Origin of the sequence: Brucella pecoris (genome assembly GCF_006376675.1) — a bacterium.
GTDB lineage: Bacteria > Pseudomonadota > Alphaproteobacteria > Rhizobiales > Rhizobiaceae > Brucella > Brucella pecoris.
The window spans coordinates 169,181-284,523 of sequence record NZ_VEWK01000003.1 but is presented as its reverse complement, the minus strand read 5'-3'; the positions used below and the strand labels follow the sequence as shown (position 1 = coordinate 284,523).

Below are 115,343 nucleotides of genomic sequence, written 5' to 3'. Positions count from 1 at the left end.
TCACACCGAGCCGCAGTTCGTCGCGCACGATTGTGTATTGCGGTCGACCCAGCCTGCGCAAAAACAAGGTATAGATGACGGCGACCAGCACATGAACCCCAAACTGCCAGTAAGCCCACCCGACAACGGTGGAGACGCCGAATACAAGGCAGGCGATTGCGGCGGCAATCGTGCGGGCTACGGCAAATCCAACAACGGAGAGATTGGCCGATATGAAGTCGGTGTGCGCGATATAGATCTGCTCGACCAGCAGGATAAGGCGAACCAGCACAATATTTGTGACAAGCAGCAGGAAAAGCCCAACCAGATTCCCCGAAAATTCGGGAGAGCTGCTCAGCCAGAACGGCAAAATCAGCATCCCGGCGGCGACCAGGACTATGCCGGTTATTCCGATAAGAATGAGATTGTGACCGAGCATGGCCGGATAGATCGCCCGGTTCTGCGCTACACGGCGTACAAGGCATTCCGCTCCACCAAGGCCACAGATGAAAGTGGCGATGCTGGTCACCGCCATCACTGTCACGAACAAGCCGAATTCGTGGGAGCCGAGATATCGCGCCAGAATAGCAAATGTAAAAAGTTGCGCGATGTTTGCCGCGAAAAGGCTGCCGCTAGAAGCTGCGTAGGACAGTAATGTCGACCAATGGCGTTTCAAGTTTTCATACCAAATGTTCAGGCCGCTTTGGCCCAGCGTGCTTCTGGGAGAATAAAGACGCGCTCGAATTTCAAGAAAAGGTTATGGCAGCGAACCGGATTATTTTTCGTAAAGTTTTTGGTTGTGAGACATATGCTCCATTTTCTCTTAATCCCGAAAAACATGAGGTGCCAAGCATGTCGGCCGAATTTTATGAGGATCTATAGGACTAAATGATCACCATTTGCATTTTAGTGACACTCTTGCATGGGATTGCCTTTCATTAACCGAATTTTTTAATCTTTAAGTCTAATGAAAACAGTAGCGCCGTGTTTGCGCTATTGAGTGAACTTTAGGGGCGACTAATGTACACCTTGCGCGACCTCGCTTCGAAAGCACAGGTAACGGAGACCGGCAGTGAAAATCTGGCCTCTGTCGATGACCGGTTGCGTGCAGTCAGGCGCGAGACGCATATCGTCCGCGAAGAAGAAAAGCTGACTGAGACTATCACTCCTGCAAACAAGGGATTGATGCTGCCTGAACTCGACCTGTTCGAGGCGCTTGCCTGGATGCGCGCCCGGTGGATTTTGATTGCGGCACTGGCAATATTAGGTGGCTTGGCGGGACTCGCTTACGGCATGACGGCAAAGCCGAGATACGCAGCCTATACGGATTTGCTGGTTCCGCCGTCTGGGCTCCAGTTGCTGCCCAACGATGTCTATGCTCAGAGCCTGCAAGCCGATAGCCAGATTCTCGACATCGAAAGCAAGATGCGCATCCTGACTTCCGGCAATGTACTCCGGCGGGTCGTGTCGGACTTGAAACTGAACGAAGATGAGGAGTTTGTTCCTCCACCGCCGACGTTCGATCTACGGGCTATGCTGGGCCTCAGCAAACCGGCGGGTCCAAAAGATGATACGCTGACTGCGGTTCGCGCACTTTCGCAACGGATCAACGTTGCGCGGCCTGAACGGTCCTATCTGGTTACGATTGCGGTCTGGACGGAAAATCCGGAGAAATCCGTGCGGGTCGCGGATTCTCTGGCGAATGCTTTCCAGGAAGAAGTCGCACAAGCGGATGCCGATGGGGCAGGGCGCGCGGCGGCCGCCTTGTCAGAACGGCTGTCCTCGCTGCAGAAAGCAGCAACCGAGGCGGAAGAGAAAGTCGCGGCGTTCCGCAGGGCGCACGGTCTGCAAACATCGGGTGGAGAACTCGTCAGTACCCAGTCGATGACGCAGATCAACTCCAAGCTTGTCGATGCCAAAGCGCGCGTCGCTGATGCAAGCACGCGCTATGAGGAACTGACAAAAGATACGGGCAGTGCGGTTAGTCCGGCAAGCACGTTGCAGTCGCCCACAATGACAAATTTGCGTGGACAATATGCATCGCTGAAACAGCGTTACGATGCTCTCGCCATGACTTACGGGCCACGTTATCCAGAACTGATAAACACGGAACGTCAGCTTGCCGGTCTGGAACAGCAGATGACGCAGGAGCGGGCACGTATCTTGCAATCTGCCAAAGTTGACCTTGATCAGGCAAATGCCGTCGTCGCAGCTCTCAATGCGCAGGCAGCTTCCGCGCGTTCGGCCGTCGCACTCGACAATGATGCGCAAGTCCAGCTTTCGGACCTCGAACGTGACATGGCCGCTAAAGTATCGATCTATAATACATTCCTGACCCGGTCGACGGAAACGAGCCAGCGCCAGCAACTTGATGCGACCAACATTCGGATCATTTCAACCGCCATTCCTCCCATCAGCCGTAGCTGGCCGCCCAAGACCATGGTGCTCGGTGCTGGGGGTGGCATTGCCGGGATGGGGCTCGGCGTGGTTCTTGCACTCGGTTTGGGCTATCTTGGTGCGTGGCGTCGAAACCGAGAGGATCTGGTCTGACTTGGCTGAGTTATCGGTACATTACCGTGCGGAGACGCAGCCGCGAGTCTCGTCGGCGATCGGGGCTGCACTCTTTCTCTGCATGTTCTTGTTCGTCTGGATAGGCACGAGCCCCTATCCGGATCTCGGCACTGTTACCGGTGTGACGGCTACAGCCGCAGCATCCAGTTCGTTGAACCAGTTGGTCACCGTGTTCCTTACGGGCAGCTTTCTGGTTTGTGCGCTAAGCAGTTCCATGCGCAACGCCGTCATGCAACCGCGCCTTTTGATTGGTCTGATTTTCTTTTGGCTGTTCGCGACCGCCTTGCTGTCGGCTCATCCCATGATTGCCAGCAAGAAAGTCGTCTTGTCTATCCTGACCGCTTTGAATGCGAGCATTTTTCTTATATTGCCACAATCTGAACGCCAGATGGCGCGGTTGCTGGCAATTGGTTCATTGATAACGCTGGCATTTGCCTATTTTGGCATAATCTTCATGCCGCAACGTGCGATTCATCAAGCGACCGAAGTCATCGAACCTATGCTGGCTGGCTCGTGGCGCGGTCACTATCCGCACAAAAATGCTGCCGCTGCATCGCTGGTGCTGATGAGCTTTTTCGGGCTTTATATCTGGAAAGCCGGTTTGCCGAAAACCGGTCTGCTTATCGTCGCCCTTTGCGTGTTTTTCGTTCTGCATACAGGCGGCAAGACGTCGACGGCCATGTTGCCCTTCATTGTCCTGATGTCGCTGGTCTTTGTGAGGATGAAATGGACGCGGGTTTTTATTTCGATCGGCGGGATTGTTGCCTTCAACGTTGTTGCCGTCGGTGCGGCGGTCTTCGATCCCTTGCGTGAGCTTGTTCAAAGCCTGGGCGTTGATGCCAGCTTTACAAATCGATCCGATATCTGGAAACTCGCATTCGCTGCTATCTCGGCCAAACCGATATTTGGTTATGGTCTGGACTCGTTCTGGAAAACCCCTGAAATGGTCTATGCCGGCGGGGGCGGTGCCAGTTGGGCTGTTGCAGCCTTCAATGCGCATAATTCTTTTCTGGATATGATGATCAATGCAGGTGTTATTGGTTTAATTCTGACGCTTATCTGGATAACGGTCTTGCCGCTGCGATACATTAAGGAAGCGGAAAGCACAGATAACGACCCTATATTAACGCTCCTTTATATTCGCCTTTGGCTTTACGGATTATATATGTCTTGTATGGAAAGTACGTTCTTTCAGAACGGTGGGGCATTGTGGTTCTGTATTATGGTTGCTGTCTTCGGATTGCGCTTGCAGGCAAAGGCGAGGCTCGTCTGAAACGGCTTTTGGGGGAGCTGGGGCAATGATGGAAATGGATAGTCTCGAGCGGGCGCGCAGTCGCCTGGAATGGTATGCCATTCGGCTGAACGACAGTATCAGTCGTCGGTTCCCATTGCGTCCATTCTGCCTGCCGAAAAATGAGCGGATCATCACTTTTACGTTCGACGACGTGCCCGATACGGCAGAGAGCGCCGGGGCCGCTATTCTTGACAAGCATGGGGTTCACGGCACCTTTTATATTGCAGGAAATCTGGTCGGCACAAAAGAGACCAAACGGAACCTGATCACGCAGGAAGGATGTCGCAAGCTAGTCGAGCGTGGACATGAATTGGGCTGTCATACCTATAACCATCTCAAAGTCCCCTACGCCGGAGCACGTGAAATAGCTTCCGATCTTGATCGCAACACAGCCTATCTCGATGCGTTCGAGCCTGATCGCGCCGAACCGCGCAGCTTTGCATATCCCTATTGCGCCTCGTCCGTCATGTCGCGTCGGCTTTTTGCCGATCGTTTCGCAACATGTCGTGGCGGTGGTAACCGGATCAATCGCGGCATGATTGATCTGGCTTTTGTGCAGGCAGTCGAAATTAGACAGCCTGATGATGAGGCCATCCGCCAGACCCGTTGGATCGACGATCTGGATGCCAATCCCGGCTGGCTCGTCTTCTACACGCACGATGTCAGCGATAAGCCGACCGAATTCGGGTGCAAACCTGAAACATTTGAACGCCTCGTATCTCACGCGATGAGAAGCGGAGCGACTGTTCTTTCTGTTCGCGAGGCATTGGCGCGCCTTGGCGCACAACGAGGTGCTGCTTGACGCATGTAAATGATAAGGAACATCGCCTGCTGGCGATCAACAATTATTTTTATCGCCGCGGTGGCGCCGAAACTATTTTTCTCGACCATATCAAACTGTTTTCTGAAATCGGCTGGCAAACGGCCCCTTTTGCCATGCAGCATCCAGACAATTTTGCCTCCGACTGGTCTTCCTATTTCGTTTCAGAAATCGAGTATGGCCGGGAAAGCAGCCCGCTTACCAAAGTCGTGCAGGCAGGCAAGATCATCTATTCATGGGAAGCGCGCGACCGCATCAAGGCGTTGATCGAACGCTTTCGTCCGAATGTCGCACATGCGCACAATATCTATCACCATTTGTCGCCGTCGATTTTCCCGGTTCTGAAGGAAGCGGGTGTCCCGACGGTTATGACGGCGCATGACCTGAAGCTGGCCTGCCCGGCCTATAAGATGCTGTCACACAACCAGATCTGCGAACGCTGCAAGGGCGGACGCATCTATAATGTGGCGCTTCATAAATGCATAAAAGATTCCACAACGTTGAGCGGGCTGGTTCTCGTTGAAACAGCGATCCATCGCATGCTCGGCCTTTACCGCAATACGCTTGACCGGATTGTCGTGCCCAGCCGGTTCTATATTGCCAAACTCGCTGAATGGGGCTGGCCGCAGGAAAAGTTGGTCTACATTCCCAATTTCGCCCATACGGACGATCTGAAGCCCTATGCGGACGAGGGCGATTATTTCGCCTATGTCGGAAGACTGGCGCCTGAAAAGGGGATCGGTACTCTCATTCGCGCCGCGGCCAGTGCGGGCCAGAAACTCGTCATTGCGGGCACCGGGCCTGAAGAACAGTCATTGAAGGCGCTCGCGAGTGAGACGGGTGGCGATGTCACTTTCGCTGGCTATGTCTCGGGAGAACGCCTGCATCGTCTCATCGGAGAAGCGAAGGCGCTCGTTTTGCCGTCCGAGTGGTATGAGAATGCCCCGATCAGCATTCTGGAAGCCTATGCGCTTGGAGTGCCGGTGATTGGCGCCGACATTGGCGGAATTCCTGAAATGATTATCGAAGGCGAGACCGGGATGGTCTCACATACCGGCAACGTCAGCGATCTCGCCCGTGTTCTTGGTAATTTTGCGGAATTAACACCGCAGGCACGACGTAAGATGGGAAATGTGGGCCGGGTCTGGGCCGGCAACGAATTCTCGCCGCAGGCGTACAGAAACCGGACCCTGGAGCTTTATGCCGAGTTGGGGGCGCTTTGATGGTCCGAGAAGATAAACGGCCTCGCGTCTTGATGCTGGGCTTGCGCGGTATTCCGAATGTTCAAGGCGGAGTGGAAAAACACGTCGAGGAGCTTGCGCGGCTCTTTGTGACGAAGGGCTGGGATGTCGAAGTCATTGGGCGCCGTCCTTATCTGGAAAAGAAGCAACCTTATGTCTGGGAGGGCGTACAGGTGACGCCGATCTGGGCGCCGACCTCCATGAAATTCGAAGCGATTGTTCACACGGTGCTGGGCGTGTTGCGGGCGGGCTTCAAACGTCCGGATGTTGTGCACATTCATGCAATCGGCCCGGCTCTGGCTGTTCCACTGGCACGACTGCTGGGGTTGCGCACGGTCGTGACGCATCACGGTTTTGACTATAATCGTCAGAAGTGGGGGCGGCTTGCACGCACGATGCTGAAGCTTGGCGAATGGTGCGGTATGCGTTTTGCCAATGCGCGTATCGCCGTGTCCAACGACATCGCACAAACCATGCAACAGCATTACAACGTCCCGATCACTTTCATCCCGAATGGTGTTACGCTTCGTCCTGCCTGCGGGGACAAGGTATGGTTGGAAAAGTACGGTTTGAACTCAGGCCGCTACATTGCTCTGGTGGCCCGTATCGTTCCAGAAAAACGTCAGCTCGATCTCATCGAAGCCTTCGCAAAACTATCCGATCCTTCTCTGAAACTGGCTCTGATTGGTTCGGCGGAATATACGGCTGAATATGCCGGAGCCGTTCGTGCAAAAGCCGAGACTGTGCCAGGTGTTGTGCTGACGGGTGCGCTTCAGGGAGGGGAACTGTCAGCCTTGTTCAGCCAGGCGGCATTGTTCGTTCTGCCTTCCAGCCATGAGGGTATGCCAATCGCGCTTCTCGAGGCAATGGGATATGGCTTGAACGTGCTTGCGAGCGATATTACTGCCAATGTCGAAGTAGGGCTTCCGGAGGAGAGTTATTTCCCTCTCGGCAATGTCGATGCGTTGAAGAATGCGTTACGGCAGAAGATCGATAAGCCCCTGACCGGTGAACAGTCGCAAGCAATGATCGACTGGATTGCGCGGGATTACAGTTGGAATGGCATCGCTGATCGCACGCTGGAAGTCTATACATCCATTCTGAAATAGAAATTTGGTCTATTAGAGCGCCGATCTGATTGGATCAGATCGGCGCTCTAACTTCTTCTATTTCAAGCATAATCTTATCGATCCTCGTTTCACTCCGGTCGGATTATGCTCTAAAAACAATGGCCCCGAAAGCTCTCGCTCCGGGGCCAGATATCTCAAATCTAATACTCGTTTTAACGAGCCCGGCGGCGCTCTCCGGTTGGCTGGAAGGCCATACGCGAATGATAGCTGCAATAAGGGCTCGATTCACCGGATTCATGACCGCAGAAATGAAAGTCTTCATTCAGTGGGTCGCCGATTGGCCATTTGCAGGTGCGTTCGCTCAACTGCAGCAGCGAGAGACGGCGCGAAATTGGCACCACCACATCGGAGGCAGGCTTGACCACAGTTTCCGCAACAACGTCTACGGCGTAGTCCACTTGAAGCGCGGTGGCGCCAACCGTCTTGGTAACTGTAGCTGTGCGCATTGTCGTCGTATGCACGCCGGTTGAATGTTGTGCTGCAGGACGCGGCGCTGCGGCAACCGTGTTGACTTTCTTGCTGCGTGGAGCAGCAGTCGTGGTTTTGCCACGGCCCGAAAGCTTCAAACGGTGCACTTTGCCGATCACTGCATTGCGGCTCACGCCGCCAAGCTGCGCTGCGATCTGGCTTGCGCTCAAGCCTTCGCTCCACAGTTTCTTCAGTAGTTCGACGCGTTCGTCTGTCCAGTTCATCGCCCTGGGCTCCAATCAATTTCGTTATCCGGAATCCGCCAGTGCTCTCGGATTGCTCCAAGCGCAAACACCATATCTATCCGGGTGACTAGGTCTGCCGCACGAAATGTAGCTTTGATCTTTAAAAAGAAACTACAGTATTCAACGACTCCATGACAAGGGATAGCCTTGTCAGGCAGATTCCATTTTTATGGTTTTCCCCAACTTGGGTGCTAAAGACGGTTTTTCTTTGATCCAGCGCCGAAATTTTGCACGCAAATACCCCGAACTGAAAACCCGGACTGTTTCAGGATGGAGCAATGCAAGCTCGCGGAGTGGACAAGCCGTCTGGCGGTCTCAACCGAGGAAAGGCCTCTATCTATATAGTGTCGATGTCCACGTAAAGTCATCTCTGGTCGGAGAATGATGCGAGGTTGCGAAAATGCATCAACTCATGCTGAAAGATGGCCGCCAAACCTTACTTGCTTTGATTGACATTTTTTCCATGAACGCCAATATACGCGCGAGATAAATATGCCGCCCTGGGGGCGGTTTTTTATTTCTGCCGGAGGCTCAGGCGAGGAGCGTGAAGCTATCTGGTCCATTCCTCATATGTCTCAATATTATATAGCGGCAGCTAGGGATGGAATATTGGGTGACTTTCGAAAGGTGAGAGCCTGTTCGGGCGCCCGAGGACTGAATATGGGAAACACAGCTTTGCCGGTTCGATCGTGCAGGCTGCAAAAAGGGCTTTGGAGGCCTGACGTTATGACCGACGCTACGACCGTGCAACCGCTTTACGACACCTATAATCGTGCGGCTCTGCGCTTCGAGCGAGGTGAGGGCATCTGGCTTATTACCGAAGACGGCGAACGTTATCTCGATTTTGCCGCCGGTATCGCTGTGAACTCGCTTGGTCATTCGCATCCGCATCTGGTGGAGACGCTAAAAACCCAGGCAGAAAAGCTGTGGCATCTGTCGAATGTCTATGAAATTCCAGCGCAGGAAAAACTTGGGCAGCGCCTTGTCGAAAACACCTTCGCCGACAAGGTCTTCTTCACGAATTCCGGAGCCGAAGCTCTCGAATGTGCAATCAAGACCGCGCGCCGTTATCAATATGTGAGCGGTCACCCGGAACGTTTTCGCATTGTGACCTTTGAAGGCGCATTCCATGGTCGCACGCTGGCCACGATTGCCGCTGGTGGTCAGGCCAAGTATCTCGAAGGCTTTGGCCCGAAGGTCGATGGTTTCGATCAGGTCCCATTCGGTGATGAAGCGGCATTGCGCGCCGCTATTACCGATGAAACCGCAGCGATCCTGCTCGAACCCGTGCAGGGCGAAGGCGGTCTGCGCGGTTTCCCAGAAGAATTCATGCGCATGCTGCGCCAGATTTGCGACGATAAAGGCCTTCTGTTGATCCTGGACGAAGTGCAGACCGGCGTTGGCCGCACCGGCAAGCTGTTTGCCCACGAATGGGCTGGCATTCGACCGGACATCATGGCTGTCGCCAAAGGTATCGGCGGCGGTTTCCCAATGGGCGCCTGCCTCGCAACCGCTGAAGCTGCCAAGGGCATGACCGCGGGCGTTCACGGCACGACCTATGGCGGCAATCCGCTGGCCATGGCTGTCGGCAATGCGGTGCTTGATGTTGTTTTGGCCGATGGTTTCCTCGAAAATGTTCAGTCAACCGCTCTGGTCATGAAGCAGGGGCTTGCCTCAATCATCGATCGCTATCCGAACATCGTTTCCGAAATCCGTGGTCGTGGTCTGCTTATCGGCATCAAATGCGTGGTACCGAATACCAGCCTCATTCAGGCCCTTCGCGATGAGCACTTCTTGAGTGTTGGCGCGGGTGACAATGTCGTTCGCTTGCTTCCGCCGCTGGTGACGACACCGGAAGAAGCACGCGAAGCGCTGAAGCGCATCGAAACAGCGGTCGAACGGCTCGCAACTGCAAATCCGATCAGCAAGACGGCGTGATATCATGGCTAACGATAACCGGATCAAACACTTTATCGACCTCTCCGCTGTTCCGGCGTCGGAGCTTCGCGCAATCATGGAAGACGCCAAGGCTCGCAAAGCGCGCCTCAAGGCGGGAGACATAGAAAGCCCCTTCGCAGGCAAGGTGCTTGCGATGATCTTCGAAAAGCCTTCCACGCGTACGCGCGTGTCGTTCGATGTCGGTATGCGCCAGCTCGGCGGCGAGACTATCATGCTGACGGGTTCTGAAATGCAGCTCGGGCGTAGCGAAACCATTGCGGACACGGCGAAGGTCCTGTCGCGCTATGTCGATGCGATCATGATCCGCACCACGTCGCATGAGCGTATGCTGGAACTTGCCGAATATGCGACCGTGCCTGTCATTAATGCACTGACGGATGATACGCACCCTTGTCAAATCATGGCTGACGTTCTTACATATGAGGAACATCGCGGCCCGATCAAAGGCAAGACCTTTGCCTGGATGGGGGATGGCAACAATGTCCTCCACTCATTGGTCGAAGCTGCGGCGCGTTTTGATTTCAACGTCAATATCGCAACGCCGGAAGGCAGTGAACCCAAGTCGCAATATATCGATTGGGCGAAAGCGAACGGCGCGAGCATCATGTCCACCATCGATCCGGAAAGCGCAGCAAACGGTGCGGATTGCATTGTGACCGATACGTGGGTTTCGATGGGGCAGGAAGATTATGCTCGTGGCCACAACGTTTTCATGCCCTATCAGGTCAATGCGCGACTGATGGCAAAAGCTGATCCAAAGGCGCTTTTCATGCACTGCCTGCCTGCCCATCGCGGCGAGGAAGTGACGGATGAAGTGATCGATGGACCGCAATCGGTCGTATTCGATGAAGCGGAAAACAGGCTCCACGCCCAGAAAGCCATTCTGGCCTGGTGCCTGCAAGGAGCATAATTTGGCTGATAACACCAGCAATGAGCATACCGAAGTCGAGAACATTCAGGTCAACCTGGACGATTTCGACTTCGCAGGCGATGACGCCGTTGTGCCCTTTCAGGTGGAAGGACTCGACGTACGTGGTCGCGCGGTTCAGCTTGGCACGAGCATCGACGGCATTCTGAAACGCCATAATTATCCGGAAGAAGTTGCCCGCTTGCTGGCGGAGGCAACTGTATTAACCGTGCTGCTCGGCACTTCGCTCAAATTCGAAGGCAAGTTCATCTTCCAGACGCAGTCCGATGGTCCGGTCGACATGCTGGTGGTTGATTTCCGCACCCCGCGTTCGGTGCGTGCCTATGCACGTTTCGATGAGGAGCGCTTGAAGGATGCGATTGCGGCCGGCAAGACGAAGCCCGAGGAGTTGCTCGGACGCGGCACGCTCGCCTTCACGGTGGATCAGGGCACTTATACCCAGCGCTATCAGGGTATTGTTGCACTGGACGGTTCGACATTGGAAGAAATCGCCACGACCTATTTCCGTCAGTCGGAACAGATTCCGACCGACCTGAAGCTGAGTGTCGCCAAACTTGTCGAGCGTGGCGTGGACGGAAAACCTGTCGAGCAGTGGCGAGCCGGTGGACTGATCATTCAATTCCTGCCGGAATCCGAACTGCGCGCTCGCATTCCTGATCTGCCGGGAGGAGACGAGGATGAAGCCGAAGTCGCCTACCATCCGGAAGATGACGCGTGGGATGAAGCTCGCTCGCTTGTCGGGACGATTGAAAGTTCGGAACTGACAGACCCGCAAGTCGGCTCTGAGCGGCTGCTTTATCGCCTGTTCCATGAACGTGGCGTACGTGTGTTCGAGTCTGTGCCCGTACTGGACGAGTGCTCGTGCTCACGGGAAAAAATTTCCGGTGTTTTGTCAGGCTTTACAGCCGAGGAAATTGCGGAAAGCGCGGACAACGGCAAAATTTCGGTGACCTGTGAATTCTGTTCGAAACACTATGAGTTTGATCCGGCAGAGTTCGTGCAAAAGTCTTAGACGTTGTTGCAGCTAAGAAAATGGCTTGTTACCGCTGGTGGCGAGCCATTTCTATGTGGACTTAACTTGGAGCGTGTTTGGTCTGATTGAATCAGATCGGCGTTCCAACGGTTTGTTTGAACGTGCATCTCGTTTCGAAAGCCGTTTCATCCTTTTCGGGATGCGCTCTATCTATTTGTTTTCACGCATTATCCGACGCAAAACCGCTTCGCACTTTTGCTGGAAATGCTCTAATTCAAAGTGCGTCTTTGTTCGGGAATATCGAGCGAGAAAGCGGGGATGTCCACGTCGAACAGGCTGCCGCCAGAACCCTGCATCTGATAGCACCCCACCATAACGCCAGAAGTTGTCGTCAGTGGGCAGCCGGATGAATACTGAAATGAATCGCCTGGTTCGAGGGTTGGCTGTTCGCCAACCACGCCTGGTCCGCGTACTTCCTCGACATACCCATTCGCATCGGTAATCTGCCAGTAACGCGAACGCAACTGCACGGTTTCTGCGGAATTGTTGGCAATGGTTATGCGATAGCCCCAGACATAACGGTTTTCGTCGGGTTCGGACTGGTCTTCCAGATAGAAAGGTTCGACCGAAACTTCGATCCCCCGCGTTACCGCTCTGTACATGCACACCCGCCCTACATTCGCATCAGCCTTGGCACCTGCAATCTGGCGAAGCTGGATCGCAAAGATGCTTTTTACTCAACGGTTCGTCGGTTCTGTTCATGGACGCCGTTATTCACCCCACCTATCGCTAAAGTTGCGGGGGAGGTCAACAATCCGGGTCGGCAAATATGCGGCAATTGCCGGAATGTTCCGGCAATTGCATCGTTTGAACCTCGGTTTGCAGCCTAAAAGCCACAATATCGGGAAGCAAGAGTTTAGCGAGCGACCTTCAAGGCTGCTTCGACGTCTTCCACGAGATCGTCGGTATCTTCAAGGCCGAGCGAGATTCGCAGCAGACCGTCCGAGATGCCGAGTTCAGCCTTTGCCTCGTCGCTAAGATTCTTGTGCGTGGTGGTTGCCGGGTGGGTAATAAGGCTTTTTGCGTCACCCAGATTGTTGGAGATGCTGAAAACCTGCAAAGCATTCTGGAACTTGAATGCAGCCTCCTTGCCGCCTTCCAGTTCCAGCGCAATGAGTGTCGAACCGCCCGTCATCTGCTTGGCGATAACGTCGGCTTGCGGATGATCTGCCCGTCCCGGATAGATCACGCGCTTCACGCCTGGCTTGCCAGCGAGGAAGTCGGCAACCGCAGTTGCGGACAGCGTTTGCTGGCGTACGCGTACGGACAGCGTTTCAAGACCCTTCAGCATGATCCACGCATTGAACGGGCTGAGGCCCGGACCTGTATGACGGAAGTAATCTTGCAGGGTGTTTTCAATCCATTCGCGATCAGAAAGGACGACGCCCCCAAGGCAGCGTCCCTGACCATCGATATGTTTGGTTGCAGAATAAACGACGATATGGGCACCGAGCTCCAGAGGCTTTTGGAAAAGCGGCGTGGCAAAAACATTGTCGACGATCAGCTTGGCGCGTGCTTCATTGGCGACCTGCGCAACGGCAGCAATGTCGATGACTTCGAGCGTCGGATTGGACGGGCTTTCAAGGAACATGACCTTGGTGTTCGGGCGAACGGCCGCTTTCCAGTTTTCAATATCGGAGCCGTCGATGATCGAAATCTCAACGCCATACTTCGGCAAAACCGTCTCAACGATGTAGCGACAGGAACCGAAGACGGCACGGGCGGAAATCACATGGTCGCCCGCTTGCACCTGACACAGGATGGCGGCTGCGACCGCCGCCATGCCGGATGCGGTGGCGCGTGCTTCTTCAGCGCCTTCCAGTGCACACATGCGCTTTTCGAACATGTCGGTGGTCGGGTTGGCATAACGCGAATAGATGAAACCCGGATCCTCACCCTTGAAGCGCGCTTCGGCGGCTTCGGCATTGGGATAAAGGAAGCCCTGTGTCAGAAACATAGCTTCCGACATTTCGGCAAATCCGGAACGCAGCGATCCGGCATGCACGAGTTCAGTTGCAGGGCGAAACTTGCGGGTATTCTCAGTCGTCATTTTTCCAACCTGTCGAAAGCTGGTCGGCCGGGGCAGGGTAGTCGAGCCTCGGCGGCCAATAAAAAACCGGCCTTGCGAAAACGCAAAAGGCCGGTAACGAACCGCGGCCTTTTTTAGCGAATTCTTTAACGTGGCTGCAAGCCGGCCGGCCAAATCACCACGGAACACTTTTCCATTATGCCTGTTGAGTAGAGCCGTCAATGCCGAAACCGTCTCGTTTCGGGAAAACTACATCCCGTACGTCTCGACAATGCTCGGATTCCTGCGGAAAACCTGGTTTCAAGCTGCTCCAAGGGTTGGCATTGACGCTGCGACCGGTCAATGGTCTTTGTCAAGCAATGCGACAGCAGCGGCCCAAAAATCGGAATCGATTTTTGGAAAGCGCGATGCGTAGATTCAAAAAGTTAGGGCGACCTTTGTGCATCCAAATAGACGCACGGCGCTCTAGGCTACGGAGTATCGGGTTGATGATGCAGAAAGATGCTGGAATTCTGGCGGATGCGGATATTTCCGCACTGTTTGAAAGCGGTTTGCTGGCGTCTACACGCCCCCTTGATCCCGATCAGATACAGCCTGCAAGCCTCGATCTGAGGCTTGGTGCAAAAGCTTATCGTGTCCGCGCCTCCTTCATGCCGGGTCCGGGCACGCCGGTGCTCGATAAGCTGGAACGTCTGAAGCTGCACGAGATCGACCTGACCGCCGGTGCGGTTCTGGAAACGGGCTGCGTTTATATTGTTCCGCTCCTCGAAAGCCTGGCCCTTTCGCCCGACCTTTCTGCCTCCGCAAATCCGAAAAGTTCAACGGGCCGTCTGGATATCTTCACCCGCGTCATTGCGGACGGGGCGCAGGAATTCGACAAGGTGCCTGCCGGATATAATGGCCCGCTTTATCTGGAAGTCAGCCCGCGCACATTCCCAATCGTCGTGCGTACGGGGTCGCGCTTATCGCAGATACGCTTCCGCAAGGGGCGTGCCCAGCTTGACGAGGCTGAACTCGCTGCACTGCACAATGCCGAAACGCTGGTTGCGGCCGAGATGCCGAATATCTCCGGCGGCGGCATCGCGCTTTCGGTTGATCTTTCGGGCGGTCCTGACAGGCTGATCGGCTACCGTGGCAAGCACCATACGGCCGTGGTCGATGTGGACAAGCGCGCCGCGCACGACATTCTTGATTTCTGGGAGCCGATCCATGACCGGGGAGCGCGTGAACTCGTGCTTGATCCGGATGAATTTTATATCCTCGTGTCACGTGAGGCCGTGCATGTTCCGCCGCTTTACGCGGCTGAAATGACACCGTTCGATCCATTGGTTGGCGAATTCCGGGTCCACTACGCAGGCTTCTTCGATCCGGGCTTCGGGCATAGCGCTGCGGGAGGAACCGGTAGCCGTGCCGTTCTGGAAGTTCGCAGCCATGAGGTTCCGTTCATTCTGGAGCATGGGCAGATCGTCGGGCGTCTGGTGTATGAGCATATGCTGCATCGCCCATCTGCGCTTTATGGTGTTGATCTCGGTTCCAACTATCAGGCACAGCAGTTGAAGCTTTCCAAGCATTTTCGTTGACTATATCAGCCTCCTCCAAGCAGATATAGTTTAGGGTGGAGGAGAGCGACCTAAGTGACCAATGGAATTGAACGGGATCAGGTCAAGAAGCTGCAAGCGGCGACAGATGTCACGCAACGCAGGCTATCGGTTGGTATTGTTGCGCTACCGGGCTTTACGCTGAGTGCGCTTAGCCTTTTCCTCGATCCTTTTCGCCTTGCTGCGGATGATCGCGACAAGAGCCGTCAGATACGCTGCGCGTGGAAAATCTGTACGCTCTCAGGAGATCCTGTCACATCCAGTTCCGGTATGGTGATCGAGCCAACCGCTCCTATTGGTGAACTCGACGATTGTGATTACGTCGCAGTTGTGGGTGGATTGCTCGCGCAATATCGGCCACGACAACAGGCATTGGTCGATCTTATCAAGCGCGCCGATCGACGCGGGAAGACCGTGGTTGGCCTTTGCACGGCTGCCTTTCTGCTGGCGGAAGCCGATCTTCTGCCGGATCGCAATTGCTGTGTGAGCTGGTTCCATCGCGACGACTTCCTGGAGCTTTTCGACGGTTATAGTGCCGATACGACCAGCCTGTTTCATCGTAGCGGAAGGCATTTCACCTGTGCGGGCGGGTTAGGTACGGCATCGCTGGCGCTTTCCATCATACAGAACGAGATTTCCGAGGAACTGGCGCGCAAGAGCGCATCCATTCTTATGATCCCCTATGAGCTTGTGCGTTCCGAGCAGCCCGCCCTGAGCTTCAATGGCGTGCGCTCGCCGATGATCCGCAAGGCAATCCGGATTTTCGAAGAAACGCTGGAAGACCCTGTACCGATGATCGACGTCGCGCGTCGGCTGGGAATTTCCGTTCGTCAGATGGAGCGTGGTTTCAGGCTCGCCCTCGAACGAACGGCATTCGAGGTTCGCGAGGAGCTTCGGGTCAAAAAGGCCAAGGAACTCTTGTCTGAAACAGGCCTGTCGCTGCTGGAAGTGGCTGTTGCAAGCGGCTTCACCGATACGCGGAGCATGAACCGCTCATTCACACGACAAAAACAGAAGGCACCGCGCGATTACCGCAAACAGCGATAGGCAAGCACAAAACTTGCGAAGGCTGCGCGGACAGCCTATTTCTTGCGCCATGAATCTGCCGCTCTGGCGAATAATACCAAAGCCCGAGGGTTTTGGTTAAGCCCGAGTGGTGATTGAACTTTTTCAAGGCGTGATGCGTTCGCATCGCAACGCCTTGGCATACAGACACACAGGAGATTTGCATGTCGGATGGTGTAAACCGTTTTCTTGGCGATACGCCCGCTCGTATCCTGATCAAGCTGGTGCTGATTTCGCTGGTCGTCGGCGTGGTTATGAGCGCGTTTCACTGGACGCCCTATGATATTTTCTATGGCATCCGCGATTTCTTCCTGCGCCTTTGGAATATGGGCTTTTCGGCAATTGCAGGCTTCGTCGATTATTTCATCCTTGGTGCGGCAGTCGTTATCCCTGCCTTTATTTTGCTCCGTATCCTCAGCTATCGGAAATGAACTCGAGCGGTTCCTATTTTAATCGTCGGAACCGCTCTAGCAGTTTGTTTCATCGCATTGTCCTACGCAAAACCGTTTCACACTTTTGCTGGAAATGCTCTTGGTTCGGTAATTGGACAGCTCAGGCAGGCAATGCAGCAAGAACAAGGATTAACACTGACCCGGCGGGGCTTTCTGGTCATCGCTGGAGGAGCGTTGGCGGTGTCGGCGATGCCTTTGAATAGAGCATTGGCTGCTGGAGATAACGACCCCACCCCGATTTTCAACGCTATTCGCAAGGCAAACGGATTGCCATTGATGGCGACGGATTCCAAGCTGGAACAGGCTGCGCTTTATCAGGCCCGGCGTATGGCGAGTTATGGAAAGATCGGTCACAGTGTCGGTTGGGGTAATGGTTTTGTCGCGCGACTGCGCCAAGCGGGTATCCGCGGTCCCGCAGCAGAAAACGTGGCATCGGGACAGCGTGATACACAGGCTGTCTTCGACGCGTGGATGAAATCGCCAGGCCATCGCAAGAACATGCTCGATCCGACTTTCGAGCATTATGGCCTTGCCTGGGCCACGCCCGAAAGCAAACCCACCTATATGTACTGGGCTATGATGCTCGGATTGTAACCGCTTCGTTTCTCCTGACAGTTCGCTGTCAGGAACTGCGACAACGCGGTGGCCGAATTATCTGTAGTTTCGAGTGATTCCAGAGTAGATGATCCTGATCAGAGGGCATGCATTCGGGACAAGCATTAATGGATCAGTCGCTGCAACGTGCTGGTGGCGTAACAAGGCCGTTCGACGTAACGCATCGGATGGTGATGCTTATCGCCATTCCCATGACGCTTGCCGCAGTCACGACGCCACTTCTCGGGCTCGTCGATATGGGCGTTGTCGGTCAGATGGGGCAGGCCGAGCTGATCGGCGGTCTGGCGATCGGAGCGCTTGTTTTTGATTTCCTGCTGTCGTTATTCAATTTCCTTCGCTCCGGCACGACCGGACTTGTTGCGCAGGCTGTGGGTGCGGAAGATGCTGTGGAAGAACAGGCAATCTTCTGGCGAGCAATCATCATAGCGGTTGTGGCCGGCAGTCTGATGATCCTGTGTCTGCCGATCATCGTGGCCGTCTCATCCACCTTCATGCATCCCACGTCCGCCACACAGGAAGCCATGGCGACCTATGTGTCGATTCGCATGTTGTCGGCACCAGTCGCGCTCATCAACTATTCGATACTGGGATTGGTTCTTGGGCGTGGGCAGGGCTTGGTCGGCCTTGGTCTTCAGGTGCTGCTCAATGGTATCAATATCGTGCTCTGCATCATCCTCGGGCTCGAACTGGGCTGGGGTGTTACCGGTGTTGCCTGGGCAACGGTGACCGGCGAAACCGTCGCTGCTCTTGTTGGCATGTTCATCGTACTTCGGCATTTCCGTAAGGATGCATCGCTGCGCCCGAACTGGGCGCGGATCGTTCAGAAACAGGGTATTCTGCGCATGTTCGCGGTCAATCGCGACATCATGATCCGTTCATTCCTGCTGCTTACAGCTTTTGCGTTCTTTACACGGGCAGGGTCCGACCTCGGTCCGGTCACCCTTGCGGCCAATGCGGTGCTGATGAACTTTTTCCTCGTTGCCGGTTTCTTTCTGGACGGGATGGCAGCGGCTGCCGAGCAAATTGTCGGGCGGTCGATCGGAGCGCGTTACAGTCCAGCGTTTGTGCGGGGCGCCAAGCTTACTTTCGTCTGGGGCCTGGTCATGGCGAGCATTATTGCTTTTTTCCTGCTGGTTTTTGGCGATGCGATCATCGGCCTGTTGTCCAAGGCGGAAGATGTTCATGCCGAAGCCTTGAAATATCTGCCCTGGGCGGCGCTGACAGGGATTACGGGATTGCTGGCTTTCCATATGGACGGCGTTTACATCGGCGCCACATGGTCGCGCGACATGCGCAACATGATGTTCCTGTCGCTCGCATTCTTTATGGTTGTTCTTTATGTAGCAAAGCCCGTGATGGGCAATCACGGGCTTTGGCTGGCTCTCAACCTATTTCTGTCTATTCGTGGCGTCACGCTTCTGGCGATCCTGCCGCGACGTTATCGTACAGAATTCGTCACTTGATTACGCGGGTAGTTCGCGCCTGGCCCATTCCTTGGCGTCCCGGTCGCGCAATGCGGCGATATTGGCAACGCCCTCGCGTTTTACAGCAGCCGACAGGCCGCGCACAATTTCAGCAGGCAGGATCGGTCCGCGATAGATCAGACCTGTATAAAGCTGGACGAGATCGGCGCCTGCCCTGATCTTTGTCAGCGCTGTTTCAGCGCTATCCACGCCACCGACACCGATCAGCGGCATGTCAGGACCGACGCGTTCGCGCATCCGGGCAAGAACGATGGTGGAGCGGTCGAAAAGTGGTGCGCCGGAAAGCCCACCCGTTTCATCGCGGTTGGCAGTGCTTTTCAATCCGGTACGTGAAAGCGTCGTATTGGATACGATAATGCCGTCCAGCTTCTGCTCAGTTGCCTCGGCAGCAATATCGTCCAGTTCTTCATCGGTCAGATCGGGTGCGATCTTGAGGAAAACGGGACGCTTCAGGGTGCACATTTTGCCTTCTTCGTTGCGGGCATCAAGCACACGGCTCAACAGCTCCCGAAGGCTGTCGCGAGCTTGAAGATTGCGCAAACCCGGTGTGTTGGGCGAAGAAATATTGACCGTGAAATAGCGCGCTAGCTGATAGAAGCGGCGAATGCCGGCAACATAGTCGGCAATGCGGTCTTCTGCATCCTTGTTGGCTCCGATATTGACGCCCACGATGCCGCTCTTGCCTGCACGTTGTGACAGGCGTTTAAACGCCGCATCATGGCCTTCATTGTTGAAGCCGAGACGATTGATAACCGCTTTATCATCCACGAGGCGGAAAATGCGCGGGCGTGGATTGCCGCTTTGCGGGCGCGGTGTGATGGTACCGATTTCGGTGAAGCCGAAACCAAGTTTCAACAGCGCGTCTGGCACTTCGGCATTCTTGTCATAACCGGCCGCCATGCCCAGCGGATTTGGAAACTGCAGGCCCGCAACCTTGACGGAAAGAGCCGGATCGTTCGGCGCACCGCAGGTCACAAGACCTGTCTTCAGGCCAGCGATGGAAAGGCCATGTGCCTGTTCCGCGTCGAAGGCAAAGAGGGCGCGTCGCCCAAGAGTTTCAAAAAGCCCACTCATTAATCTTCCAGCTCCGGAAAAATGTGAAGACCATCGTCGCCCAGTGGCAAGATTTCAACCTTCAAGACCGCAGCAAGCGGCAGCTCGCCATAAAGATGAGGAAAGAGGGCCCCGCCACGTGAAACTTCAAACTTCAATGCTGCGCCAAGCGCGGAAGCATTCACACTGATCAGAAGCAGATTCCGCTGGCCCGCAAAATGCTTGGCTGCCGTTTCCCGCACCTGTGTTGCAGTGGAGAAATGGATATAGCCATCGGCAATATCAACCGGAGCCCCGGTAAAACTACCAGCCTGTTCTGCTTGTGCCCAAAGGTCGCGCGGAGCGATCTTATAGATGATCTCATTGGTCATGGCTGCTCTCTAGACCGAAATTCTTCGGAAATCAAAGTCCCGCATGTTCGATTTTCGTCGTAAACGTCCCATATGATGGGGACATCTCAAAGAGAAGTTGAAGGGAATTGCATTATGTTGAACAGAAAGACATCGATCATCCGTAATCTGGCTGCTGTTGCTCTTCTCGGTTCAGCGCTCGTTCCGGCCAATGCGCTTGCGCAGGAAAATGGACGTTTTCGGCTGGAAGGCACGGAAACCGGTTATGTCCGTCTGGACACCAAAACCGGGGCAATCTCGACCTGCACGGAACAGCAGGAACAGCTCGTCTGCAAGATGGCGACGGAGGATCGCGAGGCTTATGAGAACGACATCGCCGATCTGCAGGATCGTGTAGAAAAGCTTGAAGGTAAGGTTTCGGCTCTTGAAGGGAAAGGCGGAAGTGCCGCTTCCGGCCTTCCGAGCGAGGAGGAGTTCGAGCAATCCATGAGTTATATGGAGCGCTTCATGCGCCGTTTCATGGATATAGCGAAAAGCTTCGATAGCGAGCCGGAAAGCCCGAGCGGTGGAGCAGCACCGGGCGGGCGAACCTGATGATAAAGAAAAAGGCGCTATACGGCGCCTTTTGATTACTGGGCGAAACGCTTTGTCGCTTCGATCAATTCATGGGTAATGCCGGGCTCCGTGACGGCGTGCCCCGCATCCTCGACGATCTTGAGGTCAGCTTCCGGCCACATCTTCTTCAACTGCCAGGCATTGATAAACGGTGTGCAGACATCATAGCGGCCATGGATGATCACGCCGGGAATGTGTCGGATCCGGTCGACGTTGCGCAAAAGCTGGTCATCGGAATCGAGGAAACCGCGATTCTGGAAATAGTGGCATTCAATACGTGCAAACGCGATGGCGTACTGATCTTCGCCAAAGGCGTCGACACGATCCGGGTCCGGCAGAATCGAAATGACCGAGCCTTCCCAACGTGCCCAGCGCCGCGCTGCTTCAAGCTGGACCTGTGGGTTGCGATCAGTCAGACGCTTGTAATAAGCGGCAATCATATCGCCGCGTTCTGCTTCCGGTATATGCTCCTGATAAGCCTCAAAGTGGTCCGGAAATAGAATGCTCGCGCCGTTGGAATACATCCAGTCAACTTCGAAACGGCGGATCATGAAAATGCCGCGCAGAACAAGCTCTGCCACACGATCGGGATGGGATTGCGCATAGGCAAGGCCGAGCGTCGAACCCCAGGAGCCGCCGAAAACCTGCCACTTCTCGATACCGAGATGCGCGCGAATATGCTCCATATCAGCCACAAGATCCCAGGTCGTATTTTCACGCAGTTCCGCATGTGGCGTGGAACGACCGCAGCCGCGCTGATCAAACAGGATGATGCGGTAGCGCTCAGGGTCGTGCAGACGACGCATGGTTGGCGTGATGCCGCCGCCGGGGCCGCCATGGATCATGATGACCGGCTTGCCGTCTGGGTTGCCGCATTGCTCGATATGGATTCGATGCAGTGGAGAAACCTGAAGCATCTCTTCCTTGAACGGTTGGATCTCTGGATAAAGCGTATGGCGCGTCATGAAATGCCTTTTTGGTTCCCTTCCATTTAGCTGGCAGGGCCGTTCCTATATTATTTCAACGCTCAGCCTAACATAGAATGCGGCCAGATGGCGGCAAGGCGTAATGTGAAAAGGGGTTAGCAACGTGAATTTTGGTTGCCCACGCCAAAAAACGGCATAAAACGGAATGGTTGGCTGATTAGTCAGCACCGCGAGGGAGGAGACCTGAAACAATGGCGCGCGAGGCTCATGCACTTCATCATCGCTGACGATCACCCGCTTTTCCGGGGAGCACTCAGGCAGGTCCTTTCGGGGCAGTCACAGAGTGTGGAAATCATCGAAGTCGGCGATTTTGACGCCGTCAAGAAACTGGTCGGCGAGCGAGAGGATATCGATCTTCTGTTGTTGGATTTGACGATGCCGGGCGGAACGGGACTTTCCGGCTTGGTGACGTTGAAAGCCTTGCAACCAGCGCTTCCGGTCATCATCGTCTCGGCAACAGACGATGCAGCAACCATCCGCCATGCGGTCGAACTCGGCGCTTCAGGCTTTATCTCGAAATCCGCCAGCATGGAAACCATTGGCGAGGCCGTGCACACCGTTTTGGCAGGTGATATCTGGACGCCAGACGATATTGAACTGGATCATACGCACGACCCTGAAATCGAAGCGCTCATTGCGCGGCTGCGCACATTGACCCCACAGCAGACACGCGTGCTGACCATGCTTGCCGAAGGTTTGCTGAACAAGCAGATTGCCTATGAGCTCGGTGTATCGGAAGCTACGGTCAAGGCGCATGTTTCGGCTGTGCTGCAGAAACTTGGCGTTGACAGTCGTACCCAGGCGGTCATTCTGCTGTCACGCATTGGCAATGATGCTCTGAACGCGGATTGAATGCTGCGCGGTTACTGAGCAGCATTCTGCGCCGACGAATTGTCCTGCCTCGCATGATAAAAATGCGACAGCAGGGAACGCAGTGCAGCGGGCCGAAGCGGCTTGTGTAAAACCGTGACGTTCTCATCTTCAGCCCGCTGGCGGACTTCCTTTGAACGATCGGCCGTCAGCAGGATAGCCGGTATCTCCACCTGAAATGTCTCGCGTGCAAAGCCGATCATATCCAGACCGTTTTCGTGCAGAAGATGATAATCTGCGACGATTACATCAGGAGGGGCGGAGTGATCGGCACAATAGTTCTTCAATGCCGTTCCGCTACTTAGCGTCGTGACCCGGCAACCCCAGCCGCGAAGCAGTGTTTCCATTCCGGACAGAATACTGGCGTCGTTATCGATACACAGAACATTGAGACCGGTCAGCTCCAGCGCTCGTTGCAGGCCGCGGCGGCTCTTCACTTCATCGGTGGCTACTTTTTCCTGCGAGATGGGAATGCGCAGGGTGAACATGGTTCCCTTGTCTGGCGTCGACGAAAGCGACAACGGCAGCGACAGCAGCCTTGCGATACGGTCGACGATGGAAAGGCCAAGCCCCAGCCCTTCCGCTTCCCTCATTCCCTCATCCAGTCGTGTGAATTCCCGGAAGACAAGTTTCAGTTTCTGCGAAGGAATGCCAATGCCGGTATCAAGCACCTGCAATTCCACAAAGGATCCTCGACGTCGGACACCAAGCAAAATGCCGCCCCTCCGGCTATATTTGATCGAATTGGAAACAAGGTTCTGGATCAGGCGTCGCAGCATGTTGCGATCAGTTCTGACGACGATACTTGACGGCACAACACGCAACTTCAGCCCCTTGGCGGCTGCGAGAGGAGAAAAGTCGGTTGCGATCTGACTCATAAGCTTGTCGAGACGAAATACCGACAGGTCCGGTTTAAGAGATCCAGTGTCCAGACGGGAAATATCCAGCACCATACCCAGAATGGCTTCCACCGCTTCCAGCGAGGAATCGATGTTGCGTGCGAACTCACTGGTTTCGGAGCGTCCAAGTTTTTCGGCAAGCGCGGTACTGTACAATCTTGCTGCATTGAGCGGTTGCAGAATGTCATGGCCTGCTGCTGCCAGAAAGCGTGTCTTTCCTTGATTGGCTTCTTCCGCTGCCGTTTGAGCCTTGGCGAGCTGCTGGTTGACGCGGGTCAGTTCTGCCGTGCGATCCGCTACGCGCTGCTCCAGCATTTCCGCTGCCTTCTGACGTGTGACATCGGCTTCGACTGCCGCCGTGATATCGGTATATGTCGCGACAAGGCCACCGTCCGGCATGGGGTTGGATTGAATTTCCAGTACCTTGCCAGTCGATTTCATGTCGATGCGCCACGGCTGGCGCGCGGCCGCAAGCGAGCGGATCACGCCATTTTGCGCATTGAACGAGATATCGCCCCGGCGGTGCAACTGTTCCGCGATTTCCGAAACGGGGATCCCGACCTGCATCACTTCATCGGGAAGATCGAAAAGCTTGCGGAACTGCCGGTTCCAGCACGTCAGCCTCAGATCCTTGTCGAGCACGGTAATGCCTTGTTCCATCTGATCGAGAGCGGTCTGCAGCAGATCGCGGTTCTGCTGCAATGCGATCGAAGCATCGTCAAGGAGCTGTCGCGCGTCACGCCCGGACGCGTCCCCCTTCTGCAACAGCAGTGACAGGACAAGGCGTGCCGATGCGGAGCCGACGGCTGTGCCAAGAAGCTGTTCCGCATGGCGGATCAGTGGTGTGTCGACGGTCATGCCTGGATCAAGACGCCGCTGTTCCCTTCCTTCAAACCGAAGAAAGGCGCGTTCGACGCGTTCAGCGCCGAGATAGCGCGCCATGGTGGCTTTCAGTTCGGCGACAGTGACAGTTGTGCGGAAGCGCTTGAGTGTTGGCGTGCCGATAAAATAACGCGGCAGGAAGATGCTTGCCTGAATGCGTTCGAGTGGCGTCGAGGCGCGCGAAAGGGAACCAAGAATGTAGAAGAGTGTATTGGCAGCAAGGCTCCACATCACACCGTTGGTCAAGGGGAGAGCGTTGGTTCCGAAAAGCGCCTCGGGACGCAGGGCCGTAAAACCAAGAAAGCCATCGCGCAAAATCGCGGCATTTTCCGGTGCCATGGTTGGCAGCAACAAAGTGTAGGCCCAGATAAGAAATCCGGCTGATAGTCCCAGCATAGCGCCACGTCCGTTTGCATTGCGCCAGAACAAGCCGCCGATGAAGGCGGGAACGAATTGCGCAATTGCGGCAAAGGAAACGAAGCCGATCGAAGCCAGATGGATGTTGTTGGAGGTAAAGCGATAATAGGCGAATGCCAGCGCCAGAATGCCGATAATGGTGAGGCGGCGTGTGTTCAGAATCACCTTGGTGAGGTCACGCTGTTCTGCAGCCTGTTGCTTTGCCAGTCGTCGGATAAAAAGCGGCAGCACGAGATGGTTGGAGATCATGATCGAAAGCGCAACACAGGCGACAATGACCATCGCCGTTGCTGCCGACAATCCGCCAAGGAAAGCCACGAGCGCGAGCCAGTGGGCACCCGCCGCGAGCGGCAGAGCCAGAACGTACAAATCTCCGCTGACATTGCTTCCGAGCGTCATCACGCCGATCAGCGCAATGGGAAACACGAAGATATTGATGAGCACCAGATAAAGCGGAAACAGCCAGGAGGCGGTGCGCAGTTCCTTTTCGCTCCGACTTTCCACCACTGTCACATGAAACTGTCTCGGCAGCATGATGATGGCCGCAGCACTGAGCGCGCTTTGCACGATCCAGGTGCCGATGGATGTCTGGTAGTGGAACGCTTCCAGCGCCGCCGGCGATTGGGAAATCTGATTGATTAGCTGCGACGGAGCGCCGAACAGAAAGAAGGTGCAGGCAAAACCAACGGTCAGGAAGGCGCAAAGCTTGATGACCGATTCCAGAGCCACCGCCAGGATGAGGCCATTCTGGTGCTCCGTGGCGTCGGTATGGCGCGTACCGAAGAGGATTGCAAAGACAGCGAGCACAGCGGCAACGGGCAGCGAAATATCGCCGAATATGAACACTGACGGATCGACTGCCGATCCATAATGCTCCATGACCAGTCCGACACTCCCGGAAACAGCCTTGAGCTGGAGAGCGATATAGGGGATCGAGCCGACGGCTGCGATGCAGGTCGCGAGAGATGCTACACCAAAGCTTTTGCCATAGCGGGCAGCGAGGAAGTCGGCAATTGACGTGATGTGTTCGGATTTCGCCAGTCGAACGATGTGCCGCAGCAACCTGTTGCCGAGCGTAAAGACGAGAATAGGCCCGATATAGATCCCGAGGAATTCGAGGCCGCGCTGTGCCGATAAACCGACCGAGCCGAAGAAGGTCCAGGACGTGCAGTAAACAGCCAGGCTGAGCGCGTAAATATAAGGGCGTGGAGCACTGTTCCAGCGCGAGGTACGCCGGTCGCCGATACTCGCTACCGCAAAGAGTAGCAGCAGATACAAAAAGGCGGCGCCAATAATACCCCAGCCCTGCATAGTCGGCTTGTTCCCTCACTCCTCAATTATGATTTGACGCAAGCACTTTCGGCAGGTTCGCGCAAGATTAAAGCGCATCCCAAATAGTGCGAAGCGGCTTTTGGATAAGATGCGCGTTTAAATAAATTGATAGAGTATCTCCAGCGATTCAAGCGGAACAGGAGATGCTCTGTTGATGAAAAACAGTGCGTTTTTGCCGCTTCATCTTTTCTTTGGTAATTTTCGCCTACAAACTAGGAGTGTGATCCTGAAAAGTGCACGTCGCTTTTCAGGACTGCGTTTGAAATGGCAGAGCGCGTTTCGGTTCCGTTGTTGGAAAACGGCTTTGCCATCCATTGCCAGTTTATCTGGTGCCCAGGTTGATTTGGCGAACGCCACCGCAGCAGGACGGCCCCAGCGGTCTGCGTTCGTGAGGGAGACAGGTTTAATGCTAAAGGAATTCAAGGAATTCGCCCTGAAGGGCAATATGGTCGATCTGGCCATCGGTGTCATCATCGGCGGGGCGTTCGGCGGCCTCGTCAACTCCATCGTCAATGATATCATCATGCCGATCATCGGTCTGATCACTGGTGGTATAGATTTTTCGAACATGTTCATACAGCTTGCAGGCGAACCCAGAGCCACGCTGGCGGCTGCCCGCGATGCCGGTGCGACCATTGCTTATGGCAATTTCATTACGCTTCTCATCAACTTCCTGATCATCGCATGGGTATTGTTCCTGGTGGTGAAAGCGATGAACCGTATGAAGAAGAAGGAAGAAGCAAAGCCGGAACCGGAAGCCCCGCGCGAAGAAGTTCTGCTGACCGAAATCCGCGATCTTCTGGCAAAGCAGAAAGCCTGACCGATCCGGGACCAGTGAATGAAAGCGGAGCCCTTGTGGCTCCGTTTTCTTTTGATCCATAAATGCGGTTGATCTGACCATCACAAAAAGCCGCGTGATTTCGCTGACGGCCCTTGATAAGCACAAAATCAAAATCGAAATTCAACGCGGGGAAATCATGACGCTCATCGCCAATCTTCGTCGGGAAGCTGCTCTTTCGCCGGAAAGCGGTATTGTGGCGGTCGCCAATCACGGGCGCGGACGCGAAGGGCTAATTCCGCTTTGGGTCGGCGAGGGCGATCTATCGACGCCGGACTTCATTCGCGCTGCTGCTCAAAAAGGGATCTCTGACGGAGAGACCTTCTATACCTGGCAAGCTGGCATTCCCGAGCTGCGGGAAGCACTCGCGCGTTATCATGCGCGCCATTTTCCGCTGTCTCTGAAACCGGAGAATTTCTATGTCACCGGTTCTGGTATGCACGCCATCGAAATGGCGCTGACAGCAACCGTTGGCACGGGTGAAGAAGCGATTTATCTTTCCCCGGCCTGGCCCAATTTTGTTGGCGCGGCTGGTCTCGCGGGGGCTGTACCGGTTCCGGTCGAGCTGGAATTGGGTGCCAATGGCTGGATGCTCGATCCGGAGAAAATCGCAGCCGCCATCACCCCGCGCACAAAAGCGCTCTTCATCAATACGCCGTCCAATCCCACTGGCTGGACGGCGGATCGCGAGACATTGCAATTCATTCTCGATCTTGCGCGCAAGCATGGTCTCTGGATCATCGCCGACGAGATTTATACCCACTTCTATTATGGTGGCGGTCGTGCTCCATCCTTCATGGATATTATGGAGCCCGATGATCGCATCATCTTCGTCAATTCGTTCTCCAAGAACTGGGCGATGACAGGCTGGCGTGTTGGCTGGATGACAGTTCACCCGTCATTGGGGCCGATCATTGAAAATCTGATCCAGTATTCGAACTCGGGCGTCGCGCAATTCATGCAACGCGGTGCCGTCGCAGCTCTTGATGAGGGTGATGCCTTCATTTCGATGCAGGTCGAGCGGGCGCGGTCCACACGGGATCGCCTGTGTGCTGCGCTATTGTCGACAGGCAAAGTTCGCCTGACGCCGCCACAGGGCGCATTTTATCTTTTCTTCGGCGTGGATGGTGTTGAGGATTCCGTTAAGGCAGCCATCGATATGGTGGACAATGCCAATGTCGGCCTGGCACCTGGCAGCGCGTTTGGCCTCGGCGGCGAAGGTTTCTTCCGCCTTTGTTTCTGCCGGGACCCGAAACAGGTGGATGAAGCTGCAAGGCGGCTTGTGCGCTGGATCGAAAAGCTCTGACAAAAAAGGCCGGTTCAACCGGCCTTTTTATTTGAGTGTTCAGCCTATCAGCCGCCCGCTTTGGAGACCATCAGCGGAATGATTCGTTCGGAACTGGCTGGCTGTGAAACAGTGGGCTCAGCATAAGGAATGCCAAGTGCATTCCATACCTCCAGCAAAGCCTCCTTGAGACCGTCGATCAAGGCGTCGTCATGCAAAGGCGACGGTGTGATGCGCAGTCTTTCGGTTCCGCGTGGGACGGTCGGGTAATTGATCGGCTGGATATAGATACCATGCACTTCCAGCAGGCGATCGCTGGCTTTCTTGCACAGTTCAGGATCGCCTACCAGAATTGGCACGATATGCGTTTCCGACGACATAACAGGAAACCCTGCAGCGGAAAGCACGTCCTTGGCGCGCTGGGCCTGACGCTGCTGGCCGTCGCGTTCCACCTGCGAGGTCTTCAGGTGCCGGATGGCGGCCGTTGCGGATGCGGCGACTGCCGGAGGCAGGGAGGTGGTGAAGATGAAACCCGGAGCATAAGACCGAACGGCATCAACAATTGCACGTGAGCCGGTGATATAACCGCCGAGCGCGCCAAAGGCCTTGGCAAGCGTGCCCTCGATAACATCAATGCGGTGCGCAAGGCCGTCACGTTCGGTAATGCCGCCGCCACGCGCGCCGTACATGCCAACGGCATGAACTTCGTCAATATAGGTCATGGCATTATATTTGTCGGCCAGGTCGGCGATTTTCTCGATTGGCGCTATGTCGCCATCCATCGAGTAAACGGATTCGAACACGATCAGTTTTGCGCGCGTCGGACCGGCTGCTTTCAGAAGCTGCTCCAGATGCTCGACATCATTGTGACGGAAAATCTTCTTCTCCGCACCCGAACGACGCACGCCTTCGATCATCGAAGCATGGTTCAGTTCGTCGGAAAGGATGAGACAGTTCGGCAGCAGCCGGGCAATCGTTGAAATCGAAGCTTCATTGGAAACAAAGCCAGATGTGAAAACGAGACCGGCTTCCTTGCCGTGCAAATCAGCAAGTTCGTTTTCCAGTTCGACCAGCGGATGGTTATTGCCGGAAATATTGCGCGTCCCACCGGAGCCTGAGCCCGCGTTACCAGCCGTATCGCACATAGCCTTGATCACGTCGGCGTGGTGTCCCATGCCAAGATAATCGTTGGAACACCAGATGGTGATTTCGCGAGCAGTGCCATTGTTGCGCCAGATAGCTCGGGGGAAGCGTCCAACAATGCGTTCAAGATCTGCAAAAACGCGGTAACGCTTCTCGGCGTGCAACTGATCGATCGCTTCTTCGAAAAAACGGCGATAGTCCATAATGCGCTCCTTAGTCTGTGCCCTAACTAGCGCTTTTGGTACTTGCCGTCCATGGCGCATTCGTGGGCAATTTGCCACGTTTGCGTGAAGCAGCATTGATTAAAATCAAGCAAATAGGCTCGACACCAAAAATAGTGGCGAGCAATTTCCATCACGAACCATGACGGAATATCGCGCAGAGTGATCGGCTTCGACACAGAGTTGCTTGAATGATGAGCAACCAAACATCAGTTAATACTAATATTCATAAAAGCTCGGTACCTGTATGAAACCAACGCAGACGGTGATGAACTATCCGGCCTCGACGGCGGGGGACTGGATGCCGTATTGGCGCGCGTCACCGATGCGCCATTTGCGTTTGCGATGGCGGCATGTGCAGCTTTCGGTTCCGAACTACAAAAACAAGGCAAATCTTATTGCCGCGTCTGGGAGCTTCGAGCCTTTACGACCGGACGATCTTCCGCTTGTCTGCGTTGTCCGCAATGCGGTGCCCTATATGAAGTCCTTCCTGCGTTACTATCGCGAGATGGGTGTTACGCGTTTCATCGTCGTCGATGACCGATCGGACGACGGAACGACCGAAATTTTGTCCAGTGCGCCTGATGTGGACTTGTTCTGTTCGAACATGCGTTACGCACAGGCTGATCGCGGGCGTGTCTGGCGCGATGCCCTGTTTAATCTCTACGGACGACAGCGCTGGTATCTATCCGTCGATGCCGACGAGTTCTTCGTCTTTCCGAGAATGGAGCAACGGAATATCCGCTCATTTATCCGCGAATTGGAGCAGAATGGAATTCGTCGCTGCCTGGCACCGATGATCGACATGTATCCCGGTGGATTGTTGCGTGACGGCGTCTTTGTCGATGACGGGGCGAAGTATCCGTTCGAGGTTTCCTCACATTTCGACGGTGACGGTTATACAGCGAAACCGGAGAAGTTTGGGGTGGCAGTGCGCGGTGGGCCGCGTTTACGCTTGTTCGGGCGTAGTATGCGGCTTTCTAAATTCCCGCTCATGTGGGTCGACAAGAAGACGGACTATCGCCGGGGCAGCATTCACGGACCGGGACCATGTTTCCGGAATTTTCTTCCGGCAACAGGAGCTCTTCTCCATTACCGCTTCTCGTCACTTTCAGTTGGCGAGTTCAAGCGCATTGCATCGGAAAAAAGCCATGCGGGTGGTGCTGAGCACTACCGCGCAATCGTCGAGAATGAGCGTTTTTCCGACGATCTCTCACTCGTCTATGAAGGTTCGGTTCAATATACGGGACCAGCCTGCCTTGTGGAGCGCGGCTTCATGGCCGATATGAGCGAAACTGAGCATGGTACCAAGCCGAAGAGACGACTTAGCGCGTAAATGTCTTCCGCAGGAACTGCAATAAGATGTCATTACGCCTGATCGTGAGGCGCGGAATGCCGAATGGATCGTCAGTTGATCGCGCACGGCGTTTTTCTGTGGTTGTGGCGTTTTTATAGCCCGCAGCTTCGACGATCTTTCGGGTGGCTGCGTTTTCTCCACCGTAAGGATAGGCGAAAGATGTGACTTCGCTGCCGAGCAGGTCTTCGATTTTTATGCGTGATTGCTGGATTTGCGATGTGGCTTCCTGCTCGTTCGCTTCCGGCAGGAAAATATGGTCGAGCGTATGGGAGCCGACTTCATGACCAAGATCTGCCCATTCGCGCAATTCGGCTACGCCCATGCAGTTGGCGCGTGCAACGCCGATCTTCTGATCCCAGAGATTGAAACCGCCGATCTGGTTGGCGACGAAATAATTCGTGGCGGTGAACCCAAATTCCTGCAGCACGGGCAAGGCGTTGCGGAAAACATTGTCGAAACCATCGTCAAAAGTGATGACGGCGACTTTGCCTTGCTTCCCACCATAAATGTAAGGGATTGCGTCCTTCAACGATAGGCCACGATAGCCCAGCCGATTCAGCCAGACCATTTGCTGGCGAAAACGATCCGGGTGGACGGTCATGCTGCGATAGGGCGCGCGATGCGTCGGCGGCACATCAATCTGGTGATAAAGAAGGATCGGAACTGGCACGGGAAACCTCAGCTAGCTGCGCGCGAGCGCGATTTTATCTTCCAGCGGTAAAGCGGCCGCAAGATTTCACGCTTCAGCTTGTCCGGTAAGGAGCGCGATTTCTGGATCGTGCTGCCACCGAGCCGCACCGAAACTTCCCGCACTCCGCCGGGAAGGACGGACAGCGGTTTTAGCCCGGTGACCCAGTTCATCTGCGCTGTGGTGTCGACCGGCCGATCGAAGACTTGCGTTGCTGACAGCAATCGCTGCGCGGCCTCGCGCCCGACAAGCTGTGCAACCATGCCAAGACCAACCGGTACCGGCTCAATGATCTGCAACGTTTCGGTGTTCAGCACCACGCGCCCGCTTTCCCGCGCACGAAAGGGAAAACGAATGAAACTATCGGGCTGAAGAACCTGGCAAGCCGCTGAATAAGCTGCTGCAAATTCCGATGTCAGTTCAACATCATCTTCCAATATAAGACCTGCATCCAGCCCCTGATCGACAATTGCCTGCCAGGCCTTTCGGTGCGAAAGAAAACAGGCGATTTCGTTCGTGCTGAGTTGAAATGGATAGCGGGGCTTGTGCGCTGATCGCCGATAAACGCGGCTTATCGTTTGCGCATCGAGTGTGCGCCCATCGACGGCTTTGACCACATCGGTTTCTACAGGCAGCTTTCGAATGAGCTCTTCAACTTGCGGCTGCCGGTCGGTGGCGCGCTCCAGATGAATGATGAAAGCCTTGACGGCCCTCTGCGGGCCGCCATTAGGGGTGATGTCAGGACGCGTTTCGTTCATGGTCCTTATCTACCTTGCAGCGCACAAAAAGCTCAAGGTATTTTGCAGATCAAACCGGCTTCCAGCCCGGCTCGACGCTATCGGCTTCTGCCCGCCACAAATCGGCGTAGTCGACATTCTGCCAATCCTTGAACCATGGCCCGCCACGCGTATAGTGCACGACTTTCGGCAGCCCGGTTTGCGGCTTCTCGTTCCAGCCTTCCAGCCAGTTATAATCCGTTGGTAATGCGCCGATTTCATCATCGGCAGCCCATTGCATGCGGTGCAGATACGCGCCGGTTTCGCGATTGATCAGCTCCGGCGTCAGCTTGCGCGTCGAGGGGTGCTCGCAGTTGAACAACATGCAGGAAGACCAGTTCTTGCGCGGATAGCTGGTCTGCACCTTGCCATCCATCTTCACGCTGTCCTTGGGTTGATAGTCGTGCTGAACGCAATAAACGGCCTTCGAAGGATCATTATAAGATTGGAGGCCAGCAATATCGCCAAGGAAAAGAAAGTCGCAATCGCAGAAAAGTGCCCACCCTTTGTAGCCCGCAAGCCATGGCGTGAAAAACCGCGAATAGGTAAATTCCGTCGATGCCAGTGGATCGACTTCCCGTGTGTAGGCCCCTTGATCGACAAGGTCCTGCAATTTGATCGGCACGATCTCAAGCGGGATAGAGGAATGCTTCAATGCGGATGCTTTGGCGACTTCATATGCGATGGGCTCGCGAGAATCCCATCCGATGAAAATGCGTAACGGTTCACTCATTCATAAGCTCCTCTAAGAGATTGTGTCGTGATCGTCCCCACGTTTTCTGCCGGAAACACAGTGATGGCACCGGATTACTGGATAAGGCTGATACGTCCGGATTGGACTTTCTGTTCAACCCAACGGCGTTCGTCTCCCCAGGTGTGGCGTTTCCAGCCTTCCCAGGTGAAGCCGCAGATTTTCACGTCCCAGCTTTCCTCCGGACATTTTCCGAGCATGTACCAGATGCCAAAAAAGCCAGTGCTTGGAAAGGCTTTGCTTATATTCTCATCGGTTACACCCAGCTCTTTGCATCCGGCCAGATAGAATTGGGGTGGCATTATCCGGATTTCCTTGCCGGCAGAGCCGACAACTTCGATGGTTTGCATCGTCCAGTCGCCGCGCCGTCCCTTGAGACGAGAGAGGAAATTCGGACCCGGATGATACTTGCGGATGATGCTCGGATGATAAGCGAGCATCACTTCCTTGGCTGCCTTGAAAGTCGGTGTCTGTACGAAGCCCGGATCGCGTAGCCGCCGCTGCATCGGCTTGCTGGAGGTTGCCAGCATCAAAAGATCCGTCCGGGTGCCACTCATGCCGATGGATTGCTTGGGCTCATTGAAGCGGACAACGAAATCCGCCGCATCCACTTCGGCGGAAAGATCGCGCGGCAAAGGCGCGTTACCGACGATGAACAATGTCTTCTTCAGCAATATGCACTCCAACTCTGATTAGAATGAATCGGTGCCAGTTTCGACATAGTAGGTATATCTAAATTAGAATTACAGAATAATTACAATAGTGGGAGGTTGTTCTGTTGGGGGAGATTGGAAATCCGGGAAAAATGCTAGGATTTCGCAACCCTCACGGCAGCTATGCAGGATACGCACTTCTCAAAAGACGGAGAAAGGCGGAAGCTCTTCATTGGGAGGAAGATAAAAAAGGGGATACCGCCATGAATCTTCGTACCCATTTCCATCGCTGGATGCAGTATCGCGAAAATATTCGTGAATTGAGTGGTTGCACTGACCGCGAGCTTTATGATCTCGGACTTTCGCGCGCCGATATTCATCGTGTCGCACGCGAAGCGGCTTTTGCTTGAACCAGCAGGTGAGGGCCGTTTCCTCGTTTCGGGAACCGGCCCTGCTTCGATCCGCCAGACCCTCTAATGCCTAGTGGTCTGATTCCGACATTTGCACCCCTCCGTTACTGACGTCGGACAAATGTCGGAATCAAAAAGACCACTAGCAAGTTTATGAATCGAGTGGATTTTTCGAATTTGACGTTTGAAACAGCGTTTCAGTTGATCGGGATTCAAACGTCAAATTCAATCCACTACGCGTCACCCGGCTTCTTGAAGCGGATGTGAATATCGTCGCCTGCGAGGTCGAAACCTGCATAATTGCGCTGAAAGGCAATGAGCGCATCATTTACGCCCTTTGAAAAATCGTCTTCCTGCACGTCGATATGGTGCCGGTAGAGGATTCTGTCATCCTTATAGAATATAACCTGACCTTCCATCATAGCCTCCTTCTGATGAAGCGCAGAGCAGAAATCCGTCGGCGGTTTCAGGCGTCATGCGCTTTGAAACGGGTGGGTAGAGCAATGTTCTACACACGGGCTTATGGCTGAAGCGGTGCCAAGGGCACTTAATTCAGTCGGTACATCTATTGGAGATAGGCGACGGGGCGGACGTTTCAAGACGATGCGGTGCCGGTCCCGGCTTTACTCAGTTCGAGCCAGGCACGAGCGGCGTGAGACAGGAATGCGCCTTTTCGCCAGATCAGCGCCAAATGCCAGTTCACATCGGCGCCTTTGATCCTGTGGATGCGCACGCCCGGGTGATGCCGCTGTTCCGCGATCATTTTCGGCAGGAAGCCGATGCCCATGCCTGCCGCTACCAGCTCAACGATGAAGTCGATCTGACTGGAGCGGACCGCAACGTTTGGAGAGAATCCATGCGAACGACATGCATCAAGGATGATATGATTGAGAGCAAAGCCGCTCTCGAAAAGGATGAACGGCAAGCTGGCAATATCCTGCAGCGAAACGCCGTCGCCACGCGCAAGCGCGTGGTTTGTCGGAAGCAGTGCCACCACCGGTTCGCATCGCACGTCCTGCCATTCGAAGCTGTCTTCGACAGGCAGAAGCGAAGCCGCGAGTTCCACATTTCCGGCAAGCAGCAGTTCCTCCAGCCTTCTGCTGCCGTGCTCAACCAACTGAATATCGATCTCTGGATAAAGCTTCGTATAGGCCGCGAAAACGGGAGCGAAAAGCACGCTGGACCCGATGGGCGGCAGGCCGAGTTTCAGGAGGCCGCGCTTGAGACCGCGCAGTTCGTCCAACTCGGCCAGCATGTCGTCCTTTTCCGCCAGCATGGCAACTGCGCGACGAAAAACAATCTCACCGGCTGTGGTGAGGCGGGAGGGCGAGATTTCGCGATCCAGCAGAACCAGCCCCAGTTCGTCTTCAAGCTGTCTGACCGCCTTGCTGACGGTCGACTGGGTCGCGTTGATGGTTTTCGCGGCGGCGGAAAAACCGCCTTGCCGCACCACTTCGACAAAGGCCTGGAAGCTGCGCAAGTTCATGAGCCATTCTATTACGGAATAGCTGCAATGAAATCAATTCATTTCTAGAATAGCGTCCGAGGACCTATATTCACCGATGAAAATGCATCAGTCCCCGTTGGAAAAGCACATGAACGCCCACAGCCTCTTGATCCGGTTTCGTTACGCCCTGCATCACAGCCGTCTGATGCAGATCGCGACGCTGGTTGGCTTCTGGTTGGCGGGTGAGCTTTTCGTCCGCCTGGTCGGCCTGCCGCTTCCGGGCGGAATTGTCGGTATGGCGCTGGTGCTGGCTCTGCTTCTGAGCGGCCGTGTCAGTCTGTTCAGCATGAAGCGTGGCGCAGAATGGTTTCTGGCAGAGATGCTGCTTTTCTTCGTTCCAGCGGTCCTTGCCGTTCTCGAACATCAGGAGCTGATCGGGCTGCTTGGCCTGAAAATCATGGCCGTAATTCTGCTGGGCACGTTGACGGTTATGAGTGTCACCGCGTTGACGGTTGACCTCTGCTACCGCTGGAGTCTGCGTTATGTCGCTAAGTAACCCGCTTGTAGCAACGCTTTTCTGGTCGGCCGCAACGATCCTGCTCTATCTTGCGGCCAAGCGCGTTTATCGCCGCTTTCCTATGTGGTGGCTGACGCCGCTTGCTGTCACCCCCTTGTTGCTGATGGCGCTGGTCGTCGGGCTCAACCAAAACTATCGCGGTTATTTCAGCGCCACCCATTGGCTGGTCGCGCTGCTCGGACCCGCGACGGTGGCTTTTGCAATCCCGATTTACCAGCAGCGCGCAACGATCCGCCGCTATTGGCCGGTGCTTCTGGCAGGCGTGGTCGTGGGAAGTTCGTCTGCCATGCTGTCGGCATGGGGTCTGGCGCATCTGCTGGGGCTCAACGAAGCGATCAGCCTGAGCCTGATGCCCCGCTCAATGAGCACGCCATTTGCGATGACCGTCTCGGGCGATATTGGTGGTACTCCCGATCTCACTGCAATCTTTGTGGTATTGACCGGCGTGTTCGGGGCGGCCCTCGGTGAAGTGATGCTCAACTGGTTGCCGATCCGCTCGGCTTTGGCACGCGGAGCCCTTTTCGGCATGGGTGCGCACGGTGCAGGCGTGGCCAAGGCTCACCAGATTGGCAGTGAGGAAGGTTCGATTGCCGGACTGGTCATGGTGCTTGTCGGTCTGGTGAATGTGCTTGCGGCACCGTTGATTGCCCACCTTTTGTAAAGAATTGATTTTACACATGATCCTCCCATTAAAAGCGCCCGGTTTCCGGGCGTTTCTGTATTGGCGACCTTGCCTTTTTCTTGAGCATCAACGTCTTTGCATAACTGATATGCATTAATGGCCGTTGCTGCAGAAGGAGTCGCCGGGTAAACATTTGTTCATCGAGTTCACTCCTCCTCCCAGAACTCGATAACGAATACGGCACTCCTCCTCCCAAGCCGTATTCAAGATCAGGCCGCGCATCCTCCTCCCGCGCGGCCTTTTTCTTTTTCTACCCCCCGTTATCCTGTTTCGATCTCGTTTCCCTGCGTTGACAATGCGTAACCGCGCGGCCCCATAGGCAACCCGTGTCATCTGCTCTATCTCTGAGTTTAACTTATGAATCGGGGAGAAAGTGCCTATGATCAGCGGCATCCACCACATCACCCTCATCACCCGGAAAGTGCAGGCGAATGTCGATTTCTACGCCGGCTTTCTGGGCTTGCGTATTGTCAAGCAGACGGGCGGGTTTGAAGATGCCGAGCAGTTGCATCTGTTCTACGGTGATCGCTCGGGCACGCCCGGCTCCTTGATTACATTTCTGGTATGGGAGGATGGCTCCAAGGGCCGTGTCGGCCATGGTCAGGTTAGCGAAATCGCACTTGCCATTGATCGTACTGCCATCGGTTTCTGGCTCGAGCGCGCCTTGCGTTATCACGTGCCTTCCGAGGGACCGGTTCAGGAGTTCGGCGAGCCCGTTCTGCGCCTGCGCGATCCCGACGGTGTGATCGTCAAACTGGTCGGCTGCGATCTAGCTGCCAACGATGCGTGGGAAAGCGAAGGTATTCCCGCAGCTTTCGCCGTCAGGCGTTTACGGGCCGCAACCATTCTATCCGAAGCTCCAGAACAGACCGCCGGTTTCATTGAACGCTATTTCGGTTTCAAATTTTCGGCGAAAGAAGGTACGATAGACCGTCTTCTGTCGGATTCCGGCGATGTCATCGATGTTCGCGACGCGGGTGGCTTCTGGCCAGGTATTCCCGGCACCGGCATTGCCGACCATGTCGCTTTCCGTGCCGCCGATACCGGCGAAGTGGAAAAGGCGGAGAAGGAGCTTTCGAAGCTCAACTCGAGTGCCGTCAATGTGCACGACCGCAAATATTTCACGTCGCTCTACGTCCGTGAACCAGGCGGAACGCTGTTCGAATTTGCAACCGATGCACCGGGCTTCACAATAGACGAGCCGGTTGAAAAACTGGGCCAGTTCCTGTTTGTGCCGCCGGGCAATGAAGAAAAGGCGGATGCTATCCGGGCACGGATGCCACAATTCGCTTTGCCGGGCGATGAGCGCATCATCTATCGCGACCTGCCTTTCGTTCACCGGATACACCAGCCGGAAGATCCGGATGGCAGTACGCTTTTGCTTTTGCACGGCACCGGCGGGAACGAAAACGACTTGATGCCTTTCGCCCGGAAGGCCGCGCCGCGCGCAACCCTTCTGGGGGTACGTGGACGCAGCACGGAAGAGGGTATCCAGCGCTGGTTTCGCCGCTTTGATCTGAAAAAGTTCGATCAGGCCGATATCCGTTTTGAAGCACAGGCATTCGAGGCTTTTGTGGAGGGAGCCGCCGCCGCTTATGGCATCGATCTGAAGCGGACGGCTTTTATCGGCAACTCCAACGGTGCAAATCTGCTAGCAGCCTTCATGCGTTTGCATCCGCATGTCGTTCGCACGGCAGTGCTTCTGCGCGGTCAGGAGGTTCTGGAAGAACAGCCCGACGGTGCAGATTTGTCAGATGCTTCAGTGCTCCTGATGAACGGCGCTTCCGATCCTTTTGGAGATGTGGCGGGAGCACTGGAAAACGTCCTCAGAGAAGATGGAGCTACTCTCACGACCAGACCGGTCGATGCCGGGCATGCGCTCATCGAAGACGATATCCGCATTGCAGGCGACTGGCTTCGGGATAAGCTATGAATGATAAGGGCTGCGCAATTCTCGGCAGCCCTTATTGTATTAATCAAGCGGTTTCAGATTTCGCTCGATGGCTTCGCGGTTTCCCTCGAGGAAAGGTGGAAGCGACAGGCTTTCACCAAGGCTTTCGAGTGGTTCATCCACCGCGAAGCCGGGGCCATCGGTAGCGATCTCGAACAGGATGCCATTTGGCTCGCGGAAATAGAGCGAGCGGAAATAGTAGCGTTCGACCTCGCCGCTTGACGGCATGCGCACAGACCGCAGGCGATCCACCCATTCCTGCATGCTTTCCTGATCCGGTGTGCGGAAGGCGACATGGTGCACGGCACCTGCACCCTGCCATGCAGTGGGCAAGTTCGGCTGTACCGCGATGTGCAGTTCGGCTGCAGCACCGCCCGCACCCATGGAGAAAACATGGACGTGACCTTCACCGTCAGGCGAAACGTAATCGCCGGTCTGGCGCATATTCATGACCTTTTCCAGAATGATCTGGGTCGGCGCCAGTTCGGGAACACTGAGCACGATCGGTCCGAGGCCCCTGATCTGTCTTTCCGCTGGGACTGGACTCCGGTCCCAGCTATGGGCTTCACCCGCTCCACCGTCATCGGTCAGGCGCAGGCGCTGCCCTTCGGGGTCCTCGAAATCGAGAACGGCCCGTCCGGCAACTTCGAAAATATCGCCTGTCTGGACGCCTTTATCGTTCAGGTGCTTTCGCCACCACTCGAGACCTTCGACACCGTTCACACGCAAACCAGTGCGGGCAACGCTGTTGGTGCCGCGCTGTTCGCGTTGCACAGGCCAGTCGAAAAAGGTGATGTCCGTGCCGGGCGATGCCAACCCGTCTGCGTAGAACAGATGATAGGCGCTGGTGTCGTCCTGATTGACCGTCTTTTTGACGAGCCGGAGCCCGAGCGTGTCGGTGTAGAAGCGCCGGTTGCCGGGCGCGTCGGCCGTAATGGCTGTCAGATGGTGCAGCCCTATCAGTTCCAAAGCCATATTGTGCCTCCTTCAGAAACGGAGTTGCTGTTGGCGGATATATCGGTCTGGGCTGATAGGTAGGAAAGTATCACCTGTCGAACAGTGTGTAACCCATAAGCCGCAATCGCGTTGCGTTCCGACAATGGTGGATAATTGGGGCTTGGCAGAACGTTTCATGTAAAGAATATATTAACCTCAAAATTTGGGTGTAAGAGACCTGTTGGCGTAGTGTTGAGGGGAGTTTGGTTTTGCGGCGCATTTTTTCTCGGACTGCCCCTGCGTTGCTTGTTCTTCTGTCTCTGCTCGCCGGTTGCGCCAGCCGGCCTGAAGGTGTGCTTGTGCCCGTTGGGGATGTCGCTTCTCCCGGCACGACCAAGGTTGACCTTGTCGTGGCAACCACCCGCCGTCCGTCCGATAATCCCGGCATACTTTTCTCCGGTGAGCGTGATAAGCTCGTGTCGCTCAACGAGATTGTTGTCTCTATCCCGCCAGAAAAGAACCGCAAGGCGGGTGAAGTGCAGTGGCCGAAGAAACTACCGCCCAATCCGCAGAAGGATTTCACCACCGTCAGCGTGACGCCGCTCAAGACCGATGTGGAGATGGCAGGCTGGGTCCGTCCACATCTGACCAAGAGCCGCCGCGTGATGGTGTTTGTGCACGGCTTCAACAATACGTTTGAGGATTCCGTCTATCGCTTTGCCCAGATCGTGCACGATTCCGGGGCCGATGTTGCGCCGGTGATCTTCACCTGGCCGTCGCGCGCCAGCGTGTTCGACTACAATTATGACAAGGAAAGCACGAATTATTCCCGCGATGCGCTGGAGCAGATTCTGCGCGCCATTGCTCGCGAACCCGAGGTTAAGGACATTACCGTCATGGCTCACTCGATGGGTAGCTGGCTAACGGTGGAGGCCCTGCGTCAGATGGCGATCCGCGATGGTCGCGTGAACGCCAAGATTACAAATGTCATTCTGGCTTCGCCCGATCTCGACGTCGACGTGTTCTCGAAACAGTTTCTTGCCATGGGCAAGCCACATCCGCGTTTCACCCTCTTCACATCCCGGGACGACAAGGCACTCGCCTTGTCACGACGCATTTCCGGTAATATCGACCGCCTCGGCCAGATCGATCCGTCAATCGAGCCGTATCGCTCCGAGCTTGAAAAAGCAGGCATTACCGTCATCGATCTCACCAAGCTCAAGTCGGGCGATAGGCTCAACCATGGCAAATTCGCCTCCAGTCCGGAGGTCGTGCAGCTCATCGGTCAGCGTCTCGTTGCTGGTCAGACGATCACGGATTCGCAAGTCGGTCTTGGAGATCGTCTGGGTGCGGTCGCCATGGGGACCGCACAGGGCGTCGGTACTGCTGCGTCACTGGTCGTGACGGCACCGATTGCCGTGTTCGATCCAAACACACGCAAAACCTATGACGAGCAGATCGATCGCTTCGGTCGCGCTGTCGGCAATACGGTTGGTGCGGTGACGATCCCCACGCAGTAAGCTGTCCGAGGACGTTTTGCCTGTGCTGTTGTCATATTCAGGCTGACGCTGTAGGACTCGCGGCCAAACATTTTGAACCGCATTTATGCAACGCCAACGTTCCATTTGGCTGCAAAATGCGCTGGCCGCGAGGAGAGAACCTCATGCAGATCATCCGCACCATCGAGGAATTGCGTCAGGTTCTTGCGCCTGCGCGTCGCGCGGGCAAGCGGGTCGGCTTCGTGCCGACCATGGGCTATCTTCACAAAGGCCATCTGGAACTTGTTCATCGGTCGCGCGCCGACAATGACGTGACCGTCGTGTCGATCTTCGTCAATCCGCTGCAATTCGGCGCCAATGAAGATCTCGACAAATATCCGCGCGATCTGGAGCGCGATGCAGCTCTGCTGCGCGGTGCAGAGGTCGATTACCTCTTCGCGCCTGCCGTCAGCGACATGTATCCGCGCCCGATGCAGACCGTGGTGGATGTGCCGACCCTTGGCAACCAGATGGAAGGCGAGGCGCGTCCCGGCCACTTCGCCGGTGTCGCGACGGTGGTGAGCAAGCTCTTCAACATCGTCGGTCCGGATGCCGCCTATTTCGGTGAAAAGGATTTTCAGCAGCTCGTCATCATCCGCCGCATGGTGGAGGATATGGCTATTCCGGTGCGTGTGGTCGGTGTCGAGACGGTGCGGGAGGATGACGGGCTCGCCTGTTCGTCCCGCAATGTTTATCTGTCGGCGGAGCAGCGCGCCGCCGCCATTATCGTGCCGAAGGCGCTTGATGAGGCTGAGCGGCTTTATCGGTCTGGTGTGGACGATCCCGATGCGCTGGAAGCGGCAATTCGTGCGTTTATCGCCACAGAACCGCTGGCAGCTCCGGAAGTTGTGGCGCTGCGTGACCCCGAAACGCTGGAGCGTCTGACGGCAGTACAGGGACGGCCTGTGCTGATTGCGTTGTTCGTGCGGCTTGGCTCAACGCGGCTTCTCGACAATCGCGTCATTGCGCATATTGCGCAGGAACAGGCGGCCTGAGATGAGCGCACCCGTCAAACAGAAGCGACTGACGCCCAAGGCAATTTCGGCCCTGAAGGGTGAACGCCCGATTGTCAGCCTCACTGCCTATACGACGCCGATTGCGCGGCTGCTCGATCCGCATTGCGACCTGCTGCTGGTGGGGGACTCGCTCGGCATGGTGCTTTACGGCATGGATTCCACCCTCGCCGTAACGCTCGACATGATGATCGCCCATGGCCAAGCGGTGATGCGCGGTGTTGAGACAACTTGCGTCATCGTCGATATGCCGTTCGGCTCCTATCAGGAATCGAAAGAACAGGCGTTTCGCAATGCCGCCCGCGTGATGCAGGAAACCGGCTGCGACGGCGTCAAGCTCGAAGGCGGCGAGGAAATGGCCGAAACGGTCGATTTTCTGGTTCGGCGGGGCATTCCGGTGTTCGGTCATGTCGGCCTGATGCCGCAACAGGTCAATACGGTTGGCGGCTTCCGCTCGCTCGGACGCGATGACGATGAAGCCGACCGCATTCGCCGCGATGCGCAGGCCATCGCCGATGCCGGTGTGTTTGCGCTGGTCATTGAGGGCACGATGGAGCCGCTGGCGCGCGAGATCACCGCATCGCTTTCCGTCCCGACGGTTGGCATAGGCGCGTCGGCTGCCTGCGACGGGCAGATATTGGTTTCGGACGATATGCTGGGGCTGTTTCAGGATTTCACGCCGCGTTTCGTGAAGCGTTTTGCGCAATTGGCGCCGCAAGTGTCCGATGCGGCGAAAGCCTATGCCGAGGAAGTGCGGGCGCGCGCATTTCCGGGGCCGGAGCATGTTTTCGGCGCTAAACCGAAAGCCTGACCTCTCTTTGCTTTTCGCATTATCCTACGCATCGAAGCGGGATAAGAAATCAGTCCAGTGGACTGGTTTCCCCGCGTAGGCGCTTCGCACTTTTGCTGGAAATGCTTAAATCCTGTGCCGTATGGCGGTAGCGCCTTGTAATTATTCGTCAATCGCGTTCAATGTCGGAAGTGTTTTCCGGAGTTGCTGTGACCGACGATATTGCCCATACCGAACTGATTGCCGTGCTGGCCGCCGTGACCAGCGAACAGCCGCGCGTCATGACCTTGCGGCAGGGACAGGCCCTGCCATCCGGCCCGTTCGAAAGCGAACACCGTTCGTTGCAATCCGGTCTGCGCGCCTGGGTGCAGTCGGAAACCGCGCATCCGGTCGGCTATCTGGAGCAGCTTTATACCTTTGCCGACCGTGACCGTCATGCGCAGGGCGAACGCATCATCTCGATCAGCTATCTCGGCCTCGTGCGCGAAAGCGATGCGGCGGCGGGGCGGGCGGGCTGGCGCGGCTGGTATGATTATCTGCCGTGGGAAGATCACCGTCAGGGCGAACCGGCCATCATGGAGCATCTCAACAATGCGCTCCTTGTCTGGGCCTATCGGGCCGAAACGTCGGAACTGACCGCGCAGCGCATGCGGCGCATCTCGTTCACTTTCGGCTTTGACAATGGAGAGTGGGGCGGGCGCTGGAACGAAGACCTCGTGCTGCAACGCTATGAGCTGTTGTTCGAAGCCGGTTTGGTGGCGGAAGCCGGGATGAAGGAAGACGAGAACGGTCGTTCCATGTTTGCCGATCATCGCCGCATCCTTGCCACGGCAATTGCGCGGCTGCGCGCCAAGATCAAATACCGCCCAGTGGTGTTCGAATTGATGCCGGACAGTTTCACGCTTTTGCAATTGCAGCGCACCGTCGAAGCGCTGGCGGGCCTGCGCCTGCACAAACAGAATTTCCGCCGCCTGATTGAGCAGCAGGATCTCGTAGAGGAGACCGGCGAAAGCGACAGCGAAACCGGCGGTCGCCCGGCAAAACTATTCCGTTTCCGCTACTCGATTGTCGAGGAACGTGCCCTTTCCGAGCGCCATCTGGCCGGAGCCAAGCTGCCAATCTCCCGCGATTGACAATATACTCGAATCGAGTATAAGTTCGTAAACATGAAATACTCAGATTGAGTATAATTGGTAGGCAAGCATTTCCAGCAAAAGTGCGAAGCGGTTTTGCGCGGGACAATGCGTAAGTGACCTTGGAGGCCCAACCATGAACGATCATGTTTCCGTTTCGCAACTCTATGACCGCGTGGCCAAGGTGCTGCCCAAGGCGGAGTGGCTTGGCTTCGAAGACGATGTTGCGGCCATTCTTGAGCTGAAGAAAAAGCGCAATGCCGTCATCCTTGCGCATAATTACCAGACGCCGGAAATCTTCCATTGCGTGGCCGATATTGTCGGCGACAGTCTGGCGCTGGCGCGCAAGGCTGCGGAAGTCGATGCCGATGTGATCGTGCTGGCGGGCGTGCATTTCATGGCCGAGACGGCAAAGCTGCTCAATCCAGGCAAGACGGTGCTGATCCCTGATATGGCGGCAGGCTGTTCGCTGGCCGACAGCATCACGCCGGAAGATGTAGCGCTGTTGCGCGAGGCGCATCCCGGCGTGCCGATCATCACCTATGTCAACACATCTGCTGCCGTGAAGGCGGCATCCGATATTTGCTGCACCTCCGGCAATGCCAAAAGGGTGGTGGAATCGCTTGGCGCGCCGCGCGTGCTGATGATTCCCGACGAGTTTCTGGCACAGAACGTGGCGCGCGAAACCAATGTCGAAATTCTCGCCTGGCATGGCCATTGCGAGGTGCATGAGCGGTTTACGCCCGACGATATTCGCGAATTGCGTGAAAGCCATCCCGGCGTCGTGGTTCTGGCCCATCCCGAATGCCCGCCGGAAGTGGTGGAAGCCGCCGATTTCGCCGGTTCCACGGCAGTTATGTCGGACTATGTCGGCGAGAAGAAGCCGCAGCGGGTCGTGCTTCTGACCGAATGCTCGATGAGCGACAATGTTGCCGTCGATCACCCGGATGTCGAGTTCATCCGCCCGTGCAATCTCTGCCCGCATATGAAGCGGATCACGCTCGCCAATATTCGCGATGCGCTGGAAAATAATCGTCATGAAGTGACTGTCGATGCAGCACTGATGGAACCTGCCCGGCGCGCTGTCGAACGGATGTTGATGGTATGAGCATGACTGAGACCCCTGTTCTCGTCATTGGCAGCGGTCTTGCCGGTCTTATGACGGCGCTGACGCTGTCTCCGCAGCCGGTTCTGCTGGTGACAGCGGGAAGCCTCGGCCTGTCCGGTTCCAGCACGCTGGCGCAAGGCGGCATTGCTGCAAGCGTTGGCGCGGATGATAGTGCTGCGCTGCATCTGGCCGATACGATTGCCGCTGGCGACGGCCTGTGTGACGTAGGCGTGGCGGCAGAAATCATAGAAGCGGGCGCGGACGTCGTTGCTGCGCTGGAAGCCCATGGCGTGCACTTCGACCGCAAGGCGGACGGTTCATTTTCACTCGGACTGGAAGCTGCTCATAGCCGCCATCGCATTGTGCATGTGGATGGCGACGCGACCGGGGCGGGCATCATGCGTGCTCTGACCGCCAAGGTTCTGGCGACGCCTTCGATCACCGTCATGGAAAACACCCGCGCCCTACGCCTCATCCGGCAGGATGGTCGTGTGGTCGGCGCTTGTCTTGAAAATGTCGGCCCGGTTGCAGCAACTGCCGTGGTTCTGGCGACGGGCGGGATCGGTGGACTTTATAACGCAACAACCACGCCGCTCGGCAACCTAGGACAGGGGGCCGCATTGGCTGGCCGCGCAGGCGCTGTGCTTGCCGATATGGAGTTCGTGCAGTTCCATCCGACCGCGCTTGCTGTTTCCGCGCCGCGCCTGCCGCTGGTCAGCGAGGCGGTGCGCGGAGAGGGGGCTCAACTTGTCAATGATCGCGGTGAGCGCTTCATGGCGGATATTCCGGGCCGCGAACTTGCGCCCCGCGACGTGGTGGCCCGTGCCATTGGCGGCGAGATCGCGCAAGGGCGCAAGGTCTATCTCGATGCACGCACGGCTCCGGGTGCGCGGTTTGCAACCCGGTTTCCCGGTATTGATGGGCTTTGCAAACAGCATGGCATTGATCCGTCCGGTGATCTGATCCCGGTCAGGCCCGCCACGCATTATCACATGGGCGGGATCAGGACCGACGCCGATGGGCGCAGCAGTCTGCCGGGTCTCTGGGTCGTGGGCGAAGCGGCCTGCACCGGCCTGCATGGCGCGAACCGTCTTGCCAGCAATTCGCTGCTTGAAGCCGCCGCCATGGGCCTGCGCGCCGCCCGCGCGCTCGGCTGTGAAGAGGCGGTTGCCGTGCGGCACCCCGTGCCGGTCAGCCTGCCGCAGAGTGCTGATCCCGAACCGGTGCGGCACGTCGTTTCCAGCCACCTTGGCCTGCTGCGTGATGAAGAAGGTTTGCGCTCTGCAATCACCACCCTTCTCCCTATCGCGGAGACCGACGATGCCGCAGCCGTGGCGCTGGTCGCTGCGGTTGCGGCATTTGAACGGCGCGAGTCGCGCGGCAGCCATGCCCGGACCGACTACCCGCAGAAACACGCGGAGGCCAAGCGCCGCTTCCACACATTCGAGACGGCATTCGCACTTGCCCGCGACATTGCCGCCCCCGAACGCTTACTTCAACGAATTCCAAGGACTGCATGATGAACCTGCCGCGCTTGTCTCCGCTTGTCGTCGAACCGCTGGTGCGCGCCGCACTTCTGGAAGATCTGGGGCTTGCTGGCGATATTACCAGCAATGCCGTGGTGCCGGAGGATCACCACTCGGCCATGCTGTTCAGCTTGCGTCAGCCGGGTGTCATCGCCGGGCTGGATGTGGCCGAAATGGCGTTTCGTCTGGTCGATCCGGATGTCACATTCGAACGTCTGGCACGGGACGGCCAGTCTCTTGCAAAGGGAGCCGATGTCGCGCGCGTTTCCGGTTCATCCCGCTCGATCCTGGCGGGGGAGCGGACGGCGCTCAATTTTCTCGGTCACCTGTCCGGCATTGCAACGGCGACGGCCAGTCTGGTCAAGGCTGTTCAGGGCACAAAGGCTTCCATCGTCTGCACACGCAAGACGACGCCGGGACTGCGTGCCTTGCAGAAATATGCAGTCAGGGCGGGCGGCGGTATGAACCACCGTTTCGCGCTCTATGATGCGGTGCTGATCAAGGACAATCACATCGCAGTTGCAGGCGGCGTGCGCGAGGCCATCGAACGCGCCAAGGCCGGTGCCGGTCATATGGTCAAGATCGAGGTTGAAGTCGATACGCTGCAGCAGCTCGATGAAGCCATGGCGACGGGCGTGGATGCGGTGCTGCTCGACAATATGTCGCCTGCGCAATTGCGAGAGGCGGTGTCGGTGATCGACGGGCGCGCCATTTCGGAAGCTTCAGGCGGCATCACACCAGAAACGGTGGCGGCTGTTGCTGCCAGCGGCGTCGATCTGATTTCAGTCGGCTGGACAACCCACAGTGCGCCGAACCTCGATATCGGGCTCGATTTTGAACTGAATAACTGAGACTTTATGCCTCGAGCAGCATGGAAGGTAGTCTCTCCCGCACCACCAAATTCCAAATGCGTTCTGCTATCAAGCCCAGTCTACCTTGCGGTGCTGGGCTTGCGCATTTGAGGCAACGATTTCCTGTAAATTGTTGCGAGGATTTCGTATGAAAAACATGATTGAATTATTCATATTTTCATGTCACAAAGTAACTGACTGATAGTCAGTCATGAGTCGTGCGGTGATTCAGCAACTTGCTTGTGTGCGTGGCGGTTGCCGGGTCGCCGTCACGGCTCAAAACATCACCGCAGCGAGTTTGATAGATATCGAACAGGAAGGAAGCGTGATGCTTCACAGTACGGAAAACTGGCCCTACGTCGTCACCTTGTCGAAGGGCGTATCGACCATGGAAGAAACGCGTGAATTCTTTGATGTCTGGAGCCGGTGGCTTGATGCGGGAAAGCCTTTCATTGCCATCCGCCGTTTTCTGGATGAGGATGCTCTGACGCATCCAGAAGGTTCGGCGCGTGAAGTGAAGCAATGGTTCCAGCAAAATGCGCAGCGCATTCGCGAACAGGTGCTGGGCATGGTGAACATCGTGCCGGAATCTGTTTATGAACAGGCAAGCCGCATGGATGCCGAAAAGCTGTTTCGCGTTCCGGCGGGCACATTCTCGAATGTCGATGCGGCGCTGCATTGGCTGGAGGATCGGGTCATTCGACCAAATCAGCTTGATTTTGACAGAGCGGCTATCCGGGATAAATTGGCAGCGTCCTGAAGTTTCGGAGAGTGATTTGCCGTCTACCGTCATCAAGCCCAAGCCCCGCACTAAACCAGCGGAAATACGTCGCGACGAACTGATGGCTGCAGCCGAAGCCCTCTTTCTGGAAAGGGGTTTCGCGGCGACAAGCGTGGATGAAATTGTCCGTCTGGCGGATGTCGCCAAAGGCACATTCTACCTGCATTTTCGCAGCAAGGACGATATCCTGCTTGGCTTGCGGGAGCGCTTCATCAATGGATTCTGTGAAGGGCTGGAGCGCCAGCTAGATCTACTTCCAGCAGAGGACTGGCAGACAAAACTGGCTGTCTGGGCCGAAACCGGAATTGACGGTTATCTGGACAATTACAAGCTCCACGACATGGTGTTTCACGATTTCCATCCGCCCATGCGCCGCATGAAGCAGGAAAATCCGGCGATCGTCCAGCTCGACGCACTGTTGACCGATGGTAATGCCGCAGGTGCATGGAAAATCGCCGATACGCGTTTGACTGCGGTGCTGCTGTTCAATGCGCTCCACGGTGCAGTCGACGAGATTATCTCAAATCCTCATATGATGGACCGAGCCGAAATGGTTGCCGGCGTGAAAGCGTTTTTCCTGCAGGCGGTGCGGACTTAGCAATACGCTCAAAGAAAAAGGGAGGCTAGATGCCTCCCTTTACTGGTTTTCCAGCGTCTTTGGCCGGGCTTATTTCTCCACGAAAGCCTTCTCGATAACGTAATGTCCGGCTTCGCTCTGGCTGCCTTCCTTAAAGCCGCGCTCTTCCAGAATCTGCTTTGTTTCGGCCAGCATTTCAGGGCTGCCGCAGAGCATCATACGGTCGTCGTCGTGGTTAAACTCTGGCAGACCGACATCGGTAAAGAGCTGCCCCGAACGAATAAGGTCGGTCAGACGACCGCGATTTTTGTAAGGCTCACGCGTGACGGTCGGATAGTAGATGAGCTGGTTCTTGGCCATCTCGCCAAGGAACTCATCCTGTGGCAGTTCGGTGGAGATGAAATCCGTATAGGCAAGTTCTGCAACCTGACGCACGCCATGAACGAGAATGATCTTCTCGAAACGTTCATAGGCTTCCAGATCGCGGATGATCGACAGGAATGGCGCGAGACCGGTGCCGGTAGAAAGCAACCACAGATTTTTGCCAGGCTTCAGATTGTCGTAGAGCAGCGTGCCGACCGGCTTCTTGGACAGGATGATCTGGTCGCCAACTTTCAGATGCTGGAGCTTTGAGGTCAGCGGACCGTTCGGTACCTTGATCGAGAAGAATTCCAGACCGTCCTCGTAAAGGCTCGAGGCAATCGAATAGGCACGCGTGAGCGGCTTGCCGTTCACTTCCAGGCCCATCATGATGAATTGCCCGCTCTGGAAGCGGAAGCCCGGATCACGCGTCGTACGGAAGGAAAACAGCGTGTCGGTCCAGTGATGGATGTCGGTGACGGTTTCCTGATTGAAGTTGCTGCTCATTTTCGGAACTGTCTCTGTCTTGCTCCTGCACCGCTTGGGAGGACGGCGCCTATGGAATGGATCGGTTGGTCAGTCTTTATCGGTCATTGCCGCATTTTGCCCGCAGTCATGCAGCTCCGTGGAGTTCTGCATCCTCTGCAGGCAAAACGCTTTGATTGCAATCAATGTAAGCGCGTCATGCTGCCTTCAGGGTGGCTTCCGCGAATTCGTAGTTGGCCAGCTTGTCGAGGAAGTTCGTTACATAGTCAGGCCGACGATTACGGAAATCGAGATAATAGCTATGCTCCCAGACATCAAGCCCTAATAGTGCCTTGCCTTCGCCGGTTGCCAGCGGATTGGAGCCATTTGGCGTCTTGGTGACCTTCAGCTTGCCGTCATTGGCCAGAACCAGCCATGCCCAGCCTGAGCCGAACTGGCCGACAGCCGCCGTCTTGAAGGCTTCCTTGAACTGGTCGACGCTGCCGAAATCTTGCGTGATCTTCTTTTCCAGCGCGCCGGGAAGGCGTCCGCCGTTCGCCGACAGGTTCTGCCAGAACAGGTCGTGGTTCCAATGCTGGCCGGCATTGTTGAACACCGGAGCGAGATCGGCCTTGTCCTTGGCAAAGAGCACGATTTCTTCGAGCGACTTGCCCTTGAGCGCATCATTCTTGTCAACAAAACCGTTGAGCGCCGTCACATAGGCCTGATGGTGCTTGCCATGATGCAGCTCAAGCGTTTCCGTGCCCATGCCGACGCCTTCAAGGGCGTTGGTTGCATAGGGAAGTGGTGGCAAAGTGAAGCTCATTTTGGACTCCTTGATATATAACTATCTTGATAATTCAGAGCGGTTCGCTTAATTTAACAAGATAATGCTTCTTTAAATCGAAAACAGGCAATATGTCAAGAAATGACTTTCTAAATACCGACGAATTGGGAGCACGTTCTCCCGCCGAGAAGATCATGCTCGCGCTCAAGATGCGCGGTGCACAGACGGCCGCCGCTATTGGCGAACATCTCGGCACCACCGGCGAGGCGGTGCGCCAGCAATTGGTGCGGCTGGCCGAGGAAGGTCTTGTCGCGCCGCATTCCGTATCGCAGGGCGTCGGTCGTCCGGCGCAGTTCTGGGATCTGACTGAAGCCGGTAACAAGCGTTTTCCCGACACGCATGCCGATCTGACCGTGCAGCTTCTGCATTCCGTGCGCACCATTCTCGGCGACGATGCGCTGGATACGCTGATCGCTCATCGTGAGACCGAGACTCGCCGTCAGTATCAGGCACGTTTGAAGGACTTGTCTCTCGATCAGCGGGTGAAGGAACTCGCCGACATCCGGTCCGCGGAAGGCTACATGGCCAATGCCGAAAAGCGCGAAGATGGTTCCTGGCTTCTCATCGAAAACCATTGTCCTATCTGCGCTGCTGCAGATGCCTGTCAGGGCTTCTGCCGGTCGGAACTTCAGGTATTCAGGGCTGTGCTTGGCCCAGATGTTTCAGTAAACCGCACCGAGCATATTCTGGCGGGTGCGCGGCGCTGCGCCTATGTTATTTCGCCCGCCGCTTAGAGCGCATCCCGAAAAGCGTGAAACGGTTTTCGGAAAAGATATGCGTTAAAACAAATGCTTGGATCACTTTCAGCATTGCGCCGGTTGAGGCTTTCTCGCGCTACGAACGAGAGCAAGGGCTGACAGGAATGCCAGTGCAGACAGAACGGCAAAACCGGAGAAGAGCCAAAGTGCTGCATGCGCAGTGCCGGCAAAGCCGCCGGGATTGGTGAGGCCGGCCATATTGGCAACCATTCCGGCAAGCGCGGCACCAAGCGCTGTCGTGAAAAGCTGTACCATGGTCACGGAAGCGGTGGCCAGATTTTGATCCTCTGCGTCGGCGCGCTTGAAGATGCGGGTCAGCAGGTGCGGCCATGTCAGGCCAACGCCGAAACCGATCACAGCCAGCGCGATGCAGATCGGCAGCAGATCGTACCAATGTCCTTCGCTGCCGGCCGGAATGAGAATAGCCAGCGTTACCATGCCTGCCACGCCCATGACGGGAGCGGCGAGAATCACACGGTCGGTACGCCCGGCGGCAATCCCTGATGACCCGATGGAGCCAAGTGTCCAGCTACCGCCCATGATTGCAGCCAGATATCCTGCAACGAGTGGCGACTGGCTGTGCAGCACCTGAAAGAAAAGCGGTACGAATACTTCCGCGCTGGTCACCGAGGCGCTGAGGAAGGCAAGCGTGAGATAAAGCGCCCCGAGTTTCTGGATGCTGAACGAGCCTTTCGGAAGAATCCGCCTGCTGGCCTTCATTTCCACCGCTGCAAGCAGCAGCAGCAAGACGATGGCAAGCACCACACCACCAGCATTCCATACCAGTTCGGATGAAATGCTTCCGGCAGAAACGGCAAGGACGGCTGCAGTCAAAAGGATGAGCTGAGGCCAGGCCAACCGGTCATTGCTGGCGGCGGAGCCGGATTCTCGCGGCAGCACAGTCATGGCCATGACGGTGAATACGGCGATAACCGGGGCAAGTGACCAGAAGGCTGCGCGCCAGATGCCGAGTTCGGCAAAAATGCCGCCAACGGCAGGACCGACGAGTGTTGCTACGCCCCACATACCGGAAACGAGTCCGATGGCGCGAGGCCACAGCGCTTCATCGAAAACGATGCGGATCATGGAGTAGGACAGGGAGAGCATCAAGCCGCCGCCAAGGCCCTGTATCGCTCGTCCCGCCAGCATGACGGGCATTGATGGCGCGAGGCCACAAGTCAGGGTTCCGGCAGCGAATATAATCGCTGCAATCAGATAGGCACTGCGCGGGCCTGCCTGCGAAAGCAGGCGCGGCACCAGCGCCGAACCGAGAATGGATGCAGTTACGAACAGTGCCGTGTTCCATGCATAGTAATCCATGCCGCCAATGTCGGTGACGACCGTTGGCAAAATGGTTGTGGCAATGAACACGTTGATGGCATGAAGCGCCACGCCGCCGACAAGCGTCAGCGAAACAATAGCGTTTTTACCTGCAAACAGGTCTCCCCAACCGGCGGTCGGCTTCTGATCCTGCATTTCATTTTCCTTTGACTATCCTTGTGCGGGCGAATGCCTGAGAGCCTGTTCCAAAAGTCGCCATGCCGGTCTGCAAATGGCGCTTTTCTGTGTTCCGGTGCTCTTGCACGTTAAGTGCATTGCGCTCCGGTACTCGAAAATCACCATTTTCGCCACGGCCTGCCGCTTTTTGATTCAGGCTCTGAATGAGGTCGCCCCGAACATGGAGCTAATGGCTACGCTCGCACTTATAATTTGTCAAGCTAATGCTTGTTTAATTAAATTGATGATACTCCGGAAACTGTAGCAAGCTGTCTTGTCGGGCAGAAGCCATTTGTCCTGAAAAAGACTTTCAATGAAAACAACGCAGCAAAGGGGGAGCAAGAGGGAAGGGGTTCAAATCCTCACAAAAAGCTCTATATGAAGCGCGTACCGCCAAAGGCGAGGAAGTAATCCGCGATAGCTTGTTGGGAAATTTTTTCCCGATAATGCTGTGGCGGATTTGTGTTTCTGTCACAAGCTTCCTATAAGCCTTCGAATAATTCGGGAAACTACTTGCGTGTTTCCTCAACGTGGCAAACCAGTCTTGCTGGCGAGGCCAGATTTCCCCTTTGGACGACCCGGAACTCTCATGATCCAGACGCCTTACTACCTGATCGACAAGACCAAGCTGAAGAGCAACATGGAAAAGGTTGCCTATGTGCGCGAGAAATCCGGCGCCAAGGCGCTTTTGGCGCTGAAATGCTTCGCGACATGGTCGGTGTTTGATCTGATGAGCGAATATATGGACGGCACGACCTCGTCCTCGCTCAACGAAGTGCGTCTTGGCCACGAAAAGTTCGGCGGAGAAACCCACGCTTACAGCGTTGCCTATGCCGATCATGAGATCGACGAAGTCATCGCCAATGCCGACAAGATCATCTTCAATTCGATCGGTCAGTTCGAGCGCTTTGCCGAAAAGGCTGCGCATATCAAGCGCGGCTTGCGTCTGAACCCAGGCATTTCTTCTTCGAGCTTCGATCTCGCCGATCCGGCGCGTCCGTTCAGCCGTCTTGGCGAGTGGGATGTGGCAAAGGTCGAAAAGGTCATGGACCGCGTCACTGGCTTCATGATCCACAACAATTGCGAAAATTCCGATTTTGGTCTGTTCGACAAGATGCTGACCGACATTGAAGAAAAGTTCGGCTCACTTCTGCACCGTGTTGAATGGGTCAGCCTTGGCGGCGGCATCCACTTCACTGGCGAAAACTATCCGGTCGATGAATTCTGCGCGCGCTTGAAAGCTTTCTCGGAAAAGTTCGGCGTACAGGTCTATCTGGAGCCGGGCGAAGCCTCGATCACCAAGACCACGACGCTGGAAGTGACGGTTCTCGACACACTGTTCAACGGCAAGAACCTCGCCATTGTCGATAGCTCAATCGAAGCGCATATGCTCGACCTGCTCATCTATCGCGAAAAGGCGAAGATGGCGCCGAACAATGGCGAGCATAGCTATATGGTGTGCGGCAAGTCCTGCCTTGCTGGCGATATTTTCGGTGAGTTCACTTTTGACAAGCCGTTGGCTATCGGCGACCGCCTCTCGTTTGAAGATGCGGCCGGTTATACGATGGTCAAGAAAAATTGGTTCAATGGCGTGAAAATGCCTGCGATTGCCGTGCGTGAACTGGATGGCACGGTCAAACTTGTCCGCGAATTTAATTACGCGGATTTTGAGGGTTCGCTCTCCTGAGCCCTGCGTCGCGGTACTGCTCAGCGGCGTAAAACTTAAACAGGTTCCGCGGCTGAGAGCGCCGGGGACGAGAAACAGATGGCGGGAAACCGCTGGAAGAGGAAGCATCGACAGAAAATGAAGAAGAACGTTCTCATTATCGGCGCCGGGGGCGTGGCACAGGTTGTTGCACATAAATGTGCGCAAAACTCTGACATATTGGGCGATATCCATATTGCGTCCCGCACGGTTGAGAAATGCCGCAAGATTATCGATAGCGTGCATGAAAAGAAGAGCCTCAAGACCGAGGTGAAACTGGAAGCGCATGCGCTGGATGCTCTGGATATTGAAGCCACCAAGGCTCTGATCCGGAAGACAGGCGTTCAGATCGTCATCAATGTCGGCTCGGCCTTCCTCAATATGTCGGTTCTGCGTGCCTGTATCGATACGGGCGTGGCTTACATGGACACCGCGATCCATGAAGACCCGAAGAAGATTTGCGAAACCCCACCATGGTATGGCAACTACGAATGGAAGCACCTGAAGGAATGCGAGGAGAAGGGCATCACCGCCATTCTCGGCATCGGCTTCGATCCGGGCGTGGTCAATGCCTATGCGCGTCTGGCTGCTGACGATTATCTCGATGAAGTGAAGTCCATCGATATCGTTGACATCAATGCCGGTTCACATGGCCGCTGGTTTTCGACCAATTTCGACCCGGAAATCAATTTCCGCGAATTCACCGGCACGGTTTATTCGTGGCAGGGTGGTCAGTGGCAGTCGAACAAGATGTTCGAAGTCGGCCAGACGTTTGATCTGCCTGTCGTCGGCCCGAGCAAGGCCTATATGACCGGTCATGATGAAGTACATTCGCTCTCGAAAAACTACCCGAACGCCGATGTGCGTTTCTGGATGGGCTTTGGCGATCACTACATCAATGTTTTCACGGTGCTGAACAATCTGGGTCTTCTGTCCGAACAGCCGGTCAAGACCGCTGAAGGTCTGGAAGTCGTGCCACTCAAGGTGGTCAAGGCCGTGCTGCCCGATCCGTCGTCGCTGGCGCCTGACTATACCGGCAAGACCTGCATTGGCGATTTCGTCAAGGGCACCAAGGACGGCAAGGAAAAGGAAGTCTTCATCTACAATGTTGCCGACCACAAGGACGCCTATAACGAAGTGGGTTCGCAGGGCATTTCTTATACGGCTGGTGTTCCGCCGGTTGCAGCCGCAATCCTGATCGCATCGGGCGAGTGGGATGTGAAGAAGATGGTCAATGTGGAAGAGCTGAACCCGAAGCCTTTCCTCCACATCCTGAATCAGATCGGCCTGCCATCCCGTATCAAGGATGAAGACGGCGACCGCGCGCTCGACTTCGCGTAAACGCGGAATAAGAGACGTGAAAAACCCCGCTTTGGCGGGGTTTTTTATTGCGCCTTGATCCGGCTTATTCAGGCATGCTGGGCCATGTGTCTGAGAGACGGTAGCCATGAGGAAACGGATCGCTCGGATCAAGCATGAGCTGCGACGTTCCTGTCACCCATGCACGACCGGAAATGATGGGGCTGATGGCGGGTTTGCCGCCGAGTTCCAGCACATGATCGAGCTTGCAATGAAATTCGGTGCCAAGCACGGATTTGCCGATATAGCGCTCGCCCGCCTTCATCTGGCCCTTCGCGTGCAACACGGCCATGCGCGCCGAGCAGCCGGTGCCGGTTGGCGAGCGGTCGAGCTTGGCCGGGCGAATGGCAACTGTGTTTACGCCGGTCAGCACATCACCATCACGTGTCACCGGTTCGGTGATCTGGCAGAAGGAAATATGGTTCCAGTCTTTTTCAGGATGGCGGAAGCCGAGCTGCTCATTGGCGGCCTTGGTGATCTTCACACCGAGTTCAGCCAGTTCGCGCGCCTGCGACGGCTCGATCTTCATGTCGATCTGCGCCGCGTCTATAATGACAAAGCTGTCGCCGCCATAGGCCGTATCGACAATAACGGTGCCAAGTCCTTCAACTTCCAATGATGCATCCAGACGATCGGCGAAGGACGGCACGTTACGGACACTGATGCGCTCGGCCTTGCCGTTGTGGCATTCCGCTTCCACTTCAATGATCCCGCCCGGCGCTTCCAACACCATGCGGGTTACCGGCTCCTGCATCGGGATGATGCCACTATCCAGCAGTACCGTCGAAACGCAGATCGAGTTCGAACCCGACATCGGCGGCGTATCGGCAGGTTCCATGATGATGAAGCCCATTTGCGCACGCGGGTCTTTCGGTGGCACCAGCAGATTGACGTGGCGGAATACACCGCCGCGAGGCTCGTTCAGCACGAAATTGCGCAAGGTTTCGTCACTGGCGATGAAGCGCGATTGTTCCCAGACGGTATCGCCCGGAGGAGGTGTGACACCACCCACGATGACATCGCCGACTTCGCCTTCCGCATGACAGCCGACAATATGGATGACTTTGGTGCTACGCATGACGCCTCCTGGAATTATTGTAATCATTCCTATCGGTTAGGCTACAAGCGTCAATCCTTTATCGGACGGGCAATTGCGCTTTCGCGTCAGAATGAGGATTTCATTCCACATTCTGTCAGGAGGCGAAAAATCCATTTCGAGACGTGTTGCTTCTTTGAGCAAGTCTGATATCCATGATGCTCTAATTTTGTGCAAATCGATGCGCAGCCCGCTTGGCTCCGGATCAGTTTCTGGAACATACACAACGTTCCCGATAGAAATTGAACAACCCGAAAAATGGGGCGTAGTCGCTTTATGAGCGATAGACACCCTTAGCCGGCATGGGACGATCGATGATCGTATTTCCAAGCCTCTTCTCAGATTGACATGGTCTCTGATGTTCCGGGGTGCGGCCTCAAACAAAATGGAGCATCCGGCGGATTGACGGCCCTGGATGCTTCGGGGAGCGGACTATGGACAGGACAATCGATGCGGGTTTTCGCGAACCCCACGAAACCAGCGCGCAGCGTTGGCGCAGGGAGATGGCAGCGGCACTGAAACTTGGCTGGCCGCTGATCTTCACCAATCTTTCGCAAGCTGCGCTGACCGCGACCGACGTCATCTTCATCGGTCGTCTTGGCGCGAATACGCTCGCTTCGGCGCTATTGGCGACGAGCTTTTATCATACGCTGATGATCTTCTCTATGGGGCTCGTCTCGGCTGTGATGCCGATGATCGCCATTGCGCTTGGCAAGAACCGCCATTCGGTGCGCGATGTGCGCCGCACCGTGCGTCAAGGGTTCTGGACTGCGATCATGATCGCGATCCCGGTGTGGATCGTGCTCTGGCATTGCGAGGAGATTTTCCTCTTCCTCGGCCAACGCCCGGATATTGCCGCCCGCTCGACGGATTTCATGCACACGCTGCAATGGGCGCTGCTGCCTTATCTCGGCTATATCGTCCTGCGCTCGTTCTTTGCGGCCATGGAAAAGCCGATGTGGACGCTGCTGATCGCAGCACTTGCCATCGGCTTCAACGCACTTGCGGGCTGGACGCTGATTTTCGGTCACTTCGGTTTCCCGCGCATGGAACTGCACGGTGCTGGCATCGCCACCACAGCGTCAAGCACGATGATGTTCCTCGGACTTGCATTCATCACGCTGCGCCACCACCGTTTCCGCCGGTATCACCTGTTCGGTCGCTTCTGGCGTCCCGACTGGGCACGTTTGCGCGAGCTTTGGCGCATCGGCATTCCGATGGCGCTGACATTCGTATTTGAAACCTCCATCTTCTATGCCGCCGTCGTCATGATGGGCCGGATCAGCCCGACTGCCATGGCCGCTCATGCCGTGGCGATCCAGATTGCATCGCTCAGCTTCATGGTGCCACTCGGTTTCGGGCAGGTTGCAACCGTGCGTGTGGGCAGAGCCTATGGCGCTGGCCATCCCAAGGCGATTGCTTATGCTGGCTGGAGCGCCTATTTCCTCGGCGTCGGGTTCATGGCCGTGATGGGGCTCTTGATGGTCCTCATACCGCGCTTGTTCATTGGCGTGTTCCTGGATCTGCACGATCCGCAAAATCTGCCGGTGATGGAACTGGCAGTGACTTTCCTTGCGCTAGCGGCCCTCTTCCAGATCGTTGATGGCGCGCAGGCCGTCGCTGCGGGCATGTTGCGCGGATTGCGCGATACGCGCGTGCCGATGTTTTTGGCCCTGTTTGGATATTGGGGGGTCGGGTTGCCGCTGGGTGCCTTGCTTGCGTTCAAGTTCGAACTCGGCGGTGTGGGTATATGGCTCGGTCTTGCCGCTGGTCTCGGCATTGTCGCGGTGTTGATGACATTGCGGTGGCGCAGGCACCTTGCCCATATCTCAGCGCATCCAGCCTAACAAAAAAGCCATATGCCCGTCCCGGCGTATGGCTTTTGGATTGTAGCCCGAGACTTACTTTGTCAGTGCCGCAATGCGTTCGAGCGCGGAACCGAAGCCCTTCAGGGAAACCTTGAAGGCGACCGGCTGGCTTGGGCTCAATGCCGTCGTGGTGACATTGATGTTGGTGCCAGCCTTGAGAGCTGCAACCTGCTTGGCATCAAAGCTGACTGGAGCGAGGCAACCTTGCGGCAGGCAGGTGGAGAAGGCCAGATTCGGACCCGCAACATCGTCAATCTTGAGTGCAGCACCCTTGGCGAGATCGAGACCGAACGGCATCAGCAACACGCCTTCGACTTTGCCGCCGGCGACATTGCGCAGTTCTGCGGTAAGAACACGCTGACCGGTTTGCGTGCTGCTCTGGTCTTGTCGCATGACGCAAACGCTTGTTTCCTTCTGGTTTTGACAGGAAACGGTCCAGTCCTGATAGGTCTCCTGGAGGGTGCTTGCTCCGCCGGGCAGGGGAGCCGCTAGCACTGGTGCTCCGGAAATGGCTGCGAGCGTGAATGCAAGACCGATTGCGTGATAGCTTTTCATAAATAGATTCTCTCTGAAATGAATGAGTCTCAGAACCGTATAGTCGGACACAGTGTTCAGGAAAACAGTATGGAGCATAAAATATTCGTGTCTTCAACCATGATTTATATTTTATAGTTTAATTATATAAATATAGGAAAGTATATTATTGGTTGTGCGGGCAGTTTTGTCTTTGGGGCGAGGTTTTGTGCGTGGCCCCTTTTCCTCATGATGTGGGAACTTTAGAGCGTGTTTCGATTCGATTGAAGTAGATTGGCGCGTCTCAACTGTTTGTTTTAACGCGCATCTTGTTCCGAAAACCGTTTCACACTTCTCAGGATACGCTCTAAAGTCGTCGGGTGACAAGTCGGCCCGTTATGCCTGGAGGAGAAGACGTGACGCTGCGTTATCAGATCGTTGCACTGGCGATAGTGCCGCTTATCGTGGCTATTCTGACGGTTACAGCCTTCATCACCTGGCAATCGGCAAATCTCGTACAGAGCAGTATCGCGACTTTCGAGAAGAATATGCTGAAAGCCAAGGAGACCGAACTCCTCAATCTCACCAATCTGGCGCTTTCTTCCATACAGCAGATTTACGACGAGGCTGGTCCCAACGATACCGCAGCCATGGAAAAGGTGCGGGAGATTCTGACTTCGCTGGACTATGGCCGAGATGGCTACTTCTTTGTCTATGATTATGACGGCAACAATGTCGTCCATCCGCGCCAGACGTTTCGGCCGGGTCACAACTGGCTCGATCTCGTCGATTCCGACGGTGATCGGGTCATTGCCAATCTGATTGGCAAGGCGAAGGAAGGCGGAGGGCTGCATCAGTATAAATGGGAAAAACCGTCGAGCGGGGAGATGGCCGACAAACTCTCCTTCGCCGTTGGTCTGGATAAATGGAAGTGGATGCTCGGAACGGGCGTTTATCTTGACGATGTTTATGTGCAGACTGCTGCCGCCAATGCGGACTTCCGTGCCAACATTCGCACGACATTCCTCATCGTCAGCCTGATTGCCGTACCGGCAGTGATGCTCGTCTTCGCGACCTGCATGTTGCTCAACCTGCGAGAGCGGCGCATGGCCGACAACAAGCTGAAGGAACTGGCCCAGCGCATCATCGACACGCAGGAGGAAGAACGGGCACGCCTGGCGCGTGAGCTTCACGACGGTATTTCCCAAAATCTGGTCGGCGTCCGCTATGCCATCGATCTTGCAAGCCGTCAGGTCAGAACGGGCAGCGGGGGCGCGCCCCTTGCAATCGAGAAAGCATCCGATGCCCTCAATGGCGCAATCAAGGAGGTGCGGCGGCTTTCGCATGATCTGCGTCCGCGCATTCTGGATGATCTTGGCCTGACAGTCGCGCTCAAAGCCTTGTGTGAACATTTTTCGGAAAGAACCGGCATTGAAACGCAGTTGGAGGCAAGCGGACTGAATGAAACGTTGAAGCCGGAGGCAAGTACCGCGCTCTATCGTGTCGTGCAGGAAGCGCTCACCAATGTTGAGCGCCATTCCGGTGCCAGCCATGTGGGAATCCGGCTCTGGGGTTCCAACGGCAAGGTTACAATGACAGTGGCCGATGATGGCAATGGTTTCACCGCGCGTGATCTGAAAGATCAGTTGTCGGGGCTTGGCTTGCGCAATATGCAGGAACGCATGGCACATTTCGGCGGCGTGCTCTTGGTTGACACCAGCGCAGATGGTACGCAGCTCACCGCGCGTTTGCCGAAATCGGCAACAGAAGGAAAGCGGGAACCGGAAGTCGCATGACGAACGAATGCAAGATTCGCGTATTGCTCGTGGACAATCATCCGCTGGTGCTGGACGGTCTGCGGGCTGTGCTTGAAACCTATGACGACATCGATATTGCCGGTGCTGCTTCCAATGCACGGATTGCCCTGGAACTGGCGCTTGCCGTCAATCCCGATGTTGTTTTGATGGATATCAATATGCCGCTTCTCAACGGTATCGATGCTATCGAACTGTTCAAGAAGCAATTGCCGGGTACCCGTATTCTCATGCTTTCCATGCATGACAGCCGCGAATATATCTCTACCTCGATCATGCGCGGTGCTTCGGGTTATGTGTTGAAGGACGTGTCCACGACTGAAATCGTTGCTGCCATTCACGCGGTAGCCTCAGGTGGAACATATTTCTCATCCGGCGTTTCGGAAGCGTTGCTCGATAGCGGGGAAAAAAAGTCGGAAGGTTTGTCCGCCCGTGAAAATGACGTGCTGGTGCTGGTGGCTGAAGGTGGAAGCAATCGCGAGATTGCAACAAGGCTCGGTATTTCGGAAGCTACCGTCGAAACCCACCGCAAGAATATCAAGAAGAAACTCGGAATCGCCAGCACAGCCGGTCTTACACGTTACGCCATCGAGAACCGGTTGCGCCTGTCCTCGCAGTAATACCAAAGTCCATTGAATGAAACTCATTGGACTTTGGTTAAGCCCGAGTGGCGATTGAGCTTTTTCAAGGCGTGATGCGTTAAAGCGTGTTGCATCTTACTATATTCAGGGAACACGCTTTAAACTTTTGTTTTCACGCATGTCTTTATCCCAAAACCGGTTCCCACTTTTGGGAGACATGCTTTAGCATCTCAGCGCCTTGGTATAACGGATGTCCAGCATCCTTCCCGATATTTTCTTACCCACAAATGGGTAGGAGTCCGCTTCTTAGAACTTTCGTCCGCTTGCGGCATGGATTCGCCGGTCCTATCATTCGCTCCAAAACCGCTTGAGGAGGCGGAACAGGAGGGGAGGAGCGATGTCAGTTTTGCTGGCGTTGTCGCGCGCTATCGACGCGGCCAATAATTTCATCGGAAAATCCGTATCATGGTTGATATTGGTGGCAGTGCTTATCAGCGCTATCAACGCGACCACGCGCAAGCTGTTCAATGTCAGTTCCAACGCCTGGCTGGAAGCGCAATGGTATCTGTTTTCGGCGGTCTTTCTGATCGCAGCCGGATATACACTGCTGCATAGCGAGCATGTGAAAGTCGATCTTCTCTATAGTCGGTATTCGCGGCGAACCCAGCTTCTCGTCGAGATTTTCGGTACGATCTTCTTTCTCATGCCCTTCTGTCTCATCACAATCTATCTCTCGTGGCCCATCGTGGCGGCCAAGATTGCCAGTGGTGAAATTTCCAACAATACGGGCGGGCTCGTTCTGTGGCCAGTCTGGGTGCTGATCCCGATTGGCTTCGGGCTGCTCGCATTACAGGGCATTTCCGAACTCATCAAGCGCATTGCCATTCTGCAAGGGCGGATACCGGATACGGTTGCTGTTGAAGATGCAGAAGCACAGGCGCTTTGAGGGGAATGGATATGTTTGCTTTTATCGCGGAAAATCTCGCGCCGCTGATGTTTCTGTCGCTGGTGATTGTGTTGTTGCTCGGCTATCCGGTGGCTTTTGCGCTGGCTTTCGTCGGTTTTGCTTTCGGCTTCGTTGGCATCGAAATGGGGCTTCTGCCTGTCAATCTGTTCGGAGCGATACCGGATCGTATCTTCGGGCAGATGTCGAATGAAACATTGCTCGCCATTCCGTTCTTTACGTTCATGGGGCTGATACTGGAACGAAGCGGCATGGCGGAAGATCTGCTCGATACGATCGGGCAGCTTTTCGGCCCTGTGCGTGGTGGGCTGGCCTTTGCCGTTATCATCGTCGGTGCGCTTCTTGCGGCTACCACGGGTGTGGTCGCTGCATCCGTGATCTCCATGGGTTTGATTTCGCTCCCGATCATGTTGCGCTACGGCTATGATCGAAAACTCGCCGCAGGTACGATTGCCGCCTCCGGCACGCTGGCGCAGATCATTCCGCCAAGCCTCGTTCTGATCGTTCTTGCCGATCAGCTCGGCCGTTCGGTGGGCGATATGTACAAGGGTGCGCTGGTTCCCGGCCTCCTGCTGGTTGGATTCTATTGCGCCTTCATAATCGGCATGGCGATCCTGCGACCGGAATCGGTGCCAGCACTGCCGCCGCAGGCCCGCACACTGAAGGGCTGGAAGCTGCTGCAACGCGTTGTGATCTCGCTTGTACCGCCGCTTGTGCTGATCTTCCTTGTTCTGGGTACGATATTCATCGGCCTTGCAACGCCGACGGAAGGCGGCGCGATGGGAGCGGTTGGTGCCCTGCTTCTCGCGATCATCAATCGCCGCCTCAACATGACGATTCTGACATCGGCGCTTTATGCCACGGCGAAACTGTCGTCCTTCGTCATCTTCATTCTGCTCGGCGCACGCGTCTTCTCGCTCACCTTTTATGGCGTCAACGGTCATATCTGGGTCGAGCACCTGATGACGTCCATTCCCGGCGGTGAAGTTGGCTTCCTCATCGTGGCCAACATTCTGGTGTTCTTTCTGGCCTTCTTTCTCGACTATTTCGAGCTTGCCTTCATCATCATCCCGCTTCTGGCGCCGGTGGCTGACAGTCTCGGTATCGATCTGGTCTGGTTCGGCGTCATGCTGGCGGTCAACATGCAGACGTCGTTCATGCATCCGCCATTCGGCTTTTCGCTCTTTTATCTGCGTTCGGTCGCCCCGGCCCGGCCTTACAAGGACAAGGTGACGGGTGCGACAATCCAGCCGGTGACGTCGGGGCAGATCTATATGGGATCGATCCCGTTCCTTTTGATCCAGCTTGTGATGGTTGGCATTATCATTGCCTTCCCCGGTATCGTCACCCACTACAAGAGCGGTCATCCGCAGGCCGACCCGGCATCCATTCAGATCAATGTGCCGATGCCCGATGCGGGCGGTGGAAATCCGTTCGGCGCGACACCCGCACCTTTCGGAGCGCCTTCGCCGTCAACTGAGCCTCTGCCTGCACCTTCCTTCGGTTCACCGCAACCGAGCTTCGGACAGGGCACGGATCAACAGAAAAAACCTGCGCAGTGAGGGGAGAACGAGCATTGCGCAGGTCCGGATAAAACCAGAACAATCTTAGGAGGAGACACATGAAACAGGATTTGAGCCGCCGCACCTTTCTGACAAAGGGCGCCGCAATTGGCGCTGCCGCAGCCACAAGCGGAGCGGCACTTGCAACACCGGCGATCGCGCAGGAATTGCCGACATTGCGTTGGCGCTTGACATCGGGTTTTCCGAACAATCTGGATACCATCTATGGCGGCGCGGTCTTCATGGCCGACGCCGTGTCGAAGATGACAGAAGGCAAGTTTCAGATTCAGGTGTTCCAGGCTGGTGAAATTGTGCCGGGCCCGCAGGCCATCGATGCGGTTCAGGCTAATACAGTCGAAATGGCCCATACATGCGGCTATTATTTTACCGGCAAGAACCCGGCCTTTGCCATTGGCACGGCTATCCCCTTCGGCATGAACACGCGCCTGCAGAATGCCTGGCTCTATCATGGCGGCGGCAACGAACTTTATAATGCCTTCCTCGCCGATTACGGCATCGTCGGCATCGTCGGCGGCAATACCGCTGCTCAGATGGGTGGCTGGTATCGTAAGGAAATCAAGAGCCTTGAGGATCTGAAGGGCTTGAAGATGCGTATCGCCGGCGTTGCAGGCGAGGTCATGTCACGTCTTGGCGTCGTCCCGCAGCAGCTTCCGGGTGGCGACATCTATCCGTCGCTGGAACGTGGCACGATCGATGCTGCCGAATGGGTCGGCCCATATGACGACGAGAAGCTCGGCTTCTACCAGATTGCACCTTATTACTATTACCCGGCTTTCTGGGAAGGCGGGGCTTCCGTACACTTCTTTATCAACAAGCAGCAATATGAAAGTCTGCCGGAGGCGTACAAGGTTGCGCTTAATGCCGCTGCTGAAGCCGCTACCCAGAACATGATTGCGCTTTACGATGTGAAGAACACCGCCGCGATCCGGTCTCTGGTTTCCAAGGGCGTGAAGCTTCAGCCGCTGCCACGCGATGTTCTGGATGCCGCCTACAAGGTCGCTTTCGAACTTTATGCGGAATACAACGAGAAAAATCCGGCCTGGGCGAAAATCTATCCGAGCTGGAAGAAGTTCCGCGACGAGGGCTTCGAATGGTTCCGCGTGGCCGAATATACCTATGACAGCTATGTCTATGCGCAGCAGGCGGCGGGCAAGTAAACCCGCGAGCATATAGCCGTGAGGCAATTTATTGAGCGGGGCCAGTCGGCCCCGTTTGTCTTTATTATATAAGATATAAATAAATAAACTCATATAAATTGCTAGTTTAAATGCATTTGAAAAATATATGGAGTTATATTTTACAATTTTGAAATTGCTATAAAGTAAAGAAGTTTATAATTAGTGCTAAAATTAACACATAAGGTAATTAACTATCTGTAATTCTTAAAATTGGAATTGATGTACTTGGTTTAACTATTCTATGTGGCCTCGTCTGAAAAATTTCCGGAGGCAATGAAATGAAGATCAAGAGCGTGTTGTTCGGCTCGGCTGCGGCGCTGGTTGCGACCACAGGAGCATATGCTGCGGATGCCGTCGTGGCACCCGAACCTGAATCTGTTGAATATGTTCGCGTCTGCGACGCTTATGGTGCTGGATATTTCTACATTCCGGGCACGGAAACCTGCCTTCGTGTTTCCGGTTATGTTCGTTATGACGCCGCTGGCGGCGACAATGTTTACGGTCGCGGCTTCGTTGATCGTGACGGTAGCGTTGATACGAACCGTAAGTCTTGGGACAACAAGGCCCGCTTTACACTGCGCCTTTCTACGGCTTCGGAAACCGAACTTGGTACGCTGAAGACTTTTGCTGAAACGCGTTATGATTGGGGCAATGGTGTTCAGGGAGCGTCCGGTTCGCTGCGTTTTGCCTATATCCAGCTTGGCGGATTGCGTGTTGGTCTTGATGAATCGGCCTTTGTCACCTTCCCGGGTTATTTGGGCGATGTCATCAACGATGACGTGATTCTCGCCGGCGGTTATCGTACGGGCTTGATCAGCTACACGTTTACCGGTGGCAACGGCTTCTCCGCCATTCTGTCGCTCGAACAGGGCAACAATGAAGATACGGATAGCAGCTACGGGTACGATGGCGTCATCAAGGATTATACCCCCCATGTCGTCGGTGGCCTGAAATACGAAGGTGGCTGGGGCAAGATCGCTGGTGTAGCAGCATATGACGCCCGCAATGAAGAATGGGCTGGCAAGGTTCGCGCTGACGTAAACATCACCGATCGTTTCTCGGTCTGGGCAATGGGCGGCTACAAGTCCATGAAGGACCAGTACATCATGCAGACCGATGCCAACGGTCATAACATCGGTCAGGTCCGCGCTATCAGCAGCTTCTACGGTACCTGGGGTGGCGATTGGGCTGTCTGGGGCGGCGCAGCATTCAAGGCTACCGACAAGGCTGTCATTAATGCGCAGGTTGCCTATGATGGTACCAGCACGTTCGCAGCCACTGCCAATGTGGCCTATGAAATGGTTCCGGGCTTTACGGTTACGCCGGAAGTTTCCTACACCAAATGGAGCGACAGCAAGTCCTATCTTAACGGCAAGGATGCCGTTCAGGGTATGGTCCGCTTCCAGCGCTCGTTCTAATGCCGGATGGGAGCCTGACCAAGGGCTCCCGTTTTCGGTTACGATGCTAAAACGACCTGTTCATTTCAGATGAGCTGGTCGTTTTTTGCTTATATTATGATCCCAATTTATAGTTATATGTATTAAAGTAAGTTTTACTTTAAGTTAGAACATATGATTGAGTAAATATTATTTGATGAAATACATTTTGTTTTACATCGGGTACGGAGTGCAATATAAAGTGTAGACCGTTCGATGGCGTAGAAGGACTGCGCTGTTTCAAAATCTGATCTCCAGTCGGAAGAATGGTACGGCGAGCTTCGGCTCGCCGTTTTAATTTTGTCTGCATGCGTCTTCCAGTGTGGACTTATCCGGCGCCTTTTTCTGCGCATTCCATGCCCTTTCCCTTTATCTCTGCGTTCGTCCTGCACTGAAAAGCCGCAGCTTTGATGCTGCCGGGCTGATACATCTCGCAGCATCGCTTCATGGACATGCTCATGAAGATCAGTCTGGCATTGGCTTAGAGCGCGTTTCGATCTGATTCAATCAGATCGAAACGCGCTCTATCTGTTTGTTTTAACGCGCATCTTATCCGAAAATCGTTTCACGCTTTTCGGGATGCGTTCTAATCAAAAAAGAAAAATTTAGAATAAATAATATTACGTATATGTGAATTTTGTTCATGAATTTTAGCTATGGAAACAAAATATTATTATAATGATGCTATCCATCCTAAAGAAAATTATCGTATAATAATTAGTATTAAAGATGTCACAATTGAATAATTACTGCAGTAATACTTATTTCATGTATTGATAGGGGAGGCGTTACGCCGCTAAATAGACTCACACCAGATCAACAGGAGGTGGGTATGAAATTGAAAAGTGCATTATACGGATGTGCAGCGACGTTGATGGGGGCATCAAGCGCTTATGCGGCGGACGCGCCGGAGCCTGAAGCTGTTGAATACGTACGTGTTTGTGACGCTTATGGAGCCGGTTTCTTCTATATTCCGGGTACGGAAACGTGCCTGCGTATTTCGGGCTATGTCCGTTATGATGCTGCTGGCGGCGATAATGTATATGGCCGCGGCTTCTATGATCGCGACGGCGACGCTTTTGCAAATGGTGTAGATGGTGATGATACCTGGCGCAAGCTTGCACGTTTTACATTACGGGTTAGTACGGCTTCGGAAACCGAACTCGGTACTCTCACGACGTTTGCCGAAACGCGCTACGACTGGGCCGACGGCTATGAAGGTGCTTCCGGCTCGCTGCGCTTTGCCTATATCCAGCTTGGCGGCCTGCGCGTCGGGCTTGATGAATCGGCCTTCGTTACCTTTCCAGGCTATCTTGGTAACGTCATCAACGACGACGTGATCCTGGCCGGCGGCTATCGTACGGGTCTCGTGAGCTATACTTTCTCCGGCGGCAATGGCTTCTCGGCAATCCTGTCGTTCGAACAGGGTAACGACGTCGATACGGACTCGGCCTACGGCTATTACGGCACGATTGACGATTACATGCCGCACGTCGTTGGTGGTCTTCGTCTCGCTCAGGGCTGGGGTGCGTTGACTGCCGTTGCAGCATATGACTCGGTTAATGAAGGCTGGGCAGGAAAAGTTCGCGCCGACGTCAATATTACCGATCGGTTCTCGCTTTGGGTGATGGGCGGCTACAAGAACATTGATGACGACTACATTGATGTGGTCAATGACAACAACGCAGTCGTTGGGCAGGTTCGTGCGATCAACAGCTTCTACGGCACCTGGGGTGGCGACTGGGCTGTATGGGGCGGTGCCGCATTCCGTGCCAGCGAAAAGACGACATTCAATGTTCAGGCTGCCTATGACGGGACTTCAACTTTCGCGACAACAGCAAACGTCGCTTACGAAGCAGTCCCTGGTTTCACGATTACTCCTGAAGTTTCCTATACAAAATGGAGCAACGAGAAATCGATTTTGGATGGTCAGGACGCATGGCAGGGAATGGTACGCTTTCAGCGTTCTTTCTAAGACTAAGCTGGAAGCACGATGTGCTTGATATTTTGATGAAACGTATTCCGGTTTGATGAGTACGTAAAAATATTGCATTTCGAGAAGGCTATCGCGTCATTATAGTTTTAGGAATTCTGTTTTGAAGGGGTAGTCATCTCGAATGGCGACTAGACTGAATATTGATTTACCCAGCACTACATACTCTGGAATATCTGAACGGCGAGCTTGAGCTTGCGGTTATTCCCCCAGAAAGGAAAAAGGCCGGAGTGATCCGGCCTTTTTTCGTTATAGAACTGCATTCGAAAATATCGAACATCTTGCAGACAAGATGTGTCTCACATCAAAAGTTGAAAGCTGGTCCGTTGAAGTGCATTCCCGAAAACAGCGAAGCAATTTTCGGATCAAGATATGCGTGAAAACAAATGGATAGAGCATGTCCGGTGTTTCAGTTTAAATCAGAAATACCCCAAGCCGGATAGATGCCGCCGACATATCGCTATCGCGAAAGCTTCATATGCCGGTTGACGTCCTTATAGAGCAGATAGCGGAATTTGCCGGGACCACCCGCGTAACATGCCTGCGGACAGAAAGCGCGCAGCCACATGAAGTCACCGGCTTCCACCTCCACCCAGTCTTGATTGAGCCGATAGACGGCTTTGCCTTCCAGCACATAAAGCCCATGCTCCATGACGTGGGTTTCGGCAAACGGAATGACGCCGCCCGGTTCCAGGGTCACAATGGTGACATGCATGTCGTGGCGCAGATCATTCGGGTCGACGAAACGCGTTGTTGCCCAGGCGCCGTTGGTATCTGGCATCGGGCTCGGAGCGATGTTGTTTTCGTTGAGGAATAGCGGTTCAGGAACATCAAGCCCGTCGACATATTCATAAGTCTTGCGTACCCAGTGGAAACGGGCCGTCGCCGTACCATTGTTGCGGAGCGTCCAGCCGCTCTTCGGCGGCAGATAAGCATAGCCGCCTTCTGTCAACGTGTGGGTCTTACCTGCCACGGTGACGGCGATCTCACCCTCAACAACGAACAGCACGCCTTGCGCGCCTTCATCCAGTTCGGCGCGATCACTGCCGCCGCCCGGCTGCACTTCCATGATGTATTGCGAGAAGGTTTCGGCAAAGCCTGAAAGGGGGCGTGCGATCACCCAAAGCCGCGTCTTGTCCCAGAAGGGCAGGAAGCTCGTTACGATATCGCTGAACGTGCCCTTGGGGATCACCGCATAGGCTTCGGTGAACATTGCGCGATCGGTGAGAAGCTGGGTTTGCGGCGGCAGTCCGCCTGTCGGTGCGTAGTAAGTGCGATTGTTCTTGTCGTTGCCCATGGCGGGAATCCCTTATGTAAGAAACTGAGCATTCACAGCGAAGTACGGGACGGTCACGGTGAAATGTAGAGAAAGAAGCGCCCGGAAACAGACTTTCCGGGCAGCAGGATCAGTAGAGCGCTTCCGGCAGAGTATCCTTGAGGCGCAGGAGAGCGATGCGCTCCACCTGAGCGCAGGCCGTTTCGAATTCCGTGTCACGGTCATTGGAAACCCGGCGCTGGAAAGCGTCGAGAATTTCCTTTTTGTTGCGTCCCTTCACGGCAATGATGAACGGAAAGCCGAATTTCGCCGTATAGGCGTCATTCAATTCGGTGAATGTCTGCTTTTCCGCATCAGTGAGTGCATCGAGGCCGGCACCGGCCTGTTCGGCAGTCGATTCCGCCGTCAGCCGCTTGGCCTGTGCGAGCTTGCCGGCAAGATCCGGATGTGCCTTCAAAACGGTAAGCCGCTCATCTGCCGATGCGGAGCGAAATACTTTCGTCATTGCGGCTGCAAGGCCCGATGCGGTGTCTTCCTCCTGGCTGAAACCGACATCATATGCGCGTTCGGCGATCCAGGGCGAATGCTCGAAAATGCTGCCGTAGCGCGCGACGAATTCATCTTTACCGGCTTTCGAAGGCACGACATCGGCAGCGACGGGCTTGTAGTTTTCGTGCCAGTGACGGGCGATATCGACGCGCTTGGCGACCCAGACCTTATCATGGCTTTGCACATAGTCGAGGAACCGTTCGAGTGCGGCCACACGGCCGGGACGACCGACAAGGCGGCAATGCAGGCCGATGGACATCATCTTCGGCGCGCCTTCCGCGCCTTCGCGATAGAGCACGTCGAACGTGTCTTTCAGATAGGTGTAGAACTGGTCGCCGGAATTGAAACCCTGTGGTGTTGCGAAACGCATGTCGTTGGCGTCCAGCGTATAGGGCACGATCAGATGCGGTTTCTGCGGGCCTTGAACCCAGTAAGGGAGATCGTCGGCATAGGAGTCGGCGGAATAGAGAAAGCCGCCTTCTTCCATCACCAGTTTCAGCGTGTTGTCGGAAGGCTTGCCCTGATAGATGCCGAGCGGACGCGAGCCGGTAAGCTCGGTATGAAGACGAACAGCTTCGCGGATATGCTCGCGTTCGATCTCTTCGGGAACGTCCTTATATTCCCACCACCGCAATCCGTGGCTGGCAATTTCCCAGTCAGCCTCTTTCATGGCTGCGACGGCTTCGGGATTGCGCGCCATGGCCAATGTTACACCATAGACGGTGACGGGCATGTTGCGGCGGGTGAAGGCGCGCCACAGGCGCCAGAAGCCCGAACGTGCGCCATACTCATAGATGGATTCCATATTGAGGTTGCGCTGGCCCTTCCAGGGCTGCGCGCCGACAATCTCGGACAGAAGGCATTCGGAGGCCGCGTCGCCATCGAGAATGCTGCATTCGCCGCCTTCCTCGTAATTGACGACGAACTGAACTGCGATATTGGCCCCACCCGGCCAGCGCGGATCTGGCGTGTTGCGTCCATAGCCGACGAGATTGCGCGGATATTTCATTTCGGGTCTTCCCTCATTTTCGTTCGTTTTACCCATGATAATAAAGATTTATCGCTATTATTCCCCTTCAAAAATTTGAAAGACATCCAACGATAACCATCTTTCGCTATGAGAGGGATCGAGAAATACTGAATGCTGGGAACATGGTGTGGTTTGCGGCCCCCACAGCCAATGGCGACGTTGGGCCGAAATAAACCACCGGAAATCAAAAGCTTGTAACATTTTCCAGTCTACTTGATTAGAGAATCAGCAAGCTGCAGGAGTGCAAATGGGTCAGGAAAACAGCGGTAATGGCCGGTTGACGACGCATGTCCTCGACACGGTAAGCGGTAAACCGGCCGCAAATCTGCGCATCGAATTACGCCGCGTCGAGAATCAGCAGGCCGAACCGATCCGGGAAATTCGCACCAATGACGATGGCCGTTGCAGCGAGCCGTTGCTGTCGGGCGAGAATCTGCGGACCGGCTCCTACGAGCTTCTGTTCCACGTCGGCGAGTATTTCGGCAAGACCGACGATGCCATTCCGTTCCTCGATGTTGTCCCACTGCGCTTTGGCATTTCCGATGAAAAAGCGCATTATCATGTACCGCTTCTCGTTTCGCCCTTTTCCTATTCCACCTATCGCGGGAGTTGAGCGCCATGAACCAGTCTGTGCACCAGTCCGTGCGACACACGATCCGCTTTCTTCTGAACGGTGAAAAGATCGAACTCGACCGTGTTTCCCCGACCGAAACGCTGCTCGACTATCTGCGGCTGTCCGCCAAGCTGCGCGGCACCAAGGAAGGTTGCGGCGAAGGCGATTGCGGTGCGTGCACGGTGCTGGTTGGCAAGATTTCGGACGGCAAGCTCGTTTATGAGAGCGTCAATGCCTGCATCCGCTTCATGGGCTCGCTGGATGGCTGTCATGTCGTAACGATCGAGCACCTGCGCGGGGCCGATGGTGATCTCCATCCGGTGCAAAAGGCGATGATTGAGTTTCATGGCTCGCAATGCGGTTTTTGCACGCCGGGCTTCGTCATGTCGCTCTACGCTCTGTGGATGCGCGAACCGAAACCAGCCGATGCGCAGATTGAAAAAGCCCTGCAGGGCAATCTTTGCCGCTGCACGGGCTATGAGGCGATCATGCGCGCCGCCCGCATCATTTCCGACTACGGTACAGTCATGGAAGACCCGCTTGCAGCCGAGCGCGCCCATGTTCTTAAACAGATGACAGCCATGCGCGACGGTGTGCGGGTGGAAGTGGGTGAAGGCAAGGACCGCCTGGTCGTGCCTGGCGATCTCGATGATTTCGCGACCCTTCTGGCCGTAGAGCCGAAGGCAACTATCGTTGCCGGTTCGACTGATGTGGGGCTATGGGTGACCAAGATGATGCGCGACATTTCCCCGGTCGTCTTCATAGGCCATCTGGAGGAACTGCGTTCCATCCGCGAGGAAAACGGTGTCGTTACCATCGGTGCAGGTGTGACCTACACGGAAGCGTTCGGATTTCTCGCCAAGCGCATTCCGCAGCTTGGGAGCCTCATCAACCGCATCGGTGGTGAGCAGGTGCGTAACATGGGAACCATCGGCGGCAATATCGCCAATGGTTCGCCAATTGGCGACACGCCGCCGCCGCTGATCGCGCTCAATGCAAAGCTGACTCTGCGCAAAGGGGCGGAGCGCCGCACCATACCGCTGGAAGAGTTCTTCATCGCTTATGGCAAGCAGGATCGCCAGCCCGGCGAGTTTGTCGAGGCTGTGCATGTGCCGGTTCCGGTCGTTGGCAGCCATTTTGCCATCTACAAGGTGTCGAAGCGCTTCGAAGAAGACATTACGGCGACGCTCGGGGCTTTCTATCTGACGCTCGACGCCGCCGGCAATGTGGAGACGGTTCGCATCGCCTATGGCGGCATGGCCGCAACGCCGAAACGCGCCAGAGCGGTGGAAGCAGCCCTGACGGCCAAGCCTTGGACCGAGGCTGCAGTTGAAGCGGCATTGGAAGCCTATTCACAGGACTATACGCCCTTGAGCGATATGCGCGCGACAGCGGATTACCGGCTGCTCGCGGCGCGCAATTTGTTGCGGCGTTTCTTCGCCGAAACGGAAGGCAGTTACACGCCGCTGCGTGCGGCTGAAATCGTGGCGGCGTGAGGAGGCAATCATGAACAAGCATCCTGCAAACACATTGAAAGCCGCCCGTATTGTCGGTGGCGTCGCCACCGATCAGAAGCACGATTCCGCGCACAAGCATGTGACGGGAACGGCGGTCTATATCGACGATATACCGGAGCCCGAGGGCACGTTGCATATCGGGGTCGGCTATTCCTCCGTCGCACATGGCTCATTCAAGTCCATTGATTTGTCGGCAGTGCGCGCTGCTCCCGGTGTGGTCGACGTTCTGACCTACAAGGATGTGCCCGGTGAAAACGATGTTTCGCCATCGGGCATGCATGACGATCCGATCTTTGCCGTCGACAAGGTCGAGTTTCACGGCCAGCCGATCTTTGCGGTGATCGCGAAAACCCGCGATCAGGCGCGCCGCGCCGCGCGTCTGGCGAAAATTGAGTATGAGGAAGTGGCAGGCATCTATTCCATCGATGCACTGGACGGCCTCAAGGACCGGCTTGTCACCACGCCGCTGACGTTGAAGCGCGGTGACGCACGTGCGGCCATCGACGCCGCGCCGCACCGTATCAAGAACCGCATGTATCTCGGTGGGCAGGATCATTTCTATCTGGAAGGCCAGGTTTCGCTGGCTATTCCCGGCGAGGATGAAGACGTCACCGTCTATTGCTCAACACAAGGACCGAGCGAAACCCAGCATCTGGTTGCCCATGCGCTGGGCGTGCCGAGCCATTCCGTGACCGTGGAAGTGCGCCGCATGGGTGGTGGCTTCGGCGGCAAGGAAACGCAGGCCAACCAGTGGGCGGCCATTGCCGCCATTGCCGCCAAGAAGCACAAACGCGCCATGAAGATCAGGCTCGACCGCGATGAGGATATGACCTCGACCGGCAAGCGTCATGACTTCGTTATCGATTATGAAGTCGGCTTCGACGATGAAGGCAATATTCTGGGCATCGACTATCTGTTCGCCCTCAATGCCGGATTCTCGGCAGACCTTTCCGGGCCGGTCGGCGACCGCGCACTGTTTCACTGCGACAATGCCTATTTCTTCCCGGCGGTCCATGCACAGTCGGCGCCGCTTTATACGAATACCGTGTCGAATACGGCATTTCGCGGTTTTGGCGGCCCGCAGGGCATGGTTGGTGCTGAACGCGTCATCGATGAAGTGGCTTTCGCTGTCGGCAAAGACCCGCTCGAAATCCGCAAGCGCAATTTCTACGACGAGATGGGTAAGGATGGGACGCGCAACGTCACCCCGTACCATCAGAAGGTCGAAGATTGCATCATCCAGCGCATCGTTTCGGAACTCGAGGAAAGTTGCGATTACGCGAAGCGCCGCGAAGCAATTCACGAATTCAATGCGAAAAGTCGCTATGTGAAGCGGGGCATGGCGCTGACGCCGGTTAAATTCGGCATTTCCTTCACCAAGACGGAGTCCAATCAGGCTGGCGCTCTGGTGCATGTCTATAATGACGGCTCGGTGCATATGAACCATGGCGGCACGGAAATGGGGCAGGGGCTCCATATGAAAGTGGCGCAGGTTGTGGCCGAGGAATTCCAGATCGACATCGACCGGGTGAAGATCACTGCGACGACCACCGCCAAGGTGCCGAACACAGCGCCAACGGCGGCTTCTTCCGGTGCCGATCTCAATGGCATGGCCGCACAGGACGCCGCCCGACAGATCAAGAAGCGTCTCATCCATTTTGCGGCACAGCAATATCAGGTGCCGGAGGATCAGGTGGTCTTCCTCCCCAACCGGGTTCGCGTCGGCAATCAGGAAATCAGCTTCAACGATCTCGTGAAGCAGGCCTTTATCGGTCGCGTGCAGCTATCGGCGGCAGGTCACTACAAGACGCCGAAAATCCACTGGGACCGCGCCAAGGGCCGGGGCCATGCCTTCTATTACTATGCTTACGGAGCAGCCTGTTCCGAAGTTTCCGTCGATACTCTGACTGGCGAATATGTGGTGGAGCGCACCGATATTCTGCATGATACCGGGCGTTCCCTGAACCGCGCCATCGATATCGGTCAGGTTGAAGGCGGCTTCGTGCAGGGCATGGGCTGGCTGACGACAGAGGAGCTTGTGTGGGACGATAAGGGGCGGCTTCGCACCCATGCGCCTTCCACCTACAAGATTCCATTGGCGTCTGACCGGCCCAAGATCTTCAATGTCGCGCTGACCGACTGGTCCGAGGCCTATGAGCCGACGATCCATCGCTCCAAGGCTGTCGGCGAACCGCCGCTGCCGCTTGGGCTGTCGGTGCTGCATGCCCTGGCCGATGCCATTGCCAGTGTGGCGGATCACAAGACCTGTCCGCGTCTCGATGCGCCTGCGACACCGGAACGTGTGCTCATGGCCATCGAACGGCTCCGCAAGCAAAAGGGCTAGGACGATGCCGGGTGCACGCGACGATATCCGGGCTTTTCTCAACCGGCGTCCCGACAGTGTGCTGGTTGAAGTTACCGATGTGAGAGGCTCTGCGCCCCGCGATGCCGGGGCGTGGATGCTGGTTGCCCGCGATATGATCTTCCGGACCATCGGCGGCGGCCAGCTTGAATATATGGCGATTGACCATGCCCGGAAAATCTTGGCTGGCGGCAGGGATTCACCCATGGATGTTCCACTTGGCCCCGAAATCGGCCAGTGCTGTGGCGGAAGGGTGGGCTTGAGCTTCAGGCGTGTCAGTCGCGGGCTCACCGACGAGCTTGTCGGCAAGGTGGATGCGGAAATAGCCACGCGCCCGCATGTCTATGTCTTCGGTGCGGGGCACGTTGGCGATGCATTGGCAAATGCTCTCTCGCTTACGCCTGTCCGCGTCGTTCTGGTGGATACGCGCGAAGCGGAGCTGATGGCTTGCGATGTACCGGGCATCGAAACCTGTCTTTCGGCCATGCCGGAGCAGGTGGTGCGTTCCGCACCGCCGGGCAGCGCTTTCATCGTCCTCACCCATGACCATGCGCTGGATTTTCTGATTGTCACCGAGGCTTTGCAGCGGCGCGATGCCGTCTATGTCGGCATGATCGGCTCGAAGACCAAAAAAGCCACTTTCAAAAATTGGTTGAAACGCGAAATCGGTAACGACAATCTTTTTGAAAATCTGGTCTGTCCCGTCGGCGGAGCTGTGGTGAAGGATAAGCGGCCCGAAGTCATTGCGGCATTGGCCGCAGCCGAAGTTCTGACGGCGGTTCTGACATCTGCACGTGTATCGCAACCCGCCTGATCCGGCGGGTTTTTCTTTGAGCGTTTCCAACAAAGAGCGAAACGGATCCCGCGAAATAGTAAATTAAAAACAAAGGCATAGAACGGTGTTAGCCGTTCTATGCCAAGACCTCGCGGATCAGTCGCTGACACCGTTCCGTCATGAAATCGATGATGAGACGCACCTTCGGGTCCTGAAAGCGCTTGTGCGGATAGATCGCAGCAAGCTGGATCGGCGCCGGTGGCGTGCTTTCGAGGATGGGAACCAGCCGTCCGTCGCGGATATATTCCTTCACTTCGAACAGCGGCTTGTTGATGATGCCGCGCCCGCCGAGCGCCCATTGCGTCAATACGTCGCCGTCATCCGAGTCATATGGCCCGGTGACTTCGAATTTGCGCAGACCTTCTGCCGTCTGCAGCGACCAGTAATATTCCTTCGAGCCCGGAAAGCGCAGCAAAAGACAGTCATGCTTGTCGCCAAGCAACTCGTCAGGTGACTGCGGAACCCCGTGTTTCTCGAGATATTCAGGCGCTGCACAGATCACGCGCTCGCAATTCATGATGCCACGCATACGCAGGTTTGAATTCTCCAGAACGCCAAGCTTGAACGCCACATCGACGCCTTCGCTCATGATATCGACTTCATGATCGGACAGGCGAAGCCGCACTTCGATGTCCGGATATTTGTCGTGAAACTCTGGAATTCCCGATGCAATCAGCCGTCTTCCGAAGCCAAGCGGAGCCGTGATGCGAATCGATCCCTTCGGATTCTTTGCTAATTCCGCCACAGCCGCTTCCGCTTCATCCACGGCTTCGAGGATTTTCAATGCTCCGTCGTAGAATACGCGACCGTGTTCTGTCGGCGTGAGCTTGCGCGTCGTCCGGTTGAAGAGCCTGACCCCCAGGTGCTTCTCCAACTCCTTGATTCGATTGCTTGCAACTGCTGGCGATGCGCGCTGGTCGCGACCCGCCGCAGATAGATTTCCCAATTCGACAACGCGCACAAAAACGCGCAGATTATCAAGATATGACATACGTCCCCTCCACGATTGTCTAGATTTTTTTGAAAGTGCTGGTCGTGATGTGACGTTCCCTGAACCTGATTCCTTTGGCACATAATGCAACAACGAACAATGGGCCCCAAAAGTGGGTCAAGAAAAGAGCCGAGAAATGGGAGTACCTGATGTATGATTTCGCCGTAGCCTGGGACTGGCTGGGCTTCGCAGCGCGGTGGCTGCATGTGATTACCGCGATTGCGTGGATCGGCTCGTCCTTTTACTTCATTGCGCTCGATCTGGGCTTGCGCCAGCGTCCCGGCTTGCCAGCCGGTGCGCATGGCGAGGAATGGCAGGTCCATGGTGGTGGCTTTTACCACATCCAGAAATATCTGGTTGCGCCCGCCGAAATGCCTGAGCACCTGACCTGGTTCAAATGGGAATCCTACGCCACCTGGCTGTCGGGTTTCACTCTGCTCTGCATCGTTTATTACGCCGGAGCTGATCTTTACCTGATCGATCCGAATGTTCTCGATGTCTCGCGCCCGGTCGCCATTGGCATCTCGATCGCTTCGCTGGCCTTTGGCTGGATCGCTTACAACACGATCTGCAAGCTCATGCTCGGGAAGAGCGATACGTTGCTGATGGTGATGCTCTACGTCGTGCTCGTATTTGTTGCCTGGGGCTATACGCACCTGTTCACCGGACGCGCTGCCTTCCTGCATCTTGGCGCTTTCACGGCCACGATCATGTCGGCCAACGTGTTCATGCTTATCATTCCGAACCAGAAGATCGTGGTGGCGGATCTGATCGCAGGTCGCAAGCCGGATCCGAAATATGGCAAGATCGCCAAGCAGCGTTCGACGCATAACAACTATCTGACGCTGCCTGTTCTGTTCCTGATGCTGTCGAACCACTATCCGCTGGCTTTCGGGACGCAATTCAACTGGATCATCGCCTCGCTGGTGTTCCTGATGGGCGTCACGATCCGTCATTGGTTCAACACGCAGCACGCCCGCAAGGGCAGCCCGGCCTGGACCTGGCTGGTCACGGTGATCTTGTTCATCATCATCATCTGGCTGTCGACAGTGCCGAAAGTTCTGACCGGCGAGCCGGAAGAACAGAAGATTTCGGCATTGCAGCAATCTTTCATCTCGGACCCGCACTTTGACAAAGTGCGGGATACCGTTATGGGGCGCTGCGCCATGTGCCATGCCAAGGAGCCGGGCTGGGAAGGCATCATTGCACCGCCCAAGGGCGTCGTGCTGGACACCGACCGGGACATCGCAGCCCATGCGCGTGAAATCTATTTGCAGGCAGGTCGTTCGCACGCCATGCCGCCCGCCAATGTCACCGGCGTGAGCGAGGAAGAGCGCCAGCTTCTTGCCTCCTGGTACCAGTCTGCCACGCAAGGCCCGAAATAAGGACCACGACGAAAATGACCAAGCTTCTGATCCGCGGCCGCGTGCTGACCTTTCGTGACGAACCGCAGAGTCTCGATGACGATGCCGCCTATCGTTATATCGAAGACGGTGCTGTTCTTGTTGAAGATGGTCGCATCCTGCGCCTCGGAGACTATGCCGAAGTAAGTAGCATGGTAGGCAGCGACGTCAACGTCGCCGATCATCGCCCACACCTGATCCTGCCCGGTTTCATCGATACGCATATCCATTATCCGCAGACGCAGGTGATCGCTTCCTATGCAGCCAATCTCTTGGAGTGGCTCAACACCTATACATTCGTCGCGGAGCAGAAATTCGCCGACGAGCAGCATGCCGAATTCATTGCGGAGCGCTTTCTTGACGAGCTGATCCGCCATGGCACCACCACGGCGGTTGCTTATTGCTCCGTGCATCCACAGAGCGTCGATGCCTATTTCCGCGCTTCGCAGCATCGCAACATGCGTATGCTTGGCGGCAAGGTGATGATGGATCGCAATGCGCCGCCCGCACTCTGCGACACGGCACAGTCCGGCTATGACGATACGAAGGCGCTGATTGCGCGCTGGCAGGGCAAGGGCCGCCTCGATTATGTAATCACCCCGCGCTTTGCCATTACGTCGACACCGGAGCAGCTCGAAGCAAGCCAGGCGCTTGTTCGTGAGCATCCCGGCAGCTACATCCAGACACATCTTTCGGAAAACCACGACGAAATCTCCTTCACCAAGTCGCTCTATCCTGATGCGCCGGACTATCTCGGCATTTATGAGCATTATGGCCTGTTGGGTAGCAAGACGCTGCTCGGCCACTCGATCCATCTGGAAGAGCGTGAAGTGCGTGTCATGGCGGAAACGGGTTCGATTGCAGTTTTCTGCCCGACCTCCAACCTGTTCCTTGGTTCAGGCCTCTTCGACCGCGACCGACTGAAAGCGTCGGGCGTGCGCATGGCGGTGGCAACCGACGTTGGTGGCGGCACGAGTTTCTCCATGCTGCGTACCATGGACGAAGGCTACAAAATCCTGCAGCTACGCGAACAGCGTCTGAATCCGTTCCAGTCCTTCTACATGATGACGCTCGGCAATGCCCGCGCGCTCTCCATGGAAGACAAGATCGGTACGCTCGATGAGGGCACGGAAGCCGATATTGTGGTGCTGGATTCATCGGCCACATCACCGATGCGGCTTCGCATGGCGGCTGGTGCGACGCTGGAGCAGGAACTGTTCCTGTTACAGACGCTGGGCGATGACCGCGCCATCGTCGAAACCTATGTGGCTGGAAAACCGCTTAAGGCCGAACTGGCTTAATCAACCAATCCTTGGAGGAGGATGGCCCGCGGCGGAGCGATCTGCTGCGGGCCTTTCGTAGTCAGAGCTCTTCGGGGCGTTTGCCGCCCATGGCGCGGGTCAGCTCGTCGGCGGTGGAGCGGATCAGCGGCCCGAATTCCTCGAGCTTCTTTTTCGGCAGACGCACGGCAGGGCCGGAAACGGAAATACCGGCAATCGCCTCGCCATATTCATTGAAGATGGGAGCGGCAATGCAGCACATGCCGAGCGTATGCTCCTCATCGTCGATAGACCAGCCACGGGTACGGGTTGCCTGAATATCTTTCAAGAGCGCAGGCAGGTTGTCGAGTGTGCGCTGCGTAAAATGTTCGAGCGTGCGCCCCGATAGCGCATGCGCGATTTCCTTGTCCGACCAGGTGGACAATATGGCCTTGCCGATGCCGGATGCGTGAATAGGTCCGCGCCGTCCGGGCCGGAAAAAGGCGCGCATCGGCGCATGGCTTTCGATCTGCGAGATAAAGACGACATCACCGCTGTCCTCGACGCCGATATTGGCGGTTTCGCCGCTCGTTTCCATCAATGTCTTGAGATAGGGCCGCGCCAGAATGCCAAGCTTGCGGAACCGACGAAAGGCATTGCCGATTTCGAAAGCCTTGACGCCGATGGTCCAGTCGCCACTTTCCAGATCGTGGGAAACCATACCATGATTTGCCAGCGACGACAGAAGGCGGTGCACGGTTGAAGGGGCCATGCCGCTCGCATCGGCAAGGTCGGTCAGTGTCGAGCCATCATTCTCGGCAATCAATGCCAGCAATTTCAGGCTCCGGTCCAGAACCTGCACAGACGAGGGCGCGGCGTTTTCCGCCGCCTTGCGACCCCGCTTTACCTTTGCCTGTTCCTGTTCCATCACCGTCTCCGAATCCCGCCTAAACTCAGGAATTATCACTATCGCATCCATTGCTACTCGGAAAGGGAGCGGCGGATTATCTCCATTCCGTTGAAAATCTTTATTTCCATATAATGGTATGCATTTCCATTTTATAGTAATAACGTTTGTAAATGGAGATGAATTCCACGAAGCATTTCCAGCAAAAGTGCGTAAGCCTTTTGCGTCCGGAAATGCGTGAGAAAAAGAAACAAAGCGGCAATAGCCGTTCCGCAGGAACGGACGCCGCTTGAGGAGGAATGGCCATGGCCAGAATGCGTGCAGTCGATGCAGCCGTGCTTGTGCTGGAAAAAGAAGGGATCAATTGTGCTTTCGGTGTACCGGGCGCAGCGATCAATCCATTTTATTCGGCGATGAAAGCGCGCGGTTCGATCCGCCACATATTGGCGCGTCACGTCGAGGGTGCTTCGCATATGGCTGAAGGCTTTACCCGTGCAGAGCATGGCAATATCGGCCTGTGCATCGGCACCTCCGGCCCCGCCGGAACGGATATGATTACGGGTCTCTATTCGGCTTCTGCCGACTCGATCCCGATCCTCTGCATCACTGGTCAGGCGCCCCGTGCGCGTCTTGACAAGGAAGACTTTCAGGCCGTCGATATCGCCAAGATCGCAGCCCCTGTCACCAAATGGGCAGTCACGGTCATGGAACCGGCGCTGGTTCCTTATGTCTTCCAGAAGGCATTCCACATCATGAAGTCGGGCCGTCCCGGTCCGGTTCTGATCGACCTGCCGATCGATGTCCAGCTTGCCGAAATCGAATTCGACATCGACACATACCAGCCGATGGAAGCCTACAAGCCTGCGGCCACGCGGGCACAGGCCGAAAAGGCGCTCGCCATGCTGAACGCGGCGGAACGTCCGCTGATCGTTGCGGGTGGCGGCATCATCAATGCCGACGCATCCGATCTTCTGGTCGAGTTTGCCGAGATCACCGGTATCCCGGTCATCCCGACCCTGATGGGTTGGGGCGTCATCCCTGACGATCATCACCTGATGGCGGGCATGTGCGGTCTTCAGACCTCGCACCGCTATGGCAATGCCAATCTGCTGGCCTCCGATGTTGTCATCGGCATCGGCAACCGCTGGGCGAACCGCCATACGGGCAATGTCGATACCTACAAGAAGGATCGCAAGTTCATCCATATCGACATTGAGCCAACACAGATCGGTCGTGTCTTTGCGCCGGACTTCGGCATCGTTTCGGACGCAGGCAAGGCGCTGAAGCTGCTGCTCGACGTCGCGACCGAATGGAAGTCTGCTGGCAAGCTGCGCGACTGGTCGGACTGGGCGAGGGAATGCGGGACACGCAAGCGCACCATGCTGCGCAAGACGCATTTCGACCAGACACCGCTGAAACCCCAGCGGGTCTATGAGGAGATGAACAAGGCTTTCGGTCGTGACACCTGCTATGTGACGACGATCGGCCTCAGCCAGATCGCAGGCGCACAGTTCCTGCATGTCTATCGCCCGCGCAACTGGATCAATTGCGGTCAGGCCGGTCCGCTCGGCTGGACGCTGCCTGCGGCTCTCGGTGTCCGTGCTGCCGATCCTGATCGCCCGATTGTTGCACTTTCCGGTGACTATGATTTCCAGTTCATGATTGAAGAACTGGCGGTCGGCGCACAGCACAAGCTGCCCTACATTCATGTGGTCGTGAACAATTCCTATCTCGGCCTCATCCGCCAGGCGCAGCGCGGCTTCAACATGGATTTCGAAGTGAGCCTCGCCTTCGACAACATCAATGCCGACGGCGACGCGGAAAAGGGTTATGGCGTCGATCACGTCGCGGTTGCCGAAGGTCTGGGATGCAAGGCGATCCGGGTGCGCAGCCCCAACCAGTTCGCCGAAAGTTTTGAACAGGCAAAAGCGCTCATGGCGGAGCATCAGGTGCCGGTGGTTCTGGAATTCATTCTGGAACGCGTTACCAATATTTCCATGGGTGTCGACATCGATCAGGTTGTCGAATTCGAGGAACTGGCCGAACGTGGCGAAGATGCACCGACCGCTATCGCAGCACTTTTGGATTAACGTAACGTCGATTTACTACTTCGTTTCTCCCTCATCCTGAGGTGCGGAGCGTAGCGAAGCCTCGAAGGACGAGGGCAGGCAGGGTGCATTTTCCCTCGCCCTTCGAGACGCCTCCCCTCGACAAGCTCGGGAGGCTCCTCAGGATGAGGGAAAAGAACAACGTTGAGGATGATTCCGGGAAAATTGCGAAACGGCTTTTCCAGAATTGCGCAAGTAGAGAATTATAAGGAGGCGAAAATGCCGAGATTTGCAGCCAATCTCACAATGCTTTTCAATGAAGTGCCTTTCATGGACCGCTTTGCGCTGGCCGCGAAGGCCGGGTTCACCGGGGTCGAATATCTCTTCCCTTACGAGTTCAACCGGCATGAGCTGAAGGCAGCGCTGACCAAGCATAACCTGGCACAGGTCCTGCACAATCTGCCTGCGGGCAACTGGGCTGGTGGCGAGCGCGGCATCGCGGTTCTGCCGGATCGCGTCGATGAATTCCGCCGCGGCGTGGCCGATGCCATCGACTACGCCACGACGCTGAACTGCTCGCAGGTCAACTGCCTTTCCGGCATTGCGCCACAAGGCATCGATCCAGACGCGATGCGCGCCACTTTCGTCAACAATCTGCGTCTGGCCGCAAAGGAACTGGGCAAGCATGGCATTCGCCTGCTGATCGAACCGATCAACCACTATGACATTCCGGGCTTTTACCTCAACACGGTAGAGCAGGCGGTTTCGATCATTGATGAAGTGGGCAGCAACAACCTGTTCATCCAGTATGACCTCTACCATCAGCAGCGTACGCGCGGTGAACTGGTTGCGACTTATGAGCGTTACAAACCGCTGATTGCCCATATTCAGCTTGCCGATAATCCGGGCCGCAATGAACCCGGTACCGGTGAGATCAATTATCCGAACGTGTTCGAGGCGCTGAAGAACGCTGGATACAAGGGCTGGATCGGTTGTGAATACAAGCCGAAGACCACCACGGAGGAAGGTTTAGGCTGGTTCAAGGACTACGAAGCTGAACGGCTGACTGCATAAATTGGAGCGCATCCCGAAAGGTGTGAAGCGGCTTTCGGACAAGATGCGCGCAAGCAAATGATTGGAGCGCCGATCTGACAAAATCAGATCGAAAAGCGCTATTAGGGAGTAAGCGAAATGGCCAAGATCGGCTTCATCGGACTGGGGATCATGGGCAAGCCAATGGCGCGGCATCTGCAGGATGCGGGTCACGAGCTTTTCACGTCGAAGCATATTGTGCCGACGCACAAGGAACTGCTCGACAACGGCATGCAGATTCTCGATACCCCGAAGGATGTGGCAGCTCATTGCGACACCACCATCCTTATGTTGCCGGATACGCCACAGGTAGCCGAAGTTCTCTTTGGCGAGAACGGAGCAGCAGAAGGTCTCGGCAAGGGCAAGACGCTTATCGATATGAGCTCGATTTCGCCCATCGAGACGAAAGAGTTCGCGAAGAAGGTGCGGGCGACGGGTGCGGAATATATCGATGCGCCGGTTTCCGGCGGTGAGGTCGGTGCGAAGAACGCAAGTCTCTCCATCATGGCTGGCGGAGCACAGGCGACTTTCGATCAGGCGCTCCCGCTCCTGAAGCTGATGGGCAAGAACATCACGCTCGTCGGCGATTGCGGCGATGGCCAGACCACCAAGGTTGCAAACCAGATCATCGTCGCGCTTAACATCGAGGCTGTCGCTGAGGCGCTGGTTTTCGCTTCCAAGGCGGGCGCAGACCCGGCAAAGGTACGCGAAGCCCTGATGGGCGGTTTTGCATCGTCCCGCATTCTCGAAGTGCATGGCGAACGCATGATCAAGCGTACTTTCGATCCGGGCTTCCGCATTTCGCTGCACCAGAAGGATTTGAACCTTGCGCTGCAAGGCGCAAAGGCGCTCGGTGTTTCACTGCCGAACACGGCCATGGCGCAGGAACTGTTCAATTCCTGTGCGGCGCATGGCGATGATAGTCTCGACCATTCCGGTCTCGTGCGTGCACTCGAACGCATGGCAAACCACGACGTCGCTTAACTCAGGGCCTGAATTCTCTGGAGGGAGAGGGTGGAGCTGGCTGCCTGGAGGAGGTGGCCGGCTCCATTGATTTTACATCTCGGGCGGGGAATAGTGCCGCCATAGACGAGCTAGCCACAAGTCACATCGGGAATCTCATGACTGCCATCGCCGATCCGAAAAAGTTTTTGACCAGCCTTTTCGATGCCGCTGTTGCGGCTGCCGATCCTGAACTGGTGATCCGCGCCAATCTTCCGGCCAAGCCGAAGGGACGCACGATTGTCATCGGGGCGGGCAAGGGCTCGGCGCAGATGGCGGCGGCTTTCGAGCGCGCCTGGGCCGAAAAACACGACGCTCCCTTGGAGGGCGTGGTGGTCACGCGTTATGGCTATGGCGCACCCTGCGAGCGCATCGAGATCATCGAGGCGGCGCATCCGGTTCCCGATGAAGCAGGACTTCAAGCCTCGAAGCGGCTGTTCGATGCGGTGGCGAACCTGACGGAAGATGATCTCGTGGTGGCGCTTGTTTCCGGTGGCGGGTCTGCCTTGCTGCCGTCGCCGCCGGAAGGGCTGACGCTTGAGGACGAAATCGCCGTCAACAAGATCCTGCTCGCCTCCGGCGCGCCGATTTCGGCGATGAATGCGGTCCGCAAGCATCTGTCGATGATCAAGGGCGGCAGGCTTGCCGCCGCAGCGCATCCGGCAAAAGTGTTCTCGCTGGTCGTCTCGGACATTCCGGGCGACAATCCGGCCTTCGTGGCTTCCGGCCCAACCGTGCCGGACGAGACAAACCGCGATGAGGCTTTGAAAATCATCGAACGCTATCGGCTCGATCTGCCAGAAGCGGTGCTTGCGCACATCAAGAGCGAGAAGGCTCATGCGCCGAAGCCGGATGACAAGGTTTTTGCAGACAATGAAGTGCGCGTCATTGCGTCGGCTGCCGTTTCGCTGGAAGCGGCGGTGAAGGAAGCTGCGCGCCACGGCGTCGAAGCGGTGATCCTGTCCGATGCGATGGAAGGTGAGGCGCGGGAAGTGGCGCATGTTCATGCGGCGATTGCCCGCGAAGTGGCTGACCGTGACCGCCCGTTCAAGAAGCCGGTGGTCATTCTGTCAGGCGGTGAAACGACCGTCACTATTCGCGGCAAGGGCGGTAAAGGCGGGCGCAATAGCGAATTCCTGCTGTCTTTCGCGCTTGATATTGATGGCTATGACAATATTCATGCGCTGGCCGCTGACACGGATGGCATCGACGGTTCGGAGGACAATGCGGGAGCCTTCGCCGATGGTTCCACTGTTTCGCGCTTGCAAAAAGCGGGCGAGGATGGTGCGTCGAGGCTCAACGCCAATGACGCATGGACGGCATTCGACGCCGTTGGTGATCTGTTCGTACCGGGTCCGACCGGCACGAATGTCAATGATCTGCGGGCAATTTTGATAGTGGCTTAGACTCATCATCCAGCAGGATGCGGTTCGCAGCTCCGTCCAGATCGTCATACTGGCCGTTTTTCAACGACCATAGAAAGGCGACAAGGCCGAGCAGGCCCAGAAACAACGCGATGGGAATGAGAAAGAGAAGTCCACTCATTTGTGCGCTTCCTTGATGACGGCAACAGGCGCGATAGTCTTTTGCGTCTGTTGCTTTTGTTTTCCGGCCTGCAACCGCAATGCGTTGCTGACGACCACGATGGACGACAGCGACATCGAAAGGGCCGCCACCAGCGGGGTGACGTAGCCGAAAATCGCAATCGGCACGGCTATGATATTATAGCCGATGGACAGCGCAAAGTTTTGGCTAATCAAGCGTCCCGCTTCCTTCGATACGGCAAAGGCCAGCGGCACAGCAGACAGGCTTTCACGCAGGAAGACGAAATCCGCAGCATTGCGGCCAATGTCGGCAGCGGTTGCAGGGGCCATGGAAACATGGGCGGCGACGAGCGCCGGAGCATCGTTCAATCCATCGCCGACCATCAGGACCTTGCGACCCTCGGTCGACAGTTTCTGCACCAGCTCCGACTTGTCGGCGGGCAGCACCGCGCCGCGATAATCATCGACCCCGAGATAACCCGCAAGCTTTTGCACGGCAGGCAATCTGTCACCCGAAATGATGCCGAGCTTCAGCCCGTTTCGCTTCAGTGTGGAAATAGCTCCGGCTGCGTCCTCGCGCGGCTGGTCTTCAAAATGGAAGCTCTCAACCAGCTTTCCATCAATGGAAAGGCAGGTTTCAGGGCCGTCAACATGAGGCATGGCATCGGTATCATCCGCCCAGTCACGCTTGCCAAGCCGATAGATGGAGCCGTTCAGTTCGGCTTCGATACCTGCGCCCGGCACTTCCTCGATACGGGTAAAGGCGGTCATCGGTTTTGCGCCCGAGAACAGCGCAAGCGCCCGCGACAGCGGATGACGCGAATAAAGCGACAGCTCGGCAGCGATTTCCAGATTGTGGGGATCGATGGCATCGACATTGATCAATCGCGGCTGACCGAGGGTCAATGTGCCGGTCTTGTCGAAAATGGCGGTGTCGACCTCGGCCATTCGTTCCATGGCGGAGCCGTCCTTGATCATGATGCCGTTTTCGAACAGGCGACGAGCTGCGACCACCTGCACGATCGGCACTGCAAGGGCAAGCGCGCAAGGGCAGGTGATGATGAGGGTGCAGATCGCGATATAGATGGAACGATACCAGTCGCCACCGGTATAGATCATCCAACCAACAAAGGCCGCAAAGGCGATGGTATGCACCATCGGCACATAGAGTTCGGAAGCGCGGTCGGCAAGACGACGGTAATAGGCGCGTCCGCCTTCAGCCACATCCATCAGCCGCACCATTTCGGCGAGGAAGGAATCCTTCGCCTCCGCTGTCGCGCGGATAATAAGCGGCGTGGAAAGGTTCAATGTGCCTGCACGAATATCCGAGCCGGGTCCGACCGGGACTGCATCGCTTTCACCCGATGCAATGGCGCAATCGAGTTCCGAGCGGCCTTCTTCTACTTTCGCATCGACAGGCACCCGTTCACCTGCCGCAAGAATGATGCGCATGCCGGGGCGGATTTCGTTGACCGGCAGGTAATTGCGTTCGTCATTCTCGCCGATCACCACCGCGCCGCGGCTGCCGAGCTGCGCCAGACCGCGCACTGCAGAACGCGCACGGGCGCGCATCATATAATCGAGCGTGCGGCCGATCAAAAGGAAGAACAGCAATGTCACCGACGCATCGAAATAGGCGTGCTGGCCATGATGCAGGGTTTCATAGACGCTCATGCCGAAGGCAAGCGTGATGGCGAGTGCAATCGGTACATCCATGTTCACGCGCCGTGCGCGCAGCGCATTCCACGCGGAAACATAGAAAATCCGGCCGGAATAGATCAGCGTCGGCAGGGCGATGAGGCCGGAAATCCAGTGAAACATATCGCGGGTCGCAGCGTCCGCACCCGACCACACCGCAACCGACAGGAGCATCACATTGCTGGAAGCGAAGGCAGCGACGCCAAGCGCGATCAGAAGGCGCGTGAAGGTCGGGTCCTTGTCCTGCGCCATGTCGAAGATATGGGCTTCGTAACCGAGCCTGCGCAGCGGATCGACCACATCGGGCGGCGTCTCGCCATCTTTCCAGCGCACGGTCACGCGGCGGGCCGTCAGGTTGACGCGGACATAGGCAACGCCCGCTATTCTGCCGAGCGTCTCCTCGATATTCTTGATGCACAGGCCGCAATGAACGCCGGGAACCGACAAGTCGAGCTGACGCAAGCCGTCACCGAGCGGGCGGCTTGCAATCTGCATTTCATCCACAGAGACGGTCTGAACAACGGTCGCTATCTGTGCATTCTCGACGCAGCAGCTCATAGTATTCTCCCGTCCTTCACCAGAACGCGAATGATATGACGATAGGGGTCTTCAAGACCGGCATCGGCATTGACTTCCATGATCCATGCACCCTCGCCAAGTTCAAGCGGGGCGGTCAGTATGCCGGGTTCGCGGACAGTCAGCGTGACCTTGGTGTCATGTTCATCGCCGACCGGGCGTTTGAACTCCACCGTACCGCCCGTCGTGACGACAGCCTTGCCTTCATTGTCGGCCAGCTTCCAGGTGAAAACGCCGTTTTCATAGGCAGGCTTCGACTGCCATTGCAGGGCGGCCTGCTCCTTGCCGGTCTGGGCTTTGTCGTTGAACTCCTGGCTGGCGACATAGGTGTTCTTCACCACCAGCCCGCTCCAGCTATGGATAGCGTTATAGGCCATGGTCAGGTTAACGGCGATAATGACGCCGAAGAAGGCGAACATGATGCCCAGCATATGCCAGCCGGTGAACGTGCCTGAGGTTTTCGACTTGATCGACATTATCTGCCCTCCGGTGCCATGAAAGTTGCCTTGTAGCGGGCCTGTTCCGCGCCATTTGCGTCACGCACTTCGATTTCATAGTCGTGGCGATGATCGGTAATCGCATCATGCGGCATGGTGACGAAGACGCGCAACGTCTTCAGACGGTCCGGTTCCACCGGTATATCATAATTGCCGTCTGCATCCGACGTTTCATCCTGAACGGTAAGCGTTGCTCCGGGCAGGCCTTCAATGGAAAGTCGGAAGGTGCGCGGTGTCGGGATCATGTTGAGCAGCTTGACCGTATAACCGTTGCGGATCGAGCCGTCCGACAGAAGCACATATTGCGGGGTGCGATCGTGCAGCACGTTGATGCCGATGCGCTGGCGTGTCGACAGCGAGATGACGAGCGTCAGACCGATGAGCGTCCATATGGCGAAGTAGAACATGCTGCGCGGGCGCAACACCTTCTTCCATGACAGGTTCTGCACTTTGTCCGAGAACGTGTTCGGTGCCTTGTAAACACGTGCGGGGTCGATTGGAGCGGTACCGTTATTGGTCGCAAGCGCCATGTTGAAGTCGTAATCGGCCAGTGTCGCATAGGAGATGAGACCACGCGGCTTGTCGATCTTGTCCATCACGGAATTGCAGGCGTCGATGCACAGCGCACAGGTAATGCATTCGAGCTGCTGGCCGTCGCGAATATCGATCCCCATCGGGCAGGCGGCGACACAGGCATTGCAATCCACGCAATCGCCCACGGTCTCGCCCGCGGCAATCGCCTTCTTGGAATGGCGTGAGCGCGGTTCGCCGCGCCAGTCATTATAGGTGACGGTCAGGGAGTTTTCGTCCAGCATCGCGGCCTGGATGCGCGGCCACGGGCACATATAGGTGCAGACCTGCTCGCGCATCAGCCCACCGAAAATATAGGTGGTGGCGGTCAGGATGGCGACGGTGAAATAGGCGACGGGTGCTGCCTGACCGGTCACGAAATCCGTGAGCAGCTTCGGCGCGTCGGCGAAATAGAAAATCCAGGCGCCGCCGGTCAGGACACCGATGACGATCCAGATCGAATGCTTGGCAACCCGCTTCCAGATCTTGTCGAAGGTCCATGGACCCTTGTCGAGCTTCATGCGCGCATTGCGATCGCCTTCTATAGCGCGTTCGACAACCAGATAGAGATCGACCCAGACGGTCTGCGGACAGGTATAGCCGCACCAGGCGCGGCCCGCGACAGAGGTCACGAGAAACAGGCCGAGACCCGCCATGATGAGCAGGCCCGCGACGTAGTAGAATTCCTGCGGCCAGATTTCGACGAAGAAGAAATAGAAGCGACGGTTGGCAAGGTCGATCAGCACCGCCTGATCGGGTGCATAGGGACCGCGATCCCAGCGCAGCCATGGCGTCAGATAATAGATGCCCAGCGTAATGAGCATGACAATCCATTTGAAGCGCCGGAATTCGCCCTGCACGCGCTTCGGAAAAATCTTCACCCGCGCCGCATAAAGCGATTGGCGGGTCTTGGGGGAGTTGACTGCCTGAACGTCAATGCGTTCGACATCGTCTGACATTTTTTGCTCCTTGGGGAGAGGAGGGCAATAGGGCAGTAAGGCAATAGGGCAGTATGTGATGGCCGCGATCAACACTGTCCCTAGAGTTCCTCATTTCCCTACTGCCTTACTGCCCTATTGCCTTACTGCCCTGTAGCTGGAACTTATGACCCAGCTACTCGCCGCCACCCAACGAATGGACGAAGATGGCAAGCTGTTTGACGGTCGCATCGCCGAGGCGTGTTTCCCATGCAGGCATGACGCCATGCTTTGGATGCGAGACCTGACGCACGATGGCGTCTTCGCCGGAACCGTAGAACCAGATGGCGTCTGTCAGGTTCGGCGCGCCGAACTCGCGCAGGCCCTTGGCATCCGCGCCGTGACATACGGCGCAATTTTCCGCGAAGACCTTCTGCCCTTCCGGTACCATTTCTGGATTATGCGGCGTGCCGGAGAGGCTGACCACATAGGCGGCAACATCACGGATCTGCTGCGGTTCCAGAACGTCGACAAATGCCGGCATTTCGGAAACGCGGGTGTCGGCATCATCCTTCGAGCGCACACCATGACGAATGGTCGTCAGGACGTCGTCAATGGAACCGCCCCACAACCAGTCGTCATCGTTGAGGTTCGGATAGCCCGGTGCCCCTTGCGCGCCCGAGCCGTGGCACTGCACGCAGTTGACACGGAAGGCAGCAGCGCCACCGGCAATCGCATATTGGCGAAGGTTTTCGTCCGCCAGAATCTCGTGCACATCCTTGGCTTTGATCTGGTCGATGATACCTTGACGCTCGCTGTCGATCCTGGCGGTTTCTTCCCAGAAAGTGCCACGGCTCGACCAGCCAAGCATGCCACCAGTGGAACTGGAGATCAGCGGCCAGGCCGGATAGGCGATCACATAGGCAATGGCCCAGAAAATGGTGGCGTAGAATGTCCACAGCCACCAGCGGGGCATCGGATTGTCGAGTTCCCTGATGCCGTCCCATTCGTGTCCGGTTGTTGCTACACCGCTGACTTCATCGATCTGTTTGTCAGTCATTTTTGTCGTCCTTGAATGGAATTTCCTTCGCTTCATCGGCTTTCTTTTTGCTTCCCGGGCGGAAAGCAAAAAGAATGACAAAGACAAAGAAGAGCGCCATGGCAAGCAGGCCCCAGCTATCGGCGAAAGTGCGTAGGGTGTTGTAATCCATCGCTAAATCTCCGCTTTATCTCGCCTTGGGGGACTGATCGTAGGTCGAGAAGTCAACGAGGGTGCCGAGCATCTGGAGATAGGCGATGAGTGCATCCATTTCCGAGACCATCTGCGGATTGCCGTCGAAGTCGCCGAGCTTGGCCTTGGGATAGCGTGCCTCGACGCCGGATGTATCAGCATCGGGCGTAGCCTGTGCCTTCAGATCGTCAAGCGCGCTGTCGATCATTTCCTGCGTGTAAGGCACACCGACTGCCACATTGGCTTTCAGATTGCCTGCGATGTTGGAAGCATCCAGCGGACGATCCTTCAGGAAGGCATAGCTTGGCATGACCGATTCCGGCACCACGTCGCGCGGGCGGATAAGGTGTTGCACGTGCCACTCGTTCGAATAGCGACCACCGACGCGCGCAAGGTCAGGCCCCGTGCGCTTCGAACCCCACTGGAACGAATGATCGTACATGGATTCCGCAGCCAGACTGTAATGGCCGTAGCGTTCCACTTCATCGCGGAACGGACGGATCATCTGGCTGTGGCAAAGGTAGCAGCCTTCACGCACGTAGACGTCACGGCCCGCAAGCTCCAGCGGCGAGTAGGGGCGCATGCCCTCCACTTTCTCGATGGTGTTTTCGAGATAGAAGAGCGGTGCGATTTCAACGATGCCGCCGACCGTGACCACGGCGAGCGATGCGATCAGCAGCAGCGTTGCGTTTTTCTCCAGCTTGGAGTGGTTCTTTAGTATCGACATAAATCACACGCTCCTTATTCGGCAGGCTGCATGGTTGCACCGGTAACGGTCCGGGTGCCGCCCATCGGGGCTTCGTTGCGCAGGTTGCCGCGAATGGTCTGATAGACGTTCCAGGCCATCACGAAGCCACCGGCGAGGTAGAAGACACCGCCAAGCGTACGGATGACGTAGTATGGGAACATGGCGAGCACGGTTTCCGCGAAGGAATAGACGAGGAAGCCCTGATCGTCGTATTCGCGCCACATCAGACCCTGCTGAATACCGGCAACCCACATGGCGGCCGCATAGAGAACGATGCCGAGTGTCGCCAGCCAGAAGTGCCAGTTGACCATGCGGATCGAATAGAGCCGCTGGCGGTTCCACAGCTTCGGTGCGAGGTAATAGACGGCGGCAAACGAGATCATGCCGTTCCAGCCAAGCGCGCCCGCATGAACGTGACCGATGGTCCAGTCCGTATAGTGCGACAGCGAGTTGACGGCCTTGATCGACAGCATCGGGCCTTCGAAGGTCGCCATGCCGTAGAAGGCGATAGCTGCAACCATCAGGCGGATGATCGGATCGGTGCGAACCTTGTCCCATGCGCCCGAAAGCGTCATCAGACCGTTGATCATGCCACCCCATGAAGGCATCCAGAGCATGATCGAGAACACCATGCCGAGCGTCTGTGCCCAATCGGGAACAGCGGTGTAATGCAGATGGTGCGGACCAGCCCAGATATAGAGGAAGATGATCGACCAGAAGTGCACAATCGACAGGCGGTAGGAATAGACCGGACGCTCTGCCTGCTTCGGCACGAAATAGTACATCATGGCCAGGAATGGCACAGTCAGGAAGAAGGCGACGGCGTTATGGCCATACCACCACTGCGTCACCGCATCCTGAACGCCGGAGAAAGCAGAATAGCTCTTCACGCCGAGAAAGGAGACCGGGATCGCCAGATTGTTGATGATATGCAACATGGCGATGGTAATGATGAACGACAGGTAGAACCAGTTCGCCACATAGATATGCGGCTCCTTGCGCTTCAGGATCGTGCCGAGGAAGACCACCAGATAGGCGACCCAGACGATGGTGAGCCAGATGTCGACATACCATTCCGGTTCGGCATATTCTCGGCTCTGCGTGATGCCGAGCAGATAGCCGGTTGCAGCCATGACGATGAAGAGCTGATAGCCCCAGAACACGAACCATGCGAGGTCGCCGCCGATGAGACGGGCGCGGCAGGTGCGCTGCACGACATAAAACGACGACGCGATCAGAATGTTGCCGCCAAACGCAAAAACAACCGCAGAAGTGTGCAGCGGACGCAGGCGACCGAAGTTCAGATAGGGTTCCAGATTGAGATCGGGAAAGGCGAGCTGCGCGGCGATAACCACACCGACCAGAAAGCCGGTCACACCCCAGAAAACCGTTGCGATGACACCGTAGCGGATCGGGCCGTCCATATAGGTGGACTGGTCGACCTTTTTCGGCGTCAGGCCGTAATCGGCATTTCGCATCAGAAGAATGGTGAAGATGGCCAGTGTAGCGAACAGAATCCACATATGGGTTCTGAACAGCTCGTCATGGGAGAAACCGGCCAGAAGCACGGCAAAAAGTGCCCCCAGACCGGAAAGGACTGTTCCAGCGGCGTAGTTCATGAAATCCCCTCGCAGAGCGCATAACAAGAGCCGTCTCGGATGAGACAGCAATAGCGATAGGTTTCCTATCAGCGCTTTGGAGGTGGGTGTCATTGATCTAAATCAAAGACAGCTACCAAAAGCCCGAAAAATAGGGGCGAGAGCGACCATTCAATAGAATATTGCAAATGACTTTCAATTGCCAAATATAGAAGTCGGCAGATGCGCTGACGGTAAGCTTGTGGGCTGCGTGTTATATCATCCGATAATCGTGCCAGGCACGACAATCGACGCACTTAATCCCCCTTGCGGGCGGTTGTGCAACTGCAGTTCGCCGCCCATCCGTTCTGTCGCCGTTTTCACGATTGCAAGGCCGAGGCCGCTGCCGGTTTCGTTGCGATGTGCGCCGCGGAAGAACCGCTCGGTCACGCGCGGCATTTCGCTTTCGGGAATGCCCGGCCCGTTATCCTCGACGGTGAGCCTGAGCTTGCCCGCTTCGGCCTCGATCCGGCAGCGCACGGTGCCATCCCTGGGTGAATGATTGACGGCATTTTCGATCAGATTGCGCGCGGCAAGCGTGAAAAGATGCGGAAAGGGCAATTGCACCAGAGGCATGGTTTCTGGCAGTTCGATGGAAACCCCACGCTGGGCCGCAAGCATCCGCATGTCGGTGGAGACCGCAACCAGAAGCTGGCAAGCCGGTTCGTATGCTGGTGTTTCCATTTCGTCGCTGGTTTCGAGCGCCGCGAGATCGAGAAGCTGGTTGACGAGGCGGCTGGTACGGTCGACGCCTGCCGCAATCTGGCGCACCGCATTGGCACGCATCGTTTCGTCTGTTGCACCTTCGGCAATCTGCGCTTGCGTCTTCAGTCCGGCGAGCGGCGTCTTCAGTTCATGCGCAGCGAAGATTGCAAAGTTGCGCTCACGCTCGCGTGCGTCCTCGACACGATGGAAAAGTCCGTTCAGTGCGGTGACAGCGGGCGCGATTTCCTTTGGCAGGTTCTGTTCGGGAAGCGGGCGCAAATCCTCCGCACGCCGTTTGGAAAGCACGGAAGCAAGACGGCTCAGCGGATTGAGACCACGCCGCACGCACAGCCAGATCATCAGCGCCAGAACGGGCAGCATCAGCAAGGCTGGCAGCACAAGACCCGTTACGACATTTTGTACCAGCCTCTCGCGAACGCTCAGGCTGTCACCAACCATGACACGCAGGCCAAGCTGGGTATTTTCGACAGCGAAGACACGCCAGCGGTCGCCAGCGACTTCCGTATCGGAGAAACCGTTCGCAACATTGGTAAGCCGCACACCGGGCGCGCTTTCGGAACGTCCGACCAATTTGCCGTCGAGCGCCCATATCTGGCAGAAGAGCTGTCGGTCGTAGAGTGGAAAATCCGGCATCGGCTTCAGCGACAATTGCCCGCCGTCGCCTTCCGGCCCAACCTCCACACGATGCTCGGTCAAAAGCGAATTGACCATGCGCGCGGCCTCCATCAGGCGCGCATCGAGCACTTTTTCAAGCTGCGACTGGGTGCTGATGTGAATCCACACCACCGCGAAAAGCCAGACAAGACAGGTGACGCCGATCAGAATGCCGGTCAGGCGGCTGCGAATGGAATTCATGCGTTTGCCCCCGCCAGACGATAGCCGACACCGCGCACCGTTTCGATATAATCGGAACCGAGTTTCGAGCGCAGGTGGTGGATATGAACTTCCACCGCATTGCTTTCCACTTCTTCCTGCCAGCCATAAAGCGCTTCTTCCAGCGAGGATTTGGAGAAGGTAGCGGTCGGCCGTTCCATGAGGGCGCGCAGGATCGAGAATTCGCGTCGCGTCAGCCTGACGGGTTTGCCATGGAAACGCACCGACATCTCCGCCGGGTCGAGTTCGACGCCGCGCCATTCAAGCAGGGCATTTGCACGTCCGGCACCACGTCGGGCGACGGCACGCACGCGGGCTGCAAGCTCATGCAGATCGAAGGGCTTGCCGACATAATCGTCGGCGCCCGCATCAAGGCCAGCAATACGCTCGGGCACCTGATCGCGGGCGGTCAGCAGGAGAACCGGTGTCTCGTCGCGACCGCGCCGCATCGTTTTAAGAATATCGAGGCCCGAGCCATCAGGCAGCATCAGATCGAGCACCACGGCGTTGTAATTCTGGGCGGCAAGGGCTGCTTCCGCATCGCCGCAATTGGAAACGGCATCCACGGTGAAACCGGCAAGCCCCAACCCTACGGTCAGTCCGTCGAGGAGGATCGTGTCGTCTTCAACCACGAGTATGCGCATGAGTTTTCCTGTTTCCGCCTTTATTGACAATTAGAAGCACGCGGGCTTTTCACCGCGTCAGCTTAAGGCTGCCTTAAGGTGGCGGGGACATTCGCCTTTTGCAACATGATCAATTTGTCCGAATCGAATTTATACGGAAAATCGTAATGCGTTTCTTTGCGAGCCTTGCCAGCTTATTCATCAGTTTGTTTCTCGCGCTCGGCCCGGCATCGGCAGCAAACCCGCTGCCGGTCGATCAGGCGTTCCGACTGAGCGTGCTGAAGGATACGGATGGCCGTCTTGTGCTCAACTGGCAGATTGCGGACGGTTATTATCTTTATCGCGATCACATAGAAGCGAAGGACGGGCAGGGGAAAGCGCTTGTCGTCGACACACAACCCGGACAGCCCAAGGACGACCCGAATTTCGGGCAGCTTGAAGTCTATTACACCCATGCCACAGCAAGCGTGAAAGCGGATGCACAGCCGCTGGAATTGACCTATCAGGGCTGTCAGGAAGACGGTATCTGCTACCGTCCTGAAACGAGGACCATCGATCCCGTCACGCTCGCCATATCGAGCGAAATGGGGCAGAAGGCCAAGGCGCTGACGCAGGCATCGGCATTTGCACCGGCCGTATCGCAACCCGCGCCGCAGAATACGGCGTTCGCCCTGGCGCCCGAAAAGGGCATGGTCGAGGGACTGCTCGATCAGGGCGGCACCGGGCTGGTGATCGCGGCATTTCTGGCTTTCGGTGTTCTGCTTGCTTTCACACCTTGCGTTTTTCCGATCTATCCCATCCTTGCCGGAACGCTGGCACGCGAAGGTGAAAAGCTGACGGCAAAGCGCGGCTTTGTGCTTTCAGCCGTCTATGTCGTCAGTCTGGCACTGGGTTTTGCCGTGGTGGGCGCAATTGCAGGCTGGTCGGGACAGAACCTGCAGATGGTGCTGCAATCGAAATGGACCGCGCTCGTACTGGCCGGAATATTCACGCTTCTGGCGCTCTCCATGTTCGGCCTGTTCCAGATCCAGCTTCCAAATTCATGGGTCAGCGCGATTTCCTCGCGGACTGGCCCCCATGGCCAGCATCGGACAGGTTCCAAACGGTCGGCGGCCATTCTCGGCTTCTCGTCCGTGCTGATTGTCGGCCCATGTGTGACAGCACCGCTTGCAGGCGCGCTGCTCTATATCGCGCAGACGGCCAATGTCGCACTCGGCGCTTCCGCACTCTTTGCGCTCGGCATCGGCAAGGGACTGCCCCTTATTGCGTTCGCCACGCTTGGCGCGGGTACATTTCCGCGTGCGGGCGCATGGATGGAAACGGTGAAGCAGATTTTCGGCTTCGGTTTTCTGGCGACCGCAATCTTCATGGCCGCTCCGCTTCTGCCGCCCGGCGTGGACATGGTGCTGTGGGCGCTCCTGCTTTTCGGGGCTGCAAGTTTCGCCTTTCTCAAAATTCCGGGGCGCAGCGTTGTCGCGCGCACAATCGGCACGGCAGCGTTCGTTTACGGTGTCATTTTGATGCTTGGCGTGGCTTCGGGCGGAAAAGACCCGTTGCAACCGCTGGCCGCATTCGGTAACCGTGGTGGCAACCACAATCTGGCCGCGCTGCAATTTGCGCCGGTCGAGACTGTTTCTTCCCTTCAGGAGAAACTTGGCAAGGCGCGCGGCGACAAGCCGACGCTTATCTATTTCACGGCGGACTGGTGCGTAAGCTGTTCCACCGTGGAGCGTCGGGTTTTGCCCGATGCAAGCGTGAAGAAGGCACTGGATGGCTATCAGCTCATCAAGGCGGATATTTCGCAACTCACCAGTGGCAATGCCGATCTGATGGCAAAGCTTGGTGTGGCGGGGCCGCCGACGATGATCTTCTTCAATCGCATCAGCAAGGAAACGGAGGGGACCAGATTGGTGGGCGATGTGACAACCACCTCTATCGAACGTTCGGTCAGCCTTGTGAGCGACGGCCGGAAACAATGATCAATGTATTGAAACGGCCGGGGGCTTTGAAATTGACTGTATCTGATGAAAAGCGGGGTGCGCGGGCATCCCTGATGCGGATCGTGCTTGTGGCCTGTCTGCCTTTTGTTGCCGCAGCATGCACGACTGCATCTGCAGATCGACCGATTGCCGTCACCATGCCGCAGCCTGTGGCCTTCACACCGGAACCTGTTGCAGTTGAACCGGCGCCAGAAGTGCAAACGGCCAAAAGCGAATTTGAGACCATGTATGGCGCGGTGAACGATCGCGGCAATCTCATTCCGGCACTCGATCTCAACAAGATTGCGGATCGTAACCTGCGCCGGGAAGTCGATTATGTCACGACCGAACCGGTCGGGACCATCGTGGTCGATCCCTACGCGCGCTATCTCTATCTCGTGCAGCCGGGCGGCAAGGCGATCCGCTATTCGGTGGGGGTCGGTCGCGCCGGACTGACTTTCTCAGGTGATGCCAAGGTCGCCTACAAGTCGCAGTGGCCACGCTGGACGCCGACAGCCAATATGATCAAGCGCAATCCGGAGCATTACGCAAAATACGCCACTGGCCTTGAGGGCGGCATCCGCAATCCGCTCGGTGCCCGCGCGCTCTATCTTTATCGCGATGGCAAGGACACGCTTTACCGCATTCACGGCACCAACGAGCCCTGGTCCGTCGGCAAGGCCGCGTCATCCGGCTGCATCCGTCTCTACAATCAGGACATCCTCGATCTCTACAAACGCGCCACCGCCGGTGCGCGTGTCGTCGTGTTGGATAAATCCCAGTCGGGTAAAGGAGCAAGCTCATGATGAACCGTCGTCAGATACTGGCCGCAACGGCAGCCGGTGCCGCAACGATTGCGATTTCAGGCGGCGAGAGCCTTGCGCAGCGTGTGCCGACGGTTGCGGAAGTGCTTTACGACAAGGAAATTCCGGTTCTGGGCAACCCGAACGGCAATGTGACCATCGTGGAATATTTCGACTACCAATGCCCCTATTGCAAGAAGGGGCATGGCGAGCTGATGCGCGTGGTCAAGAATGACGGCAATGTTCGCCTTGTTATGAAGGACTGGATCATCTTCGGAGACACGTCGGCTTATGCCGCACGTCTCGTTCTGGCTGCGGAAAAGTCCGGCAACTATGTGAAGGCCATGGAAGCGTTGATGGCAACGCCGGGTCGTCTCACGCCGGAACAGGTGGATGCGGCACTGAAGAAGGGCGGGCTCGATCCGGCAAAGCTCAACGCAGCCTATAAAGCCGATTCAAAGCGCATCAATGCCATTCTTGAACGCAATATGGATCAGGGCGAAGCCTTCAATTTCGGCGGCACGCCTTCCTTCGTTATCGGTACCAAGCTTTATGGCGGCGTCATGAAGGAGCCGGAACTGATCGAAGCGATCAAGGATGCGCGAAAGTCTTGAACTGACACGATTGACGAAAGGGCGGAGCTAATAAAGCTCCGCCCTTTCTGATTCAAAACGGATAATGCTGCGGGCCTTCGATGGTGATCCAGCGCAGATCGGTAAACTCATTGATGACGGCCTTTCCGCCGAAACGGCCATAACCGGAAGACTTCACGCCGCCGAAAGGCATTTGCGCTTCGTCGGCAACCGTCGGGCCGTTGATGTGACAGATGCCGGTTTCGAGCTTTTTCGAAAGCGCCAATGCCCGTTTTACATCCTGACTGAAGATCGCAGATGAGAGGCCATATTCGGTGTCGTTTGCCACGCGGATTGCCTCGTCGGCATCCTTGACGCGGATGATAGGTTTCACCGGTCCGAAGGATTCCTGCGTATAGATATCCATATCCGGCGTCACGTGATCGATGATCGTCGCTTCGACGATCGAACCTTCGCGCTTGCCACCTGCCAGAACCTTGCCGCCTTTCGCCACCGCATCCTTGATGAGTGCATCCATGCGCTCGGCTGATTTGAGATCGACCAGCGAACCGAGCACGACATTGCCACGCGGATCACCGGCAGGCAGGGATTTTGCCTTGGCGGCAAGCTTTTCCGCAAAGGCGTCAGCCACTTTCTCATGCACGATGAAGCGCTCCGTAGACATGCAGATCTGGCCCTGATTCATGAAAGCGCCAAAAGCCGCAGCATCGACTGCCTGATCGAGATCGGCATCTTCCAGCACGATGAAGGGCGCCTTGCCGCCCAGTTCCAGCAGCACCGGCTTCAGATGTTCTGCGGCCTGTTTGGCAATGATTTTGCCAACATGGGTGGAGCCGGTGAAATTGATACGGCGGATGGACGGATGGGCAACAAGGGCCGCGACGATTTCCGGCGCGTCCTCTGGCGCGTTGGAGATGACATTGACCACGCCCGCCGGAAAGCCTGCATCGTTGAGCGTCCTGACGATCAGGTGATGAACGCCGGGGCAGGATTCGGACGAACGCAAGATGACCGTGTTGCCACAGGCAAGTGCTGCTGCAATAGCGCGCACGCCGAGAATGATGGGTGCATTCCATGGTGCCATGCCAAGTACCACACCAACCGGCTGGCGCACGGCCATGGAAACGATGCCGGGCTTGTCGGAAGGGATGATCTCGCCGGTGATCTGTGTGGTGAGCGCTGCGGCTTCGCGCAGCACGCCAGCGCCAAGATGAACGTTGAAGCCCGACCATGGGGCGGTTGCACCGGTCTCTTCGAGCATGAGACGGGTAAATTCATCGGCCCGGCTTTCCATCAGGTCAGCCGCCTTGTTCAGAAGCGAACGACGTTCGTTCGGCCCGGTTTCGGACCAGCTTTCAAAGGCTTTCGCAGCAGATTTTGCGACCGCATCGACATCGGCGAGGTTGGCCGCAGGCGCGGTGGTAGCGACTTTTCCGGTGACCGGGTCCTTACGCTCGAACGTCTTGCCCGATGCGGATGCAGTTTCCTTGCCATCGATGATGAAGCCGATTGTCGTCATGGTCTTCTCCCTGTTTACCTTTCATATCATGGTATAAAAGCTGGGAGCTTGCATGATCCTTATTTGTGAACAGACTGTGCAGCGACATTGTTCTGAATTTGAAAGCAAGCAGCGGAGTGTAGCTTCGAGGCGGTGGCATTAGCCTTCCTTCATGCTCATATTGAAGGAATACGGACATGAACCTTATGACCATGAAGACCCACGACCCTGATGAAAATCGCTGGCAGAAGGTGCTCGACCGCGACAAGGCGTCGGACGGTGCATTTGTCTATGCGGTGCGCACCACAGGCGTCTATTGTCGTCCATCATGCCCGTCGCGGCGTGGAAAACGCGAAAATGTACAATTTTTCGACGGTTGCGAGGATGCAGAACGCGCCGGCTTCCGGCCATGCATGCGCTGCAAGCCGCATCTCTCCGAGACATTGGCGACGCAGAACAGTAACCGTTATGCCGACATGGTCGCGAGCGCCTGCCGCTTCATTGAGACGGCGGAAGAGGTGCCTTCTCTTGAAGAAATAGCGGCTTCCGTAAAGGCGAGCCCGGCCCATTTTCATCGTGTATTCAAGGAGTTCACAGGGCTGACCCCGAAAGCCTATGCCGATGCGCATCGGGCGAAGAAGATGCGGGAGGCGCTCGATGCCCCGGAAATACGCGTTACCGACGCGATCTATGATGCTGGTTACAATTCCAGCAGCCGCTTTTATGAGGCTTCGGACGGGATTTTAGGAATGACTCCAAAGGCTTACAAGCAGGGTGGCAAGAACGCGGATATTCGTTTTGCCATCGGCCAGTCGACACTCGGCGCCGTGCTGGTGGCTGCAAGCGACAAGGGCGTTTGCGCCATCTGGATGGGTGACGACCCGGAAGAACTGATCCGCGATCTGGAAAAGCGGTTTCCGCAGGCCAATCTGATCGGCGCGGACCGTGAGTTCGAGGACATGGTGGCCGAAGTGGTTGGTTTTGTCGAAGCGCCGCGCATCGGTCTCGACCTGCCGCTTGATCTGCAGGGAACCGCTTTTCAGCAACGTGTCTGGCAGGCTTTGCGCGAAATTCCGGTCGGAAAAACAGTGAGTTACACTGAAATTGCCGAACGCATCGGCGCACCGAAATCGGTGCGGGCGGTGGCACAGGCCTGCGCGGCCAACAAGATCGCTGTCGCGGTTCCATGTCATCGGGTCGTGCGCAACGATGGTGGCATCTCCGGCTATCGCTGGGGTGTCGAACGCAAGCGCGATCTCCTGAAGCGGGAGAGCCAGGCATGAACAGAAATGAACCCGCGCAGGGGGAAAATATCGCCGCCTATGACTGGCAAAAAATTGGTGCCGAACTGGATGAGTTCGGCGCCACAATCCTCAAAAACATAATTTCGCCACACGACTGCCATGAATTAGCCGCCGGTTACTACAATTTGGCCGCATTTCGAACCGTTATTTCGATGCGAAAACACGGTTTTGGGCGCGGAGAATACAAATATTACGCAAATCCCATTCCTGCCTTAATTTGGAATCTGCGCCAGAAGCTCTATCCGCAGCTTGCGCCCATCGCCAATCGATGGAGTGAGAGACTGGGTTCGGATGTCCGCTTTCCCCCGACCCATGACGAGTTTCTGGATCGGTGCCACGCAGCAGGGCAGACCCGTCCGACACCGCTCATCCTGCAATATGTCGAGGGTGACTATAATTGCCTGCATCAGGATATTTACGGCGATATTGCATTTCCCTTGCAGGTGGCGATTTTGCTTTCCGAGCCGGAGAAGGATTTTACGGGCGGGGAATTCGTTTTGACCGAACAGCGCCCCCGGATGCAGAGCCGGGCGGAAGTCGTGCCGCTCCGGCAAGGCGATGGTGTGGTTTTCGCGGTCAATGATCGCCCGATGCAAGGCACACGCGGCGATTATCGCGTCAAGATGCGGCACGGTGTCAGCCGTATCCGTTCCGGCCAGCGGCATACGCTGGGCATAATCTTTCACGATTCCAGATAGAGGTTGAAACCGGCGTTTCGATGGCCTTTGATCGCGGCAAAGCGATCAAAGGAGTCGGATATGAGCGTGACCATCTACGGTATCAAGAACTGCGACACCATGAAGAAGGCACGCACCTGGCTTGAAGACCAGGGCATCGACTATGCGTTTCACGATTACAAGAAGGAAGGGCTCGACGGTGAAACGCTGGACCGTTTCCTGAAAGATATTCCATGGGAACAATTGCTCAACCGGGCCGGAACCACGTTTCGCAAACTTCCCGAGGAAGACCGCCAGACCATCGATGCCGCCAAGGCGCGGGCACTGATGCTGGCGCAGCCTTCCATGGTCAAGCGTCCGGTGCTCGACAAAGGCGGGAAACTGACGGTTGGTTTCAAGCCGGACCAGTACGAAAACTTCTTCAAGCCTTGAGGCGGGAAAACGTTGCCATAGATAGCTGCCGATAAGCTGATGGAGAAATCGATGCGGCAGCGCGCAAATAAGGTTGTCCAGCAATGGTCTGCGAGCTGGCGCGATTCCCTGATCGCTTCCTTTGCAGGCGGTGTTGCATGGTTGATCTGCCAACTGGCTCTGGGGCAGCCAAAACCCGTCTTTGCCATGGTCACGGCTGTGATTTGTCTGGCGCCGAACCTGCCCAACCATGGCAAGCAGGCGATAGGGGTGATGGTCGGCGTCACGACCGGTGTTCTGGTGGGCGAACTTTCGCTGCTCTTGCCGGAAACGGTTCCGGTCTTCCACACAAGCATAGTGACCTTCGTCGCCATGGTTCTGGCAACCTCCTTCGGCATGGCTCCGGCAATTGCCATCCAGTCGGGCGTTTCGGCGATTCTGGTTCTCGCCATGGGGCCGCAGGTTGCGGGTGTGACGCGGTTGATCGACGTTCTGGTCGGTGCCGGAGTGGGTCTGCTGTTCAGCCAGATATTGATGACGCCAAGCCCGGTACTTCTGATCGACAGGGCTGTTCGCGGCTTGCTCGACCGTCTCGCAAACGGGCTCAAGCAATCGGCTGTCGCGCTCGAAAAACAGGACCCCGTGCGGGCACAAAGCGCGATCAATCAGTTTACATCCGCGCACCGGGCGGTGATCGCATTGGGCGACGGCATTGCGCTGGCGCGCAGCAATGCGCGCTGGTCGCTGCGCGGGCGGCTGGTGGCGCGTGAGGTTACGGAAATGGCGGGCCGATACGACCGGCGCGGCATCCGTCTTTACGCTTCGGCACTGCTGTTCGGTGAGGCGCTGGGCAATGCGCTGCGAAAGAAAGAGGCGCCGCCGCCGCCGTGGTTGATGGAAGCCTTGCAGGTGGTCATTGCCAATTGCGAGCTTGAGGAAGGGCAGGAGCCAAGCCGGATTCCTCCCATGCCAAAGGATATTCCCTTCGGCTGGCGCGATTGCGCGCACCGGCTCTCATCGGTTCAGGACACGCTTCTGCACTTCCTGCATTCCGATATTCCGGACAGTCTTCCCGTGCCCAAACGGCAGAAAAAGTAGGACGAGGCCGCAGCTTGACGATTTTCAGAGAAGCGACCGCACATGATGCGCCAGTTCATCCGCCGCTCGTCGGGCAAGCTTGGGGTGGTTCTGCCAGTCGTCAAAAACTGCACCACGATAGGCCGCCTGCCCAAGCGCAAGGGCAGAGGCGGTTTCGGATGAAACCAGCGACAGGGCCCATGTGGCAGCTGCATCTTTCGGGGTAAAATTTCCAGTTTCGAGAGTGTACCACATGCGCGCAAGCGTCAGCAGCACATTGCGCTCGTCACCCTGAAGATTGCCAAGCAGGCCGGGCAAGGCCTCAGCAATTGCCCGTCGCACATCGTCAAGCGGCACCGGTGGCAGAAGGTGTTCCCGTGCAGGGCCGAAGAGGCTTATGGCCTCCTGACCGGCTTGCGCGAGCACCAATGTGTATTCCGGATCAGTGTGCGGTTGCGGCACGGTTCCGGCCTCGAACTCGTCGCGCAACCATTCTCCATAGATGAATGCACAACGCGCGGGATAGCTGAGTGCGGCGAGATCCTGCTCGAGAAAAATCATCACTTCCAGACATCTGGGCGTGCCGGGTTTGGCCGGATGCCGACCTGATATCTGCATGAGCTTGTCGACGAGACGCGCGCCGGTTTCCAATGTGAGAGGCTGGTTGCTGACCACCAGCAGATCGACATCGCTATTGGGGCGAAGTCCGCCATTTACGGCGGAGCCGTGCAGATACACGGCCTGCAAAGATTGCCCCAGACTTTCCTGCAAAACGGTCAGAGCCTTTTTCGCTTCGTCAGGTATTGTTACGTGATTTGCGTCCATCATTCGTTGATACTGTGCCTGGCGGACATACACAACGATGGCTGAAGACAGAATATCTTCAAGCTTCAGCGACTTCCCGCCGTTCCAGAATGCGGTCGATCAAGCCCCATTCGAGGCCTGCTTCAGCAGTCATGAAATTATCGCGGTCGAGCGCGCGTTCCACCTCTTCATAGGTGCGACCGCAATGTTCGGCATAAAGACGTGTCATCAGCCGCTTGGTTCGTTGCGCTTCCTCGGCATGGATGAAGATGTCCGATGCCTGCCCCTGAAATCCGCCGGAAGGCTGGTGAACAAGCAGGTTTGCATTGGGAAGGGCAGCGCGATGACCGGGCTCCCCCGCCATCAGCAGGAAGGAGCCCATCGAGCGGGCCGTCCCCATGCAAAGCGTGTGCACGGGCGCACGGACATAGCGCATCGTATCATAGATCGCGAGGCCGCTGGTCACAACGCCGCCCGGCGAATTGATATAGAGATTGATCGGCTGTTTGGAATTTTCCGCTTCCAGAAACAGCAATTGCGCGCAGATAAGTGCGGACACGGTGTCGTTCACTTCGCCATTGAGAAAGATGATCCGTTCGCGCAGCAGGCGTGAATAGATATCGAATGATCTTTCGCCACGGCTCGACTGTTCCACGACCATAGGGACGAGTTGCATCGTTTCGCGCATCGGCGAACTCCTCTTTTCTAGAGTTTCAGAGCGTCAGGCGGTCAAGCGGCGCGCATCATCGGCGCCCGGTTGCTGTTGGCGGCAACCGCAGCAGTGCGCTTCAGGCGCGTGTCGTTCAGCTCATGGATGACGCGCAGAGAGGTGCCGCCGGAAATGCCGGGTACAATGCGGAACGTGACGATGCTTTCCAGAAAGGGCGGTTCGTTTTCCCGCATCCGGTAGCTGATCTCCTCGCCGGGCTTGCAGGATGCAGGCTCCGGATCGGCCAATGCCTCGGACGGAAGCCAGTTTTCGCGAAATTCCGGAATGCTGATCGCGCGCCACACTTTCTGCGGCGCGGCATCCAGCTCATATTCCAGCGCGATGCCTTTCTCGCGTGGTTCTTCCTGCCGGTCGGTCATTGGTCCATATCCTTCAGCAAGGTTTTGAGAGCGTCGATACGTTCCGGCCAGTAGGCACGGTATTTCGCGAGCCAGTTCGCGATGAGCGTCAGTCCGTGCGGGTCGACCTCGTAATTGACGAAGCGTCCCTCACGTTCCTCACGCACCAGTCCTGCACCGCGCAACACCGCCAGATGCTGTGACATAGCGGGCTGGCTGATCTCCATGCCTTCGCGCAGCGCACTGGCATTCATGCTGCCCGATGCCAGCTTCTCGAAAATCATCCGGCGGGTCGGGTCGGCAAGCGCCCTGAATGTATCGTTCTCATTCATGCCATCACATAAGCACGCACTTATGTGATTCGCAAGACCTTATTTGAAGGCGGACGTCTTGTTTAATCAGACGAATGAAACTGCATGGTGAAGACATTTCCGCCGATACCCTGCGCGAGTGAGGGCGCAAGTTTCAGCGGCGTGCATTTTTCGACGGCCTCGATTGCAGCGTTTACGAATGCCTTTTTGGCCTTGTCATCGCCCTGAACGTTGATCGCGCTGGCACGCGGCGGTCCTATCAGGCTTCCGTCTCGCTTGAAGCTGAAACTGAGAGTGACGGCGGAATTTTTACTGCCTGAAGGCGGAGACCAGCAGGCGTTCAGCGCGCTGCCGACATCGTCCATCGTCTTCAGTTCCTGCGCGTGAACGGCCCCTGTGGCGGTGATCGTAACGGCGGTCAACAGACAAACGGATAGTCCCGTTCTATTCATCCTGATCCTCCATCAAGAAAGTGTAGCAAATTTATTGTAGGTCTGCTTCGGCGGAGTTCAAACCCAACTCTGTGGTTAGTGTTAGAGCGCATCCCGAAAAGTGTGAAACGGTTTTCGGATCAGATGCGCGTCAAAACAAACAGTTGAGACGCGCCGATCTGATTGAATCAGATCGAGACGCGCTCTAACGTGCTGAGGGACAGTTTCAGCCTCAATCCGCGTGATCGATCCGATCAGAAAAATTCAATTGTCCCCGGATGATTGAGGTATATTTTCCCGCCAATGACCGAGACCTCCCTGGAAATGACCAAGCCTGTATCTTCACAACACCGCACTGCCGTCCGTTATGCTTTCGGCGGTTTTCTGGCCATGGCTGCTGCCATGGGGATCGGGCGTTTCATCTATACGCCGATCCTGCCGGGAATGATGGCCGATGTCGGCTTCACGGCCGCCGATGCAGGTTTCATCGCATCGGCAAACTATATCGGCTACCTGCTGGGAGCGATTGTTGCCGGTTATGGATGGTCTGCGGGCATCGAACGGGCAAGCGTCATTGTGGGCCTGATCATCAGCGGATTGCTATGCGCGGCCATGGCGCTTTTTGACGGCGTCTGGCTGTTCTCCATCATCCGCTTTGCTGCGGGTTTCATCAGCGCGGTGACGATGATCCTTTGCACGGCAATCGTGCTGAGCCATGTCACGGCGGCGGAAAGAGCCGGGCTCGGAGCCCTGCATTTCGGTGGCGTCGGCAGCGGCATTGCACTTTCTGCCGTTCTGGTGGCGCTGATCCGTTTTGCCGGGTTCGACTGGCGGGCCGACTGGATCGGTGCTGCAGTTCTGACCATCGTCATGGTTGTTCTGGTTGCGGCTTTCGTCAGGGAAGGGCCGGTCGGCGGAAACAGCGGCACGCGTGAACCGCCGCTACCCAAAAGCTTCGCCTTCAACGCGCTGGCGCTGGCCTATGGCATTTTCGGCTTTGGCTATGTGATCACGGCCACCTTCCTCATTGCAATCGTGCGCGCAACCGATGGCGGCCCACTGATGGAAGCGGCTGTGTGGGTGGTGACCGGCCTGACGGCCGCGCCCTCGATCTGGCTGTGGGCACCGGCTGCGAAGAAGTTCGGCCTCTTCAACGCTTTTGCCCTGACGGCCATTCTGGAGGCTGTCGGCGTTGCCGCGAGCGTGGTTCTGGCGCCGCCGCTGGGGCCCCTGGTGGGGGGCGCGCTTCTGGGCATCACTTTCATGGCGTTGACGGCGTTCGGATTGCAGATCGCCCGCACACTCGCACCGGCGTCTCCCAAACGCGCTTTGGCGCGGATGACGGTCTGCTTTAGCATCGGCCAGATCGTCGGCCCGCTGGCCGCAGGCTTCATGGCGCAACGGTCCGGTTCGTTCACTTCGGCAAGTCTGGCCGCAGCGCTTTCGCTGGTGGTCGTGGCGGTGCTTGGCATCATGGCAGGACGCGCGACAAGATCACAAGGTTGAAACCTTACAGGAATTTAACTGGTAAAGGCACGAAGACAGGCTTCTTATGAGGGAAATCCCTCACGAAGTTGGTCTGAAATTCAGTGTTTGTGTCGTTCTTTCCCCGCCCTAAATTGTTCTTCTGGTCCGCACTCATCTGGAGCCTGCTGGCAATAGCCGGCTGGTATGAAGGAGGGGAAAAACTGGGCGCCATATTCGGTCTGCCACCTTTGGCACACGATGCCGCGCCGATTATTGGTGCGAGTCTTTTCTGGTCGGCGCCGTTTCTTTGGTTCTATGTCTATTTCGCGGTGGTGACGTTCGCCTTCTATCTGTTCTGGGCGTGGTTTTCACCGCACCCATGGCAGCGCTGGTCGATCCTTGGATCGGCTCTGATCCTGTTCACCACCTATTTCGGCGTGCAGGTCAGCGTGGCGGTCAACGCCTGGTACGGACCATTTTACGATCTGGTTCAAAAAGCGCTCACATCGCCGGGAGCCGTCAGCGCCTCTGACTTCTACTGGGGCATGATCACATTTGCGGAGATCGCCTTTATCGGCGTGACAGTCGGCGTTCTGAGTCTGTTTTTCGTCAGCCATTATATCTTCCGCTGGCGCTCGGCGATGAATGAATACTATGTCAGCCACTGGCCGAAACTGCGTTCCATCGAAGGTGCAGCCCAGCGCGTGCAGGAAGACACAATGCGCTTTTCCACAACGCTGGAACAGCTCGGTGTCAGCCTCGTCAAATCGGTGATGACGCTGATCGCATTTCTGCCGGTCCTGTTCAGCTTCTCGGAGAAGGTCAGTGAGCTGCCGCTGGTTGGTATGGTGCCGCACGCGCTGGTCGTGGCGGCGATTTTCTGGGCAGCTTTCGGCACCGGATTTCTGGCGCTGGTCGGTATCAAGTTGCCAGGACTGGAGTTCAACAATCAGCGTGTCGAGGCGGCCTACCGCAAGGAGCTGGTCTATGGCGAGGATCATGCGGATCGCGCGGAGCCGGTGACGCTTGGCGAACTGTTCCGCAATGTCCGGCATAACTATTTCCGGCTCTATTTCCACTATGTCTATTTCAACGTGGCCCGCATTTTCTACATTCAGGCCGACAATATTTTCCCGACCCTGATCCTGATCCCGTCGATCGTGGCGGGCAAGCTGACGCTCGGTCTGATGAACCAGATCACGAATGTCTTCTCGCAGGTGCAGGGATCGTTCCAGTATCTCGTCAATTCATGGACCACGATCATCGAATTGCTCTCGATCTACAAGCGTCTGAGAGCTTTCGAGGCGGTTATCCGTGATGAGCCGTTGCCATCGCTGGAAAGCGCAAACCTCGGGACAACGCCTTCGACATAAGGTCAGGATCTGCTCTGGTCCTTATGGGCAGTGTCCCTGTCGAGACTGTCCAGATAGTTGCTATAGGTGGTGCATTTGACGTCGGGCTTGGTGCAGACTTCCGACACCAGCCGCTCCATGGCACGCCAATAGGCGCCGTCATTCATCAGCACGAAATGGAAGCCGAGTTGAAGCGGGTTACGTTCGCCCGCATATTGCTTGTCGAATGCCGTCCGGAAAGCCTTGTAGGCCCGTTCCTCGAAAGCTGCCGATTGCAGCACGGCTTCCTTGCCCTTCGAGTGGCGGACATAGAGATTATAGTCCATCGCCACGATGGGGCGCTGCGATGGTCCTTCCGGCACAAGCGGCAATCCGAATGAAGCAAACTGACCGGCAAGGGTCGGCTCTTCGGGACCACGTGTGATGGAGGACGCCTGATAGCGAAAGCCGTTTGCCTTGAGCGCGTCCTGCACTGGCTTCGATGCGGCGAGATAGGGCGCCCGAAATCCGTCAATGCCCTTCAGCGCAAGATTGCGCCAGCCTTCCGGTTCACCGTCGATGCCGTTATTCCTGTAGGCATCAGCGGTAATGCGGCGGAATTCCTTGATTTCCTTATCCCAGTCGGCGGTCGACCAGTCGGTACCGTCAAAATGGCCACAGCCATGACTGGCGATCTCGTTTCCTTCCAGATGGGCCTGCCAGATATTGCCAAGGCGGGCGACGACTTCGTTGCGGCTCAGCGCAAAGCCGACATTGGACGAACCGGCCCGCTTGTGGGGCGGCTTGTAATCGCGCCGATCCTGCTTGGTCATTAGGAAGACGCAGGAAAGAAAATAGGTGAAATGAGCGTTGTTCTTTTTTGCCAGCTCGCGTGAGCGGGTCCAGAGCGCATTGTCATGTGCGCCATCGAAGGAAATCAGCACATATTGTGGCTTTGCAGACACCGGTTCCGCCTGCGCAGTGCAGGTGGCCAGAACGAAAGCGGAGAGAAGAAGAGGGCGGGGGGACAGAATGCGCATGAACCACTAAACGAGGCGGGGGAGAAAACAGTTCCAATAACTTGTTAGCTATTCCCTTGAATATGGCCCCATGAATACGGCTATTGTCGGACAGAAGTGCACTTTGTGACGCGTGTTTCGGCTTATTTCGCAGACGGGTCTTACATATGGCGCGAAATGCGACTAAAAGCGCCAGAATGAACAAGTACAAACACGTACGAACATCAATTTGGCTTTAGTGGCAGGTCCATGGCAGACGACAGTTTCATTCGCGAGGTAAACGAGGAAATCCGTTCGGAACGGGCAAAGCAGATCTGGCGGAATTTCGGTCCGGCATTGATCGGCGCCGCTGTGGCCGTTGTTCTGGGAACGGCTGGCTGGGTCGGTTATCAACATTGGGTTGATAGCAAGGCTTCCGCTTCCGGTGACAAGTTCCTCGCTGCACTGGATCTGGCTTCGGAAGGCAAGAACGACGAGGCGTTGACCGCGCTCGACGATCTGGAAAAGACCGGCTACGGCTCCTATCCGGTTCTGGCACGTCTTCGCGCCGCATCGGTCATCGCGGACAAGGGCGATGCAGCCGGGGCAGTGAAGGCTTTCGATGACGTGGCTGCCGATAACGCCGTGCCTGCACCGCTTCGCGACGTGGCTCGCCTGCGTGCCAGCTATCTGCTGGTCGACAGCGGTTCCTATGACGATGTCGCCAAGCGCGTTGAAACGCTTTCCGCAGACGGCAATCCGATGCGTTCAAGTGCGCGTGAAGCGTTGGGACTTGCTGCCTGGAAGGCTGAGCGGTTCGATGATGCGGTCAAACTGTTCCAGCAGATCGCCAATGACAATCTTGCTCCGGCCAACATTCGCCAGCGTTCCAATACGATGCTCGATCTGATGCGCAGCGCAGGCGTCAAAGTGCCTGACGCGCAAAACACATAAGTCAATCAGAGCGCATCCCGAAAAGTGCGAAGCGGTTTTCGGACAAGATGTGCGGGAAAATAAATAGATAGATCGGTTCCGTTAAAATCGGAACCGATCTGGTTTCTGGAGTCATCTTCTCCCATGGGTTTCACAGTCGCCATCGTCGGGCGTCCCAATGTCGGCAAGTCCACGCTGTTCAATCGCCTCGTCGGCCGCAAGCTGGCACTGGTCGATGACCTGCCGGGCGTCACGCGCGACCGGCGCATCCACGATGCCAAGCTCTACGATCTGAAGTTTCAGGTTATCGACACGGCAGGTCTTGAAGAAGCTGCCAATGACAGCCTGGAAGCGCGCATGCGCGCCCAGACCGAAGCTGCCATTCAGGAAGCCGACGTGATTTTGTTCGTCGTTGATGCCAAGAACGGCCTGACGCCGACTGACAGCACCTTTGCTGAAGTGGTGCGCCGTTCCGGCAAGCCGGTGGTGCTGGTCGCCAACAAGGCGGAGGCGCGCGGCGCGCAATCCGGCATGTATGACGCTTTCCAGCTTGGCCTCGGCGAACCATGCCCGATCTCTGCCGAACACGGTCAGGGCATGCCCGACCTGCGTGACGCGATTGTCGAGCTTCTGGGCGAAGAGCGTGCCTTTGCCGACGAGAAGGAAGAGGAAGTCGCAGATGAGGTTTTCACGCCGAAGGCTGTCGGCGAACTTATCGGCGACGACATCGAAGACCCGGATGAGGAAATCATTCCGGCCTATGATGCAACCAAGCCGCTGCGTATCGCCATTGTCGGACGACCCAATGCCGGCAAGTCGACGCTCATCAATACGATGCTCGGTGAAGATCGTCTGTTGACCGGGCCGGAAGCGGGCATCACGCGTGACTCGATTTCGGTTGATTGGGAATGGCAAGGTCGCAAGATCAAGCTGTTCGACACGGCTGGCCTGCGCCGCAAGTCGCGTGTGCAGGAAAAGCTCGAAAAGCTGTCGGTTGCCGACGGCCTGCGCGCGATCCGTTTTGCGGAAGTCGTGATCATCGTGCTCGACGCGACGATCCCGTTTGAAAAGCAAGATCTGCAGATCGCCGATCTCATCATCCGTGAAGGCCGGGCGCCGATCATCGCCTTCAACAAATGGGATCTGATCGAGGACCGCCAGATGGTTCTGGCCGATCTTTACGAGAAGACGGCCCGCCTGCTGCCGCAGGTGCGGGGGCTTCGCGCGGTGCCGATTTCCGGCGAGCGCGGACAGGGTATCGACAAGCTCATGGAGAATGTCGTCAAGACCCACGAAATCTGGAATCGCCGCGTTTCCACCGGACGTCTCAATCGCTGGCTGGGAGGCGTCATCGCGCATCAGCCGCCGCCGGCAGTCTCGGGTCGCCGCCTGAAGGTGAAATATATGACACAGGTGAAGACCCGCCCGCCGGGCTTCGTCGTTTCCTGCTCGCGTCCCGATGCGATGCCGCAATCCTATGTGCGCTACCTCATCAACGGACTGCGCGAAACCTTCGACATGCCGGGTGTGCCGATAAGGCTGAGCCTGCGTACCTCGGACAATCCGTTCGCAGGCCGCGCGAAGAAAAAGAAATAAACGTCACACAGAGAAAAAGCCCGGAGCGATCCGGGCTTTTTTGTTTGAAGGGATGAGACGGCATCACGCTTTCGGCAGCACAAACTCGACACGCCGGTTTTGCGCCCGTCCGGCGGGATTGTCTTTTCCCTGGACTTCGTTGGGCGCGACAGGTTCGCTTTCGCCATGCCCCTC

At 56.3% G+C, this 115,343-nt stretch carries 106 protein-coding genes, 1 pseudogene and 1 riboswitch (2 of these 108 running past the window's edge); of the genes and pseudogenes, 64 read left to right on the top strand and 43 right to left on the bottom strand.

The window, feature by feature from the left end; translation table 11 throughout:
* A protein-coding gene (locus FIB18_RS07945) for a lipopolysaccharide biosynthesis protein (protein WP_140020181.1) crosses the window boundary here: on the bottom strand, positions 1-655 show its 5' portion. The gene continues 629 nt to the left of window position 1, outside the view; only the first 655 of its 1,284 coding nucleotides appear in the window; its start codon is at positions 653-655; the stop codon falls past the left edge of the window.
* 344 nt (positions 656-999) lie between these two features.
* On the opposite strand from FIB18_RS07945, the gene FIB18_RS07940 reads away from it, so the two are divergent.
* Genes FIB18_RS07940 through FIB18_RS07920 form a run of 5 tightly spaced genes read left to right on the top strand, consistent with a single transcriptional unit; the run spans position 1,000 to position 7,014 of the window.
* On the top strand, positions 1,000-2,529 hold the full coding sequence (locus tag FIB18_RS07940; RefSeq protein ID WP_140020180.1) for a GumC family protein: 1,530 nt from the start codon (positions 1,000-1,002) through the stop codon (positions 2,527-2,529).
* A complete protein-coding gene (locus FIB18_RS07935) occupies positions 2,495-3,823 on the top strand; it encodes an O-antigen ligase family protein (protein ID WP_235894857.1) in 1,329 nt (442 codons plus the stop codon). Before FIB18_RS07940 ends, FIB18_RS07935 begins: the two co-directional genes overlap by 35 nt.
* A 25-nt stretch (positions 3,824-3,848) precedes the next feature.
* Positions 3,849-4,646: a polysaccharide deacetylase family protein gene (locus FIB18_RS07930; RefSeq protein WP_140020179.1), complete on the top strand. Its 798-nt coding sequence runs from the start codon at positions 3,849-3,851 to the stop codon at positions 4,644-4,646.
* Positions 4,643-5,887, top strand: coding sequence for a glycosyltransferase family 4 protein (locus FIB18_RS07925; protein WP_140020178.1), 1,245 nt, complete (start codon positions 4,643-4,645; stop codon positions 5,885-5,887). Before FIB18_RS07930 ends, FIB18_RS07925 begins: the two co-directional genes overlap by 4 nt.
* On the top strand, positions 5,887-7,014 hold the full coding sequence (locus FIB18_RS07920) for a glycosyltransferase family 4 protein (protein ID WP_140020177.1): 1,128 nt from the start codon (positions 5,887-5,889) through the stop codon (positions 7,012-7,014). The genes FIB18_RS07925 and FIB18_RS07920 overlap by 1 nt, the downstream gene beginning before the upstream one ends.
* 173 nt (positions 7,015-7,187) lie before the next feature.
* Here the strand turns inward: FIB18_RS07920 and FIB18_RS07915 are convergent, their stop codons facing one another.
* Complete coding sequence (locus tag FIB18_RS07915; RefSeq protein WP_140020176.1) at positions 7,188-7,727, bottom strand: GcrA family cell cycle regulator; 540 nt, start codon at positions 7,725-7,727, stop codon at positions 7,188-7,190.
* A 747-nt stretch (positions 7,728-8,474) separates the two neighbouring features.
* Here FIB18_RS07915 and FIB18_RS07910 point away from each other — a divergent pair.
* The 3 genes from FIB18_RS07910 to FIB18_RS07900 are packed head-to-tail and all read left to right on the top strand — an operon-like array spanning position 8,475 to position 11,647.
* On the top strand, positions 8,475-9,686 hold the full coding sequence (locus FIB18_RS07910; protein ID WP_140020175.1) for an aspartate aminotransferase family protein: 1,212 nt from the start codon (positions 8,475-8,477) through the stop codon (positions 9,684-9,686).
* A 4-nt stretch (positions 9,687-9,690) separates the two neighbouring features.
* Positions 9,691-10,617 carry an ornithine carbamoyltransferase gene (argF, locus tag FIB18_RS07905; RefSeq protein ID WP_140020174.1) on the top strand — a complete coding sequence of 309 codons (927 nt, stop codon included), beginning with the start codon at positions 9,691-9,693 and terminating at the stop codon, positions 10,615-10,617.
* Position 10,618: 1 nt separating this feature from the next.
* Complete coding sequence (locus FIB18_RS07900; RefSeq protein WP_140020173.1) at positions 10,619-11,647, top strand: Hsp33 family molecular chaperone; 1,029 nt, start codon at positions 10,619-10,621, stop codon at positions 11,645-11,647.
* Between the two features lie 230 nt (positions 11,648-11,877).
* Here the strand turns inward: FIB18_RS07900 and apaG are convergent, their stop codons facing one another.
* Positions 11,878-12,270, bottom strand: coding sequence for a Co2+/Mg2+ efflux protein ApaG (gene apaG / locus FIB18_RS07895; protein WP_140020172.1), 393 nt, complete (start codon positions 12,268-12,270; stop codon positions 11,878-11,880).
* A 254-nt stretch (positions 12,271-12,524) separates the two neighbouring features.
* Positions 12,525-13,718 carry an O-succinylhomoserine sulfhydrylase gene (locus FIB18_RS07890; RefSeq protein WP_140020171.1) on the bottom strand — a complete coding sequence of 398 codons (1,194 nt, stop codon included), beginning with the start codon at positions 13,716-13,718 and terminating at the stop codon, positions 12,525-12,527.
* A 91-nt stretch (positions 13,719-13,809) separates the two neighbouring features.
* Positions 13,810-13,889, bottom strand: a riboswitch (SAM riboswitch).
* A 296-nt stretch (positions 13,890-14,185) separates the two neighbouring features.
* Here FIB18_RS07890 and FIB18_RS07885 point away from each other — a divergent pair.
* The 5 genes from FIB18_RS07885 (at position 14,186) to FIB18_RS07865 (ending at position 18,890) form a co-directional block, all read left to right on the top strand.
* Entirely contained in the window at positions 14,186-15,277 is a 1,092-nt protein-coding gene (locus tag FIB18_RS07885; RefSeq protein ID WP_140020170.1) for a 2'-deoxycytidine 5'-triphosphate deaminase, read from the top strand.
* Between the two features lie 54 nt (positions 15,278-15,331).
* Positions 15,332-16,342 carry a GlxA family transcriptional regulator gene (locus tag FIB18_RS07880; RefSeq protein WP_140020169.1) on the top strand — a complete coding sequence of 337 codons (1,011 nt, stop codon included), beginning with the start codon at positions 15,332-15,334 and terminating at the stop codon, positions 16,340-16,342.
* 182 nt (positions 16,343-16,524) lie between these two features.
* Positions 16,525-16,791 carry a DUF6460 domain-containing protein gene (locus FIB18_RS07875; RefSeq protein ID WP_105543134.1) on the top strand — a complete coding sequence of 89 codons (267 nt, stop codon included), beginning with the start codon at positions 16,525-16,527 and terminating at the stop codon, positions 16,789-16,791.
* Positions 16,792-16,923: 132 nt separating this feature from the next.
* Positions 16,924-17,406: a CAP domain-containing protein gene (locus tag FIB18_RS07870; RefSeq protein WP_140020168.1), complete on the top strand. Its 483-nt coding sequence runs from the start codon at positions 16,924-16,926 to the stop codon at positions 17,404-17,406.
* 128 nt (positions 17,407-17,534) lie between these two features.
* Positions 17,535-18,890: an MATE family efflux transporter gene (locus FIB18_RS07865; RefSeq protein ID WP_140020167.1), complete on the top strand. Its 1,356-nt coding sequence runs from the start codon at positions 17,535-17,537 to the stop codon at positions 18,888-18,890.
* Here FIB18_RS07865 and FIB18_RS07860 read toward each other — a convergent pair whose 3' ends face one another.
* Complete coding sequence (locus FIB18_RS07860) at positions 18,891-19,985, bottom strand: quinone-dependent dihydroorotate dehydrogenase (RefSeq protein WP_140020166.1); 1,095 nt, start codon at positions 19,983-19,985, stop codon at positions 18,891-18,893.
* Entirely contained in the window at positions 19,985-20,335 is a 351-nt protein-coding gene (locus tag FIB18_RS07855) for a DUF952 domain-containing protein (protein ID WP_140020165.1), read from the bottom strand. The genes FIB18_RS07860 and FIB18_RS07855 overlap by 1 nt, the downstream gene beginning before the upstream one ends.
* Positions 20,336-20,449: 114 nt before the next feature.
* Between FIB18_RS07855 and FIB18_RS07850 the strand changes: the two genes are divergently transcribed.
* Positions 20,450-20,908 carry a hypothetical protein gene (locus FIB18_RS07850; RefSeq protein WP_168436570.1) on the top strand — a complete coding sequence of 153 codons (459 nt, stop codon included), beginning with the start codon at positions 20,450-20,452 and terminating at the stop codon, positions 20,906-20,908.
* 35 nt (positions 20,909-20,943) lie between these two features.
* Here the strand turns inward: FIB18_RS07850 and pip are convergent, their stop codons facing one another.
* Complete coding sequence (pip, locus tag FIB18_RS07845; RefSeq protein ID WP_140020164.1) at positions 20,944-21,894, bottom strand: prolyl aminopeptidase; 951 nt, start codon at positions 21,892-21,894, stop codon at positions 20,944-20,946.
* A 228-nt stretch (positions 21,895-22,122) separates the two neighbouring features.
* Here pip and FIB18_RS07840 point away from each other — a divergent pair, with 228 nt between their 5' ends.
* The gene (locus tag FIB18_RS07840; protein ID WP_140020163.1) at positions 22,123-22,767 is read left to right on the top strand and encodes a response regulator transcription factor; all 645 of its coding nucleotides are present in this window, start codon (positions 22,123-22,125) and stop codon (positions 22,765-22,767) included.
* A gap of 11 nt (positions 22,768-22,778) precedes the next feature.
* Here the strand turns inward: FIB18_RS07840 and FIB18_RS07835 are convergent, their stop codons facing one another.
* A complete protein-coding gene (locus FIB18_RS07835) occupies positions 22,779-26,294 on the bottom strand; it encodes a PAS domain-containing hybrid sensor histidine kinase/response regulator (protein WP_140020162.1) in 3,516 nt (1,171 codons plus the stop codon).
* Between the two features lie 427 nt (positions 26,295-26,721).
* Between FIB18_RS07835 and mscL the strand changes: the two genes are divergently transcribed.
* Positions 26,722-27,135 (top strand): large conductance mechanosensitive channel protein MscL, encoded by a 414-nt coding sequence (gene mscL, locus FIB18_RS07830; protein WP_140020161.1) that lies wholly within the window; start codon positions 26,722-26,724, stop codon positions 27,133-27,135.
* Between the two features lie 157 nt (positions 27,136-27,292).
* On the top strand, positions 27,293-28,459 hold the full coding sequence (locus FIB18_RS07825) for a pyridoxal phosphate-dependent aminotransferase (RefSeq protein ID WP_140020160.1): 1,167 nt from the start codon (positions 27,293-27,295) through the stop codon (positions 28,457-28,459).
* A 47-nt stretch (positions 28,460-28,506) separates the two neighbouring features.
* On the opposite strand, the gene hemA is transcribed toward FIB18_RS07825, so the two are convergent.
* The gene (gene hemA / locus FIB18_RS07820; protein WP_140020159.1) at positions 28,507-29,784 is read right to left on the bottom strand and encodes a 5-aminolevulinate synthase; all 1,278 of its coding nucleotides are present in this window, start codon (positions 29,782-29,784) and stop codon (positions 28,507-28,509) included.
* Positions 29,785-30,049: 265 nt separating this feature from the next.
* Between hemA and FIB18_RS07815 the strand changes: the two genes are divergently transcribed.
* Positions 30,050-31,138, top strand: a complete 1,089-nt coding sequence (locus FIB18_RS07815; protein ID WP_140020158.1) for a glycosyltransferase family 2 protein — start codon at positions 30,050-30,052, stop codon at positions 31,136-31,138.
* Here the strand turns inward: FIB18_RS07815 and FIB18_RS07810 are convergent.
* The 4 genes from FIB18_RS07810 to FIB18_RS07795 all read right to left on the bottom strand — a co-directional run bounded on the left by FIB18_RS07810 (position 31,128) and on the right by FIB18_RS07795 (position 34,045).
* Complete coding sequence (locus FIB18_RS07810) at positions 31,128-31,829, bottom strand: polysaccharide deacetylase family protein (RefSeq protein ID WP_140020157.1); 702 nt, start codon at positions 31,827-31,829, stop codon at positions 31,128-31,130. The genes FIB18_RS07815 and FIB18_RS07810 overlap by 11 nt on opposite strands.
* Before the next feature lie 8 nt (positions 31,830-31,837).
* Entirely contained in the window at positions 31,838-32,605 is a 768-nt protein-coding gene (locus FIB18_RS07805; RefSeq protein WP_140020156.1) for a glycosyltransferase family 25 protein, read from the bottom strand.
* Positions 32,606-32,654: 49 nt separating this feature from the next.
* Positions 32,655-33,356 carry a glycosyltransferase gene (locus tag FIB18_RS07800; protein ID WP_140020155.1) on the bottom strand — a complete coding sequence of 234 codons (702 nt, stop codon included), beginning with the start codon at positions 33,354-33,356 and terminating at the stop codon, positions 32,655-32,657.
* Between the two features lie 74 nt (positions 33,357-33,430).
* Positions 33,431-34,045: a glycosyltransferase family 29 protein gene (locus FIB18_RS07795; RefSeq protein ID WP_140020366.1), complete on the bottom strand. Its 615-nt coding sequence runs from the start codon at positions 34,043-34,045 to the stop codon at positions 33,431-33,433.
* A 107-nt stretch (positions 34,046-34,152) separates the two neighbouring features.
* On the opposite strand from FIB18_RS07795, the gene FIB18_RS25445 reads away from it, so the two are divergent.
* A complete protein-coding gene (locus tag FIB18_RS25445) occupies positions 34,153-34,437 on the top strand; it encodes a DUF1127 domain-containing protein (RefSeq protein ID WP_407921850.1) in 285 nt (94 codons plus the stop codon).
* A 233-nt stretch (positions 34,438-34,670) separates the two neighbouring features.
* Here the strand turns inward: FIB18_RS25445 and FIB18_RS07785 are convergent, their stop codons facing one another.
* Together FIB18_RS07785 and FIB18_RS07780 are read right to left on the bottom strand one after the other, a co-directional pair.
* Positions 34,671-34,856 (bottom strand): hypothetical protein, encoded by a 186-nt coding sequence (locus FIB18_RS07785; RefSeq protein WP_140020154.1) that lies wholly within the window; start codon positions 34,854-34,856, stop codon positions 34,671-34,673.
* A gap of 176 nt (positions 34,857-35,032) precedes the next feature.
* Positions 35,033-35,923 (bottom strand): LysR family transcriptional regulator, encoded by an 891-nt coding sequence (locus tag FIB18_RS07780; protein ID WP_140020153.1) that lies wholly within the window; start codon positions 35,921-35,923, stop codon positions 35,033-35,035.
* Positions 35,924-36,032: 109 nt separating this feature from the next.
* Between FIB18_RS07780 and FIB18_RS07775 the strand changes: the two genes are divergently transcribed.
* From FIB18_RS07775 to FIB18_RS07765, 3 genes are all read left to right on the top strand, one after another.
* Positions 36,033-36,440, top strand: coding sequence for a CidA/LrgA family protein (locus FIB18_RS07775; protein WP_061345013.1), 408 nt, complete (start codon positions 36,033-36,035; stop codon positions 36,438-36,440).
* On the top strand, positions 36,427-37,122 hold the full coding sequence (locus FIB18_RS07770; protein WP_140020152.1) for an LrgB family protein: 696 nt from the start codon (positions 36,427-36,429) through the stop codon (positions 37,120-37,122). The genes FIB18_RS07775 and FIB18_RS07770 overlap by 14 nt, the downstream gene beginning before the upstream one ends.
* Positions 37,123-37,522: 400 nt before the next feature.
* The gene (locus FIB18_RS07765; RefSeq protein WP_140020151.1) at positions 37,523-39,076 is read left to right on the top strand and encodes a VOC family protein; all 1,554 of its coding nucleotides are present in this window, start codon (positions 37,523-37,525) and stop codon (positions 39,074-39,076) included.
* Positions 39,077-39,115: 39 nt separating this feature from the next.
* On the opposite strand, the gene FIB18_RS07760 is transcribed toward FIB18_RS07765, so the two are convergent.
* A complete protein-coding gene (locus FIB18_RS07760) occupies positions 39,116-40,069 on the bottom strand; it encodes a ring-cleaving dioxygenase (protein WP_140020150.1) in 954 nt (317 codons plus the stop codon).
* A 224-nt stretch (positions 40,070-40,293) separates the two neighbouring features.
* Here FIB18_RS07760 and FIB18_RS07755 point away from each other — a divergent pair, with 224 nt between their 5' ends.
* From FIB18_RS07755 to FIB18_RS07715, 9 genes are all read left to right on the top strand, one after another.
* Positions 40,294-41,550 (top strand): alpha/beta hydrolase, encoded by a 1,257-nt coding sequence (locus FIB18_RS07755; RefSeq protein ID WP_168436569.1) that lies wholly within the window; start codon positions 40,294-40,296, stop codon positions 41,548-41,550.
* Between the two features lie 143 nt (positions 41,551-41,693).
* On the top strand, positions 41,694-42,563 hold the full coding sequence (gene panC, locus FIB18_RS07750; RefSeq protein ID WP_140020148.1) for a pantoate--beta-alanine ligase: 870 nt from the start codon (positions 41,694-41,696) through the stop codon (positions 42,561-42,563).
* A gap of 1 nt (position 42,564) precedes the next feature.
* Positions 42,565-43,392 (top strand): 3-methyl-2-oxobutanoate hydroxymethyltransferase, encoded by an 828-nt coding sequence (panB, locus tag FIB18_RS07745; RefSeq protein WP_140020147.1) that lies wholly within the window; start codon positions 42,565-42,567, stop codon positions 43,390-43,392.
* Positions 43,393-43,553: 161 nt separating this feature from the next.
* Positions 43,554-44,504: an NUDIX hydrolase gene (locus FIB18_RS07740; protein WP_140020146.1), complete on the top strand. Its 951-nt coding sequence runs from the start codon at positions 43,554-43,556 to the stop codon at positions 44,502-44,504.
* Between the two features lie 136 nt (positions 44,505-44,640).
* Positions 44,641-45,612 (top strand): quinolinate synthase NadA, encoded by a 972-nt coding sequence (gene nadA, locus FIB18_RS07735; RefSeq protein ID WP_140020145.1) that lies wholly within the window; start codon positions 44,641-44,643, stop codon positions 45,610-45,612.
* Positions 45,613-45,614: 2 nt separating this feature from the next.
* Positions 45,615-47,132 (top strand): L-aspartate oxidase, encoded by a 1,518-nt coding sequence (locus FIB18_RS07730; RefSeq protein WP_140020144.1) that lies wholly within the window; start codon positions 45,615-45,617, stop codon positions 47,130-47,132.
* Positions 47,132-47,989 carry a carboxylating nicotinate-nucleotide diphosphorylase gene (nadC, locus tag FIB18_RS07725; protein ID WP_140020143.1) on the top strand — a complete coding sequence of 286 codons (858 nt, stop codon included), beginning with the start codon at positions 47,132-47,134 and terminating at the stop codon, positions 47,987-47,989. The genes FIB18_RS07730 and nadC overlap by 1 nt, the downstream gene beginning before the upstream one ends.
* A gap of 328 nt (positions 47,990-48,317) precedes the next feature.
* A complete protein-coding gene (locus FIB18_RS07720; RefSeq protein ID WP_140020142.1) occupies positions 48,318-48,749 on the top strand; it encodes a hypothetical protein in 432 nt (143 codons plus the stop codon).
* Positions 48,750-48,765: 16 nt separating this feature from the next.
* Positions 48,766-49,368 (top strand): TetR/AcrR family transcriptional regulator, encoded by a 603-nt coding sequence (locus tag FIB18_RS07715; RefSeq protein ID WP_140020141.1) that lies wholly within the window; start codon positions 48,766-48,768, stop codon positions 49,366-49,368.
* Positions 49,369-49,437: 69 nt separating this feature from the next.
* Here FIB18_RS07715 and FIB18_RS07710 read toward each other — a convergent pair whose 3' ends face one another.
* Both FIB18_RS07710 and FIB18_RS07705 read right to left on the bottom strand, forming a co-directional pair.
* Positions 49,438-50,214 (bottom strand): ferredoxin--NADP reductase, encoded by a 777-nt coding sequence (locus tag FIB18_RS07710; RefSeq protein ID WP_140020140.1) that lies wholly within the window; start codon positions 50,212-50,214, stop codon positions 49,438-49,440.
* Between the two features lie 175 nt (positions 50,215-50,389).
* Positions 50,390-50,998, bottom strand: coding sequence for a superoxide dismutase (locus FIB18_RS07705; protein ID WP_140020139.1), 609 nt, complete (start codon positions 50,996-50,998; stop codon positions 50,390-50,392).
* A 155-nt stretch (positions 50,999-51,153) separates the two neighbouring features.
* On the opposite strand from FIB18_RS07705, the gene FIB18_RS07700 reads away from it, so the two are divergent.
* Entirely contained in the window at positions 51,154-51,753 is a 600-nt protein-coding gene (locus tag FIB18_RS07700; protein ID WP_140020138.1) for a helix-turn-helix transcriptional regulator, read from the top strand.
* Positions 51,754-51,822: 69 nt separating this feature from the next.
* Here the strand turns inward: FIB18_RS07700 and FIB18_RS07695 are convergent, their stop codons facing one another.
* A complete protein-coding gene (locus tag FIB18_RS07695) occupies positions 51,823-53,253 on the bottom strand; it encodes an MFS transporter (protein WP_140020137.1) in 1,431 nt (476 codons plus the stop codon).
* Between the two features lie 76 nt (positions 53,254-53,329).
* Between FIB18_RS07695 and FIB18_RS25175 the strand changes: the two are divergent.
* The 3 genes and pseudogenes from FIB18_RS25175 to FIB18_RS07680 all read left to right on the top strand — a co-directional run.
* Positions 53,330-53,458 (top strand): annotated as a pseudogene (locus tag FIB18_RS25175) (flagellar basal body P-ring protein FlgI); the annotation flags it as partial.
* A gap of 405 nt (positions 53,459-53,863) precedes the next feature.
* Entirely contained in the window at positions 53,864-54,961 is a 1,098-nt protein-coding gene (nspC, locus tag FIB18_RS07685) for a carboxynorspermidine decarboxylase (protein ID WP_140020136.1), read from the top strand.
* 117 nt (positions 54,962-55,078) lie between these two features.
* Entirely contained in the window at positions 55,079-56,320 is a 1,242-nt protein-coding gene (locus tag FIB18_RS07680) for a saccharopine dehydrogenase family protein (protein ID WP_140020135.1), read from the top strand.
* A 64-nt stretch (positions 56,321-56,384) separates the two neighbouring features.
* Here FIB18_RS07680 and FIB18_RS07675 read toward each other — a convergent pair whose 3' ends face one another.
* Complete coding sequence (locus FIB18_RS07675) at positions 56,385-57,416, bottom strand: trans-3-hydroxy-L-proline dehydratase (RefSeq protein WP_140020134.1); 1,032 nt, start codon at positions 57,414-57,416, stop codon at positions 56,385-56,387.
* Positions 57,417-57,868: 452 nt separating this feature from the next.
* On the opposite strand from FIB18_RS07675, the gene FIB18_RS07670 reads away from it, so the two are divergent.
* Positions 57,869-59,281, top strand: coding sequence for an MATE family efflux transporter (locus FIB18_RS07670; protein WP_140020133.1), 1,413 nt, complete (start codon positions 57,869-57,871; stop codon positions 59,279-59,281).
* Between the two features lie 54 nt (positions 59,282-59,335).
* On the opposite strand, the gene FIB18_RS07665 is transcribed toward FIB18_RS07670, so the two are convergent.
* Positions 59,336-59,857 carry an invasion associated locus B family protein gene (locus tag FIB18_RS07665; protein ID WP_140020132.1) on the bottom strand — a complete coding sequence of 174 codons (522 nt, stop codon included), beginning with the start codon at positions 59,855-59,857 and terminating at the stop codon, positions 59,336-59,338.
* A 374-nt stretch (positions 59,858-60,231) separates the two neighbouring features.
* On the opposite strand from FIB18_RS07665, the gene mctS reads away from it, so the two are divergent.
* The 7 genes from mctS (at position 60,232) to FIB18_RS07630 (ending at position 69,346) form a co-directional block, all read left to right on the top strand.
* Entirely contained in the window at positions 60,232-61,611 is a 1,380-nt protein-coding gene (gene mctS, locus FIB18_RS07660) for a two-component system sensor histidine kinase MctS (RefSeq protein WP_140020131.1), read from the top strand.
* Positions 61,608-62,249, top strand: coding sequence for a two-component system response regulator MctR (gene mctR / locus FIB18_RS07655; RefSeq protein WP_140020130.1), 642 nt, complete (start codon positions 61,608-61,610; stop codon positions 62,247-62,249). Before mctS ends, mctR begins: the two co-directional genes overlap by 4 nt.
* Before the next feature lie 358 nt (positions 62,250-62,607).
* On the top strand, positions 62,608-63,156 hold the full coding sequence (locus FIB18_RS07650) for a TRAP transporter small permease subunit (RefSeq protein WP_140020129.1): 549 nt from the start codon (positions 62,608-62,610) through the stop codon (positions 63,154-63,156).
* An 11-nt stretch (positions 63,157-63,167) separates the two neighbouring features.
* A complete protein-coding gene (locus FIB18_RS07645) occupies positions 63,168-64,736 on the top strand; it encodes a TRAP transporter large permease (protein ID WP_140020128.1) in 1,569 nt (522 codons plus the stop codon).
* A gap of 59 nt (positions 64,737-64,795) precedes the next feature.
* Positions 64,796-65,914 (top strand): TRAP transporter substrate-binding protein, encoded by a 1,119-nt coding sequence (locus FIB18_RS07640; RefSeq protein WP_140020127.1) that lies wholly within the window; start codon positions 64,796-64,798, stop codon positions 65,912-65,914.
* Between the two features lie 299 nt (positions 65,915-66,213).
* Positions 66,214-67,353, top strand: coding sequence for a porin (locus FIB18_RS07635; protein WP_140020126.1), 1,140 nt, complete (start codon positions 66,214-66,216; stop codon positions 67,351-67,353).
* An 850-nt stretch (positions 67,354-68,203) separates the two neighbouring features.
* The gene (locus FIB18_RS07630; protein WP_140020125.1) at positions 68,204-69,346 is read left to right on the top strand and encodes a porin; all 1,143 of its coding nucleotides are present in this window, start codon (positions 68,204-68,206) and stop codon (positions 69,344-69,346) included.
* A gap of 478 nt (positions 69,347-69,824) precedes the next feature.
* Here FIB18_RS07630 and FIB18_RS07625 read toward each other — a convergent pair whose 3' ends face one another.
* Both FIB18_RS07625 and puuE read right to left on the bottom strand, forming a co-directional pair.
* On the bottom strand, positions 69,825-70,661 hold the full coding sequence (locus FIB18_RS07625; protein ID WP_140020124.1) for a bifunctional allantoicase/(S)-ureidoglycine aminohydrolase: 837 nt from the start codon (positions 70,659-70,661) through the stop codon (positions 69,825-69,827).
* A gap of 109 nt (positions 70,662-70,770) precedes the next feature.
* Complete coding sequence (gene puuE / locus FIB18_RS07620; RefSeq protein WP_140020123.1) at positions 70,771-72,198, bottom strand: allantoinase PuuE; 1,428 nt, start codon at positions 72,196-72,198, stop codon at positions 70,771-70,773.
* A gap of 268 nt (positions 72,199-72,466) precedes the next feature.
* Here puuE and uraH point away from each other — a divergent pair, with 268 nt between their 5' ends.
* The 4 genes from uraH to xdhC are packed head-to-tail and all read left to right on the top strand — an operon-like array spanning position 72,467 to position 77,525.
* Positions 72,467-72,832, top strand: a complete 366-nt coding sequence (gene uraH, locus FIB18_RS07615) for a hydroxyisourate hydrolase (protein WP_140020122.1) — start codon at positions 72,467-72,469, stop codon at positions 72,830-72,832.
* A 17-nt stretch (positions 72,833-72,849) separates the two neighbouring features.
* A complete protein-coding gene (gene xdhA / locus FIB18_RS07610; RefSeq protein WP_174977403.1) occupies positions 72,850-74,328 on the top strand; it encodes a xanthine dehydrogenase small subunit in 1,479 nt (492 codons plus the stop codon).
* 10 nt (positions 74,329-74,338) lie between these two features.
* Positions 74,339-76,693, top strand: coding sequence for a xanthine dehydrogenase molybdopterin binding subunit (gene xdhB, locus FIB18_RS07605; protein ID WP_140020120.1), 2,355 nt, complete (start codon positions 74,339-74,341; stop codon positions 76,691-76,693).
* 4 nt (positions 76,694-76,697) lie between these two features.
* Positions 76,698-77,525, top strand: coding sequence for a xanthine dehydrogenase accessory protein XdhC (gene xdhC, locus FIB18_RS07600; protein ID WP_140020119.1), 828 nt, complete (start codon positions 76,698-76,700; stop codon positions 77,523-77,525).
* A 97-nt stretch (positions 77,526-77,622) separates the two neighbouring features.
* On the opposite strand, the gene FIB18_RS07595 is transcribed toward xdhC, so the two are convergent.
* Positions 77,623-78,537: a LysR family transcriptional regulator gene (locus FIB18_RS07595; protein ID WP_140020118.1), complete on the bottom strand. Its 915-nt coding sequence runs from the start codon at positions 78,535-78,537 to the stop codon at positions 77,623-77,625.
* Positions 78,538-78,686: 149 nt separating this feature from the next.
* Between FIB18_RS07595 and FIB18_RS07590 the strand changes: the two genes are divergently transcribed.
* Positions 78,687-79,922, top strand: coding sequence for a urate hydroxylase PuuD (locus tag FIB18_RS07590; protein WP_140020117.1), 1,236 nt, complete (start codon positions 78,687-78,689; stop codon positions 79,920-79,922).
* Between the two features lie 14 nt (positions 79,923-79,936).
* A complete protein-coding gene (gene guaD / locus FIB18_RS07585; RefSeq protein WP_140020116.1) occupies positions 79,937-81,241 on the top strand; it encodes a guanine deaminase in 1,305 nt (434 codons plus the stop codon).
* A 61-nt stretch (positions 81,242-81,302) separates the two neighbouring features.
* Here guaD and FIB18_RS07580 read toward each other — a convergent pair whose 3' ends face one another.
* A complete protein-coding gene (locus tag FIB18_RS07580; protein ID WP_140020115.1) occupies positions 81,303-82,127 on the bottom strand; it encodes an IclR family transcriptional regulator in 825 nt (274 codons plus the stop codon).
* 284 nt (positions 82,128-82,411) lie between these two features.
* On the opposite strand from FIB18_RS07580, the gene gcl reads away from it, so the two are divergent.
* From gcl to FIB18_RS07560, 4 genes are all read left to right on the top strand, one after another.
* The gene (gene gcl / locus FIB18_RS07575) at positions 82,412-84,196 is read left to right on the top strand and encodes a glyoxylate carboligase (RefSeq protein ID WP_140020114.1); all 1,785 of its coding nucleotides are present in this window, start codon (positions 82,412-82,414) and stop codon (positions 84,194-84,196) included.
* 237 nt (positions 84,197-84,433) lie between these two features.
* The gene (gene hyi, locus FIB18_RS07570) at positions 84,434-85,228 is read left to right on the top strand and encodes a hydroxypyruvate isomerase (RefSeq protein ID WP_140020113.1); all 795 of its coding nucleotides are present in this window, start codon (positions 84,434-84,436) and stop codon (positions 85,226-85,228) included.
* A 117-nt stretch (positions 85,229-85,345) separates the two neighbouring features.
* Positions 85,346-86,230, top strand: coding sequence for a 2-hydroxy-3-oxopropionate reductase (locus FIB18_RS07565; protein WP_140020112.1), 885 nt, complete (start codon positions 85,346-85,348; stop codon positions 86,228-86,230).
* 137 nt (positions 86,231-86,367) lie between these two features.
* On the top strand, positions 86,368-87,654 hold the full coding sequence (locus FIB18_RS07560; RefSeq protein WP_140020111.1) for a glycerate kinase type-2 family protein: 1,287 nt from the start codon (positions 86,368-86,370) through the stop codon (positions 87,652-87,654).
* Here FIB18_RS07560 and ccoS read toward each other — a convergent pair.
* From ccoS to FIB18_RS07510, 10 genes are all read right to left on the bottom strand, one after another.
* The gene (ccoS, locus tag FIB18_RS07555; protein WP_140020110.1) at positions 87,620-87,793 is read right to left on the bottom strand and encodes a cbb3-type cytochrome oxidase assembly protein CcoS; all 174 of its coding nucleotides are present in this window, start codon (positions 87,791-87,793) and stop codon (positions 87,620-87,622) included. The genes FIB18_RS07560 and ccoS overlap by 35 nt on opposite strands.
* Entirely contained in the window at positions 87,790-90,048 is a 2,259-nt protein-coding gene (locus tag FIB18_RS07550) for a cation-translocating P-type ATPase (protein WP_140020109.1), read from the bottom strand. The genes ccoS and FIB18_RS07550 overlap by 4 nt, the downstream gene beginning before the upstream one ends.
* Positions 90,045-90,542 (bottom strand): FixH family protein, encoded by a 498-nt coding sequence (locus tag FIB18_RS07545; RefSeq protein ID WP_140020108.1) that lies wholly within the window; start codon positions 90,540-90,542, stop codon positions 90,045-90,047. The genes FIB18_RS07550 and FIB18_RS07545 overlap by 4 nt, the downstream gene beginning before the upstream one ends.
* Entirely contained in the window at positions 90,542-92,092 is a 1,551-nt protein-coding gene (gene ccoG, locus FIB18_RS07540) for a cytochrome c oxidase accessory protein CcoG (protein WP_140020107.1), read from the bottom strand. Before ccoG ends, FIB18_RS07545 begins: the two co-directional genes overlap by 1 nt.
* A gap of 154 nt (positions 92,093-92,246) precedes the next feature.
* A complete protein-coding gene (gene ccoP / locus FIB18_RS07535; RefSeq protein ID WP_140020106.1) occupies positions 92,247-93,110 on the bottom strand; it encodes a cytochrome-c oxidase, cbb3-type subunit III in 864 nt (287 codons plus the stop codon).
* Entirely contained in the window at positions 93,103-93,261 is a 159-nt protein-coding gene (locus FIB18_RS07530) for a CcoQ/FixQ family Cbb3-type cytochrome c oxidase assembly chaperone (protein WP_024896091.1), read from the bottom strand. Before FIB18_RS07530 ends, ccoP begins: the two co-directional genes overlap by 8 nt.
* 15 nt (positions 93,262-93,276) lie before the next feature.
* Positions 93,277-94,008 carry a cytochrome-c oxidase, cbb3-type subunit II gene (gene ccoO / locus FIB18_RS07525; protein ID WP_140020105.1) on the bottom strand — a complete coding sequence of 244 codons (732 nt, stop codon included), beginning with the start codon at positions 94,006-94,008 and terminating at the stop codon, positions 93,277-93,279.
* Between the two features lie 14 nt (positions 94,009-94,022).
* Complete coding sequence (gene ccoN / locus FIB18_RS07520; protein ID WP_140020104.1) at positions 94,023-95,648, bottom strand: cytochrome-c oxidase, cbb3-type subunit I; 1,626 nt, start codon at positions 95,646-95,648, stop codon at positions 94,023-94,025.
* 237 nt (positions 95,649-95,885) lie between these two features.
* Entirely contained in the window at positions 95,886-97,247 is a 1,362-nt protein-coding gene (locus FIB18_RS07515) for an ATP-binding protein (RefSeq protein ID WP_140020103.1), read from the bottom strand.
* Positions 97,244-97,909, bottom strand: a complete 666-nt coding sequence (locus FIB18_RS07510; RefSeq protein WP_140020102.1) for a response regulator — start codon at positions 97,907-97,909, stop codon at positions 97,244-97,246. The genes FIB18_RS07515 and FIB18_RS07510 overlap by 4 nt, the downstream gene beginning before the upstream one ends.
* Before the next feature lie 146 nt (positions 97,910-98,055).
* Here FIB18_RS07510 and dsbD point away from each other — a divergent pair, with 146 nt between their 5' ends.
* From dsbD to FIB18_RS07495, 3 genes are all read left to right on the top strand, one after another.
* Entirely contained in the window at positions 98,056-99,867 is a 1,812-nt protein-coding gene (dsbD, locus tag FIB18_RS07505) for a protein-disulfide reductase DsbD (protein WP_140020101.1), read from the top strand.
* Positions 99,868-99,941: 74 nt separating this feature from the next.
* Complete coding sequence (locus FIB18_RS07500) at positions 99,942-100,673, top strand: L,D-transpeptidase (protein WP_168436622.1); 732 nt, start codon at positions 99,942-99,944, stop codon at positions 100,671-100,673.
* Entirely contained in the window at positions 100,670-101,284 is a 615-nt protein-coding gene (locus tag FIB18_RS07495; RefSeq protein ID WP_061345058.1) for a DsbA family protein, read from the top strand. The genes FIB18_RS07500 and FIB18_RS07495 overlap by 4 nt, the downstream gene beginning before the upstream one ends.
* A 52-nt stretch (positions 101,285-101,336) precedes the next feature.
* On the opposite strand, the gene FIB18_RS07490 is transcribed toward FIB18_RS07495, so the two are convergent.
* On the bottom strand, positions 101,337-102,782 hold the full coding sequence (locus FIB18_RS07490; RefSeq protein WP_140020100.1) for an aldehyde dehydrogenase: 1,446 nt from the start codon (positions 102,780-102,782) through the stop codon (positions 101,337-101,339).
* Between the two features lie 176 nt (positions 102,783-102,958).
* Here FIB18_RS07490 and ada point away from each other — a divergent pair, with 176 nt between their 5' ends.
* Genes ada through FIB18_RS07470 form a run of 4 tightly spaced genes read left to right on the top strand, consistent with a single transcriptional unit; the run spans position 102,959 to position 106,251 of the window.
* Entirely contained in the window at positions 102,959-104,044 is a 1,086-nt protein-coding gene (gene ada, locus FIB18_RS07485) for a bifunctional DNA-binding transcriptional regulator/O6-methylguanine-DNA methyltransferase Ada (RefSeq protein ID WP_140020099.1), read from the top strand.
* Positions 104,041-104,763, top strand: a complete 723-nt coding sequence (locus FIB18_RS07480; RefSeq protein ID WP_140020098.1) for a 2OG-Fe(II) oxygenase — start codon at positions 104,041-104,043, stop codon at positions 104,761-104,763. Before ada ends, FIB18_RS07480 begins: the two co-directional genes overlap by 4 nt.
* Positions 104,764-104,823: 60 nt before the next feature.
* Positions 104,824-105,174 (top strand): ArsC family reductase, encoded by a 351-nt coding sequence (locus tag FIB18_RS07475; RefSeq protein ID WP_140020097.1) that lies wholly within the window; start codon positions 104,824-104,826, stop codon positions 105,172-105,174.
* A 51-nt stretch (positions 105,175-105,225) separates the two neighbouring features.
* Positions 105,226-106,251: an FUSC family protein gene (locus tag FIB18_RS07470; RefSeq protein ID WP_140020096.1), complete on the top strand. Its 1,026-nt coding sequence runs from the start codon at positions 105,226-105,228 to the stop codon at positions 106,249-106,251.
* A 24-nt stretch (positions 106,252-106,275) separates the two neighbouring features.
* Here FIB18_RS07470 and ant(9)-Ic read toward each other — a convergent pair whose 3' ends face one another.
* The 5 genes from ant(9)-Ic to FIB18_RS07445 all read right to left on the bottom strand — a co-directional run bounded on the left by ant(9)-Ic (position 106,276) and on the right by FIB18_RS07445 (position 108,865).
* Entirely contained in the window at positions 106,276-107,055 is a 780-nt protein-coding gene (gene ant(9)-Ic / locus FIB18_RS07465; protein WP_140020363.1) for an aminoglycoside nucleotidyltransferase ANT(9)-Ic, read from the bottom strand.
* A 58-nt stretch (positions 107,056-107,113) separates the two neighbouring features.
* On the bottom strand, positions 107,114-107,722 hold the full coding sequence (locus tag FIB18_RS07460) for an ATP-dependent Clp protease proteolytic subunit (RefSeq protein ID WP_140020095.1): 609 nt from the start codon (positions 107,720-107,722) through the stop codon (positions 107,114-107,116).
* A gap of 41 nt (positions 107,723-107,763) precedes the next feature.
* On the bottom strand, positions 107,764-108,123 hold the full coding sequence (locus FIB18_RS07455) for an SRPBCC family protein (protein WP_140020094.1): 360 nt from the start codon (positions 108,121-108,123) through the stop codon (positions 107,764-107,766).
* Positions 108,120-108,434 carry an ArsR/SmtB family transcription factor gene (locus FIB18_RS07450; RefSeq protein ID WP_140020093.1) on the bottom strand — a complete coding sequence of 105 codons (315 nt, stop codon included), beginning with the start codon at positions 108,432-108,434 and terminating at the stop codon, positions 108,120-108,122. The genes FIB18_RS07455 and FIB18_RS07450 overlap by 4 nt, the downstream gene beginning before the upstream one ends.
* A 62-nt stretch (positions 108,435-108,496) precedes the next feature.
* Positions 108,497-108,865 carry a hypothetical protein gene (locus tag FIB18_RS07445; RefSeq protein WP_140020092.1) on the bottom strand — a complete coding sequence of 123 codons (369 nt, stop codon included), beginning with the start codon at positions 108,863-108,865 and terminating at the stop codon, positions 108,497-108,499.
* 303 nt (positions 108,866-109,168) lie between these two features.
* Between FIB18_RS07445 and FIB18_RS07440 the strand changes: the two genes are divergently transcribed.
* On the top strand, positions 109,169-110,350 hold the full coding sequence (locus FIB18_RS07440; protein WP_140020362.1) for a YbfB/YjiJ family MFS transporter: 1,182 nt from the start codon (positions 109,169-109,171) through the stop codon (positions 110,348-110,350).
* Positions 110,351-110,433: 83 nt separating this feature from the next.
* Positions 110,434-111,684 (top strand): peptide antibiotic transporter SbmA, encoded by a 1,251-nt coding sequence (gene sbmA / locus FIB18_RS07435; protein ID WP_140020091.1) that lies wholly within the window; start codon positions 110,434-110,436, stop codon positions 111,682-111,684.
* A 2-nt stretch (positions 111,685-111,686) separates the two neighbouring features.
* On the opposite strand, the gene FIB18_RS07430 is transcribed toward sbmA, so the two are convergent.
* Positions 111,687-112,682, bottom strand: coding sequence for a polysaccharide deacetylase family protein (locus tag FIB18_RS07430; RefSeq protein WP_140020090.1), 996 nt, complete (start codon positions 112,680-112,682; stop codon positions 111,687-111,689).
* 228 nt (positions 112,683-112,910) lie between these two features.
* On the opposite strand from FIB18_RS07430, the gene FIB18_RS07425 reads away from it, so the two are divergent.
* Both FIB18_RS07425 and der read left to right on the top strand, forming a co-directional pair.
* Positions 112,911-113,594 carry a tetratricopeptide repeat protein gene (locus tag FIB18_RS07425; RefSeq protein WP_140020089.1) on the top strand — a complete coding sequence of 228 codons (684 nt, stop codon included), beginning with the start codon at positions 112,911-112,913 and terminating at the stop codon, positions 113,592-113,594.
* A gap of 123 nt (positions 113,595-113,717) precedes the next feature.
* Positions 113,718-115,169 (top strand): ribosome biogenesis GTPase Der, encoded by a 1,452-nt coding sequence (gene der / locus FIB18_RS07420; protein WP_140020088.1) that lies wholly within the window; start codon positions 113,718-113,720, stop codon positions 115,167-115,169.
* Between the two features lie 63 nt (positions 115,170-115,232).
* Here the strand turns inward: der and FIB18_RS07415 are convergent, their stop codons facing one another.
* Positions 115,233-115,343, bottom strand: partial view of an OmpA family protein gene (locus FIB18_RS07415; protein ID WP_140020087.1) — the 3' end only. It continues 492 nt past the right edge of the window; the window shows 111 of its 603 coding nt (coding positions 493-603); its start codon lies off the right edge, out of view; the stop codon is at positions 115,233-115,235.

Coding starts and splice junctions, on each gene's coding strand:
- FIB18_RS07940 (WP_140020180.1), top strand. CDS start 1,000: ATGTACACCTTGCGCGACCTCGCTTCGAAAGCACAGGTAACGGAGACC.
- FIB18_RS07930 (WP_140020179.1), top strand. CDS start 3,849: ATGATGGAAATGGATAGTCTCGAGCGGGCGCGCAGTCGCCTGGAATGG.
- FIB18_RS07920 (WP_140020177.1), top strand. CDS start 5,887: ATGGTCCGAGAAGATAAACGGCCTCGCGTCTTGATGCTGGGCTTGCGC.
- FIB18_RS07915 (WP_140020176.1), bottom strand. CDS start 7,727: ATGAACTGGACAGACGAACGCGTCGAACTACTGAAGAAACTGTGGAGC.
- FIB18_RS07910 (WP_140020175.1), top strand. CDS start 8,475: ATGACCGACGCTACGACCGTGCAACCGCTTTACGACACCTATAATCGT.
- argF (WP_140020174.1), top strand. CDS start 9,691: ATGGCTAACGATAACCGGATCAAACACTTTATCGACCTCTCCGCTGTT.
- apaG (WP_140020172.1), bottom strand. CDS start 12,270: ATGTACAGAGCGGTAACGCGGGGGATCGAAGTTTCGGTCGAACCTTTC.
- FIB18_RS07890 (WP_140020171.1), bottom strand. CDS start 13,718: ATGACGACTGAGAATACCCGCAAGTTTCGCCCTGCAACTGAACTCGTG.
- FIB18_RS07885 (WP_140020170.1), top strand. CDS start 14,186: ATGATGCAGAAAGATGCTGGAATTCTGGCGGATGCGGATATTTCCGCA.
- FIB18_RS07875 (WP_105543134.1), top strand. CDS start 16,525: ATGTCGGATGGTGTAAACCGTTTTCTTGGCGATACGCCCGCTCGTATC.
- FIB18_RS07870 (WP_140020168.1), top strand. CDS start 16,924: ATGCAGCAAGAACAAGGATTAACACTGACCCGGCGGGGCTTTCTGGTC.
- FIB18_RS07865 (WP_140020167.1), top strand. CDS start 17,535: ATGGATCAGTCGCTGCAACGTGCTGGTGGCGTAACAAGGCCGTTCGAC.
- FIB18_RS07860 (WP_140020166.1), bottom strand. CDS start 19,985: ATGAGTGGGCTTTTTGAAACTCTTGGGCGACGCGCCCTCTTTGCCTTC.
- FIB18_RS07855 (WP_140020165.1), bottom strand. CDS start 20,335: ATGACCAATGAGATCATCTATAAGATCGCTCCGCGCGACCTTTGGGCA.
- FIB18_RS07850 (WP_168436570.1), top strand. CDS start 20,450: ATGTTGAACAGAAAGACATCGATCATCCGTAATCTGGCTGCTGTTGCT.
- pip (WP_140020164.1), bottom strand. CDS start 21,894: ATGACGCGCCATACGCTTTATCCAGAGATCCAACCGTTCAAGGAAGAG.
- FIB18_RS07840 (WP_140020163.1), top strand. CDS start 22,123: ATGCACTTCATCATCGCTGACGATCACCCGCTTTTCCGGGGAGCACTC.
- FIB18_RS07835 (WP_140020162.1), bottom strand. CDS start 26,294: ATGCAGGGCTGGGGTATTATTGGCGCCGCCTTTTTGTATCTGCTGCTA.
- mscL (WP_140020161.1), top strand. CDS start 26,722: ATGCTAAAGGAATTCAAGGAATTCGCCCTGAAGGGCAATATGGTCGAT.
- FIB18_RS07825 (WP_140020160.1), top strand. CDS start 27,293: ATGACGCTCATCGCCAATCTTCGTCGGGAAGCTGCTCTTTCGCCGGAA.
- hemA (WP_140020159.1), bottom strand. CDS start 29,784: ATGGACTATCGCCGTTTTTTCGAAGAAGCGATCGATCAGTTGCACGCC.
- FIB18_RS07815 (WP_140020158.1), top strand. CDS start 30,050: ATGAAACCAACGCAGACGGTGATGAACTATCCGGCCTCGACGGCGGGG.
- FIB18_RS07805 (WP_140020156.1), bottom strand. CDS start 32,605: ATGAACGAAACGCGTCCTGACATCACCCCTAATGGCGGCCCGCAGAGG.
- FIB18_RS07800 (WP_140020155.1), bottom strand. CDS start 33,356: ATGAGTGAACCGTTACGCATTTTCATCGGATGGGATTCTCGCGAGCCC.
- FIB18_RS07785 (WP_140020154.1), bottom strand. CDS start 34,856: ATGGAAGGTCAGGTTATATTCTATAAGGATGACAGAATCCTCTACCGG.
- FIB18_RS07780 (WP_140020153.1), bottom strand. CDS start 35,923: ATGAACTTGCGCAGCTTCCAGGCCTTTGTCGAAGTGGTGCGGCAAGGC.
- FIB18_RS07775 (WP_061345013.1), top strand. CDS start 36,033: ATGAACGCCCACAGCCTCTTGATCCGGTTTCGTTACGCCCTGCATCAC.
- FIB18_RS07770 (WP_140020152.1), top strand. CDS start 36,427: ATGTCGCTAAGTAACCCGCTTGTAGCAACGCTTTTCTGGTCGGCCGCA.
- FIB18_RS07765 (WP_140020151.1), top strand. CDS start 37,523: ATGATCAGCGGCATCCACCACATCACCCTCATCACCCGGAAAGTGCAG.
- FIB18_RS07760 (WP_140020150.1), bottom strand. CDS start 40,069: ATGGCTTTGGAACTGATAGGGCTGCACCATCTGACAGCCATTACGGCC.
- panC (WP_140020148.1), top strand. CDS start 41,694: ATGCAGATCATCCGCACCATCGAGGAATTGCGTCAGGTTCTTGCGCCT.
- panB (WP_140020147.1), top strand. CDS start 42,565: ATGAGCGCACCCGTCAAACAGAAGCGACTGACGCCCAAGGCAATTTCG.
- FIB18_RS07740 (WP_140020146.1), top strand. CDS start 43,554: ATGTCGGAAGTGTTTTCCGGAGTTGCTGTGACCGACGATATTGCCCAT.
- nadA (WP_140020145.1), top strand. CDS start 44,641: ATGAACGATCATGTTTCCGTTTCGCAACTCTATGACCGCGTGGCCAAG.
- FIB18_RS07730 (WP_140020144.1), top strand. CDS start 45,615: ATGACTGAGACCCCTGTTCTCGTCATTGGCAGCGGTCTTGCCGGTCTT.
- nadC (WP_140020143.1), top strand. CDS start 47,132: ATGAACCTGCCGCGCTTGTCTCCGCTTGTCGTCGAACCGCTGGTGCGC.
- FIB18_RS07720 (WP_140020142.1), top strand. CDS start 48,318: ATGCTTCACAGTACGGAAAACTGGCCCTACGTCGTCACCTTGTCGAAG.
- FIB18_RS07710 (WP_140020140.1), bottom strand. CDS start 50,214: ATGAGCAGCAACTTCAATCAGGAAACCGTCACCGACATCCATCACTGG.
- FIB18_RS07705 (WP_140020139.1), bottom strand. CDS start 50,998: ATGAGCTTCACTTTGCCACCACTTCCCTATGCAACCAACGCCCTTGAA.
- FIB18_RS07700 (WP_140020138.1), top strand. CDS start 51,154: ATGCTCGCGCTCAAGATGCGCGGTGCACAGACGGCCGCCGCTATTGGC.
- FIB18_RS07695 (WP_140020137.1), bottom strand. CDS start 53,253: ATGCAGGATCAGAAGCCGACCGCCGGTTGGGGAGACCTGTTTGCAGGT.
- nspC (WP_140020136.1), top strand. CDS start 53,864: ATGATCCAGACGCCTTACTACCTGATCGACAAGACCAAGCTGAAGAGC.
- FIB18_RS07680 (WP_140020135.1), top strand. CDS start 55,079: ATGAAGAAGAACGTTCTCATTATCGGCGCCGGGGGCGTGGCACAGGTT.
- FIB18_RS07675 (WP_140020134.1), bottom strand. CDS start 57,416: ATGCGTAGCACCAAAGTCATCCATATTGTCGGCTGTCATGCGGAAGGC.
- FIB18_RS07670 (WP_140020133.1), top strand. CDS start 57,869: ATGGACAGGACAATCGATGCGGGTTTTCGCGAACCCCACGAAACCAGC.
- FIB18_RS07665 (WP_140020132.1), bottom strand. CDS start 59,857: ATGAAAAGCTATCACGCAATCGGTCTTGCATTCACGCTCGCAGCCATT.
- mctR (WP_140020130.1), top strand. CDS start 61,608: ATGACGAACGAATGCAAGATTCGCGTATTGCTCGTGGACAATCATCCG.
- FIB18_RS07650 (WP_140020129.1), top strand. CDS start 62,608: ATGTCAGTTTTGCTGGCGTTGTCGCGCGCTATCGACGCGGCCAATAAT.
- FIB18_RS07645 (WP_140020128.1), top strand. CDS start 63,168: ATGTTTGCTTTTATCGCGGAAAATCTCGCGCCGCTGATGTTTCTGTCG.
- FIB18_RS07640 (WP_140020127.1), top strand. CDS start 64,796: ATGAAACAGGATTTGAGCCGCCGCACCTTTCTGACAAAGGGCGCCGCA.
- FIB18_RS07635 (WP_140020126.1), top strand. CDS start 66,214: ATGAAGATCAAGAGCGTGTTGTTCGGCTCGGCTGCGGCGCTGGTTGCG.
- FIB18_RS07630 (WP_140020125.1), top strand. CDS start 68,204: ATGAAATTGAAAAGTGCATTATACGGATGTGCAGCGACGTTGATGGGG.
- FIB18_RS07625 (WP_140020124.1), bottom strand. CDS start 70,661: ATGGGCAACGACAAGAACAATCGCACTTACTACGCACCGACAGGCGGA.
- puuE (WP_140020123.1), bottom strand. CDS start 72,198: ATGAAATATCCGCGCAATCTCGTCGGCTATGGACGCAACACGCCAGAT.
- uraH (WP_140020122.1), top strand. CDS start 72,467: ATGGGTCAGGAAAACAGCGGTAATGGCCGGTTGACGACGCATGTCCTC.
- xdhB (WP_140020120.1), top strand. CDS start 74,339: ATGAACAAGCATCCTGCAAACACATTGAAAGCCGCCCGTATTGTCGGT.
- xdhC (WP_140020119.1), top strand. CDS start 76,698: ATGCCGGGTGCACGCGACGATATCCGGGCTTTTCTCAACCGGCGTCCC.
- FIB18_RS07595 (WP_140020118.1), bottom strand. CDS start 78,537: ATGTCATATCTTGATAATCTGCGCGTTTTTGTGCGCGTTGTCGAATTG.
- FIB18_RS07590 (WP_140020117.1), top strand. CDS start 78,687: ATGTATGATTTCGCCGTAGCCTGGGACTGGCTGGGCTTCGCAGCGCGG.
- guaD (WP_140020116.1), top strand. CDS start 79,937: ATGACCAAGCTTCTGATCCGCGGCCGCGTGCTGACCTTTCGTGACGAA.
- FIB18_RS07580 (WP_140020115.1), bottom strand. CDS start 82,127: ATGGAACAGGAACAGGCAAAGGTAAAGCGGGGTCGCAAGGCGGCGGAA.
- gcl (WP_140020114.1), top strand. CDS start 82,412: ATGGCCAGAATGCGTGCAGTCGATGCAGCCGTGCTTGTGCTGGAAAAA.
- hyi (WP_140020113.1), top strand. CDS start 84,434: ATGCCGAGATTTGCAGCCAATCTCACAATGCTTTTCAATGAAGTGCCT.
- FIB18_RS07565 (WP_140020112.1), top strand. CDS start 85,346: ATGGCCAAGATCGGCTTCATCGGACTGGGGATCATGGGCAAGCCAATG.
- FIB18_RS07560 (WP_140020111.1), top strand. CDS start 86,368: ATGACTGCCATCGCCGATCCGAAAAAGTTTTTGACCAGCCTTTTCGAT.
- ccoS (WP_140020110.1), bottom strand. CDS start 87,793: ATGAGTGGACTTCTCTTTCTCATTCCCATCGCGTTGTTTCTGGGCCTG.
- FIB18_RS07550 (WP_140020109.1), bottom strand. CDS start 90,048: ATGAGCTGCTGCGTCGAGAATGCACAGATAGCGACCGTTGTTCAGACC.
- FIB18_RS07545 (WP_140020108.1), bottom strand. CDS start 90,542: ATGTCGATCAAGTCGAAAACCTCAGGCACGTTCACCGGCTGGCATATG.
- ccoG (WP_140020107.1), bottom strand. CDS start 92,092: ATGTCAGACGATGTCGAACGCATTGACGTTCAGGCAGTCAACTCCCCC.
- ccoP (WP_140020106.1), bottom strand. CDS start 93,110: ATGACTGACAAACAGATCGATGAAGTCAGCGGTGTAGCAACAACCGGA.
- FIB18_RS07530 (WP_024896091.1), bottom strand. CDS start 93,261: ATGGATTACAACACCCTACGCACTTTCGCCGATAGCTGGGGCCTGCTT.
- ccoO (WP_140020105.1), bottom strand. CDS start 94,008: ATGTCGATACTAAAGAACCACTCCAAGCTGGAGAAAAACGCAACGCTG.
- ccoN (WP_140020104.1), bottom strand. CDS start 95,648: ATGAACTACGCCGCTGGAACAGTCCTTTCCGGTCTGGGGGCACTTTTT.
- FIB18_RS07515 (WP_140020103.1), bottom strand. CDS start 97,247: ATGAATTCCATTCGCAGCCGCCTGACCGGCATTCTGATCGGCGTCACC.
- FIB18_RS07510 (WP_140020102.1), bottom strand. CDS start 97,909: ATGCGCATACTCGTGGTTGAAGACGACACGATCCTCCTCGACGGACTG.
- dsbD (WP_140020101.1), top strand. CDS start 98,056: ATGCGTTTCTTTGCGAGCCTTGCCAGCTTATTCATCAGTTTGTTTCTC.
- FIB18_RS07500 (WP_168436622.1), top strand. CDS start 99,942: ATGCGGATCGTGCTTGTGGCCTGTCTGCCTTTTGTTGCCGCAGCATGC.
- FIB18_RS07495 (WP_061345058.1), top strand. CDS start 100,670: ATGATGAACCGTCGTCAGATACTGGCCGCAACGGCAGCCGGTGCCGCA.
- FIB18_RS07490 (WP_140020100.1), bottom strand. CDS start 102,782: ATGACGACAATCGGCTTCATCATCGATGGCAAGGAAACTGCATCCGCA.
- ada (WP_140020099.1), top strand. CDS start 102,959: ATGAACCTTATGACCATGAAGACCCACGACCCTGATGAAAATCGCTGG.
- FIB18_RS07480 (WP_140020098.1), top strand. CDS start 104,041: ATGAACAGAAATGAACCCGCGCAGGGGGAAAATATCGCCGCCTATGAC.
- FIB18_RS07475 (WP_140020097.1), top strand. CDS start 104,824: ATGAGCGTGACCATCTACGGTATCAAGAACTGCGACACCATGAAGAAG.
- FIB18_RS07470 (WP_140020096.1), top strand. CDS start 105,226: ATGCGGCAGCGCGCAAATAAGGTTGTCCAGCAATGGTCTGCGAGCTGG.
- FIB18_RS07460 (WP_140020095.1), bottom strand. CDS start 107,722: ATGCGCGAAACGATGCAACTCGTCCCTATGGTCGTGGAACAGTCGAGC.
- FIB18_RS07455 (WP_140020094.1), bottom strand. CDS start 108,123: ATGACCGACCGGCAGGAAGAACCACGCGAGAAAGGCATCGCGCTGGAA.
- FIB18_RS07450 (WP_140020093.1), bottom strand. CDS start 108,434: ATGAATGAGAACGATACATTCAGGGCGCTTGCCGACCCGACCCGCCGG.
- FIB18_RS07445 (WP_140020092.1), bottom strand. CDS start 108,865: ATGAATAGAACGGGACTATCCGTTTGTCTGTTGACCGCCGTTACGATC.
- FIB18_RS07440 (WP_140020362.1), top strand. CDS start 109,169: ATGACCAAGCCTGTATCTTCACAACACCGCACTGCCGTCCGTTATGCT.
- FIB18_RS07430 (WP_140020090.1), bottom strand. CDS start 112,682: ATGCGCATTCTGTCCCCCCGCCCTCTTCTTCTCTCCGCTTTCGTTCTG.
- FIB18_RS07425 (WP_140020089.1), top strand. CDS start 112,911: ATGGCAGACGACAGTTTCATTCGCGAGGTAAACGAGGAAATCCGTTCG.
- der (WP_140020088.1), top strand. CDS start 113,718: ATGGGTTTCACAGTCGCCATCGTCGGGCGTCCCAATGTCGGCAAGTCC.